Origin of the sequence: Pedobacter segetis (assembly GCF_016623585.1) — a bacterium.
GTDB classification, from domain to species: domain Bacteria; phylum Bacteroidota; class Bacteroidia; order Sphingobacteriales; family Sphingobacteriaceae; genus Pseudopedobacter; species Pseudopedobacter segetis.
This window is the reverse complement of the sequence record NZ_JAEHFY010000003.1, coordinates 1-115,343: the sequence shown is the minus strand read 5'-3', so window position 1 is coordinate 115,343 and position 115,343 is coordinate 1. Positions and strand designations below refer to the sequence as shown.

General features: G+C 35.4%; 97 protein-coding genes, 2 tRNA genes and 1 CRISPR repeat array. Of the genes, 55 read left to right on the top strand and 44 right to left on the bottom strand.

Annotated features, from left to right (window positions below):
- The first annotated feature begins 61 nt into the window (after nt 1-61).
- From I5M32_RS02815 to I5M32_RS02795, 5 genes are all read left to right on the top strand, one after another.
- Nucleotides 62-907: a transketolase gene (locus I5M32_RS02815; RefSeq protein ID WP_200584662.1), complete on the top strand. Its 846-nt coding sequence runs from the start codon at nt 62-64 to the stop codon at nt 905-907.
- 100 nt (nt 908-1,007) lie between these two features.
- Complete coding sequence (locus I5M32_RS02810) at nt 1,008-1,961, top strand: transketolase family protein (RefSeq protein WP_200584661.1); 954 nt, start codon at nt 1,008-1,010, stop codon at nt 1,959-1,961.
- A 66-nt stretch (nt 1,962-2,027) separates the two neighbouring features.
- Entirely contained in the window at nt 2,028-2,570 is a 543-nt protein-coding gene (locus tag I5M32_RS02805) for an RNA polymerase sigma factor (RefSeq protein ID WP_449580850.1), read from the top strand.
- A 33-nt stretch (nt 2,571-2,603) separates the two neighbouring features.
- Nucleotides 2,604-3,215, top strand: coding sequence for a hypothetical protein (locus I5M32_RS02800; protein ID WP_200584659.1), 612 nt, complete (start codon nt 2,604-2,606; stop codon nt 3,213-3,215).
- Between the two features lies 1 nt (nt 3,216).
- Nucleotides 3,217-3,648, top strand: coding sequence for a hypothetical protein (locus I5M32_RS02795; RefSeq protein ID WP_200584658.1), 432 nt, complete (start codon nt 3,217-3,219; stop codon nt 3,646-3,648).
- A 17-nt stretch (nt 3,649-3,665) separates the two neighbouring features.
- On the opposite strand, the gene I5M32_RS02790 is transcribed toward I5M32_RS02795, so the two are convergent.
- Nucleotides 3,666-4,439 (bottom strand): queuosine precursor transporter, encoded by a 774-nt coding sequence (locus tag I5M32_RS02790; RefSeq protein WP_200584657.1) that lies wholly within the window; start codon nt 4,437-4,439, stop codon nt 3,666-3,668.
- Between the two features lie 120 nt (nt 4,440-4,559).
- Between I5M32_RS02790 and I5M32_RS02785 the strand changes: the two genes are divergently transcribed.
- From I5M32_RS02785 to msrB, 6 genes are all read left to right on the top strand, one after another.
- Entirely contained in the window at nt 4,560-5,705 is a 1,146-nt protein-coding gene (locus tag I5M32_RS02785; protein ID WP_200584656.1) for a methionine aminotransferase, read from the top strand.
- 18 nt (nt 5,706-5,723) lie between these two features.
- Nucleotides 5,724-6,503 (top strand): amidohydrolase, encoded by a 780-nt coding sequence (locus I5M32_RS02780; protein ID WP_200584655.1) that lies wholly within the window; start codon nt 5,724-5,726, stop codon nt 6,501-6,503.
- 278 nt (nt 6,504-6,781) lie between these two features.
- Nucleotides 6,782-9,253, top strand: a complete 2,472-nt coding sequence (locus tag I5M32_RS02775; RefSeq protein WP_200584654.1) for a penicillin-binding protein 1A — start codon at nt 6,782-6,784, stop codon at nt 9,251-9,253.
- A gap of 94 nt (nt 9,254-9,347) precedes the next feature.
- Nucleotides 9,348-9,716 (top strand): hypothetical protein, encoded by a 369-nt coding sequence (locus I5M32_RS16900; protein WP_317193090.1) that lies wholly within the window; start codon nt 9,348-9,350, stop codon nt 9,714-9,716.
- A gap of 14 nt (nt 9,717-9,730) precedes the next feature.
- Entirely contained in the window at nt 9,731-12,523 is a 2,793-nt protein-coding gene (locus tag I5M32_RS02770) for a DPP IV N-terminal domain-containing protein (RefSeq protein WP_317193089.1), read from the top strand.
- 95 nt (nt 12,524-12,618) lie between these two features.
- The gene (gene msrB, locus I5M32_RS02765; protein ID WP_200584653.1) at nt 12,619-13,128 is read left to right on the top strand and encodes a peptide-methionine (R)-S-oxide reductase MsrB; all 510 of its coding nucleotides are present in this window, start codon (nt 12,619-12,621) and stop codon (nt 13,126-13,128) included.
- Between the two features lie 121 nt (nt 13,129-13,249).
- Here the strand turns inward: msrB and efp are convergent, their stop codons facing one another.
- Nucleotides 13,250-13,810, bottom strand: a complete 561-nt coding sequence (gene efp / locus I5M32_RS02760) for an elongation factor P (RefSeq protein WP_200584652.1) — start codon at nt 13,808-13,810, stop codon at nt 13,250-13,252.
- Between the two features lie 147 nt (nt 13,811-13,957).
- On the opposite strand from efp, the gene I5M32_RS02755 reads away from it, so the two are divergent.
- The 3 genes from I5M32_RS02755 (at nt 13,958) to I5M32_RS02745 (ending at nt 18,321) form a co-directional block, all read left to right on the top strand.
- A complete protein-coding gene (locus I5M32_RS02755; protein WP_200584651.1) occupies nt 13,958-15,799 on the top strand; it encodes a transketolase in 1,842 nt (613 codons plus the stop codon).
- A 271-nt stretch (nt 15,800-16,070) separates the two neighbouring features.
- Nucleotides 16,071-17,399, top strand: coding sequence for an MBOAT family O-acyltransferase (locus I5M32_RS02750; RefSeq protein WP_234461840.1), 1,329 nt, complete (start codon nt 16,071-16,073; stop codon nt 17,397-17,399).
- Between the two features lie 4 nt (nt 17,400-17,403).
- A complete protein-coding gene (locus I5M32_RS02745) occupies nt 17,404-18,321 on the top strand; it encodes a hypothetical protein (protein ID WP_200584649.1) in 918 nt (305 codons plus the stop codon).
- A 50-nt stretch (nt 18,322-18,371) separates the two neighbouring features.
- Here I5M32_RS02745 and I5M32_RS02740 read toward each other — a convergent pair whose 3' ends face one another.
- Both I5M32_RS02740 and I5M32_RS02735 read right to left on the bottom strand, forming a co-directional pair.
- Nucleotides 18,372-19,742, bottom strand: a complete 1,371-nt coding sequence (locus I5M32_RS02740; RefSeq protein WP_200584648.1) for a dipeptidase — start codon at nt 19,740-19,742, stop codon at nt 18,372-18,374.
- A gap of 67 nt (nt 19,743-19,809) precedes the next feature.
- Nucleotides 19,810-19,959 (bottom strand): hypothetical protein, encoded by a 150-nt coding sequence (locus tag I5M32_RS02735; RefSeq protein WP_200584647.1) that lies wholly within the window; start codon nt 19,957-19,959, stop codon nt 19,810-19,812.
- 213 nt (nt 19,960-20,172) lie between these two features.
- On the opposite strand from I5M32_RS02735, the gene I5M32_RS02730 reads away from it, so the two are divergent.
- The 8 genes from I5M32_RS02730 (at nt 20,173) to I5M32_RS02695 (ending at nt 32,005) form a co-directional block, all read left to right on the top strand.
- Nucleotides 20,173-21,618: a tetratricopeptide repeat protein gene (locus I5M32_RS02730; RefSeq protein ID WP_200584646.1), complete on the top strand. Its 1,446-nt coding sequence runs from the start codon at nt 20,173-20,175 to the stop codon at nt 21,616-21,618.
- Nucleotides 21,619-21,702: 84 nt separating this feature from the next.
- Nucleotides 21,703-24,000 (top strand): ATP-dependent helicase, encoded by a 2,298-nt coding sequence (locus I5M32_RS02725; protein ID WP_200584645.1) that lies wholly within the window; start codon nt 21,703-21,705, stop codon nt 23,998-24,000.
- A gap of 314 nt (nt 24,001-24,314) precedes the next feature.
- Nucleotides 24,315-26,099: a translation elongation factor 4 gene (gene lepA / locus I5M32_RS02720; RefSeq protein WP_200584644.1), complete on the top strand. Its 1,785-nt coding sequence runs from the start codon at nt 24,315-24,317 to the stop codon at nt 26,097-26,099.
- A 66-nt stretch (nt 26,100-26,165) separates the two neighbouring features.
- Nucleotides 26,166-27,047, top strand: a complete 882-nt coding sequence (locus I5M32_RS02715; RefSeq protein WP_200584643.1) for a bifunctional 5,10-methylenetetrahydrofolate dehydrogenase/5,10-methenyltetrahydrofolate cyclohydrolase — start codon at nt 26,166-26,168, stop codon at nt 27,045-27,047.
- Between the two features lie 65 nt (nt 27,048-27,112).
- Nucleotides 27,113-27,367, top strand: a complete 255-nt coding sequence (locus tag I5M32_RS02710) for a DUF6364 family protein (RefSeq protein ID WP_200584642.1) — start codon at nt 27,113-27,115, stop codon at nt 27,365-27,367.
- Nucleotides 27,364-27,786, top strand: coding sequence for a type II toxin-antitoxin system VapC family toxin (locus I5M32_RS02705; RefSeq protein WP_200584641.1), 423 nt, complete (start codon nt 27,364-27,366; stop codon nt 27,784-27,786). Before I5M32_RS02710 ends, I5M32_RS02705 begins: the two co-directional genes overlap by 4 nt.
- A 191-nt stretch (nt 27,787-27,977) precedes the next feature.
- Nucleotides 27,978-31,094, top strand: a complete 3,117-nt coding sequence (locus I5M32_RS02700) for a glycoside hydrolase family 2 TIM barrel-domain containing protein (RefSeq protein ID WP_200584640.1) — start codon at nt 27,978-27,980, stop codon at nt 31,092-31,094.
- 20 nt (nt 31,095-31,114) lie between these two features.
- Entirely contained in the window at nt 31,115-32,005 is an 891-nt protein-coding gene (locus tag I5M32_RS02695) for a DUF72 domain-containing protein (protein WP_200584639.1), read from the top strand.
- Nucleotides 32,006-32,061: 56 nt separating this feature from the next.
- Here I5M32_RS02695 and I5M32_RS02690 read toward each other — a convergent pair whose 3' ends face one another.
- Nucleotides 32,062-32,817 carry a lytic transglycosylase domain-containing protein gene (locus I5M32_RS02690; RefSeq protein ID WP_200584638.1) on the bottom strand — a complete coding sequence of 252 codons (756 nt, stop codon included), beginning with the start codon at nt 32,815-32,817 and terminating at the stop codon, nt 32,062-32,064.
- Between the two features lie 219 nt (nt 32,818-33,036).
- On the opposite strand from I5M32_RS02690, the gene I5M32_RS02685 reads away from it, so the two are divergent.
- Nucleotides 33,037-34,509, top strand: coding sequence for a pseudouridine synthase (locus tag I5M32_RS02685; RefSeq protein WP_200584637.1), 1,473 nt, complete (start codon nt 33,037-33,039; stop codon nt 34,507-34,509).
- 223 nt (nt 34,510-34,732) lie between these two features.
- On the opposite strand, the gene I5M32_RS02680 is transcribed toward I5M32_RS02685, so the two are convergent.
- Nucleotides 34,733-35,719: a D-alanine--D-alanine ligase gene (locus I5M32_RS02680; RefSeq protein WP_200584636.1), complete on the bottom strand. Its 987-nt coding sequence runs from the start codon at nt 35,717-35,719 to the stop codon at nt 34,733-34,735.
- A 153-nt stretch (nt 35,720-35,872) separates the two neighbouring features.
- Here I5M32_RS02680 and I5M32_RS02675 point away from each other — a divergent pair, with 153 nt between their 5' ends.
- The 5 genes from I5M32_RS02675 to I5M32_RS02655 are packed head-to-tail and all read left to right on the top strand — an operon-like array spanning nt 35,873 to nt 39,446.
- Nucleotides 35,873-36,640, top strand: a complete 768-nt coding sequence (locus tag I5M32_RS02675) for a PASTA domain-containing protein (RefSeq protein WP_200584635.1) — start codon at nt 35,873-35,875, stop codon at nt 36,638-36,640.
- A 2-nt stretch (nt 36,641-36,642) separates the two neighbouring features.
- Nucleotides 36,643-36,948, top strand: a complete 306-nt coding sequence (locus I5M32_RS02670) for a rhodanese-like domain-containing protein (RefSeq protein ID WP_200584634.1) — start codon at nt 36,643-36,645, stop codon at nt 36,946-36,948.
- Between the two features lie 51 nt (nt 36,949-36,999).
- Nucleotides 37,000-38,046, top strand: coding sequence for an endolytic transglycosylase MltG (gene mltG, locus I5M32_RS02665; protein WP_200584633.1), 1,047 nt, complete (start codon nt 37,000-37,002; stop codon nt 38,044-38,046).
- Complete coding sequence (locus I5M32_RS02660) at nt 38,046-38,453, top strand: acyl-CoA thioesterase (protein ID WP_200584632.1); 408 nt, start codon at nt 38,046-38,048, stop codon at nt 38,451-38,453. The genes mltG and I5M32_RS02660 overlap by 1 nt, the downstream gene beginning before the upstream one ends.
- 9 nt (nt 38,454-38,462) lie before the next feature.
- Complete coding sequence (locus tag I5M32_RS02655; RefSeq protein WP_200584631.1) at nt 38,463-39,446, top strand: YihY/virulence factor BrkB family protein; 984 nt, start codon at nt 38,463-38,465, stop codon at nt 39,444-39,446.
- A gap of 53 nt (nt 39,447-39,499) precedes the next feature.
- On the opposite strand, the gene I5M32_RS02650 is transcribed toward I5M32_RS02655, so the two are convergent.
- The 4 genes from I5M32_RS02650 to accC all read right to left on the bottom strand — a co-directional run bounded on the left by I5M32_RS02650 (nt 39,500) and on the right by accC (nt 45,610).
- On the bottom strand, nt 39,500-40,678 hold the full coding sequence (locus tag I5M32_RS02650; protein ID WP_200584630.1) for a tetratricopeptide repeat protein: 1,179 nt from the start codon (nt 40,676-40,678) through the stop codon (nt 39,500-39,502).
- Between the two features lie 27 nt (nt 40,679-40,705).
- Nucleotides 40,706-43,312, bottom strand: coding sequence for a DNA gyrase subunit A (gyrA, locus tag I5M32_RS02645; RefSeq protein WP_200584629.1), 2,607 nt, complete (start codon nt 43,310-43,312; stop codon nt 40,706-40,708).
- 213 nt (nt 43,313-43,525) lie between these two features.
- Entirely contained in the window at nt 43,526-44,110 is a 585-nt protein-coding gene (locus I5M32_RS02640; protein WP_200584628.1) for a riboflavin synthase, read from the bottom strand.
- Between the two features lie 12 nt (nt 44,111-44,122).
- Nucleotides 44,123-45,610 (bottom strand): acetyl-CoA carboxylase biotin carboxylase subunit, encoded by a 1,488-nt coding sequence (gene accC, locus I5M32_RS02635; RefSeq protein WP_200584627.1) that lies wholly within the window; start codon nt 45,608-45,610, stop codon nt 44,123-44,125.
- A gap of 162 nt (nt 45,611-45,772) precedes the next feature.
- Between accC and I5M32_RS02630 the strand changes: the two genes are divergently transcribed.
- Nucleotides 45,773-47,044, top strand: a complete 1,272-nt coding sequence (locus tag I5M32_RS02630; protein ID WP_200584626.1) for a GAF domain-containing sensor histidine kinase — start codon at nt 45,773-45,775, stop codon at nt 47,042-47,044.
- On the opposite strand, the gene I5M32_RS02625 is transcribed toward I5M32_RS02630, so the two are convergent.
- A complete protein-coding gene (locus I5M32_RS02625; RefSeq protein WP_200584625.1) occupies nt 47,041-48,057 on the bottom strand; it encodes a threonine aldolase family protein in 1,017 nt (338 codons plus the stop codon). The two genes, I5M32_RS02630 and I5M32_RS02625, sit on opposite strands and share 4 nt — an antisense overlap.
- A gap of 176 nt (nt 48,058-48,233) precedes the next feature.
- Here I5M32_RS02625 and I5M32_RS02620 point away from each other — a divergent pair, with 176 nt between their 5' ends.
- The 7 genes from I5M32_RS02620 to cas2 all read left to right on the top strand — a co-directional run bounded on the left by I5M32_RS02620 (nt 48,234) and on the right by cas2 (nt 56,843).
- Entirely contained in the window at nt 48,234-49,076 is an 843-nt protein-coding gene (locus I5M32_RS02620; RefSeq protein WP_200584624.1) for a transglutaminase-like domain-containing protein, read from the top strand.
- Between the two features lie 165 nt (nt 49,077-49,241).
- A tRNA-Lys gene (locus I5M32_RS02615) sits at nt 49,242-49,317 on the top strand.
- A 52-nt stretch (nt 49,318-49,369) separates the two neighbouring features.
- A tRNA-Lys gene (locus I5M32_RS02610) sits at nt 49,370-49,445 on the top strand.
- A 717-nt stretch (nt 49,446-50,162) separates the two neighbouring features.
- Nucleotides 50,163-54,383: a type II CRISPR RNA-guided endonuclease Cas9 gene (gene cas9, locus I5M32_RS02605; RefSeq protein ID WP_200584623.1), complete on the top strand. Its 4,221-nt coding sequence runs from the start codon at nt 50,163-50,165 to the stop codon at nt 54,381-54,383.
- 186 nt (nt 54,384-54,569) lie between these two features.
- Nucleotides 54,570-55,427 (top strand): HIRAN domain-containing protein, encoded by an 858-nt coding sequence (locus I5M32_RS02600; RefSeq protein WP_200584622.1) that lies wholly within the window; start codon nt 54,570-54,572, stop codon nt 55,425-55,427.
- Nucleotides 55,428-55,481: 54 nt separating this feature from the next.
- Complete coding sequence (gene cas1 / locus I5M32_RS02595) at nt 55,482-56,510, top strand: type II CRISPR-associated endonuclease Cas1 (RefSeq protein ID WP_200584621.1); 1,029 nt, start codon at nt 55,482-55,484, stop codon at nt 56,508-56,510.
- Between the two features lie 3 nt (nt 56,511-56,513).
- On the top strand, nt 56,514-56,843 hold the full coding sequence (gene cas2 / locus I5M32_RS02590) for a CRISPR-associated endonuclease Cas2 (protein ID WP_200584620.1): 330 nt from the start codon (nt 56,514-56,516) through the stop codon (nt 56,841-56,843).
- A gap of 112 nt (nt 56,844-56,955) precedes the next feature.
- Nucleotides 56,956-62,231: direct repeats of the CRISPR family, unit length 46 nt; unit sequence GTTGTTGTAAATATCAGTAGTTCAAAGAATGAAAGCAAATCACAAC.
- Nucleotides 62,232-62,403: 172 nt separating this feature from the next.
- On the opposite strand, the gene I5M32_RS02585 is transcribed toward cas2, so the two are convergent.
- The 8 genes from I5M32_RS02585 to I5M32_RS02550 all read right to left on the bottom strand — a co-directional run bounded on the left by I5M32_RS02585 (nt 62,404) and on the right by I5M32_RS02550 (nt 66,999).
- Nucleotides 62,404-62,604, bottom strand: a complete 201-nt coding sequence (locus I5M32_RS02585; RefSeq protein WP_200584619.1) for a hypothetical protein — start codon at nt 62,602-62,604, stop codon at nt 62,404-62,406.
- 187 nt (nt 62,605-62,791) lie between these two features.
- Entirely contained in the window at nt 62,792-63,049 is a 258-nt protein-coding gene (locus I5M32_RS02580; RefSeq protein WP_200584618.1) for a Txe/YoeB family addiction module toxin, read from the bottom strand.
- Nucleotides 63,040-63,237 carry a DUF2683 family protein gene (locus tag I5M32_RS02575; protein WP_200584617.1) on the bottom strand — a complete coding sequence of 66 codons (198 nt, stop codon included), beginning with the start codon at nt 63,235-63,237 and terminating at the stop codon, nt 63,040-63,042. Before I5M32_RS02575 ends, I5M32_RS02580 begins: the two co-directional genes overlap by 10 nt.
- 49 nt (nt 63,238-63,286) lie before the next feature.
- A complete protein-coding gene (locus I5M32_RS02570; protein ID WP_200584616.1) occupies nt 63,287-63,709 on the bottom strand; it encodes a hypothetical protein in 423 nt (140 codons plus the stop codon).
- Between the two features lie 119 nt (nt 63,710-63,828).
- A complete protein-coding gene (locus I5M32_RS02565) occupies nt 63,829-65,775 on the bottom strand; it encodes a heavy metal translocating P-type ATPase (protein WP_200584615.1) in 1,947 nt (648 codons plus the stop codon).
- Nucleotides 65,776-65,777: 2 nt separating this feature from the next.
- The gene (locus I5M32_RS02560; protein ID WP_200584614.1) at nt 65,778-65,954 is read right to left on the bottom strand and encodes a hypothetical protein; all 177 of its coding nucleotides are present in this window, start codon (nt 65,952-65,954) and stop codon (nt 65,778-65,780) included.
- Between the two features lie 6 nt (nt 65,955-65,960).
- Nucleotides 65,961-66,419 (bottom strand): DsrE family protein, encoded by a 459-nt coding sequence (locus I5M32_RS02555; protein ID WP_200584613.1) that lies wholly within the window; start codon nt 66,417-66,419, stop codon nt 65,961-65,963.
- Between the two features lie 40 nt (nt 66,420-66,459).
- Complete coding sequence (locus I5M32_RS02550; protein WP_200584612.1) at nt 66,460-66,999, bottom strand: TlpA family protein disulfide reductase; 540 nt, start codon at nt 66,997-66,999, stop codon at nt 66,460-66,462.
- Between the two features lie 243 nt (nt 67,000-67,242).
- Here I5M32_RS02550 and I5M32_RS02545 point away from each other — a divergent pair, with 243 nt between their 5' ends.
- Both I5M32_RS02545 and I5M32_RS02540 read left to right on the top strand, forming a co-directional pair.
- Nucleotides 67,243-67,503 (top strand): hypothetical protein, encoded by a 261-nt coding sequence (locus I5M32_RS02545; protein ID WP_200584611.1) that lies wholly within the window; start codon nt 67,243-67,245, stop codon nt 67,501-67,503.
- Nucleotides 67,504-67,593: 90 nt separating this feature from the next.
- A complete protein-coding gene (locus I5M32_RS02540) occupies nt 67,594-67,902 on the top strand; it encodes an FtsB family cell division protein (RefSeq protein ID WP_200584610.1) in 309 nt (102 codons plus the stop codon).
- Between the two features lie 5 nt (nt 67,903-67,907).
- On the opposite strand, the gene I5M32_RS02535 is transcribed toward I5M32_RS02540, so the two are convergent.
- Nucleotides 67,908-68,564 carry a protein-L-isoaspartate(D-aspartate) O-methyltransferase gene (locus tag I5M32_RS02535; RefSeq protein WP_200584609.1) on the bottom strand — a complete coding sequence of 219 codons (657 nt, stop codon included), beginning with the start codon at nt 68,562-68,564 and terminating at the stop codon, nt 67,908-67,910.
- A 96-nt stretch (nt 68,565-68,660) separates the two neighbouring features.
- On the opposite strand from I5M32_RS02535, the gene I5M32_RS02530 reads away from it, so the two are divergent.
- Together I5M32_RS02530 and I5M32_RS02525 are read left to right on the top strand one after the other, a co-directional pair.
- The gene (locus tag I5M32_RS02530; RefSeq protein ID WP_200584608.1) at nt 68,661-70,028 is read left to right on the top strand and encodes a sugar transferase; all 1,368 of its coding nucleotides are present in this window, start codon (nt 68,661-68,663) and stop codon (nt 70,026-70,028) included.
- Between the two features lie 24 nt (nt 70,029-70,052).
- On the top strand, nt 70,053-70,730 hold the full coding sequence (locus I5M32_RS02525) for a hypothetical protein (RefSeq protein WP_200584607.1): 678 nt from the start codon (nt 70,053-70,055) through the stop codon (nt 70,728-70,730).
- On the opposite strand, the gene priA is transcribed toward I5M32_RS02525, so the two are convergent.
- Both priA and I5M32_RS02515 read right to left on the bottom strand, forming a co-directional pair.
- On the bottom strand, nt 70,727-73,204 hold the full coding sequence (priA, locus tag I5M32_RS02520; RefSeq protein WP_200584606.1) for a replication restart helicase PriA: 2,478 nt from the start codon (nt 73,202-73,204) through the stop codon (nt 70,727-70,729). The two genes, I5M32_RS02525 and priA, sit on opposite strands and share 4 nt — an antisense overlap.
- The gene (locus tag I5M32_RS02515) at nt 73,205-73,588 is read right to left on the bottom strand and encodes a DUF423 domain-containing protein (RefSeq protein ID WP_200584605.1); all 384 of its coding nucleotides are present in this window, start codon (nt 73,586-73,588) and stop codon (nt 73,205-73,207) included.
- Nucleotides 73,589-73,684: 96 nt separating this feature from the next.
- Between I5M32_RS02515 and I5M32_RS02510 the strand changes: the two genes are divergently transcribed.
- A complete protein-coding gene (locus I5M32_RS02510) occupies nt 73,685-75,295 on the top strand; it encodes a hypothetical protein (RefSeq protein WP_200584604.1) in 1,611 nt (536 codons plus the stop codon).
- A 57-nt stretch (nt 75,296-75,352) separates the two neighbouring features.
- Entirely contained in the window at nt 75,353-76,816 is a 1,464-nt protein-coding gene (locus tag I5M32_RS02505) for a DUF5723 family protein (RefSeq protein ID WP_200584603.1), read from the top strand.
- Here I5M32_RS02505 and tsaB read toward each other — a convergent pair.
- From tsaB to mscL, 5 genes are all read right to left on the bottom strand, one after another.
- Nucleotides 76,813-77,502 carry a tRNA (adenosine(37)-N6)-threonylcarbamoyltransferase complex dimerization subunit type 1 TsaB gene (tsaB, locus tag I5M32_RS02500; RefSeq protein ID WP_200584602.1) on the bottom strand — a complete coding sequence of 230 codons (690 nt, stop codon included), beginning with the start codon at nt 77,500-77,502 and terminating at the stop codon, nt 76,813-76,815. The genes I5M32_RS02505 and tsaB overlap by 4 nt on opposite strands.
- A gap of 103 nt (nt 77,503-77,605) precedes the next feature.
- On the bottom strand, nt 77,606-77,836 hold the full coding sequence (gene yidD / locus I5M32_RS02495; RefSeq protein ID WP_200584601.1) for a membrane protein insertion efficiency factor YidD: 231 nt from the start codon (nt 77,834-77,836) through the stop codon (nt 77,606-77,608).
- Nucleotides 77,820-78,233: a ribonuclease P protein component gene (locus I5M32_RS02490; protein WP_200584600.1), complete on the bottom strand. Its 414-nt coding sequence runs from the start codon at nt 78,231-78,233 to the stop codon at nt 77,820-77,822. Before I5M32_RS02490 ends, yidD begins: the two co-directional genes overlap by 17 nt.
- A 67-nt stretch (nt 78,234-78,300) precedes the next feature.
- Entirely contained in the window at nt 78,301-78,459 is a 159-nt protein-coding gene (gene rpmH, locus I5M32_RS02485; protein ID WP_017258626.1) for a 50S ribosomal protein L34, read from the bottom strand.
- 116 nt (nt 78,460-78,575) lie between these two features.
- Nucleotides 78,576-78,956 carry a large conductance mechanosensitive channel protein MscL gene (gene mscL / locus I5M32_RS02480; protein ID WP_200584599.1) on the bottom strand — a complete coding sequence of 127 codons (381 nt, stop codon included), beginning with the start codon at nt 78,954-78,956 and terminating at the stop codon, nt 78,576-78,578.
- Between the two features lie 146 nt (nt 78,957-79,102).
- Here mscL and rpoN point away from each other — a divergent pair, with 146 nt between their 5' ends.
- The gene (gene rpoN, locus I5M32_RS02475) at nt 79,103-80,572 is read left to right on the top strand and encodes an RNA polymerase factor sigma-54 (RefSeq protein ID WP_200584598.1); all 1,470 of its coding nucleotides are present in this window, start codon (nt 79,103-79,105) and stop codon (nt 80,570-80,572) included.
- Nucleotides 80,573-80,635: 63 nt separating this feature from the next.
- On the opposite strand, the gene I5M32_RS02470 is transcribed toward rpoN, so the two are convergent.
- Nucleotides 80,636-81,103, bottom strand: coding sequence for a hypothetical protein (locus tag I5M32_RS02470; protein ID WP_200584597.1), 468 nt, complete (start codon nt 81,101-81,103; stop codon nt 80,636-80,638).
- 197 nt (nt 81,104-81,300) lie between these two features.
- Here I5M32_RS02470 and I5M32_RS02465 point away from each other — a divergent pair, with 197 nt between their 5' ends.
- Nucleotides 81,301-81,783 (top strand): ABC transporter ATPase, encoded by a 483-nt coding sequence (locus I5M32_RS02465; protein WP_200584596.1) that lies wholly within the window; start codon nt 81,301-81,303, stop codon nt 81,781-81,783.
- Here I5M32_RS02465 and mtgA read toward each other — a convergent pair.
- The 4 genes from mtgA to rpsF form a co-directional block, all read right to left on the bottom strand.
- A complete protein-coding gene (mtgA, locus tag I5M32_RS02460) occupies nt 81,766-82,500 on the bottom strand; it encodes a monofunctional biosynthetic peptidoglycan transglycosylase (protein ID WP_200584595.1) in 735 nt (244 codons plus the stop codon). The two genes, I5M32_RS02465 and mtgA, sit on opposite strands and share 18 nt — an antisense overlap.
- A gap of 66 nt (nt 82,501-82,566) precedes the next feature.
- Complete coding sequence (rplI, locus tag I5M32_RS02455; protein WP_200584594.1) at nt 82,567-83,010, bottom strand: 50S ribosomal protein L9; 444 nt, start codon at nt 83,008-83,010, stop codon at nt 82,567-82,569.
- Nucleotides 83,011-83,023: 13 nt separating this feature from the next.
- Nucleotides 83,024-83,287, bottom strand: a complete 264-nt coding sequence (rpsR, locus tag I5M32_RS02450; protein ID WP_200584593.1) for a 30S ribosomal protein S18 — start codon at nt 83,285-83,287, stop codon at nt 83,024-83,026.
- A complete protein-coding gene (gene rpsF, locus I5M32_RS02445; RefSeq protein ID WP_200584592.1) occupies nt 83,287-83,649 on the bottom strand; it encodes a 30S ribosomal protein S6 in 363 nt (120 codons plus the stop codon). The genes rpsR and rpsF overlap by 1 nt, the downstream gene beginning before the upstream one ends.
- A 212-nt stretch (nt 83,650-83,861) precedes the next feature.
- On the opposite strand from rpsF, the gene I5M32_RS02440 reads away from it, so the two are divergent.
- Nucleotides 83,862-84,209, top strand: coding sequence for a nuclear transport factor 2 family protein (locus I5M32_RS02440; RefSeq protein ID WP_200584591.1), 348 nt, complete (start codon nt 83,862-83,864; stop codon nt 84,207-84,209).
- A 449-nt stretch (nt 84,210-84,658) separates the two neighbouring features.
- Nucleotides 84,659-86,113, top strand: a complete 1,455-nt coding sequence (gnd, locus tag I5M32_RS02435) for a decarboxylating NADP(+)-dependent phosphogluconate dehydrogenase (protein WP_200584590.1) — start codon at nt 84,659-84,661, stop codon at nt 86,111-86,113.
- Between the two features lie 72 nt (nt 86,114-86,185).
- Here the strand turns inward: gnd and I5M32_RS02430 are convergent, their stop codons facing one another.
- The 3 genes from I5M32_RS02430 to I5M32_RS02420 all read right to left on the bottom strand — a co-directional run bounded on the left by I5M32_RS02430 (nt 86,186) and on the right by I5M32_RS02420 (nt 91,492).
- Complete coding sequence (locus tag I5M32_RS02430; RefSeq protein WP_200584589.1) at nt 86,186-87,169, bottom strand: SdiA-regulated/phytase-like domain-containing protein; 984 nt, start codon at nt 87,167-87,169, stop codon at nt 86,186-86,188.
- Nucleotides 87,170-87,292: 123 nt separating this feature from the next.
- Nucleotides 87,293-88,663 (bottom strand): hypothetical protein, encoded by a 1,371-nt coding sequence (locus I5M32_RS02425; RefSeq protein ID WP_200584588.1) that lies wholly within the window; start codon nt 88,661-88,663, stop codon nt 87,293-87,295.
- Between the two features lie 27 nt (nt 88,664-88,690).
- Complete coding sequence (locus tag I5M32_RS02420) at nt 88,691-91,492, bottom strand: TonB-dependent receptor domain-containing protein (RefSeq protein WP_200584587.1); 2,802 nt, start codon at nt 91,490-91,492, stop codon at nt 88,691-88,693.
- A 651-nt stretch (nt 91,493-92,143) separates the two neighbouring features.
- On the opposite strand from I5M32_RS02420, the gene I5M32_RS02415 reads away from it, so the two are divergent.
- Genes I5M32_RS02415 through I5M32_RS02400 form a run of 4 tightly spaced genes read left to right on the top strand, consistent with a single transcriptional unit; the run spans nt 92,144 to nt 95,671 of the window.
- Nucleotides 92,144-93,094 (top strand): glycosyltransferase family 2 protein, encoded by a 951-nt coding sequence (locus I5M32_RS02415; protein ID WP_200584586.1) that lies wholly within the window; start codon nt 92,144-92,146, stop codon nt 93,092-93,094.
- Nucleotides 93,095-93,096: 2 nt separating this feature from the next.
- Nucleotides 93,097-94,011 carry a glycosyltransferase family 2 protein gene (locus I5M32_RS02410; RefSeq protein WP_200584585.1) on the top strand — a complete coding sequence of 305 codons (915 nt, stop codon included), beginning with the start codon at nt 93,097-93,099 and terminating at the stop codon, nt 94,009-94,011.
- Nucleotides 94,008-94,694, top strand: a complete 687-nt coding sequence (locus I5M32_RS02405) for a transmembrane-type terpene cyclase (RefSeq protein ID WP_200584584.1) — start codon at nt 94,008-94,010, stop codon at nt 94,692-94,694. The genes I5M32_RS02410 and I5M32_RS02405 overlap by 4 nt, the downstream gene beginning before the upstream one ends.
- A 2-nt stretch (nt 94,695-94,696) precedes the next feature.
- On the top strand, nt 94,697-95,671 hold the full coding sequence (locus I5M32_RS02400; protein WP_200584583.1) for a UbiA family prenyltransferase: 975 nt from the start codon (nt 94,697-94,699) through the stop codon (nt 95,669-95,671).
- Nucleotides 95,672-95,686: 15 nt separating this feature from the next.
- Here the strand turns inward: I5M32_RS02400 and I5M32_RS02395 are convergent, their stop codons facing one another.
- Together I5M32_RS02395 and I5M32_RS02390 are read right to left on the bottom strand one after the other, a co-directional pair.
- Nucleotides 95,687-96,589: a hypothetical protein gene (locus I5M32_RS02395; RefSeq protein ID WP_200584582.1), complete on the bottom strand. Its 903-nt coding sequence runs from the start codon at nt 96,587-96,589 to the stop codon at nt 95,687-95,689.
- A gap of 740 nt (nt 96,590-97,329) precedes the next feature.
- Entirely contained in the window at nt 97,330-98,358 is a 1,029-nt protein-coding gene (locus tag I5M32_RS02390; RefSeq protein ID WP_200584581.1) for a YncE family protein, read from the bottom strand.
- A 142-nt stretch (nt 98,359-98,500) separates the two neighbouring features.
- Here I5M32_RS02390 and I5M32_RS02385 point away from each other — a divergent pair, with 142 nt between their 5' ends.
- From I5M32_RS02385 to I5M32_RS02370, 4 genes are all read left to right on the top strand, one after another.
- Entirely contained in the window at nt 98,501-99,163 is a 663-nt protein-coding gene (locus tag I5M32_RS02385; RefSeq protein WP_200584580.1) for a phosphatase PAP2 family protein, read from the top strand.
- Between the two features lie 71 nt (nt 99,164-99,234).
- Nucleotides 99,235-101,682 (top strand): outer membrane beta-barrel family protein, encoded by a 2,448-nt coding sequence (locus I5M32_RS02380; RefSeq protein WP_200584579.1) that lies wholly within the window; start codon nt 99,235-99,237, stop codon nt 101,680-101,682.
- Between the two features lie 85 nt (nt 101,683-101,767).
- Nucleotides 101,768-102,103 (top strand): PadR family transcriptional regulator, encoded by a 336-nt coding sequence (locus I5M32_RS02375; RefSeq protein WP_200584578.1) that lies wholly within the window; start codon nt 101,768-101,770, stop codon nt 102,101-102,103.
- The gene (locus I5M32_RS02370; protein ID WP_200584577.1) at nt 102,103-102,780 is read left to right on the top strand and encodes a hypothetical protein; all 678 of its coding nucleotides are present in this window, start codon (nt 102,103-102,105) and stop codon (nt 102,778-102,780) included. Before I5M32_RS02375 ends, I5M32_RS02370 begins: the two co-directional genes overlap by 1 nt.
- A gap of 69 nt (nt 102,781-102,849) precedes the next feature.
- On the opposite strand, the gene I5M32_RS02365 is transcribed toward I5M32_RS02370, so the two are convergent.
- The 5 genes from I5M32_RS02365 to I5M32_RS02345 all read right to left on the bottom strand — a co-directional run bounded on the left by I5M32_RS02365 (nt 102,850) and on the right by I5M32_RS02345 (nt 106,324).
- The gene (locus I5M32_RS02365) at nt 102,850-103,149 is read right to left on the bottom strand and encodes a type II toxin-antitoxin system RelE/ParE family toxin (protein WP_200584576.1); all 300 of its coding nucleotides are present in this window, start codon (nt 103,147-103,149) and stop codon (nt 102,850-102,852) included.
- On the bottom strand, nt 103,133-103,366 hold the full coding sequence (locus I5M32_RS02360) for a hypothetical protein (RefSeq protein ID WP_200584575.1): 234 nt from the start codon (nt 103,364-103,366) through the stop codon (nt 103,133-103,135). Before I5M32_RS02360 ends, I5M32_RS02365 begins: the two co-directional genes overlap by 17 nt.
- Before the next feature lie 116 nt (nt 103,367-103,482).
- Nucleotides 103,483-104,313 carry a 5-dehydro-4-deoxy-D-glucuronate isomerase gene (gene kduI / locus I5M32_RS02355; protein ID WP_200584574.1) on the bottom strand — a complete coding sequence of 277 codons (831 nt, stop codon included), beginning with the start codon at nt 104,311-104,313 and terminating at the stop codon, nt 103,483-103,485.
- 60 nt (nt 104,314-104,373) lie between these two features.
- Nucleotides 104,374-105,135: an SDR family oxidoreductase gene (locus I5M32_RS02350; RefSeq protein ID WP_234461837.1), complete on the bottom strand. Its 762-nt coding sequence runs from the start codon at nt 105,133-105,135 to the stop codon at nt 104,374-104,376.
- 34 nt (nt 105,136-105,169) lie between these two features.
- Nucleotides 105,170-106,324, bottom strand: a complete 1,155-nt coding sequence (locus I5M32_RS02345) for a DUF4861 family protein (RefSeq protein ID WP_200584573.1) — start codon at nt 106,322-106,324, stop codon at nt 105,170-105,172.
- A gap of 758 nt (nt 106,325-107,082) precedes the next feature.
- On the opposite strand from I5M32_RS02345, the gene dnaE reads away from it, so the two are divergent.
- Nucleotides 107,083-111,450: a DNA polymerase III subunit alpha gene (dnaE, locus tag I5M32_RS02340; RefSeq protein ID WP_200584572.1), complete on the top strand. Its 4,368-nt coding sequence runs from the start codon at nt 107,083-107,085 to the stop codon at nt 111,448-111,450.
- Between the two features lie 858 nt (nt 111,451-112,308).
- Here dnaE and I5M32_RS02335 read toward each other — a convergent pair.
- Nucleotides 112,309-112,848, bottom strand: coding sequence for a T9SS type A sorting domain-containing protein (locus I5M32_RS02335; protein ID WP_200584571.1), 540 nt, complete (start codon nt 112,846-112,848; stop codon nt 112,309-112,311).
- Between the two features lie 487 nt (nt 112,849-113,335).
- Nucleotides 113,336-115,343, bottom strand: a 2,008-nt coding sequence (locus I5M32_RS02330) for a beta strand repeat-containing protein (RefSeq protein WP_200584570.1), incomplete at its 5' end; no start/stop codon positions are given.

The following is a 115,343-nucleotide window of genomic DNA, read 5'->3' as shown; positions in this document are numbered from 1 at the left end:
CGAGCGATTAGGGTTTTCCACATAATTAATTACTTTAGTGTCCGATTAACAATTATCAATTATGACACTTAATAACAATGATTTAAAACGCATGGCCTCACAAGTAAGGAGAGACATTTTGCGCATGGTTTACGAATGCCAATCGGGCCACCCTGGAGGTTCTTTAGGCTGTACAGATTACTTTGTAGCCTTATATTTTAAAATAATGAAACATGATCCATCATTTAATATGGATGGTAAGGGCGAAGATATTTTCTTTTTATCAAACGGGCATATCTCGCCGGTTTTTTATAGCGTTTTGGCTAGATCTGGTTATTTCGATGTTGAAGAATTAAAAACATTTAGAAAAATAAATTCTAGGGTACAAGGCCACCCAACCACTCATGAAGGTTTACCGGGCATAAGGATTGCATCCGGGTCTTTAGGCCAGGGAATGTCTGTTGCAATTGGAGCTGCCCTAGCAAAAAAAATGAACAAAGATCATTCTCTGGTTTTCTCTTTGCATGGCGATGGCGAATTACAAGAAGGCCAAAATTGGGAAGCTGCCATGTTTGCCCCGTTTAACAAAGTGGATAATTTAATTTCTGCGGTAGATGTTAATGGCCAACAGATTGATGGCCCAACAGATAAGGTTTTAGGCTTGGCAGATCTACATCAAAAATTCTCTGCTTTTGGCTGGGACGTAATGCATGCTGATGGTAACGACATGGATGGTATAGTAACCGCTTTAGAAGAAGCCAAAACAAGAACTGGTAAAGGAAAACCCGTGATGATATTGATGAAAACAGTAATGGGCAAGGGTGTGGATTTTATGGAAGGCTCACATAAATGGCATGGCGTTGCCCCTAATGAAAAACAATTGGGAGAGGCTTTAAGCCAATTAGAAGAAACCTACGGTGATTTTTAATTTTACAAACCGCAAAACATTCTCTAACAAAAAAATTAAAAAAAAAGAGATACAAAAAACTGTAAAGCATTCTTTAATGTCTTAACATAAAATATAGATAATGAAAAAATACACATATACAGAAAAAAAAGATACCCGTTCTGGTTTTGGTGCCGGTTTATTGGCAGCGGGCAAAAAAAATAAAGAAGTGGTTGCCCTTTGTGCAGATTTAGTGGGATCATTAAAGATGCAAGATTTTATTAATGAATTTCCCGATCGTTTTATCCAAGTGGGTATTGCAGAAGCGAATATGATCGGTATGGCGGCCGGATTAACCATTGGCGGGAAAATCCCTTTCACTGGTACCTTCGCTAACTTCTCTACAGGTAGGGTTTACGATCAAATACGCCAGTCTGTTGCTTATTCTGATAAGAACGTTAAAATTTGTGCGTCGCATGCCGGTTTAACGCTAGGCGAGGATGGTGCCACCCACCAAATTTTAGAAGATATAGGTTTAATGAAAATGCTTCCCGGCATGACAGTGATCAATCCTTGTGATTACAACCAAACCAAGGCAGCAACTGAAGCAATTGCCGAATTTCACGGCCCTGTTTACTTGCGTTTCGGTCGCCCTGTTGTGCCAGTTTTTACTCCTGCCGATCAAAAATTTGAGATAGGTAAAGCGTGGATGGTTAATGAAGGTACCGATGTAAGTATTTTTGCTACAGGCCATTTAGTTTGGGAAGCGATATTAGCTGGCGAAAAACTAGCAGAAGAGGGGATTAACGTAGAAATCATCAATATACATACCATAAAACCTTTGGATGAAGAGGCTGTTTTAAAATCAGCCAAGAAAACAGGATGTGTGGTAACCTGCGAAGAGCACAACAGATATGGTGGCTTAGGCGAAAGCATTGCTCAGTTATTATCAACCCATACACCCACCCCAATGGAATTTGTTGCCGTAAACGATAGTTTTGGCGAAAGCGGGAAACCAGAAGAGTTGATGAAAAAATATGGTTTGGATAGCAGCAATATTGTTGATGCTGTTAAAAAAGTAATGAAAAGAAAATAATTTGCTCAGCATAGCGTAATTTAAGCCGAAGTATTTAAAACTTCGGCTTATCTGTTTAAAATGATCGTGGAAGACTCGCTTATACTTCAAAAATTTGAAAACGAGAAGACCAGAAATGAGTCTTTCTCATTATTATTGGAAAAATATCAACAGAAAGTTTATTGGCATATTAGAAGGATGGTTTTAAACCATGATGATGCCGATGACCTGGTTCAAGATGTTTTTATAAAAGTTTGGAAAAACTTGATCAATTTTAGGCAAGATTCCCAACTATATACCTGGATATACCGCATCGCAACTAACGAATGTATTACTTTTTTAAAGAAAAAAAGAGCTAAGAACAACATCTCGATTGATGATTTGGGAGAACAATTAAGCGAGAACCTAAACGAAGAGAACTATTTTAGCGGAGATGCCATCCAAAAGAAACTACAGGAAGCATTACTTACCTTACCAGAAAAACAAAAGTTGGTTTTTAACATGAAGTATTACGACGATTTAAAATTCCAAGAGATTTCTGATATCTTAGGAACAAGTGTGGGGGCTTTAAAGGCTTCGTACCATTTAGCTGTTAAAAAAATAGAGCATCATTTACTTTCTAATGATTAAACCTTTTATCAAATAATCTATCAATAAAAGCAAATGAACACAGAGGATAAAAATATGGAACGGGAAAATGGCGCACCTCTCTTAGCTGCAATTGATCAAACAAACCCTTTTAAAGTACCTGAAAATTATTTTGATGATTTATCCAACAAAATTATTGGCGAAATAAAAATTAGCGCCTTAAGTAAAATCAATACCTTTATAACCCCTCACAATTATTTTGACGATTTGAGCAATCAGATCATCAATCAAATAAATCTAGAAAAAATCAAAAATAACAGTACCGATTTTGCGGTTCCTGATGGCTATTTTGAAGATGCTAAATTAAAAATCCTAAATGCTGTAAAACCTCAAAAGAAAAGTTTTTCTAAAGTAATTAGGTTTAGTTTTATTAGATATGCCGCAGCTGCCTGTATTTTATTGATGACTTCTGCCGGGATATATTTGAACATCCACCAAACAAAAAATTTAAGCTACCAATTATCGCAGGTGCCAGATGAAGAGATTGAATCTTACTTAAAACAACATACAGATAATGCAGATGTTCCTTTAATCATAGAAAACTTACCAGAAAAACCATCTTTTTCTTCAGATAAATCAAACTTAACAGACGAGGAAATATTGGAACTAATAAATAACACCCCATAAAATGAAATATTACTTTTGGATCATTCTTTTGAGTTTTGGACTGCTTTCTAGCTCTTTAACTTTTGCCCAAAATGGGAACCAAAAAAAAGCTAGGCATATAGAGAGCATTAAAATAGGATATTTAACACGTAGGCTAGATTTATCACCAGAAGAGTCCCAAAAATTTTGGCCCGTTTATAATCAATATCAAGATGATCTTTCGGCCATTAATCGCCAAAAGAAAGAAGCTAGATCACAAAATATTGATGATGCTAGCAAAACCGTGGATGATGATTTTAAATTTGATGGCAAAATATTAGACCTCAAAAAAAAATACCGCTACAAGTTTAATGAAATCCTATCACCAGAAAAGGTAAAGGAGCTTTATGCCGCAGAAAGAGATTTTAGGGAAGAGTTGATCAAACAATTAAAAAACAGAAGATCAGAAAACTAGTAAAAAACAAAGGCTCCTTATTTTTCAGTTGCTGCACTTTCCATTAATCGGTGGGCAAGTTCTTTACCCAAATACTTATCAATAATGCCATGTACCAAGTAAAGGATCGGGGTCATTAATAACGCTACGATAAATTTATAGGTATAGTTTACCAAACCAATTGCAGCAACCATCTGCCAGCTCCAATGGTATTGCGGGTTTAAATAAAAAGCGATAAAAATTACCACAAAACTATCTATTAACTGAGATACCAAGGTGGATCCTGTTGCCCTCAGCCACAATTTATCGTCTCCGGTTACATTTTTGATATTATGAAAAATCTTTACGTCTGCAATTTGGCCGATTAGGAAAGCGGTAATGGAACCGGCTATGATCCACATGCCTTGCCCAAAAATACCGCTAAAAGCATTATTCATGTTCAAATTTGCACCATTAATGGTTTGGTTAACCCAAAAATCTGCCCCTACCAACCTCATGGCGGCAAAAACCACAAAAAATGCGAACGCTATTAAAATAGCCGCTAAATAAGATAGAAATTTCACTCCCTTTGTTCCATAATATTCATTGATGATATCTGTCATGATGAAAACGATAGGCCAAGTAACAACCCCTGCAGACATATTGAAAGAAAGCCCGTTAACGCCAAACAAATTGAGGTTAAATTTTGCGAAACCTAAAGATTCTTCTACAGAGAATATTTTTACTCCAATAAATTCGGCTAAAATGGCATTGGCAATTAAAAAACTTCCCAATATTACAAAGAGCTTACTTTCTTTTGATTGATGGTTCATGAAAAAAAACGAGATAAATTTCTAATACTTTTGAAATAAATTTACAAATGTTTTGGCAAATAGTTTCACTTTGCTAAAAATTACGTTTATTTTGAAAAACAAATCAACCAAAATCTTTACGTGATCCAAATATCTTCTAAACTCCCTCAAACTTCTAACTCCATTTTTTCTAAAATGACCGCTCTTGCGGTTAAAAACAACGCCATTAACCTATCGCAAGGCTTCCCAGATTTTGATATAGACCCAGAATTGATCAAGATGGTAACCAAAGAAATGAAAAACGGGAATAACCAGTATGCCCCAATGCCTGGCATATTATGCCTCAGGGAAACCATATCTAAACTCATAGAAAACCAGTTTGATTCTTATTACTCGCCACAAGAAGAAATTACCGTTACTGCAGGCGGTACGCAGGCCATTTACACCGCAATTGCCACTATCATTAAACCCAATGATGAAGCTATAATTTTTGAACCTGCTTATGATTGTTATGCGCCAACAGTTAAAGTATTTGGTGGCTTGGTAAAATATTTTGAGATGCAACCTCCCTTTTTTGATATTGATTGGGACATGGTAAAAAAATTGGTAACGGCAAATACAAAATTGATCATCATCAATTCGCCCCAGAACCCAACGGGTAGGCTATTAAAAAAAGAAGATATTGAGCAACTGAAAATAATTACTCATAATACCGATATATTTATTATCAGCGATGAGGTTTACGGGCAAATAACCTTTGATCAAAAAGAACATTTAAGCTTAGCTAAATATCCAGAACTAAAAGAGAGAACTTTTATTACCGCCAGTTTCGGGAAAGTTTTGCATTGTACCGGTTGGAAAATTGGTTATTGCCTGGCCCCAGAAAACCTGATGAAGGAGTTTAGAAAAATTCATCAATTTTTGGTTTTTAGCGTTAATACCCCCATGCAATATGCCATTGATAGCTACCTCAATAAACATGATCTACGGTTAAACCTATCAGAATTTTATCAAAATAAAAGAGACCTGTTTAGAACTTTATTAAAACAAACCAATTTTAGCCTTTTACCTTGTGAGGGTTCTTACTTTCAGAATGTAAGCTATCAAAATATAAGTGATGAAAAAGACGTTGAGTTAGCTATGAGAATGGTAAAAGATTTTAAAGTTGCAAGCATCCCAAACTCTAGCTTTTACAGCAGAAACACAGATTTTAAAACCTTAAGGTTTTGTTTCGCTAAAAAAGACGAAACTTTAGAACAAGCAGCCAATCTTTTGAAAAAAATATGAAACAGCAAAACCAAAACCATGAATCCACTAAAAATCACGCTTTTGCAAACCTATCTGTTTTGGGAAAACATAGATAAAAATTTACAAAACTTAGGATTAAAATTAGATACGATAAGAGAAAAAACAGATCTGATCATTCTGCCAGAAATGTTTAATACTGGCTTTACCATGAGCGCCAAAGAGCTGGCCCAAGAAATGGACGGCAAAACCATGAAATGGATGCATGAAAAAGCACAACGTTTTGATGCGGTGCTCACAGGTTCTTTAATTATCAAAGAAAATGAGAAATATTACAACAGGCTAATTTGGATGAGACCAGACGGTACCTATGAAAAATACGACAAGAAACATCTTTTTGCGATGGCAAAAGAAGACGAGGTTTTCACAGCGGGCAGCAAAAGATTAATTGTTGATTTGAACGGCTGGAAAATTATGCCAGTTATTTGTTATGATCTGCGTTTCCCTGTTTGGCTTAGAAACCACCACGAGCTATATGATCTGCTTTTAGTAGTTGCAAACTGGCCAGAAAAACGCAGCCATCATTGGCAAAAATTAATACCTGCTAGGGCAATAGAAAACCAATCTTATATTATTGCATTAAACAGGGTTGGGCATGATGGAAACGAAATCTATTACAGCGGAGACACAACATGCCTTGATCCGCAAGGAAAGGTTATCTATTATAAAAAAGACGAAGAAGACCTTTACACTTTTACCATCCAGCATGATGAGGTAGAGAAAACCAGAAATGAAATGCCCTTTTTAAAAGATGCCGATAGGTTTAAGATCATAGACTAATTTTAAGTTAAAAGTTGAGGATCGGGAGTAGAAAATATTAAATATTGACTAAAATAATCCCTAGGCCCACAATAATTAAATCGGCATTATAATAATTGTTAAATACTGTTAAAATTTAAACCTTTATATAAAAAAAATTGACCAACAATAGCTTTAAACCCCCTATTAAGTGCTTTTTTACAATATCATTTAAAAACTAAATTTACCTTTGCCCTTGCTTTAAAAATTATTGATAATAATCTATTAATTAATACGTAACATACTCTATCATTATTTATATGTTTAAGGAAATACCCAATAAACCAATCAGATACTTAACCATTGTCATTTATTTCATCATAATTTTTGTATGTGCCGTAGAACTTAACTTTTTAGGTTTATTTGGATATTCGCCCACAAAAAAAGACATAAAATTACCCACGTTAAATGTATCATCAGAAGTTTATACCGCTGATAGCGTACTAATAGGCAAATACTACACAGAAAACCGTACCCCTGTTGACTTTAACGAGATAGACAGTAATGTGATCAATGCCCTTATCGCAACCGAAGATGTAAGATTTTATAAGCATAGCGGAGTAGATTTTTACTCCTTGGCATCGGGCATTGTATCAACTGCTGGTGGAGATACAAGAGGTGGAAGCACCATTACGCAGCAATTGGCAAAAAACCTCTATCGTACGCGTTTAAATAAATCACAAGGCTTATTAAGAAAAATACCGGTAATAAGAACACTGGTCTCTAAATTCAAAGAATGGTTAACCGCCTTTAAATTAGAAGCAAATTACAAAAAGAACGATATTATTACCATGTACCTAAATACAGTACCGTTTGGTAACAATTCTTATGGGATAAACACCGCCGCAAAGCATTATTTTAATAAACCGGTTTCTAACCTTGATGTTGATGAGGCAGCAATGTTAGTTGGGATGTTGAAAGCAACATCTACCTATAACCCGATAAAAAACCCCGAGAACGCAATTAAAAGAAGAAACGTGGTGCTTGCGCAGATGAACAAGTACAAATTTCTATCTAACAGCCAGTATCAATTGGCAATTAAAAAACCAATAAAATTAGATTTAGGAAAAGATACCGGCAAAAACGATGGTGATTCTTACCTGCGTTCTGAAGTTGCAAAATGGTTAGAAAAATGGTGTAAAGATAATGATTATAACCTCTATGAAGATGGTTTAAAGATTTATACCACAATTGATTCTAAATTGCAAAAATATGCCGAGGAAGCCGTTCATGAGCAAATGAATATCTTACAAAAAAGATTTGATAACACTTGGGGCAACCAAGACGCTTGGCAAAACTCAGAAGGCGTAACCATACCAGATTTTATTGAAAACAGCATAGAGCGTTTGCCGTGGTACAATAACTTTAAAAGAAAATATGTTAACGATCCTGATTCTATAGACGTAATATTAAACAAGAAAAAAACAATGACCGTGTTTTCTTGGGACGGAGATAAGCAAGTACAATTTTCTACCATAGATTCTATAAAGTACTACGCCAAGATACTGAATACCGGAATGATGACTTTAGACCCATTCTCTGGAAAAATTAAAGTTTGGGTAGGTGGCGATGACCATACTTATTTTAAATACGACCATGTAATACAATCTAAAAGACAAGCTGGCTCTACATTTAAACCATTTGCTTATTTGGCCGCATTAGAAAGCGGGATGAGCCCATGCGATAAAATGACAGATAAACCTGTGAGCATCAGTTACAAAGACGGAGACCAAACCAAAGTATGGGAGCCTAAAAATGCAGATTATAATTTTACGTATCGCGAGATGTCTTTAAGATGGGCAATGGCAAAATCTGTAAATTCTATAACGGCACAGGTTACAGAAAAAGTTGGCTGGGATAAAGTGGTAGAATATGCGCACAAGTGCGGTATCGAAAGTCCACTTAAATCCGTACCGTCTGTTAGTTTAGGGCCTAATGATGTTTCTGTATATGAAATGGTAAAAGCTTATGGTACGTTTTTAAACAAAGGGAACAAAGTGGACCCTATTTTGGTAGAAAAGATAACCGATCAAGATGGTAATCTGATCGAAGATTTTAAAGCGAAACAAACTCCAGTATTAAGCAAAGAAATTGCTTGGTTAATGCTTTATATGTTCAGGGGCGGGATGGAAGAACCCGGTGGTACTTCACAAGCTTTATGGGAATGGGATTTGTGGAAAAAAAACAATCAAATCGGAGGGAAAACCGGTACTTCATCGGATTATGTGGATGGATGGTATATGGGGATCACAAAAGATTTGGTAACCGGAGTTTGGGTTGGTGCAGATGATCGTAGCGTTCATTTTAAAACCATGCAAACCGGCGAGGGATCAAGAACCGCCTTGCCCATCTTCGCAAAATTTATGGAGAAAGTTTATAAAGACCCCTCTACCGGTATAACAGAAGGGCCATTCCCAAAACCAGAAGTGCCAATCACTCGTTCTTATTATTGTGTTTCGCCACGCATTGTAGCAGATACGTTTTCTGTGGATAGCATTTTTACCGACTCCCTTAAAACAGATGATCCGTTGCCACAACCAGAAGAAAACCAATTACCAGATAACAATGTTACCAAAGAAAATACAACGCAAAAGAAAGAACAGGTAAAGCCCTTAAATCCAACTCAAAATAAAGAAGAGAACAAGCAAAGCCAACCAATAAAACAAGAAATTACCAAAAAAGAAGAAAGAAAATTAAAACGTGAAGAAAGAAAAAACGAACAAAATAATTAATGGTTAGTTTATCTTTTTAATGTAAACGTTTTCAAATATTAAAGTTTAAACTATATTTTTTCCGTTAATGAAATTGCAATCTAAAATGTACGATATGAAAAAAATTGTAACTGCCTTTAATCCTAAAAAATCTTTGGGTTTTTTAGTGATACTGATTTTGTTTTGCTCCCTTGGCGCACAAGCGCAATATTTTGGGCAAAATAAAGTAAGGTATAAAAACTTAAAATTTAAAGTTTACGAAACCCCACACTTTGATCTTTATTATTACACTAAAAACGATAGCTTAATTAAAGAATTTGCAAAAGAAAGTGAAGCTTGGTATGCCCTGCATCAACAAATTTTTAGAGATACCTTTAAAAAACCAAACCCTATCATTTTGTACGGTAACTCCCCAGAGTTTCAGCAAACAACAGCCATAGGCGGAGAAATTGGTGTTGGAACAGGGGCGTTACAGAAGGCTTAAAAAATAGAGTTGTAATGCCTTTACAAGAGATCAATGCCCAAACACGCCATGTCTTGGGTCATGAATTGGTACATGCTTTTCAATATCATTCATTAATAGAAGGAGATTCTACCCAATTAGAAAACTTAGGAAATTTGCCCCTTTGGATGGTAGAAGGTATGGCAGAATATTTATCTTTGGGTAAAATAGATGCAAACACAGCAATGTGGATGAGGGATGCAGTTTTGAATAACGATGTCCCAACTTTAGAAGATTTAACCACCAATAGCAAGTATTTCCCCTATCGTTACGGGCAGGCATTTTGGGCCTTTATAGGCTCTACCTATGGTGATACCACAATTTTTCCCTTCTTTAAATCAACAGCCAAGTACGGCTATCAAATTGCCATAAGAAGAACTTTTGGCTATGATGATAAAACCTTGTCTGGTTTATGGAAAAGTTCTTTAGAAAATGCTTACAAGCCTTATCTAAAAGACACCACCCAAACACCGATAGGTACAAAAATTGTTGATGAGACAAATGGTGGGGAAATGAATGTGGCACCGGCAATTAGCCCCGATGGCAATTATTTGGCCTATCTTTCTGAAAGGGATTTGTTTTCTATCGATTTATACTTGGCAGATGCCCATACAGGGACTACGATTAGGAAGTTAACTTCAAAAATAAGCGATTCCCACATAGATGAATTTAATTTTATAGAGTCCGCAGGTGCTTGGTCTCCTGATAGTAAAAAGTTTGCCTTTAGTGTTTTTGCCGAAGGAAGAAATAAATTGGTTGTTGTTGATGTTTCTAACGGGAAAACTTTGCTAGAAAAAGGCATGGGAGACGTAGAACAATTTGGAAATCTAACCTGGTCCCCGGATGGGGATAATGTTGCCTTTACAGGTTTAAAGAATGGCCAAAGCGATATGTTCTCTTATAATTTTACTTCGCAAGAAGTTACGCAGCTAACTAATGATAAATACACAGAATACCAACCATCTTACTCTGCAGACGGAACTAAAATAGTTTTCTCTACTGATAAATATAGCGAACAAAGCGATAATGTTGCTGCCGCAATCCCCATGGGAATGGCCATTATGGATTTAAAAGATAAATCTACCAAAAGGATTGATCTGTTTGAGGCAGCAAATAACTATAATCCGCTTTTCGCAGAAAACGACTCTAAGATATATTTCCTTTCTAACAGAGATGGGTTTAGAAATCTTTACAGATATACAATTGCAACTGGTAAAGTGGAACAATTAACAGATTATTTTACAGGGATAAGTGGCATCACAGAAAACTCGCCGGCATTAAGTATTTCTAACGATAATGATGTCGTATATTCTTATTATAGACATCAAAAATATATACTTTATAATGCAAAAGATACAGCTTTTAAAGGTAAAGTTGTTGATCCAGAGTATGTAAACTTAGCTGCAGCTACACTTCCACCTCCAAATTCTGTTGGGGTTAACATCATTAACAAAAATTTAGAAAACTTCCAGGTTTATAATGATCTCCCAACAGATTCCGTAAAATCAATTCCGTTTAGGCCAAAATTCAAATTAGATTATATAGCAAACACCGGTGCCGGAGTTTCTACAAGTAGGTTTGGCACAGGTTTATCTGGTGGTGTGCAAGCAATTTTTAGCGATATTTTAAGTAGGGACCAAATTTTTGCAGCAGCCAATGTTAATGGAGAAATTTATGATTTTGGCGCTCAGATAGCTTATGTAAACCAACAAAGCAGATGGAATTGGGGCGGTGCTATTTCACACATACCTTATCAATTTGGCACTTATGGTATAGAGCAAACCAGTTTGCCCGCCCAAGGAGGCGGCACAATACCGGCCTATAATCAATATTATGATATCATTAGGGTTTTTGAAGAATCGGCACAAGGATTTACCTCTTACCCTTTCTCTAAAATTATAAGGGCAGAATTTGGTGCCGGAGTCTCACACTACTCTTACCGTGTTGATAGGTATAGCACTTACTATCAAGATTTGGGGGGCGGTTTTGTAGGAAGCCCTTTTTATCAGGATAGAAAAAAAATCAGCCTAGCAGAATATAATCAAAATAACGGTTTTGGTTATCAACTTACTCCTTACAGTATTTTGCAATTAAATACAGCTTTAGTGGGCGATAATTCTTTCCAAGGTGTTGCCTCCCCTTTAAATGGATATAGATATAGAATTGGTATAGAGCAAAATTTTGGTACGTTTCAATACACTGCACCAACCATAGATTTAAGAAAATACGTTAGGGCAAAACCAGTAACATTTGCAGGTAGGTTATATGGCTATGGCCGATTAGGAAACACTAATAACCAACAACTTTATCCTTTATTTATAGGTTACCCATATTTGATCAGAGGTTATGAGGCAAACAGTTTTTATAAAAACAACGGCGGTTCTGGTACTTCATCAAACGGCTTTGATATTAACCAACTAATTGGCAACAGAATTGCCGTTGCTAATTTTGAAGTGCGTTTACCATTTACCGGGCCAAAAAAACTTTCTGTAATTCCGTCTAAGTTTTTATTTTCTGAGCTAAACTTGTTTTTTGATGCCGGCTTGGCTTGGGATAAAGGCGATGTGATTAAACTTAACCAAAAAGGCCCTGATCAAATTGGAACAGCTGGGCCAACAAATACACCGGTTTATGCAACCAATGTTAAGGTACCCGCCCTAAGTGCCGGTATTTCTACTAGGGTAAATGTGTTTGGTTATTTTGTGTTAGAACCTTATTTGGCTTTTCCATTTAATAGAAAAGATGTTACAAAGCCAGTTTTTGGCCTAGCATTCTCACCAGGCTGGTAGTATAGTAGAGTTAGTTTAACAGAATTTAACAAATTCAAAACATCTTGTTGCTGCAAAATGCCGTAAATAAATTAAAAACTATAAAATATTTAATCATGAAAAAGAATATATTATTTGCCATAATCATTGCGGCTTCAACTTTAACCGCTTGTGGACAAAACAAAACAAAAGATAAAACTTCTACTGAAAACGTTGAAACCAAAAAGGGAAAATTCCCTATGGCTAAAACAGATGCAGAATGGAGGGCAATCTTAAGCCCAGCTACTTATGAGATTATGGTAAAAGAAGGCACAGAGACACCTTTCAAAAACGAATATTATAACAACCATAAAAAAGGAATTTATGTAAGCGCTGCCACCGGAGAACCATTGTTTAGCTCTGACGATAAATTTGATTCTGGTACAGGATGGCCAAGTTTCACAAAACCAATTAACGATAAAGCTGTTATTTGGGCAAAAGATACTTCTTTCGGGATGACAAGGGATGAAGTTGTAGAGGCTAAAACAGGTTTACATTTAGGCCATGTTTTTAATGATGGGCCTGCTCCTACTGGTTTAAGATATTGCATCAATTCTGCTGCTCTAAAATTTATTCCTTCAAAGTAAATCCTAAAATTTTATCCAAATAAAATTGGCTTCCGAGAATTTTTCGGAAGCCAATTTTTTTACACTGTAATTGGTACTGGATATTTGCTTTGGGCATTTTACTTCAAGCTTTAAGCATCTATTATTTCACTCTCTCAATATAAGCACCTGTTGCGGTATCAACCCTTACTTTATCGCCTTGGTTTACAAACAATGGTACTTTTATTTCAATTCCTGTTTCAACAGTAGCATTTTTTAAAGCATTTGTAGAGGTATCGCCTTTAACAGCTGGCTCTGTATAAACAATCTCTAACTCAACATTATTGGGTGCTTTTGCAATAATCGGCTCTTCACTCTCCATAGAAATCAAAACATTCATCCCCTCTTTTAAAAACCTTGCAGAACTACCAAATAATTCTTTGGGTACGTTAAATTGTTCAAACGTAATATTGTCCATCACCACAAAATAATCCCCATCATCATATAAATATTGATAATCTTTGGTCTCAACCCTTGCAATATCCACCTCCTCATCTGTACGCATACGTAGTTCTATTATTTTGCCGGTTTTAATACTCCGCATTTTACCTGTATAAAATGCACCTCCCTTTCCTGGCGTACGATGTATCAATTCATCGATAGTTACCAAATCTCCGTTAAAACGGATAATATTGCCTGTTTTTAAGTCTCCTGCCTTAGCCATAATTATTTTATCTTGGATTGCAAAAATAGGGATTAAACTCTATCCTACAAATTGCTTTTGAAAAGCGACCTTATCAAAAAAAACACTCGATAATTGCAAAATTTATCATAGAACACCAAGTGGCATCTTTCTTGAGCATTTTTGAATATGAAAAACATAGAATCCATAAAAGAAAAAGCAAAGTTAGTGCGTAAATGGTGCATGGTCTCTACTACCGAGGCCGGCTCTGGCCACCCTACATCTTGCCTATCAATTGCCGATGTAACCACCGTTTTATTTGATAAATATCTAAAATACGATTTATCAGCACCATTAAATAAGTACAACGATCGTTTTGTGCTTTCCAAGGGCCACGCGGCCCCATTGCTTTATACATTGTTTGGCATTGCAGGAGCTTATCCCTTAGAGAGCTTAAGAACACTCAGAAAATTTGGGAGCCAATTTGAAGGTCATCCCGTACCAAAATTTAAGTTTACAGAAGCAGCAACCGGCTCTTTGGGCCAGGGTTTATCCGTTGGGGCTGGTTTGGCCTTAATAGGGAAAAGGGAAAAACTTCCTTATAAAACTTACGTTGTTTTGGGTGATGGCGAGCTTGCAGAAGGCCAGGTTTGGGAGGCGGCAAACTTTGCTTCCTATCATCATTTAGATAATTTGATCGCAATTTTAGACATCAATCGTTTGGCGCAGAGTGGCGAAACCATGTTTGGGCATCATTTAAAAGAATATGCTGACCGCTTTAAAGCTTTTGGTTTTGAGGTGATTGAAATTGATGGCCATGATTTAGAAGAAATAGATAAAGCACTACAAAAAGCACATAGCAATACCAATGGAAAACCTGTTGCCATTGTTGCAGAGACCATTAAAGGAAAAGGAGTTTCATTTTTAGAAGATAAAGAAGGCTGGCATGGCAAACCGTTAAATACCGATCAATTAAAAACCGCTTTAAAAGAGTTGGGAGAGGTTGACGATAGTTTACGTTTCGAGCTAAAAATGACAGAAAAGACCGAGGTTACAAAAAACCCTTTAGAACAAACATTTTCTAAGCTAAAATTCGATAAAAATAAAGAATATGCTACCAGAGAGGTTTTTGGGGAGGTTTTTACGGAATTAGGAAAATCAAACCTAAATCTGTACGGCCTAGATGGCGATGTTAAAAATTCTACTTACACCTTAGATTTTTATAAAGCCTATCCAGAAAGGTTTGTAGAATGTTTTATTGCCGAACAAAATATGGTTTCTGTAGCCGCAGGATTATCAAGAATTGGTAAAATACCCTTTGTAGCCACTTTTGCGGCTTTTTTTACCAGGGCAGCAGATCAAATAAGAATGGCTAGGGTATCAGAATCTAACATCAAATTTATTGGTTCCCATGTTGGTGTTTCTATTGGCGAAGATGGCCCTTCACAAATGGGTTTAGAGGATATTGCCTTTTTTGGTGCCGAACCAGACATCATTATACTACAACCTTCTGATGCTGTATCAACAAGTAAATTGGTTCCATTGATGATAAATCATCAAGGGATCAGCTATATGAGAACGCTACGCCCAAAAACCCCAATTTTTTATGATGAAAGCGAGGTTTTCAAAATCGGTGGATCTAAAACATTACGAAAATCCAAGAAAGATGGTTTAACTGTGGCGGCAACCGGTATTACTGTGATAGAAGCCATTACAGCTGCCGAAGAATTGAAAAAAGAAAATATAAATATTAGAGTTGTAGATTGTTACTCCATAAATCCGGTTGATGCAGCTACATTAAAAGAATGTGTTTCAGAAACCGAAAAACCGATCATCATTACCGTAGAAGATCATTATGAACATGGTGGTTTTGGCGATTTCGTTTCATCAGCTTTAGCTAAAGAGAACTTAGAAGTTGTAAAATTAGCAGTTTCAAAAATATCCTCATCTGGCGAGAAATCGCAATTGTTGAGTGCAGCCCAAATAGATGCGGCGCATATTATAAAAACAGTAAAAAAGCTTTTGAAATAAGGAGAACAATTGAGGTATCAAGTCTCGCTATTTGGCGAGACTTTTTTTGTTTGTCTTAATTTATGTAATAAATAATTAAAATTTAGTTTAACTGTTTATTTAATATATTTGAATCAAATCTTATAAAACCTGGCCTTTACAAGTAAAAAAGAATATGCTTTTTAATTCTTTTCATTTCTTATTCTTTTTCATAATTGTTACTTCTCTTTATTTTGCGCTCCCCTATGGTAAAAGATGGGTTTTATTGTTGTTAAGTAGCTGCTATTTTTACATGGCTTTTGTGCCCATATACATTCTGATACTGGGTTTTACTATCATTATAGATTATTTTGCAGGTATTTATATAGAAAATTCTGAAGGTAAAAGAAGAAAAAAATTCTTGATCATGAGTTTGGTTGCCAATATTGGTGTTTTGGCCATTTTTAAATACTTCAATTTTTTAAACCAAAACTTTTCATTTCTATTGTCCGGTTTCGGACTTAAAGACCCACTTCCCTATTTATCTATCCTGCTGCCCATAGGCTTGTCATTTCATACTTTCCAAGCCATGAGTTACACCATAGAGGTTTACCGCGGGCATCAAAAAGCAGAAAGGCACTTTGGCATTTATTCGCTTTATGTAATGTTTTACCCTCAGTTGGTTGCCGGGCCAATTGAAAGACCGCAAAACCTATTACATCAATTTAGGCAAAAATTTGATTTTGATTATGCCCGTGTAACAAGCGGTTTAAGGCTGATGATCTGGGGCTTGTTCCAAAAAGTAGTAATCGCAGATAGGCTCGCTATTTTAGTAGATACCGTTTATAACAACCCTCAAAAACACCAAGACTCTAGCCTGATCATCGCAACGGTCTTTTTCTCTTTTCAAATTTTTTGCGATTTTTCTGGTTATTCTGATATGGCAATAGGCGCAGCAAGGGTTATGGGATTTAACTTAATGACCAACTTTAGAAGTCCGTACCAAGCTAAAAGTGTGCAAGAATTCTGGACAAGGTGGCATATCTCTCTTTCAACCTGGTTTAAAGATTATCTATATATTCCTTTGGGAGGAAATCGAGTAGCCATCCCAAGGTGGTATTTTAATATTTTTATCGTTTTTTTAGTAAGCGGTTTATGGCATGGCGCAAGTTGGACTTTTGTTATCTGGGGAGCTTTACATGGTTTCTACATCATATTTGGAACCCTTACTTCTAAGTTTCGCAAAAATTATAGTAAAGTATTCTTATTAGATAAGATTACGTTTTTGCCAACAATCATCACTTTTATTTTAGTTGCATTTGCATGGATATTTTTTAGATCAGATAATTTTACTGTTGCATATTATATCATCAGTCATTTGTGGGGCGGCTTAAAAGAGATTTTTTATAATATCTACCACAATTTGCCTGTATTTGAATATTTAGGGATTTCTAAATTCTTTGCGCTTGGTTTAATCATATTTTTAGAAACCATTAATTATTTCAAGAACAAACACAACATTGCTTTATGGTTTACATCCAAACCTTTTGCATTTAGATGGGCTACTTATTTTGCAGTAGTGTTGATCATTATGGTATGCGGCGTTTTTGACAACAGGCAATTTATATATTTTCAATTTTAAAGGTTTGAAGAAATTCATCATAAAATCAACGGTTTTTTTAGCCATTTTAAGTGTGGTGTTCTTTAGCTTGTCTTTAACTTTTAAAAGAAAATACAATCCTAAAACAGACTATTTAGGCGCAATTATAGATAAACACCAACGCTTAGAACAAATAGACAGTAATAGGCTCATTTTAATTGGTGGATCAAACCTCGCCTTTGGCATCAATAGCCCATTAATAGAAGATAATTTAAAAGTTAATGTAATAAATATGGGTTTACATGCCGGTTTGGGCTTAGCGTTTATGCTTAATGAGGTAAAACCATCTGTAAAAAAAGGAGACTTAATTGTACTTTGCCTAGAATATCCTCTTTATTTGGATGATTTTGAGCCAGATATTGACCTGATCAGCTTTACGCAGCATTTATACCCGCCTTCCAGAAATTATTACCATTTTAATTTAGAAGAAATGTTTTTGGCAAACTTTGCCAAATTTAAAAAGCGTTTTGAAGCCCAAACCATTAAAATCGACCCTGTTTTTAACCGTCAGAAATTTGATAAATATGGTGATGATATAGGGCATTTAGGTTTGCCCGGTTTAATAGAATTGAGGGATAAAGAACATATTGGGAAATTAGAGGTAGATAAAAGTGCCAGATTGATCAATCAGTTTAATAGCGTATGTAAACAGAAAGGAGCCAAGTTATTGATTTCTTATGTATCCTATCCAAAATCAGAATACAAAAAAAACAAAAAAGCAATAGATGATCTAAATCAACTACTGCATCAGAAAATTGAGAACGTACCTTTTATAAATAAACCAGAAAATTACATATTTGATGATAGCCTATTTTATGATACCGTTTATCATCTAAACAGAGAAGGGAGAGAAAGAAGAACAACTATTTTTATAAAAGACATTAAACCTTTTATTCAAAAATAAACAAGTTTGGCTGATTTTTGAAAAATCAGAAATCTGCCAAACCTTTAAACTTATTTACTCATTTCGGCAAAATATTTGTGAAATAGGGGGATGGTTTCTATGCCTTTGTAATAATTGAAAACATCATATTTTTCGTTTGGTGAGTGTAGGCTATCGCTGTCTAAACCAAAGCCCATTAGTACGGTTTTAATACCTAACTCTTCTTCAAACAAAGCCACAATTGGGATACTTCCACCGCCCCTAGTTGGTACGGGTTCTTTACCAAAAGAATCTTTTATGGCTTTATAGGCCGCTTTAAAAGCAATTGAATTTGTAGGGGTTACATAAGGGGTGCCACCGTGATGGGCAATAACTTTTACCTTTACTGATTTGGGGGCGATACTCTCGAAATGATTTTTAAATAATTCTGAAATTTTACGCCAATCTTGTCCAGGAACAAGTCTCATAGATATTTTGGCATTTGCCTTTGCCGGGAGAACGGTTTTTGCCCCAGGGCCGGTATAACCGCCCCAAATTCCGTTTACCTCTAATGTTGGCCTAATCCCCGTTCTTTCAATTGTAGAGTATCCCGCCTCTCCCCAAACATCATCAATAGAAAGTTCTTTTTTATACTCCTCTAAATCAAAAGGAGCATCATTTAATGACTTTCTTTCCTCTTCAGAAAGGTTGATTACTCCATCATAAAACCCGGGAATAGTAATGTGGTTATGCTCGTCATGCAAGGATGCGATCATTTGGCAAAGAATGGTTGCTGGGTTGGCAACCGCACCACCGTAAACCCCAGAATGAAGGTCTTTTATTGGCCCCTGAACTTCTACTTCCATGTAAGCCAAACCGCGTAACCCAGTTTCTATACTTGGGTTTTCCATGCTAATCATAGAAGTATCGGATATCAAAACCACATCGGCTTTTAATCGCTCCTTATTTTGGGCAACAAATTTACCCAAGTTATCAGAACCCACCTCCTCTTCACCCTCGATCATAAATTTGATGTTACAAGGCAAAGTATTGGTATGCACCATCAGCTCGAAAGCTTTCACATGCATATAAAACTGACCTTTATCATCGCAAGCACCTCTGGCGTAAATCTTTCCATCACGCAAGGTAGGCTCAAAAGGCGGAGTTTCCCAAAGCTCTATCGGGTCTGGCGGCTGTACATCATAATGGCCATACACCAATACCGTTGGCAAAGAGCTATCAATGATTTTCTCTCCGTAAACTATAGGGTAACCCTCCGTAGGGCAAACTTCAACATGGTTTGCCCCCGAATTCTTCAATTTATCTGCAACAAAATCTGCCGTTTTTAGTACTTCATCCTTATATTTAGGATCGGCACTAACAGACTGAAATCTTAACAGTTCAAATAATTCGTGAAGAAAACGCTGGCGGTTTTCTTCTACGTACTCCTTAATAATTTGCATAAAATATAGATTTACGCAAATATACCAATTTATACTTTAGCCTTTAGCTAAAGAATTTAGTGATGGGTTAATCCCAAGTGCCTAGATCTTTTTTAGGCAATGAACCATCCATGGTTTGAACTTTATTTGCTTTTGCTGGAGTTAATTCATTATCTTTTTTACAAGAAGTTGCTGCCATTGCAGATACCAATACCAATGCTATTAATATTTTTTTCATAATTTTAAATTTTATGTAACCTTTAAATGTTAATTACAGTACAAATATGTTGGGACTATAATTTTAAATGAAAAATTTATTTCTTAAAAGAATAAATTTTATTACAATTATTTTTATTTTTATTTTTATTTTATAAAGATTTTTTTTTTCATACAGGATTAAAACTTTACATGAAAAAATATTTCGGCTTTTTAACTTAACGCTTCGATTTTAATGAAAAGGTTTTTATTTTTCTTATTAATCATAAATAATTTGAATACCTACGCATTTCAAATAAATGGTATAAAAGAAAATGAAGATTCGTCTGCGGTTAATAAAATAAACAAAGCTAGCTATCAAAACAGATTAACCGATCCAGATCAAACTATTTTGATGGCAAAAAGGGCTAATAAAATGGCCTTAGCCATAAAATTCAAAGAAGGCGAAGCAGAATCTAATAGGATTATTGGTATTGGATACTATTATCTTAACCAAAGAGATTCTGCATTAAATTATTATCTATTAGCTTTAAATCAGTTTAAATTCCTCAAGGATGATCTTGGAGAAGCAAAAGTAGCTAACAATATAGGCAACCTTTGGATAGATATTGATTACGATAAAAGCTTAGAATATTTTAAAAAAACATTACAAATAGCTCAAAAACACAATAAAAAAGATTTGATAGCAGGTTCTTATTTAAATATAGGAAATACTTTTCTTCGTAAAAAAAATTACTCAGTTGCCCTTAAAAATTATGAAAAAAGCAGCGAATTATTCAATGAAATTAATAATCCAATTGGTATCACTCAAAGTTTACAAAATAGGGGAGTAATTTATTTTAAAACGAATCAATTTGATAAAGCAGAAAAATTACTTCTAGAAGCAAATAGAAAATCTAAAGAACATGAACTAAATAGTGCAGTTTCTTCAATCAATTTAAGCTTGTCTGCTATTTATATTGCTGAAAATAAATTTGAAGATGCTTCTAAATTCTTAAATGAAGGAATGGCTTTTGCAAAATTAGTTAATGACAGTAAGATTATTTATGACTACATATACACCAATTATCAGTTAGAATATAAAAGAAAAAATTATGAGAAAGCTTTAGGTTATTTAAAAGAGATAAATGTACTGGATAGCGTTAATTATAATAAAAACATAACCTCTAACATTAATTTAATACAGCAAACCCTAAAACAACAACAACAGCAAAAAGAGAATGAATTAACTATCCAACAACAAAAAAACGCTAAAAAACTTTCAATTGCCACAGGTATTGTTACCATACTTTCTTTCTTCGTTATTTTTCTATTGATAAAAACCAACAAAAAATCAAAGAAATCTAATTTAGAGCTAAAAACCTTAAACGATGAGGTGATAAGGCAAAAAAACAATGTAGATAGGATCAACCATCGTTTAGAAGAACTAATTGCAGAACGCACCAAAGACCTGATCATTAAAAATCAAAAACTTTCAGAATACTCTAGCCATTTATCACACCAGATACGTGGGCCTGTTGCTACGCTTAAAGGTTTAATGCTTTTGGTGGAGGACGATATGGTAGATAGCAATGAAATATCGCCCCAAATAATAAAATGCGTTAATAAAATTGATGAGCAGATCATGGATATCAATGAGGCTTTAAACGATCCAACAAGGTATCATTTAAACAGAAAATAAACATGGTGGAAATCTTTAAATGGGGCAAGGCTAAAATCTCTGCCCCATTTTTTTTATTTTCGCATTTCTCATAAACTTTAGGATTTGGATTTTTTAGCAGGATTAAATACATCACAAAAACAAGCGGTACAACAAATAGTGGGCCCTGTAATGATCATTGCGGGTGCGGGATCGGGAAAAACCAGGGTAATCACATACCGGGTTGCCCACCTTATCCAAAAAGGCATTGATCCGTTTAATATTTTGGTGCTAACTTTTACCAATAAGGCAGCAAAAGAAATGCGTAACCGTATTACCACCGTTGTTGGAGGGGAGGCTAAAAACATTTGGATGGGTACTTTTCACTCTGTATTTGCAAAAATATTAAGGGTTGAGGCCAATAAAATAGGCTATCCAAATAATTTTACCATTTATGATACAGATGATAGCAAAAGCTTGATCAAAACCATATTAAAAGAAATGAGCCTCGATGATAAACTCTATCATCACAATTTCGTTTACGGGCGTATATCAAATGCCAAAAACAACCTGATTTCTGCCCAAGAATATCAACAGAATGAGGCCATACAAGCCGAGGATTTTAGTAATGGGCGTGGTTTTTTAGGCAAAATTTATGAAACCTACGTAAACCGTTGCTTTAAGGCCGGGGCCATGGATTTTGACGACCTCCTTTTTAAAACAAACGTTTTGTTAAAAGAGCATCCAGATGTGCTTTATAAGTACCAGAACAAGTTTAAATATTTAATGGTTGATGAGTACCAGGATACCAACTTTTCGCAATATTTGATCGTGAAAAAACTAGCCGCCATTAATGAAAACCTATGTGTGGTGGGTGATGATGCACAGAGCATCTACGCTTTTAGGGGTGCCAGCATCCAAAACATACTCAACTTTCAAAAAGATTACCCCGATGTTAAGGTTTTTAAACTAGAGCAGAATTACAGATCTACGCAAAATATCGTAAATGTTGCCAACAGCATCATTTCTAACAATAAAAACCAGTTAGAGAAAAATGTTTTTTCTGCAAACGAAACCGGCGAGAAAATAAAAATCACACGTTCTTTTTCTGACAATGAAGAAGGGAAATCTGTGGCAGAATCTATCATCCAAGAGCGAGGGAACAACAATTTAGAATGGAAGAGTTTTGCCATCTTGTACCGTACAAACGCACAATCAAGATCAATGGAAGAAGGCTTGCGCAAACTAAACGTTCCCTATAAAATTTATGGTGGGCTTTCTTTTTACCAAAGAAAAGAAATAAAAGATTTGATCGCTTACTTCCGCCTAACTTTTAACCCAAGCGATGAGGAAGCCTTTAAAAGGGTAATCAATTATCCCGCAAGAGGGATCGGTAAAACCACGTTAGATAGGGTTATTTTGGCCGCAGACCAAAACGAAAAAACCTTGTTCGAGATCATCTGCGATGCCCCAAAGTATCTGGAAAACAGGGCTGCTTTAGCTGTTGCAGATTTTGCCGCTTCTATCCAAAGCTTTATGGTGGTGGCAAAAAACAGCACTGCTTACGATGCAGCTTTACATATTGCCCAACAATCTGGCTTATTAAAAGATCTATATGCCGATAAATCTGTAGAAGGTTTAAATCGTTATGAAAACATCCAAGAACTTTTGAACGGGATCAAAGAGTTTTCTGAAAGGGAAGATCTAGAAGAACGCGGCTTAGATATATTTATGCAAGATATTGCCCTGTTAACCAATGATGATAATGATAAAGACCCCAATAAAGACACCGTTTCATTGATGACCATCCATTCTTCTAAAGGTTTAGAATTTCCACAGGTTTACATTGTGGGTTTAGAAGAGAACCTGTTTCCGTCTCAAATGGCATTAAATTCTAGGGCAGATCTAGAAGAAGAGCGCCGTTTGTTTTATGTTGCCGTTACAAGGGCAGAAAAAAAACTCCATTTAAGTTATGCTACATCACGTTTCAGGTTTGGCACATTGATCAATTGTGAGCCTTCCCGTTTTTTGGATGAGATCGAGCCGAAATATTTAGAACTAGAATTTACGCAAAAAGCACCAAGGGAAAGTACGGGCTTTGGCGATGAGCGCAATAAATGGCAAAGCAAAACTGCAGAAAAACCTATTCAAGGCGATTTTTTCTCTAAACCAAAACCCGCCACCAAAGCAGTTTTAACAACTTCATTATTGGCGAAAGCCCACGTACCAACTGCGGGTTTTGCACCAAGCGATACCTCAAAGCTACAAACCGGGCAAGAAGTAGAGCATGAACGCTTTGGGTTTGGCAAAGTGATCAATTTAGAAGGCAGCAAAGGTGATCTTAAAGCAACCGTTTTTTTTAAGGAGATCGGGCAAAAGCAGCTATTGTTAAAATATGCGAAGTTGAGGATAGTGGAAAATTAAATATAACCACAGAGGACACAAAGATTTTCACAAAGAAACAAAGGTTTTTTGCGTTAAGGATTGAAGTGGCATCCCCGCCTGTAATTCGGGAAGGCTTTTTTTGTCATCCTGAGCATTGTCACTCTGAGCGGAGTCGAAAAGGGAGTCGAAGGATAAGAAAAAAGATATATCCGCCAGTTGGCGGAGTTTTAAAACGCCCAAATTATTTTATTTCAATTATTCTAATCAAAAAGAATTTTAATTAAAAAAATCAATATTATCTACATCAAAAACATCCCAATTATTCTCCTTAAAAATCTATCTTTGCGTTTCAGATGAAGCATATACGTAATTTTTGCATTATTGCACATATAGATCACGGTAAGAGTACCCTTGCCGATAGATTGTTGGAGTTTACTTCTACGGTTACCCAACGCGAATCGCAAGCACAGTTGTTGGATAATATGGATCTGGAGCGTGAACGCGGCATTACCATAAAAAGCCATGCCATCCAGATGAACTATATCCATGAGGGGCAAGAATATATTCTGAACCTGATCGATACACCGGGACACGTAGATTTTTCTTACGAGGTTTCTAGGTCTATTGCCGCTTGTGAGGGTGCTTTATTGATCGTAGATGCTTCTCAAGGTATTCAGGCGCAAACAATTTCTAACCTTTATTTGGCCTTAGAACAAGACCTGCACATTATCCCCATTTTAAATAAAATGGATCTGCCGGGGGCAATGCCCGAAGAAGTGAAAGACCAGATCATTGATTTGATCGGTGGCGAGCGCTCTGATATTATCCCCGCATCTGGCAAAACCGGCCTAGGCATCCAAGATATTTTAACTGCCGTAATAGAAAGAGTGCCGGCTCCGGTTGGCGATCCCGATGCGCCTTTACAAGCTTTGATCTTTGATTCTGTTTTTAATTCTTTCCGTGGGATCATTGCTTATTTTAAAGTGGTAAACGGACAGATTAAAAAGAACGACAAAGTTAAGTTTGTTGCTACCGGTAAAGAATACATTGCAGACGAAGTTGGGATTTTAAAATTGAACCCCACACCCAAAGATGCTGTGAAAACTGGTGATGTTGGATACATTATTTCTGGGATCAAAGAAGCAAGGGAGGTTAAAGTTGGCGATACCATTGTATTAAAAGACCGTCAGGTTGTTGGCATACAAGGCTTTGAAGAGGTTAAACCGATGGTTTTTGCGGGTATTTACCCTGTTGATACCGATGAGTTTGAAGAGTTGCGAGAGGCGATGCACAAACTGCAATTGAACGATGCTTCTTTGGTTTTTGAGCCAGAATCTTCTGCGGCATTGGGTTTCGGTTTTCGTTGTGGCTTTTTGGGGATGCTGCACATGGAAATTATCCAAGAGCGTTTAGAGCGTGAATTCGACATGACGGTAATTACAACCGTACCCAACGTTTCTTATATCGCACATACTACAAAAGGAGATCCTTTTACGGTAAATAACCCTTCAGAACTACCAGACCCCTCTAAGTTGGAATTTGTTGAAGAACCTTACATCAAAGCCAACATCATTACCAAAGCAGAATTTGTTGGGCCGGTAATGTCGCTTTGCATCCAAAAAAGGGGAACCATAGTTAACCAACATTATTTAACTGCCGATAGGGTAGAATTGATATTTGAGATGCCGATGGGTGAAATCGTTTTTGATTTTTACGATAAATTGAAAACAATTTCAAAAGGTTATGCCTCTTTTGATTATCACCAAACAGGTTTCAAACAATCTGATCTGGTAAAATTAGATATTATGCTGAACGGAGAACACGTAGATGCGCTTTCATCGTTGATCCACCGGAGCAATTCTTACGATTTTGGTAAACGCATTTGCGAAAAGCTGAGGGAATTAATTCCGAGACAACAGTTTGAGATCGCTATCCAGGCATCTATAGGCGCAAAAATCATAGCCCGTGAAAACGTGAGGGCTTTACGTAAAGATGTAACAGCCAAATGTTATGGTGGAGATATTTCACGTAAGCGCAAATTGTTAGAAAAGCAGAAAAAAGGTAAAAAGCGTATGCGCCAAGTGGGTAATGTAGAAATCCCACAATCGGCGTTTATGGCAGTTTTGAAATTAGATTAGTACAAAGTATTGAGTATAGCATATTGAGTTTCGCTATACTCAATACTCATTATGCAATACAATAACATGAAATTACTAGACGGAAAACACGTATCGGAAGAATTAAAAAAGCAGATTGCGGTTGAAGCAGCAGAAATGTTGGAGAAAACAGGCAGAAAGCCACATTTGGTTGCTGTTTTGGTTGGTAACGATGGCGGTAGCGAAACCTATGTGGCAAGCAAAATGCGCAACTGTGAAAAAGTTGGTTTTAAATCTTCATTGATCAGGTACGATGAAACCGTTACCGAAGCAGAATTGTTAAACAAAATTGAAGAATTGAATAGGGATAAATCTATAGATGGGTTTATTGTTCAACTCCCTCTTCCAAAGCATATCGATCCAGAAAAAGTTACCGAAACCATTGACCATAAAAAGGATGTGGATGGTTTCCACCCTATCAATTTAGGCAGAATGCAAAGAAATTTGCCTTGTTTTTTACCGGCAACACCTTTTGGTATTATGCTGATGCTTGAGTTTTATGGAATTGAAACCGCTGGTAAAAATTGTGTGGTTATTGGCAGAAGCAACATTGTTGGCAGCCCTATGAGCATTTTAATGGCCCGCAACGCAAACCCCGGAAATTGTACCGTAACCTTAACGCACAGCAAGACCCAAAATTTAAAAGAAATTACGCTTAAAGCGGATATTATCATTGCGGCAATTGGTAAAAAGAATTTCGTTACCGCCGATATGGTTAAAAATGGTGCCATTGTTATTGATGTAGGCATGAACAGAGAACTTTCTGATAAAACCAAATCTGGTTATAAACTTTTTGGAGATGTTGATTTTGATAATGTGGCCCCAAAATGCTCTTACATTACCCCTGTACCAGGTGGGGTTGGCTTAATGACTATTGTAAGTTTGTTAAGAAACACGCTTTCTGCCGCTAAAAAAGAATTCTACAATTAATACGTAAAGATTATTTTTTGTTCACGTAAAAATAATTATCTTTGAGAAATTTAAAGAGTAAGGTTATGGATGCTAAATTAACATTAAGCTTTGATGAGCAGATTATCTTAAAGGCTAAAAGATATGCAGAACGCAATAATATTAGCCTTTCTAGGATGATCGAGCATTTGTTAACACAAGTTATAGAAAAGCCTTATCAATCTTTAGAAGATTTCCCCGTTTCTGATTGGGTGGGTATGGTTGCCGAGGGGCCTGCAGAGTATAAAACAAAAAAATCAAAAAAAATAGATAAAGAGGATTTTTTCGCATCAAAAAAATGAGGATTTTTTTAGATGCCAATGTTCTAGTTGCTGTTTTAAATAAAGAATACCCTGTTTTTACCTACGCTTCTCGTATCTTAAGCTTGGCCGATAAACCAAATTTTACCTTATACACCTCTCCTGTTTGTTTGGCAATAGCTTTTTATTTTGCCGAAAAGAAAACTTCTTCTAAAGTTGCCAAAGAAAAAATCAGAATTTTGCTAGAGCACATACAAATAGCAGAAAACTTAAGAAGTGCAATTTTAAAAACTATCGACAATAAAAAAGCAGAAGATTTTGAAGACGGGATCGAGTATTATGCTGCCTTAGAAAACGATTGTGATTGTATAGTAACTGAGAATATCAAAGATTTTTATTTTTCTGAGATTGAGGTATTGGACTGTAAAGGATATGCAGATAAATATTTTATAAATAGGTAATTTAAGATTCTTTTTAAGAAATATTTTTTTTCAAACTTTACAGAGAAAATGCTAAAGACCAAAATTCTGTTCAAAATAAATTACTAGAAAGTTGGGAAATGTTAAGGATCCTGAAAAAAAATGATTTTTCGTTCGGGTGGAAATACTAAAATGAAAACCTAAAAATTATTATACCTCTTAAAAAAAATGAAATGAAAGTTATAAGATTATTTATCATCATCTTATTATTTGGTAATGATGCCTTATTTGCCCAAAATCAAAACGCAGATTGGGAAAACACAAAAGTTATCCAGATCAATACCGTAAAACCACATGCTACATTTGTACCGTTTGAGTCATCGGCCTTAGCCAAAAAAAACGAACTTGTAAAATCAGAGTATTTTAAATCCCTTAACGGAAACTGGAAATTTAATTGGTCTAAAAACCCGGCAGAACGTCCTTTAGATTTTTACAAAACAGACTATGATATTAGTGAATGGAAAACAATACCGGTACCTAGCGATTGGCAAATGTATGGTTACGATTTTCCAATTTACACTAACCAGGTATATCCATTTCCTAAAAACCAACCTTTTGTTTCTCATACCTATAACCCCGTTGGATCATACCGTAAACATTTCGATATTCCAACAAATTGGGACAAAAAACAAATCTTACTACACTTTGGTGGCGTAAATTCTGCGTTTTATGTTTGGGTAAATGGAATAAAAGTGGGTTATAGCGAAGGCAGTAAAACTCCAGCAGAATTTAATATCACTAAATACATCAAAAAAGGCAAAAATGATTTGGCGGTTGAAGTGTATCGGTGGTGCGATGGAAGTTATTTAGAAGATCAAGATTTTTGGCGTTTAAGCGGCATAGAACGAGATGTTTACTTATTGGCCGTACCCGAAGTTAGTATAAGGGATTTTGAGGTTGGGGCAAGTTTAGATAATAATTATCAAGATGGATTGCTAAACCTATCCATAGATTTAGAAAATCATCTTAAAAAAGCAAAAAACTATTCGGTTAGTGCTATATTAACAGATGCTGATGGTAAAACCATCTATAGTTCATCAAAAAAAGTATCATTTTCTGATAGTTCTTATGTAGTCAAATTTAACAATACCATCCCTAACGTTAAAAAATGGAGCGCAGAGCAACCTAATCTTTATGATTTAATGCTCATTTTATCGCAAAAGGGAAAAGAAAGCCAATTTATCGATAAAAAAATAGGCTTTAGAACAAGTGAAATAAAAGATGGACAACTTTTGGTAAACGGAAAACTCATCCTGCTAAAAGGTGTAAACAAGCATGAGCATAACCCGATTACCGGTCATGTTATTTCTCGTGAGCAAATGATAGCCGATATTAAATTGATGAAAGCTTTCAATATTAATGCTGTAAGAACTTGCCATTACCCTAACGACCCATTGTGGTACCAACTATGCGATCAATATGGGATTTATTTGTGGGATGAAGCAAATATAGAGTCGCATGGTTACGGATATGATACCAATAAAACTTTAGGAAACAATCCAGATTTTAAGGAAATGCACTTAAATCGTATGGAAAGGATGGTAGAAAGAGATAAAAACCATCCCTCTGTTATTGTTTGGAGCATGGGAAATGAAGCTGGTGATGGTGTAAATTTTTTAGCTGGTTACCATTATCTTAAACAAAGAGACCCTTCTCGTCCTGTACACTATGAAAGAGCAGAAAGACAGGGAAAAGATTTTCAGCAACGCCATACCGATATTATTCCTTGGATGTATGCAAATATAGCGAGTATTAAGAATAGGTATTTAGGCAAATACCCCGATAGGCCTTTTATTTGGTGCGAATACTCTCATGCAATGGGTAATAGTAATGGTAATATTATAGAAGATTGGGACCTTGTGAGGGATAATAAACAAATGCAGGGCGGTTTTATTTGGGACTGGATGGATCAAGGCATTAAAATCACTGCGCAAAACGGTAGTGTTTATTATGGCTATGGCGGCGATTTTGAACCCAAAGAATTTAATAACGATAATAACTTTTGTGCGAACGGTTTAATAAGCTCTGATAGAACCCCGCACCCGGCAATTTATGAGGTAAAAAAAGCCTACCAAAATATTCATATTAAACCTATTGATATAAATTCTCTCAAATTTGAATTATATAACGAGTTCTTTTTTAATGATTTAAGCAATTACGAGATTGATTTTGAGATTTTAAACAATGGAAATGTTGTTAAAGCTGGCAAGCAAAGCTTTTTACCCACTCAACCACATCAAAAAACCGAATTTACGATTGCCCCCTTTGCAATGAATAAAAATTTTGGCGGCGAGTTTTTTATCAACTTTAAAGTAAAACAGATTAAGGATAGTTTGTTGATCGATGCAGATCATGTAGTTGCCACAGAACAATTTTTTTGGAAAAAGGAGACCATTGATCATTTAGAGACCAAAGAAAAAAGGAATTTAATTACCAATGTTAAAGGAAACCTTTTAACCATCACCGGAAAAGATGTGGTTTTTAAATTCGATTTGAGCAAAGCCTCCTTAATCTCTTACCAAACAAACAACAAAGAAAACCTTTTAAAACCAATAATAGTGAACTTTTGGCGGGCACCAACTGATAACGACTTTGGTAATAAGATGCAAAAAAAATCATATCCGTGGAAAATTGCAGTAGATAGTATGGTGGTTAAAAATTATAATTTGATCAATAAAAACGGAGTAACTACCTTAACTTTCGATTGTAGTTTACCTACCGTTAACTCTACAATCATAACTACTTATACTTTACATAATAGTGGCAAAATAGATATAGAAAACAATTTAGATATTCTTGATGAAAAAACACCAGATTTACCGCGGTTAGGGATGAATTTTCAGATCGCAAAAGAATTTAATCAGGTTAAATGGTATGGAAGAGGCCCTTTTGAAAATTATCAAGATCGTAAGCAAGCAGCAGACATTGGCTTATATAACTTAAATGTTGCCGATTTCTATTTTCCATACATTCGCCCTCAAGAAAACGGGGAAAGAACAGATACCCGTTGGTTTACCTTAAGCAATGGCGATTTTAATGGCTTTAAAATAACTGCCGATAGCACCATAGATTTTAATGTACAACATAACACCATTGCAGATTTTGACGATGGCAGCCAAAAACACCAACGCCATACCATTGATGTTGTACCGCAAAATTTTGTGGAAGTTAATGTTGATTTTAAGCAACGTGGGGTTGCAGGAGATAATAGTTGGGGCGCATTACCAATGGATCAATATCGGTTGCTAAAAGGTAATTATAACTATAAGTTTAGCATAGAAAAACTTTAAATATCCTTTAAAATAAAAAAATGCAGTTTGGTAAAGTAAACAATCCTTCAGAAATAGATTTTAGCCTTCCGGCAGATGATAAAAAAACAGTAGAGGTTTTAAAAGGAAATAAACGGAAAAAAAACTTTGAGGTTTATGTAGGTTGCGCCAAATGGAATAAAACCGATTTAAAAGGTTTTTACCCAAAGAAAACCAGAGATGAGTTAGCGTATTATTCTACACAGTTTAATTCCATAGAATTAAACGCCACTTTTTACAAAATCCCCGATAGGGAACAAGTGATAACTTGGAAAGAAAAAACACCTAAAGACTTTAAGTTTTTCCCTAAAATATCAAACACCATTAGTCATTTTAAAAGGTTAAGTAACATAAGCGAACCATTGACGGCATATTGCGATGCCATTAGCAACTTTGAGGAAAAACTAGGGATGGTGTTTTTGCAATTGCATGATAATTTTAAACCAAAAGATTTTGATCGTTTACAAACCTTTGTAACAGAATTTCCTAAGGCACTACCATTGGCAATTGAATTAAGAAACGAAGAATGGTTTACAGATGAGAAAATAGCTGAGGAAATATTCCACCTGTTTCATAAAAATCATGTTTCAAATATCATTGTTGATACTGCTGGCAGAAGAGATATGTTGCACATGAAACTAACTACCCCTCGGGCATTTGTTCGCTATGTTGGTGCAAATCACGATAGTGATTATAAAAGGCTAGACGATTGGATAGAAAGGGTCGTAAAATGGAAAAGTGAAGGATTACAAGAACTTAACTTTTTTGTCCACCAGAATATAGAAAAAGCATCTCCCTTATTATCCGCTTATTTTATCGAGAAATTGAATAAAGCTTTGGGTATCAATTTGCATGTACCCGTTATGGCAATAGACCAGCCTACCTTATTTTAACAAAAAAGCCCCTTATGTTTCCATAAAGAGCTTTTTATCGCTTTTTGAAGTATTTTTTAATTTTGTAAGGCCAACAATTTTCTGGCATTTCTTATTTTATAACCATAATCTTGTGGATGCTCAATCACTTCTTTCATAGAGATTAAACTGTAAACATATTTCCCTGTTTCATGGTTTAACTTCATTTTAAAGTAATCATCTTGCTTTTGGGATTTAATCTGCCGCCACATTCTACCTTCGCCGCCATTGTATGCTGCCGCTGCCAATGTCCAGCTATCAAACTGTTTGTATAAATCCTTAATGTATTTGGCGGCAGCAACGGTTGCTAAACGTACATTCATACGCTCATCGATCTTATCGTTTACCGTTAAACCATAATCTCTACCTGTTTGGGGCATAAATTGCCATAAACCTGCAGCGCCTTTTGGCGAGTACTGTCCACGTTTCATTCCACTTTCTATCAATGGGATGTACTTGAAATCTTCTGGGATACCATATTTCTTTAAAATAGGCTCGATAATGGGAAACCAAACTTCTGCGTTTTGGTGAAGCTGGTAGGTTTGCATATTTTTATAAGAATTTGCTTTTAGGGCTTGTTCCATTTTATGATCTATATGCTTATTTCCGGTAGGTACCAATTCATTGGCAAAGCTCAAAGTATTCTCATCATTGCTTTCTAAATTGCTTTTGATAGAGTCTAAATCTGCTTTTACAACAGGTTGATGTATGGCTGGGTAACTGTAACCAAATATTTTTGTTAGTGTAAAAAACACCAACACTAGGCCACAAGTTATCATGATTTTCTTTTTCATAATTTCTTGTTTAATTATTCATTTTAACAAAAAGCTGCGCAAAGGTAGCTTTTATATACCACATTTTCAAATAGTTATAAAATTTACTGTTTTTGGGGTGTCAAAAAACAGCCTAGAGCCGCTTTAAAACCACCTTTATCAACCCAATCATAAACTTCTGATTTATAAAGATTTTTGTATCTTTGCACCCCTTAAAAGAGGTATATTAAAAAACAGACCATGCCATTTAATAAAGACAGGAACAGTCGGGATGACAAATCCAAAAAAAACTATAAATCTGATAGACCTGAATCTACCGACAGGTTTAAAACTGATAGAAATTCTTCAACCTCCTCAACCTCCTCGTCGGGCTATAAAAAGAAAGACGATTCTAGCTTCAATAGAGAAAGAAAGCCATATGGCGACAGAAACTCTACAGGGGAAAGAAAAACACCCTATGGCTCTAGGGAAGGGAGCAGTAGTTCTTATGGCAATAAAAAACCTTATGGCTCTCGCAGCGAAGGAGCTTATGGCGATAAAAGGCCTTACGGAACACGAAGCGAGGGTGATGGGAAACCTTACGGGGATAGAAGAGAAAATTATGGGGATAGAAAACCTTTTGGCAAAAAAGAAGGCACCTCTTATGGAGATAGAAAACCTTGGGATGATAAAAGAGAAGTAAACGACCGTAAAAAAAGCTTCCAAAAAAAAGACCATTCTTTTGAGGGCAGGAAAGCATACGGAGAAAAGAGACCTTTTGGCGGTGCTACCGATAATGATGATAGAAAACCTTCTATAGACAGGAAAAAGAGTTTTGATGGAGAAAGAAAACATTTTGGCAATAGAGATACTTATGCCAAAAAGGATGGTTCTTCTTTAAGAAAAAGAAATGATAAACCAGAAGAGAACAGAAATTACGGGCATGAGTTTATTAATGATGATCAAATAAAATTAAAGAGCAGAAGTAGCAACAAAAGCTTTAAAAAAGAGGATGACCTTATTAGATTGAACAGGTTTATCTCTAATGCAGGCATTTGCAGTAGAAGAAAAGCAGATGAATTAATTGCCGCTGGCGTTGTTTCTGTTAACGGCGAACCTATAACAGAATTGGGGACTAAGATAAACCCAGCAACAGATCAAGTGAGATATAATGGCGAACTCTTAAAAAGAGGAAAAATGGTTTATGTTTTACTAAACAAACCGAAAGATTATATCACCACAACCGATGATCCACAAGAACGAAAAACGGTAATGGATTTGGTGGATAAAGCCACTAATGACCGTATTTATCCTGTTGGGCGGTTAGATAGAAACACAACCGGATTATTATTGTTAACCAACGACGGTGATTTGGCGGATAAACTTTCGCATCCAAAAAACAGTATCTCTAAAATATATAACGTAGAGCTAGATAAAAATCTTTCTCAAGGAGATTTCAATAAGATAGCCTTTGGTATTGAGCTGGAAGATGGCTTTATAAAACCCGACGATATAAGATATGTAAGCGGTGGCAGCAAAAATGAAATCGGGATACAAATACATAGCGGCAAAAACCGGATCGTAAGAAGAATTTTTGAAAGTTTAGGCTATGAGGTTGTAAAACTTGATCGTGTTATTTATGCCAATCTTACCAAAAAAGACCTTACCCGTGGGCGTTGGAGGTATTTAACAGAACAAGAGATCATCCAATTAAAGCATTTTACAAAAGGATAATCTTATGGCCAATGGTATAGATCATGGCTATAATTATTTTAAAAGCCCCACGGCTGAAACCGTGGGCAAAAATTTAAAAGCCTACGGTTGAAACCGTGGGCTATAATTATTTCAAAAACCACATGGTTGAAACCATGGGCAAAAATCATTTTAAAAACCCCACGGTTGAAACCGTGGGCAAAAATCATTTTAAAAACCCCACGGTTGAAACCGTGGGCTATAATTATTTGAAGGCTTCTTCTATCAATAATGAATAAAAATCTTTCATTTTCATCCCTGTGGCTTTAACTTGTTGGGGGATAATACTGTTTTCAGACTGCCCAGGAACGGTATTGATTTCGATGAAAAAGAACTCTTCTGTGTAATCTTGCAGAATAAAATCTATCCTAACCATGCCCCTGCAATTTAATTTGGCATAAATAGCAATTACAATTTCATTTATTTTTAATGTTTGTTCTGCCAAAATTTTAGCCGGCGTAATTTCTTCAGTAACGCCGCTTGTATATTTGGCCTCATAATCAAAAAATTCTTTTGATGATCTTATCTCTGTGATGGGTAGCACCAAAATATCACCGTTTCTTTTGTATGCCCCAACGGTAAATTCCCTTCCTTTTATAAATTCTTCTATTAGAATCTGATCATCCTCGGCGAAAGCCTTATTTAATGCTAATTGTAATTGATCCCAATGGTTTACTTTAGACATCCCGATGCTACTGCCACCATTGTTTGGTTTAATAAACAACGGGAGTTTTAATTGGCTCTCGATTTCCTTAACGTTAGAGCTCTCTTGTTTAAACAGTTGGATAGAATTAGCGGTATTTAGGGCATTTATATCTTTAACAACTGCTTTTGTATAACCTTTATTCATGGTTAAGGCAGATGTAGTGGCATCGCAAGTGGTGTAAGGTATTTTCAACAGATCAAAATAACTTTGCATTTTGCCGTCTTCGCCGGGAGTGCCATGTACCACTATAAAAACAACATCAAACTTTATTTTTTCCCCATCAATTTGTATGCTGAAATCATTTTTATCGATCAATACCTTTTCATTGTTTTTTGTTTGATGATACCATTCTTCTCTATTGATTATTATCCTATAAACTTGATAAATATTTATACCTAACTGGCTTTCAATTTGTTCTGCTCCTTTTATTGAAACCTCGTATTCGCCTGTAAAACCTCCTGCAAGCAAGGCTACTTTTTTTTTCATCTCATTTTAGTTTAAACCCGGCAAAAGAATCGGATAATTAATGTTTGTCAAATATAAATTTTATCTTTTATGCGCCCATTTTTGTAGATAATTAAATTCAATCAATTTCTTTAAATTGGTTAAGTTTGCACAAATGATTATACCTAATTGTAAATGAGTAAATTCTTTAAATATTTAGCAACACCAACCTTCCGCAAAAACCTGATCATTGCTTTTGCTGTATTCAGTATTTTAATATTTTCATTATTTATAAGTTTACGCTTTTACACACGCCATGGCCAAGGCAAGCCTGTGCCTAATTTAAAAGGTTTATCTGTTGAGAAAGCTGTTGAGACCCTAGAGAACGAAGGCTTTAGGTACCAGATAGATTCTGTTTTTGTTTTGGATAAAGCCCCCGGGCTTGTAACAGAGCAAGATCCAGATGCAAATACCAACGTAAAGGATAACCGGATGATTTACCTAACCATTGTGAGTTCACAAACCCCTGATGTAAATTTCCCCGATATAGAAAATAAAACTTTTATTGAAGCACAGGCCATGCTAAGTAATTATGGGCTTAAGGTTGGTGATACCACCTATCATTCTGATATAGCAAGGGATGCCGTTTTGGGGTTCACATTTGCAGGGCAACCCATAAAAATTGGACAAAAGGTGCCAAAAGGCTCTAAGATCAACTTGATATTAGGAGATGGGTACGGGGCAAGCGAAGTAGAATTACCAAACCTTGTGGGCTTAACTTTAAGCGAGGCAATGTTTTCTATAAAGGGCGCTTCTTTAAGATTGGGCACCATCAGTTACCAAGGGGCCATTACCGATAGTTTAAGCGCAGTTATTAAATTTCAAACCCCTGCTTACAGCCCAGACTCTTTAATAAAAGTTAATATTGGCACCAACATAAATGTTGTTTTATCTAACCCGTAATTATGGAAGATATTTTTGCAGAGGATTTTATAAGGTTGAGGCAAGAAAACCCGAACATCCAAATTATTGATGTGAGGGAAAAATTAGAATTTCATACATTCAACATCGGCGGTACCAATATCCCGTTAGGAGATTTACCAAATGCCATAAAAGAGGATGATTTAGATATAGACCCCAACAAAACTATCATCGTAATTTGCCAAAAAGGCTTACGTAGCAAAACAGCAAAAGTAATTTTACAAAATGCTGGTTTTAGAAAAGCTAAAAACTTAATAGGGGGCCTAATAAAGCTACAAAGTGTCTCTTAATTTTATATCGTTTACCAAAGAAAGATCGTTTTAAAATTTATTAATTATTTAATGGATAATCAAAAGAAAAAAGGTGGCGTAGTTGCTTTAATTTTAGTAGTGTTGGTGGTGTTGGCCGCTGTTTTGATACTGCCTAAGATCTATAAAAAATACTTAAAGGCCAATAGTAAAGTAAGCGGTAAAGCCTATTTATATATCCCCACAAACGCAACCTATCAACAAGTTCTAGATTCTCTAGATAAAAACGAGTTACTGATCGATCAAAGTTCTTTTTTAAGTCTTGCCAAAGATCGCCAACTAAGTACAAAGTTTAAACCTGGTAAATATCCGTTTGTAAAAGGGATGAACAACAGGCAGATTGTAAATATGCTGATAGCTGGAAACCAAGAACCCGTTGATGTGAGCTTTAGAAATATTAGACTAAAAGAGAACTTTGCCGCTCTAGCCTCTAAAAAGCTAGAGTTCGATTCTTCATCTTTCATTCATCTTTTGGATTCTGCTGATTTTGTAGCAAAATATGGTTTTACGAAAGACAACGTTTATACCATGTTTATTCCTAATTCTTACCAAATGTATTGGAATATTTCTGCAAAGGATTTCTTTGAAAGGATGAATAAAGAATATAGAACTTTTTGGACGGATGAAAGAAAAAATAAGGCAAAGGAAATAGGGCTATCTCCACAAGAAGTTACCATTTTAGCATCTATTGTAGATGCAGAGGCTTTAATGGATAAAGAAATGCCAACAATTGCAGGCTTATACCTAAACCGTTTAAACAAAGGCATCAAACTAGAGGCAGATCCAACGGTAATATTTGCCAATAATGATTTCAGTATTAGGAGAGTTCTAAATCGCCATTTAAGAAAAGATTCTCCTTACAATACTTATATGTACAAAGGCCTACCGCCCGGGCCGATCATGATGCCTTCAATAGCTGCAATTGATGCGGTATTAAATCATGAAAACCATAACTATATCTATATGTGCGCCAAGGAAGATTTTTCTGGGTACCATAATTTTTCTGATAATATCAAAGATCACCAAGCAAATGCAAAAAGATTTCAAAAAGCTTTAAATGAAAGGAATATCAAGAAATAATGTTTGCTTTTGAAACTAGTTTAAGGGTAAGATATGCCGATACAGATCAAATGGGCTATATGTATTACGGCAATTACGCCGCTTTTTTTGAAGTAGCCCGTACAGAAATGCTAAGGAGCTTAGGTTTATCTTACAAAGCTATGGAAGAGACAGGGATAATGATGCCTGTTTTAGAGCTAAAATGCAAATACATTAAGCCCGCCTTGTATGATGAGCTGATCAAGATCAAGGTTATCATCAACCAGAAACCTAGCGTAAGAATAATTTTTAATTATGAGCTTTATAATGGTTTAAATGATTTGATTCACCTGGGCGAAACAACCTTGGTATTTGTAAATATAGAAAAAAACAAACCTTGTTTACCCCCCAAAAACTTTATGGAAAAGATTGAAACTTATTTTCCTTAACTTAGATCAATGTTGTGGTTAAATAAGTTTCTGTTAAGATTTAAGTTTTACCAAACTTTTATAGCATGGACAAAGATAATTGTTTTGCCAGGCTTTAGCCCCCTACCGCTTTATACGGTTGCTTCATTTTTCTTTCAAGAGATCCAGAAAGATTCTTTGGTAAATAAGGCATCTTCCTTGGCCTATAATTTTATGATGGCCTTGTTCCCTTCTATCATATTTTTGTTTACGCTTATCCCTTACATCCCAATTGATAATTTCCAAAACCAATTGATGGCACTTATTTCGCTTTTATTGCCAGAAAACGCTTATTTGGCCTTTGAATCTACTTTAGAGGATATCGTAAAGAACCAAAACTCTAAATTGCTTTCTTTGGGCTTTATATTGGCTCTATTTTTTGCCACTAATGGTATAAACACTTTAATGCGGGCTTTTAACAAGTCATCTTTAATTGTTGAAACCCGTAGCTGGTTTAAACAGCGTTTTGTTGCCCTTAACCTTACTTTGCTTACTGCTTTTTCTTTAATTATCGGGGTTGCCGTAATGGTTATCGGTGAGTTTGTGATCACTTTTATCAGAAACGAATTACACCTGAAAGATGGTGCCTTTTGGATTTACCTAATTATGATAAGCCGTTGGTTAATCATTATCATAGTTTACTTTGTTACCACCTCAATGTTATACAGATATGGGCCGGCAAACTCTAAGAAATGGAGGTTCTTTAGTGCCGGATCATGGTTTGCAACTATCTTGGCGGTTTTAACATCATTAGGGTTTTCTTTTTACATCAACAATTTTGGCACTTACAACAAGCTTTATGGCTCTATTGGTACTTTATTGGTGGTTATGCTGTGGTTGTACTTAAATTCTTTGATACTATTGATCGGTTTTGAGTTAAATGCAAGTTTAGATCTTTCTAAAAGGACCGTAAAAATACATAAGCCAAGGTTCAATTCTTTTAAAAATGCACCTACAGAAAAACTAGGGCAATAAAAAAGTCCCGAGATAGATCCGGGACTTATTTTAAATACGATTATCTTAAAAATCTACATCTGATCCAAAGCTTTCTTAACTTCTGCCGCTTTATCTAATTTATTAAGCTTAATGTAAACCTCTCTTAGTGTGGTTAAAACATTAACATCTTTAGGGTTAAGTTCCCTAGCTTTTTCTAGTAATGGCAATGCGTTGGCAAGTTCTGTTTCAAAGCTCTTTTTTAGGCTATTATACTTTGCTTCAGAGGCTTTATTATTGGGTAACTTGTTAGCTTGGTTAATAAAATCGTTGCCTTTATTGATATAGATTACCGCCAAATTATAAATGGCATCGGTATAACTTGGATCAATTTCTAATGCTTTTTTATAAGATTCTTCTGCTTTGGCTAAATCTTTATTGGCAGAATAAGCAATACCCGCCACAAAATATAAGGTTTTGTTTTTGGGGTCTTTGCTAATGGCGTTCTCTATTTTGGATATTTGCTGTGCCGCTTGCCCCCTGTTTATGTATATATTTAACTCATCATAGATCAAGGTCATAAATTCTGGGTGTTTTGCCCTACCTTCTTCTATTACTTTTAAAGCGTTAGCGGTATCTGTTTTGGTTAAATAAATTGTAGCAAGTTCATGGTACAAAGCTGGGTTTTTTGGGTTTACCTCTATTGTTTTTTGGTAATATTTTGCAGCCTCATCATACATTTGTGCGCTGTTAGCGGCAATTGCAGTGTACATATTAAATAAAGAATCTTGCGGCTTTACATCTGCAATAAACTTAAAAGATTTGTAGGCTTCTTTATAATCCTTCTTGTTAAATGCTGCAACCCCTTTGTTTTGCATCATTATGGCTAAATTCTGTTCAGAGCTTTCAATGTATTTGGTATTTTCTTTTTTCGTATCCAACTCTTTGGCTTTGGCGATCGCTTCTTGTGCTGTTTTAAAAGCGGCTTCGGCGTTTTCTTTATTCACGGTATCTGTTACCGCAATTGAAGAATAAATAATTGATCGATAGGCCCATAATTCTGGGTTATCTTTTGTTTTATCATTTGTTATGGCCTTATCGGTTGATTCTTTTGCTAAATTTAAAAGCTCCAATTGTTTTTTCATCGGAGATTTTGTTTGTAAACCTACTTCATATAATGCGTAGTTCTGCTTCGCCGCGTTTATCTCGCTTTTTTGCGCAAAGGCAACAAAAAAGCAAGAAAGCATCATTAAACTTAAAATCGTCTTTTTCATTCTTTAAAATTTTTGTTCTTAATTTATTTATTCCTCATTGTTATCTTCTTCGTTTTCAGAATCCTCTTCATCCGGTTCTGTTTCATCGCTCATGTCTTCTAAAGATTCTTCTACAATATCCAAAATCTCGCCATCGGTAACGATAACGCTTTCATCAATCGCTTCTTCATCGTCATGCTCTACCTTGGCAACAGAAGCAATGGCATCATTTCCCTTAAGTGTGATCAATCTTACACCTTGTGTTGCCCTTCCCATTACCCTTAGGCTGCTCATCGCAATCCTGATCACAATACCAGAACGGTTGATGATCATTAAATCGTCTTTATCGGTTACATCTTTTATAGAAACCAGTTTACCTGTTTTTTCTGTTACGTTAATGGTTTTTACACCTTTCCCGCCCCTATTGGTAACACGGTAGTCGTCAACATCGGTTCTTTTTCCGTAACCGTTTTCAGAAACCACCAAAATAGTGCTTTCGTTTGACTCAACACTTATCATACCAACTACCTCGTCATCTGCGCCAGATAAGGTTATTCCTCTTACGCCAGTTGCCGTTCTGCCCATTGGGCGCACTTTAGATTCATTAAACCTAATGGCCCTTCCACTACGTAAAGCCATTACAATTTCTGAAGTACCAGAAGTTAAGTTTGCTTCTAATAATTCATCACCATCATTAATGTTAATGGCGTTTATACCATTGCTACGTGGGCGGCTGTAAGCTTGTAGAGTTGTTTTTTTGATGGTACCTTTCTTGGTACACATGATAATACAGTTGTTCTCTAAGTATTCTTGGTCTTTAAGGTTTACAACTTTGATGTATGCCCTTATTTTCTCTTCCTTTTCTATGTTGATGATATTCTGGAGCGCCCGTCCTTTGCTAGTCCGTGTTCCTTCCGGAATTTCAAAAACCCTTAACCAGTAACATTTTCCCCTATCGGTAAAAAACAACAAGTAATTGTGGTTAGAAGCGATAAAGATATGTTCTATAAAATCCTCGTCCCTAGAGTTTGACCCTAAGCTCCCTTTGCCTCCCCTACCTTGTGTGCGGTATTCTGTTAAGGCAGTTCTTTTGATATAGCCTTCCCTAGAAATGGTAATTACAACGTCTTCATCCTCGATAAAGTCTTCGGTCATCATCTCTGCTGCCGAGTGGACTATTTGGGTCCTACGCTCATCACCATATTTATCTTTCATCTCTTGCAACTCATCTTTAATGATCTGCATCCTTAAACCTTCGTCATTTAAGATAGAATTCAAATACTCGATGGTTTTCATCAATTCGGCATACTCGTCTTTGATCTTGTCTCTTTCCAAACCTGTTAAACGACGAAGCGTCATATCCAAGATTGCCCTTGCCTGGATGTCTGATAAGCCAAACTGAGTGATCAACCCTTCCCTAGCTTCATCTGGCGTTTGAGATGCCCTTATCAGTTTAATAACTTCTTCAATATGGTCTAAAGCAATTAATAATCCTTCTAAAATATGGGCCCTCTTTTCTGCTTCTGCAAGTTCAAATTTTGTTCTCCTTACCACCACCTCATGTCGGTGTTCCACAAAATGACGGATCAAATCTTTAAGGTTCAACATCATAGGGCGGCCATGCACCAAGGCGATGTTGTTTACGCTGAAAGAAGTTTGTAAGGCAGTATATTTATAAAGGTTGTTTAAAACGATGGCTGCATTGGCATCACGTTTGATCTCATAAACAACCCGCATCCCATCCCTGTCGCTCTCGTCCCTAATTTCAGAAATACCTTCAATTTTTTTATCGTTAACCAACTCCGCGGTACGCTCGATCATCATGGCTTTATTTACCTGATAAGGTATTTCACTCACAATAATCCTTTCCCTATCGTTTGCTAAAGTTTCAATCTCTGCAACGCCACGCATCATAATACGCCCACGGCCGGTTTCAAAAGCATCTTTTACCCCTTCATAACCATAGATGATACCACCTGTTGGGAAATCTGGTGCCTTGATGTATTGCATCAATTCTGGAACCTCTATCTCTTTATTATCGATGTAGGCCATTATGCCATCAATGCACTCCGTTAAATTATGCGGTGCCATGTTGGTGGCCATACCTACCGCAATACCAGAACCTCCGTTAACCAAAAGATTTGGAAATTTAGAAGGCAGAACCGTTGGTTCTTGTAAAGAATCATCAAAGTTTAAACGATAATCGATAGTATCTTTGTTGATGTCTGCCAACATCTCTTCGGCCATTTTTTTGAAACGAGCCTCTGTGTAACGCATCGCCGCTGGCGAATCGCCATCGATAGACCCAAAGTTACCCTGCCCATCAACCAATGGGTAGCGCAAGCTCCAAGGTTGTGCCATACGTACCATGGTATCATAAACAGAGCTATCGCCATGTGGGTGATACTTACCCAAAACCTCCCCAACAATACGGGCAGATTTTTTATAGGGCTTGTTGCTTGCCAAACCTAGATCCAACATGCCATACAAAACCCTACGGTGTACTGGTTTTAAACCGTCCCTTACATCGGGCAAAGCCCTAGAAACAATAACCGACATCGAATAATCGATGTATGCCGATTTCATTTCTTCCTCAATATTTATTTTAATTATTTTATCGAACTGTTCTTCGTTTTGATCGGTTTCTTCTGCCATAATTTAGTTTATTCGAAATATAGGGATTGCCCTTAAAAAATTGTATGCGAAGTTAATAAATTAAGGTTAATTGGTAGCTTGTTTTGGTAATATTTTTAAGCTTTCTACAGCTCTTTTTATAAGAGATTTTAGTTAGAAACTAAGACAAAGAAAAAAAATCGTTTACACAATAATTTAGTTTGAAAAATCTGAGATTACTAGATATCATCAATTTTATTTCCCCATCATCTTGGCTACATACTTCCCGATAATATCGAACTCCAGGTTTATGGTATCGCCAACTTTAATATTTTGGAGGTTGGTATGCTCATAAGTATAGGGGATGATGGCAACGGAAAAAAAGTTCTTACCAGAATTAACCACCGTTAAACTAATCCCGTTTACACAAACAGAACCTTTTTCTACGGTTAGGTTCCCTTTAGAAGCATCATATTCAAAAGTAAAAACCCAGCTTCCATTAACTTCTTCCAACTTTTTACAAATTGCAGTTTGATCTACATGCCCCTGCACAATATGGCCGTCTAACCTGCCATTCATTTGCATGCAACGTTCTAAGTTTACCAAATCGCCAATGGCAAGATCGCCAATGTTAGATTTTTGTAGGGTCTCTTCAATTGCTGTAACCGTATGCTCATCATCGGCGGTAGCCACAACAGTTAAACAAACACCATTATGGGCAACAGATTGATCTATCTTTAATTCTTTGGAGATAGAAGATTTTATGCTGATGTGCAAATTGCTTTGGTCTTTCTTTAAATGGGAAACCGTACCCAAGGTTTCTATAATTCCTGTAAACAAAATATGGTGATTTTATGAATAAGTTTTTCTGTTTTGTTGCCAAGCAGAATTTGTTGGTTCAACTTTATTTTTAAGCGTTTTGTTTTCTTTTTTGGATAATAATTGAGTGGCCAAAATTGCCGCTATTTCGGCTTCTTCTTTATCTTGGGCGTTCAAAAGCTCGGGTTTAAAGTATTTGCCCACAAAATGGGTGTCAAAATTACCAGAGGTAAAAGCTGGATGCTGCATCACAAATTTCCCAAAGCCCAATGTGGTCTCTATCCCGGTAATCTCGTACTCGTCGATTGCCCTTATCATCCTTTCTATGGCTTCTTCCCTATCTTTGCCGTAAGTGATCAACTTTGCGATCATGGGGTCGTAATAGATCGGGATTTCCATACCTTGTTCAAAACCATCATCAACCCGCACCCCGTTTCCTTTTGGGGTAATGTAGGTTTGCAGTGTACCAATATCTGGTAAAAAATTATTCTTTGGGTCTTCTGCATAAACCCTTAGCTCAATGGCATGGCCGTTTATTTTCAAGTCTTCTTGTTTAAAGCCAATGGCCTCTCCCCTAGCAATTTTAATTTGTTCTTTTACCAAATCTATACCCGTAATCAATTCGCTAACGGGATGCTCTACCTGTAGCCTGGTATTCATCTCCAAGAAGAAAAAATCAAGGTTTTCATCTAAAATAAACTCTACCGTACCCGCACCGGTATAATTTACAGAACGGGCAACATCAACGGCGCATTTACCCATTTTTTCTCTAATTTCTTGGGTTAAAACAGATGATGGGGCTTCTTCGATTACTTTTTGATGACGACGTTGCACAGAACATTCCCGCTCGAAAAGGTGGACGATATTACCATGGTTATCGCCCAAAACCTGAATTTCTATATGCCTTGGCGAGGTAACGTATCTTTCTATAAAAACTGCTCCATCGCCAAAGGCAGAAACAGCCTCTGAAACGGCCATATCCATTTGTTCTTCAAAATCGGCTGCTTTTTCTACAATACGCATTCCTTTGCCCCCACCACCGGCCGCAGCTTTTATCAATATGGGGAAACCTACTTCAACGGCTCTTTTTTTTGCATCGGCAATATCAGATATGGCTTCTTCTGTACCGGGGACCATGGGGATATTATATTTTAATGCCGCCGCTTTCGCCGATAATTTATTGCCCATGACCTCCATTGCTTCTGGTGATGGGCCAATCAAGATTAATCCGGCTTTTTTAACCTGTTTGGCAAACTCGGCGTTCTCTGATAAAAAACCGTAGCCGGGATGAATGCCCTTTGCGCCCGTTTGCTTACAAGCGGCAACAATTTTATCGATAACCAAATAAGACTGATTGGAAGCTGCAGCACCAATAAAAACAGCTTCATCCGCATAACGGACATGTAAGGCATTCCTATCGGCCTCAGAAAACACGGCAACGGTTTTAATGCCCATTTCTTTGGCACTACGCATGATCCTTAAAGCTATTTCCCCACGGTTGGCAATTAAAATCTTATCCATCAGTACAAAAGTAAAAGAATAATTGAGAGGTAATTTTAAAACTGTTGCTAATTTGTTCTTTTATGCCACAATGTTTACGGTTATTAAAAGATTCCATCAAAATATTTGATATATTGCATCTTAATTAACAATAAGAGCCGCAAACAAATTGTTAAATTTTTTATGACCTTATCAACACAAGAATACAGATTACGTTTAAAAGAAATTTACAAGCTTAGCTCTATTCTAATCAATAATGTAGAGCAAGAAAACTCTTTAAAAGATATCTTAGAATCAACCTGTTCTCTTTTGAACTTAGAAACCGGGAATATCTGTATCATTGATGGTGAAAAAATAACCTATTATGAACATTTTTGCCAAATTGATGATGGTATAGTTAAAAATACCACGGTAAATTTAAAAGACACATTTTGCGATATAGCCATAAAAGCAAACAAGCTAATTGCGATCAATGATCTTTCTGACTCGGCATATAAAAACCATAAAGGCAGATTAAAAAACAATATTAACTGCTATATAGGTTTACCCATCCATTTTAACGAAGGTGGTAAAGGAGCCATTAATTTTTCATCATCAGTAGCCAAAAAAACAGAATTTTCTGCCGCAGATATAGATTTGGTAAACTATTTGGGGCAATGGGTTAGTCAGTATTTAGATAGAAAATCATTTAAAAAAAGCTTAAAGAATAAAAACCTTCAATTAGAACAATTAAACCAAGAATTAGAAAAGAAAAACGAGGATCTAGAACAAATCATGAAAGAAAAGAACCAATTATTACAAATATTGGTACATGATCTTAAATCGCCGTTGAGCAATATCAAAATGCTTTCTTATCTTTTCCAGGAGTTTGTAACCAATGATGAAAGTGAAGAACTGATTGGCATCTTTAACAAAAGCCTAGATTATGTTTTCCATTTGATAGAGCAAATGGAAACTTTGAACAGTGTAGAGAATTTCCCGCTTAATGCTTACGCAGAGCAATTTAACCTCAATAGTTTTTTAACGGAAACAGTAAAATCTTTCAACTCTGTTGCAGAAGCCAAAGGCATTAAACTGATTTACAATTCTAAGGTTAAAGAAAACACCATTAGTACCGATATGAATTTTCTGAAAAGGATTTCACATAACGTAATATCTAATGCCATCAAATTTAGCCCTTTTAACAAAAAGGTAACCGTTGATCTAGAATTGGTTAAAAACAATTTTGTGATAAAAGTGATCGATGAAGGCCCTGGGATTACGGCAGCAGACCAAGAAAAACTTTTTGATAAGTTTAACAAGCTTAAAAACAAACCAACCAATAGCGAAAGCTCTTCTGGCCTAGGTTTATTTATCGTTAAAGAATTGCTTAAGAATTTAAAAGGCGATATTAAGGTAAAGAGCAAGGTTGATGTTGGCAGTACGTTTACGATAACGCTCCCAAAAAGTATTTAAAGGCTTTTTAAAACAGCAATAGTTTGCATAATCTGTTCTTGATCAACATCTAAATGGGTTACAAACCTAATGGTTTGCACACCAAATGTGCCACACAAGATCCCATTTCCTTTTAATTCGATAAGCAAATGTTCCGCATCTTTTAGCTCGTTCAATTCAAAGATAACGATGTTGGTTTGTACCGGTAAAACCTGTTTCACAAAAGGTAAGCTTAACAAGCACTCTTCTAGCAGTTTTGCATGGCGATGGTCTATTGCCAACCTTTCTACATGATGATCTAATGCGAAGATCCCTGCTGCAGCCAAAAAACCTGCTTGTCGCATCCCTCCGCCCAAAACTTTTCTTATCCGCCTGGCATATTTGATGGTTTCATTGCTCCCCAATAAAACGGAACCTACCGGTGCGCCTAAACCTTTGGATAAGCAAACGGAAATCCCATCAAAATATTTACCATAGTCTTTTGCAGCATCTTTGGTGTATGCTAAGGCATTAAATATCCTAGCACCATCCAAATGCAACTTCAGGTTTTTAAGCTTGCATAAGTTATAGATTGGCGCAATATCTCTTAAAAAATAACAACTCCCGCCACCACGGTTAACCGTATTCTCTAAAACCACCAAACTGGTATGCGGATGATGTACGTTCCCAACCGGGTTGATTTCCTTTTCAATCATTTCTGCGGTGATTATCCCCCTATCGCCATTTAATAACCTAACAGAGGCCGCAGAATTAAACATGATCCCTCCGCCTTCATACCTATAAACATGTGCGGTTTGATCGGCTATAACCTCATCTAAAGGCTGGGTAAAACATTTTATGGCAATTTGGTTACTCATGGTGCCAGAGGGGCAAAACAAACCAGCTTCCATACCAAACAGAGCTGCCGTTTTTTCTTCCAAGGTCTTTACCGTTCCGTCTTCGCCAAAAACATCATCACCAACTTTTGCGCTCATCATGGCAGTTAGCATGGGTTTGGTGGGCTTGGTTACGGTATCACTTCTAAAATCTATCATATTCTTATTAAAAAACCAAAATCTAAAACAATGTTCTAAATCCCGACCCGCAAATTAATCGATTTAAAACAGCAAAAGAAATTTTTATATCCCATTAAACCATACTGATCTAATGATACATTTGCAGGTTGGGTGGGGAACGATGTTTGTAGATAACAATCTGATTAATGAATCTTATGGAATTTGAAGTAAAAGCAAAATTAAAATATAAAGTAAAGTCTGATAGCAGCATTATTTTGAGCATCCATGCCTCGGATAAATATCAAAAGATCGTAGATGAAACATTGATCATCTCCCCAAAAATAGTTGCCACTGAAATGGAATCGGCCTGGGAAGGTAACCGATTGATCAGTTTAGCGGTAAAGCCTGCAGAAAATTTATCCATCACCTACAAAGCTATAGTGAACAATAGTTTTAAGATCAAAGAGATTAGAAATGTTAGAGAGGCTGATATCGCCAAATTACCCAGTGATGTTTTGCCATATTTATATCCCAGCAGGTATTGCCAATCTGATAAATTGTACCGTTTGGCCAACAATATGTTTGGCTACAAAAAGAACGATTTTGAAAAAGTACAAGCCCTTACGTATTGGATTTATCTAAACGTAGAATACCTTAGCGGCTCCACAGATTCAGAGACATCTGCTTATGATACCGTTACAGAGCAGGCGGGGGTTTGCAGGGATTTTGCCCACCTGGGGATTGCATTGTGCAGGGCCTTAACCATCCCGGCAAGGTATTTCACGGGCTATGCTTATTTATTACAACCCCAAGATTTTCACGCTTGCTTTGAGGCTTACATCAATGGCCAATGGCTTTTATTTGATGCTACTAAATTAGTTCCGTTAAACGGGATGATAAAGATAGCTACAGGTAGGGATGCGGCAGACGCGGCGGTAGCAAATATTTTTGGCGATGTAGATTTTGTATCTAGTGCAGTTTCATGCGATTTGGTAGATCAAAGTTTAGAGCCATTTTACGCCGACCATGAACAGAATTTTGCCATTAGTTATACATAAAACCATGGTGTTTTACCTAAGTTAATGGGATATAAAATTTATTTAGGTTGAGTTTAAGACGCTTAACCTATTAGAAGTTAAAAAAACGGAAAAACTATTTGCAGGGTTAAACAGAAACTCTATCTTTGCACAACTTTACAAAAACAACCGTTTTGTTAAGGTAATGATTCCGTAGCTCAGCTGGTAGAGCATTACACTTTTAATGTAGTGGTCCTGGGTTCGAATCCCAGCGGGATCACCAGTATTTTTAGAAGCCTCAGCAATTGAGGCTTTTTTTATCTTTTCAAATTACCGATTCCGTAGCTCAGCTGGTAGAGCATTACACTTTTAATGTAGTGGTCCTGGGTTCGAATCCCAGCGGGATCACCAATGAAACTAAAATGAGGCTGTCTCAAAAAGACAGTCTTTTTTTTGGAATATTTTTAGCCTGTAAATTTTTTAGGTTTTTGTATGTAATTATTCTTAAAACTTCAAATGAGGGATTGACGCTTCCAAGTCCTGTAACATGCCTAGCAACTGGTTAGGCAATCAAATAGGCCAGTTTTAAACCATTTATATTCTCTTTTTTTCTTTGTAAAAAATCTCTGAACCATATTTATTAGTACTCTTCTTTTTTAAGGAGTTTATTCTGACTGATAGAACCACCTTAAGATGTGCCCTTAACTTAACATTCTCTTTTTAGTGATAATAACTAAAAAAATATACTTCTTTTTTAAATTATCAAGATAATAAATAGCTCTTAAAGTTATGGAAGTCAAACTTCTTTCACAAACATCATCAAATAAATTTACTATATCCTTTAAGGTATTTTTTATGAGCCACAACAGCTAAAATATTGAAATTATAGTCTTTTAAAAAGCTGATGATAAAAAGCAGACTCCCCATGGAAAACAGCCCTTATCAAAATTTTTAAAACGAAAAAAGGCGAGTTGCCCCGCCTTAAATGTTTTCACAACGGAATAATCCTTATTGTGATTTGCTTTCGAAAATAAAGATAGAAAATAAATTTAAAAACCAAATATGGGAAACCGTAAAATTAATTACATTTTTATTTTTAGTTTTAAAGAAATGTAATTGCATACAAATATGAAAAAAATCCTAGGACTTGATTTGGGTACTACTTCCATTGGTTGGGCATTTGTAAATGAAGCTGAAACAGAATTTGAAGTTTCTTCTATTGAGAAAATAGGTGCCAGGATAATACAATATGAAAACTTTTCAAAAGTTGACAAAAACGGAAAAGTTACTGAATCTAAAAATCCTGAATCTGACTTTTCTTCTGGGAAAGGGCTGTCACCAAATGCAGACAGAACTTTAAAAAGAAGTGCCAGACGAAATTTACAACGCTATAAACTAAGAAGAGAGAATCTTATTCAAATCTTAAAAGAGCATCATCTATTGAATTCTGATTCCATTTTAGCCGAAGACGGTAAAAACACTACCCACGAAACATATGCTCTAAGAGCAAAAGCTGCCACTGAGGAAATTTCAAAAGAAGAGTTCTGTCGTGTTTTATTGATGATAAATAAAAAAAGAGGTTATAAAAGCAGTAGAAAAATCAATAATAAAGATGAGAATGACGGACAAGCAATTGATGGAATGACCGTGGCTAAACAATTATATGAAGAAAACATTACCCCGGGTGAGTATGCTTTTAAGCTTTTAAAAAATGGGAAGAAAGATATACCAGATTTCTATCGTTCAGATTTGCAAAGTGAGCTGGATAAAATTTGGGAGTTTCAAAAGCAGTTTTATCCTGAAATATTAACTGAAGACCTAAAAAAAGCGATAACTGGACAAGGTAAAGAGGGTACACGGAAGCGTTTTTTAGCAATTGCAAAAACTTATACCGCAGAGGCCAAAGGAACAAGAGAAGACAAAAAATCACAAGCTTATCAATGGAGATGTGAGGGATTAACCAAACAACTTTCAATAGAAGAAGTGGCTTTTGTGATTACAGAAATCAATAGTAACATCAATAGTTCTAGTGGGTATTTGGGGGCAATTAGCGACAGAAGCAAGGAACTTTATTTCAACAAGCAAACTGTTGGCGAATATCTTTATCAACAACTTCAAAAAAGCCAGCACAATAAGCTCAAAAATCAGGTTTTTTACCGTCAGGATTATTTAGATGAATTTGAAACCATTTGGGAAAAGCAAGCTCAATTTCATCAAGAATTAACACCTGAATTAAAAGTCGAAATCAGAGATGTAGTAATCTTTTATCAGCGTAAGCTAAAATCACAAAAAGGTTTAGTGAGTTTATGCGAATTTGAAAACAAAATTATTGAAGTAGAATCAGAAGGACTAAGAAAACAAAAAAAGATAGGGTTAAAAGTTGCACCTAAATCCTCTCCCCTTTTTCAGGAGTTTAAAATTTGGCAAAACCTTAACAACTTAAAAATAAAAAATAAATTATCTGGAGAAATTCGACTTTTTGATAGCGATTCTAAGCAATTGCTATTTAATGAACTAAACATTAAAGGCAATCTGTCTAAGGATAGCTGTCTTGAGATTTTAGGATACAAACCAAGGGATTATGAACTTAACTTTAGTACACTAGAAGGTAACAGAACAAATCAAGCTCTTTATAAAGCTTATTTTAAAATGATGGAGTTAGAAGGGCATGATGAAATAGAATGGTTAAATATGTCTTCTAAAGAAATAAAAGACACCATTTCATCTTTTTTTCAATCTCAAAATATCAGCACTAAAATTTTGTACTTCAATGCTGAATTAGATGGAAAGGGCTTTGAAAAACAAGAATCTTATCAACTGTGGCACCTCTTGTATTCTTATGTTGAAGACGATTCTTTTTCGGGCAATGAACTACTCTATAAATTACTAGAATATAAATTTGGCTTCAAAAATGAGTTTGCCAAAGTATTGGCTAATGTTACTTTTCAGGCAGATTACGGCAATTTAAGTGCTAAGGCAATCAGAAATATATATCCGTTTATTAAAGAACTCCACTACGATAAAGCCTGTTTAGCCGCAAAATATAGACATTCGGCATCATCTTTAACAAAAGAGGAAATTGAAAATAAAATTCTTAAAGACAAACTAGAACTGTTACCAAAAAACAGTTTAAGAAATCCGGTTGTGGAAAAAATCCTTAATCAGATGGTAAATGTGGTAAATGCAATTATTGCGGAACCATCATTAGGGAAACCCGATGAAATTAGGATAGAATTAGCGAGAGAGTTAAAGAAAAATGCAAAGGAGCGTGAGGAAATGACCTCAAATATCAATAGTGCAAAATTAAAACACGATAAAATAAGAGAAATTTTAGTTACTGAATTCAACGTTCCAAACCCTACTCGTAATGATATTATCCGATACAAACTTTACGAAGAGTTGAAATTTAACGGCTACAAGGATTTATATACTAACGAGTACGTTCAGAAAAATCAGATTTTCTCGAAATTGTATGATGTTGACCATATTATACCCCAGTCAAGATTATTTGATGATAGTTTTTCAAATAAAGTTTTAGTCCCACGTTTAGTGAATTTAGATAAAGGAAATAAAACTGCCGCTGATTATATCCTTGATAAATATGGCGAAGAAAAATTACTGGAATTTACTGCAAGAATAGAAATGCTTCATCAAGAAAATTATAAAAATAATGAAGAAGGAATAAGTAAGGCCAAGCTTAAAAAGCTAAAACTTAAAGGCTCAGAAATAGGAGAAGGTTTTATTGATAGAGATTTAAGGGATAGCCAATATATCGCAAAGAAAGCGAGATATATGCTTCAAGAAATTTGTAAAACCGTAACGCCTACAACTGGCAGTATTACCGACAGATTGCGTGAAGATTGGGACTTGATAAATGTGATGCAGGAATTAAATTTCAGTAAATACAAATCTTTAGGTCTTACGGAAATGGTTGAAAAGAAAGATGGCAGTTTTAAAGAAAGAATAATCGACTGGACCAAAAGAAATGACCACAGGCATCATGCCATGGATGCTTTAACCATTGCCTTTACCAAGCATAGCCACATTCAATTTTTGAATAATTTGAATGCAAGGTATCAGGAAAATAAAATCTCAAATGATATTAAAGGAATAGAAGAAAAAGAAACCGTTATTATTAAAGATGATGAAGGTAATAAACAAAGAAAATTCAAATGCCCTTTAAATAATTTTAGAGAAGAAGCTAAAAAACATTTGGAAAATGTTCTGATTTCTCAAAAGGCTAAAAACAAAGTCGTTACTAAAAATAAGAACAAAACAAAATCGGCAAAAGGCGAACAGAGTAAAACTGAATTGACACCAAGGGGGCAGCTCCATAAAGAAACAGTTTATTCAAAATACAAAATTTACAAAAGCAAAGAAGAAAAAATATCAGCCAAATTTGACGAACAGACCATAAATATGGTTGGTAATCCTAAAGAAAAGGAAGCTCTATTAAAAAGATTAAGAGAGTATGATGGTGACCCCAAAAAGGCCTTTACCGGAAAAAATAGTCCTACCAAAAACCCAATATACCTTGATGCTGAAAAGACTGTTGAATTACCAGAAAAAGTTAAATTAACTTGGCTTGAAGATGATTTTAGTATCAGGAAAGATATTACGCCAGAGAATTTTAAAGATTTAAAGAGTATAGAAAAAGTTGTTGATGAAGGAATAAAAAGAATTTTGATCCATCGGTTAGAAGCTTTTAACAGTAATCCTAAAGAAGCTTTTTCTAATCTGGATAAAAATCCAATTTGGTTAAATGAAGCAAAAGGAATCAGCATTAAAAAAACTAAAATTAGTGGTGTAAAAAATGCAGAAGCTCTACACCACAAAATTGACCATTTAGGAAACCTGGTTTTAGACGATGATGGTAAAACAGTACCCTCAGACTATGTGAGTACGGGCAACAATCATCATGTGGCAATTTATAAAGATAAAAATGGAGATTTACAGGAAAAAGTAGTTTCTTTTTATGAGGCGGTGGAAAGGGTAAATCAGAAATTGCCGATTATTGACAAAAGCTTTAATCAAGATTTAGGATGGCAATTTTTATTTAGCATGAAACAGAATGAATATTTTGTCTTTACATCAGAAAATTTCGATCCTAATGAATATGATTTATTGAACCCAGATAATAATAATCGAATTAGTCCAAATTTATTTAGGGTTCAAAAAATCGCCACCAAAAACTATATGTTTAGGCATCACTTGGAAACTAATGTGGATACCAATAAAATACTGTCAGGACATTCTTACTTTCACTATCAAAGTACAAATTTGCTTAAAAACATAATAAAAGTAAGAATTAACCATATTGGTCAAATAGTAAAAATTGGAGAATATTAAAAGTACTTATGAAAGTAAAAATTCAATCTTTCATAAAATGGAGAACCAAGAAATCGAACATTTTTAGTTTGGCTATCTCCAACAGAGTCATCAGAAGCTTAAAATATTGATGGTGGCTTTTTATGTTAAAGAAGACAAAGTAGATGTGGAATATCTTGAAAATACAAATCCAAAAAAAAACATAACATGAACCGTTCCCTCTTCATCAAAAACATCATCGGGGCATTTGGGGTCTCTGTTTTGCCTTTGCATCTGGTAAAAAATTATCAGAAGATTTATATTTTGCAATGCTTTGTGAGGGGTTTTAGATTTTATAAAGGAGAAAAGCTATTGAAGGCGATGAAGGTTGGCGATATGTTAGAATTGGTAAGAGAGCCAGAAAACCAATATGATGAGTTTGCCATAGCACTGCATTTTAACGAAGAAAAAATCGGTTTTGTACCGATGGAATCTAACGAAATATTGAGTAGGTTATTAGATTCTGGTGCAGTAGAACTACAAGCAGAGATCACACATATCGAGAAAAAAGCCGAAACTTGGGAAAATGTGCACATTGCCATATCTTTATTGAAAGAGAGCAAAACGCCGATCAAAACCAATGCCGCATACCTTACCCAATTGGTAACTCCAGAATACTTTTCGATAAAATACAGTGATGATAACCACATCAGCCGTGTTTATTATGAAGATGACAGTGATTTTTTTACTGCGGATGATTTTTACCGAGACATGGTTGAAAACAGCAGCAATAACGGCGTTTATGATTTGCTGCACCATCATCTTACACCCGAAATATTGGATAACGCAATAGAGAACGGCGCATTTATCACCAAAAAACAAAACCTGCCCGCTAAATGGATCGATGATAAATTGATAAAACCCATTGAAAACAGCATCCTAGAATTAGAAGAGTATTTTAATGAAGATGGGGTAATTGCCTTGGATGTAGAACGTTTAGCAAAAATACCTGATCATATTTCTGATTTTGTGAGCATTATAGATAAAAAAGGTAATAGATTTATAGAGGTTATCTTTAAAAACTGATGAAAAAAATGTGTAAATCTTAGAACTTGTTTAATCCCCATAAAAAAACCATCTATGATCAAGCGTACGTTATACATCAGCAATCCGGCCTACCTCAACTTAAAAAACCAACAATTACAGATAGACCTTCCCCATCTGAAATCTTTAGGCGAAGATGGTTTGAAAAAGATAGCCATTGAGGATATTGGAGTAATTGTGTTAGACCATCAGCAAATTACCATTACCCACGGTTGTATGGCGGCTCTGCTAAGCAATAACGTTGCACTGATCACTTGCGATAAAAGCCATCTGCCAGTTGGTTTATTGTTGCCAATGGATGGCCATCATACACAAAGTGAAAGGTTTCGGCATCAAATCGATGCTTCCCAGCCTTTAAAGAAACAATTATGGCAACAGACGGTACAATATAAAATCCTAAATCAGGCAGCGGTTTTGTTTGAGCGGGGTATAGCTTGCGATAATATGCTGCATTGGGCAAGATCCGTGAAAAGTGGGGATCCAGACAATTATGAAGGTAGGGCGGCGGCTTATTATTGGAAAAATGTTTTTCCGAAGAAAATAGATTTTTTTAGGGGCAGAGAAGGCGACCCACCTAATAATCTATTAAACTATGGTTATGCAATTTTAAGGGCAATTGTGGCAAGGGCTTTAGTCTCATCTGGCTTGCTGCCAACCTTGGGCATCCACCATCGCAATAAATATAATGCCTACTGTTTGGCAGATGATATAATGGAGCCTTACCGACCTTTTGTAGATCAAATTGTTTTGAGAATTATTGATAATGGAGAAAATTTCTTAGAGTTGGGCCAAAACATTAAAGCACAATTATTAGGAATTGCCAGTATTGATGTTTGTTTTGAAAAAGGAACGAGTCCTTTGATGGTTGGTTTACAGTACACCACCGCATCGTTAGCGAAGTGTTACCAAGGCACCATCCGGAAAATCAATTATCCACTTATAAAAGACTTTGACGCTAAGAAAATAAAGAATTACAATGAACAGCAGAATAAATTAAGCATAGCCGCCGAAGAACAGGGAATTTACAAAACAGATGATGCGGATGAAGAAAATCTGCCATTTTAAATTATGCGTTTAAACCAATACCGTATTTTGTGGATACTAGTATTTTTCGACCTCCCAACAGAAACTAAAAAAGAAAGGCAAATTGCCTCTAAATTTAGGAAGAGCATATTGCAGGATGGCTTCTCCATGTTTCAATTTTCTATCTATTTAAGGCATTGTAGTAGCCGGGAAAATGCAGATGTTCATATTAAAAGGGTAAAAAACATTTTACCGGCAAAAGGGCACATTGGCATCATGACCATTACTGACAAACAATTTGGAATGATGGAGCTTTTCCACGGGAAAACAGAAAAGACATTGCCAAGCACCCCCCAACAGCTAGAACTTTTTTGATAGGATTAGAAAATTGATTAGAATTTTAATCGAAGAGCAATAAACCCTTCGATTTTTTTAATTCTAATTTTCAATTTAAACTACTGATATTCAAAATTTTGAACCGAGGTATGTTGTTGTAAATATCAGTAGTTCAAAGAATGAAAGCAAATCACAACCCATAATTGCGGTGCGTGGCTTTGCCTCATGTTGTTGTAAATATCAGTAGTTCAAAGAATGAAAGCAAATCACAACAGCCGAAACAAAAAGCCGATAGCTATTCACGTTGTTGTAAATATCAGTAGTTCAAAGAATGAAAGCAAATCACAACATCATCATCGTATTTATAGAACATTTAATCGTTGTTGTAAATATCAGTAGTTCAAAGAATGAAAGCAAATCACAACTATTACACAGAACACCTATATAAAGAAATGGTTGTTGTAAATATCAGTAGTTCAAAGAATGAAAGCAAATCACAACGCTCCGCTATCTTGGGCTTTCAAACCTATTGTTGTTGTAAATATCAGTAGTTCAAAGAATGAAAGCAAATCACAACTTATTTAATTAAGTTTTTTATAAATTCTCTGTTGTTGTAAATATCAGTAGTTCAAAGAATGAAAGCAAATCACAACATTAATGCGCTAGGGTCATCGTCATATTGCGTTGTTGTAAATATCAGTAGTTCAAAGAATGAAAGCAAATCACAACAGCGCTAGCTCTCTCTTTTTATCATTGCTTGTTGTTGTAAATATCAGTAGTTCAAAGAATGAAAGCAAATCACAACATTTGTAAAGTATGCTCTAAACCATCAATTGTTGTTGTAAATATCAGTAGTTCAAAGAATGAAAGCAAATCACAACAATCAGTAAGTTATGCAAGAGCAAGACATAGTTGTTGTAAATATCAGTAGTTCAAAGAATGAAAGCAAATCACAACTTAAGCAAGGTGGAATCTTACAAAAAATATGTTGTTGTAAATATCAGTAGTTCAAAGAATGAAAGCAAATCACAACTAACTCATTACATTTGTTGGGGTGTTCTTGGTTGTTGTAAATATCAGTAGTTCAAAGAATGAAAGCAAATCACAACATTACCCTGTAAAATTGCAACGTGGGATTGTTGTTGTAAATATCAGTAGTTCAAAGAATGAAAGCAAATCACAACTAAATATATAAATCAATGGCAACAACAAAAGTTGTTGTAAATATCAGTAGTTCAAAGAATGAAAGCAAATCACAACATTAGTTAAAAAAGCAGTTTAACATGAAAAGTTGTTGTAAATATCAGTAGTTCAAAGAATGAAAGCAAATCACAACCAAGAATTTAATATCCGCCAAAGCTTCTTGTTGTTGTAAATATCAGTAGTTCAAAGAATGAAAGCAAATCACAACCGCAGGTATTACAGGGGAAGTATTTATATCAGTTGTTGTAAATATCAGTAGTTCAAAGAATGAAAGCAAATCACAACAATCAGAAAACCCATTTAAAATTGGTTCTAGTTGTTGTAAATATCAGTAGTTCAAAGAATGAAAGCAAATCACAACATCTGGAACTAAGGAATACAAACCATTTGAGTTGTTGTAAATATCAGTAGTTCAAAGAATGAAAGCAAATCACAACTGCTCAAAGGGGATTGGAGCAAATTATATAGTTGTTGTAAATATCAGTAGTTCAAAGAATGAAAGCAAATCACAACTGTGCATGATGGCGGCGAAACTTCAAAATGGTTGTTGTAAATATCAGTAGTTCAAAGAATGAAAGCAAATCACAACTATGCCAAGTTAATTCATTTTTCAAAAAGGTTGTTGTAAATATCAGTAGTTCAAAGAATGAAAGCAAATCACAACTTTTAGTTTGTTTTATAGTTTAACTGCTATGTTGTTGTAAATATCAGTAGTTCAAAGAATGAAAGCAAATCACAACTGAGCGCATTAGCATTATTAGGCAAAGATTGTTGTTGTAAATATCAGTAGTTCAAAGAATGAAAGCAAATCACAACACTCAAAGCTTTGGATAAGAACATGGAATTGTTGTTGTAAATATCAGTAGTTCAAAGAATGAAAGCAAATCACAACCGGTGATTCTGGATCCTAAAGCTTTTATTGGTTGTTGTAAATATCAGTAGTTCAAAGAATGAAAGCAAATCACAACTAGGCGAAGCAATGGCGGAGAATGGTTTGTGTTGTTGTAAATATCAGTAGTTCAAAGAATGAAAGCAAATCACAACACCTAATAGTTCTTCTTTACTTCTATTATGTTGTTGTAAATATCAGTAGTTCAAAGAATGAAAGCAAATCACAACCCTATGATTTAACAGGTGGTGGGAAAGCGTGTTGTTGTAAATATCAGTAGTTCAAAGAATGAAAGCAAATCACAACACAGGGCAATAAATTTAACAAGAAATAATGTTGTTGTAAATATCAGTAGTTCAAAGAATGAAAGCAAATCACAACCCAAACCCTGTTAAGACTTGCTAGCGGAACGTTGTTGTAAATATCAGTAGTTCAAAGAATGAAAGCAAATCACAACTTGAAAAGTAAAAGTATATGATAAACGCAAGTTGTTGTAAATATCAGTAGTTCAAAGAATGAAAGCAAATCACAACTTCCTGTACCTACTGATGAAACCAATAAATGTTGTTGTAAATATCAGTAGTTCAAAGAATGAAAGCAAATCACAACATCACACCGGCTTTAGGTTCACTCAACCAAGTTGTTGTAAATATCAGTAGTTCAAAGAATGAAAGCAAATCACAACTTGATCAAGCAATAAAGCAGGTTAAGAGTTGTTGTTGTAAATATCAGTAGTTCAAAGAATGAAAGCAAATCACAACTTATCATCGGTATTTTTTTGGTTAACTATTGTTGTTGTAAATATCAGTAGTTCAAAGAATGAAAGCAAATCACAACAAATTGCTGCCGCTGCCGCAAAAGGGGATAGTTGTTGTAAATATCAGTAGTTCAAAGAATGAAAGCAAATCACAACCCCTATTCTTGCGGTAAATTGCCTAGCTATGTTGTTGTAAATATCAGTAGTTCAAAGAATGAAAGCAAATCACAACTATCATTAACGGATGGCGGTACGCACATTGTTGTTGTAAATATCAGTAGTTCAAAGAATGAAAGCAAATCACAACTAGAATTTAACCTTTTGATCTCGGTATTTGTTGTTGTAAATATCAGTAGTTCAAAGAATGAAAGCAAATCACAACTCCTCAAAACACATCTGCTCTAAACATGATGTTGTTGTAAATATCAGTAGTTCAAAGAATGAAAGCAAATCACAACCTTACTTCTTTTTGATTAAAGAAGCTAAAGTTGTTGTAAATATCAGTAGTTCAAAGAATGAAAGCAAATCACAACTTCTAAAATCATTCTATGCACCGAAGATTTGTTGTTGTAAATATCAGTAGTTCAAAGAATGAAAGCAAATCACAACTAAAAAATATTAAGACTGAAGCAATACAGCGTTGTTGTAAATATCAGTAGTTCAAAGAATGAAAGCAAATCACAACCTTTGTTTAAAAAGCTTGCAAACTTTTCTGTTGTTGTAAATATCAGTAGTTCAAAGAATGAAAGCAAATCACAACTTCTGTTTATGTTCAGATTAACCGTCATTTGTTGTTGTAAATATCAGTAGTTCAAAGAATGAAAGCAAATCACAACTCATTACGATAATATATTAGTGAGCACACGGTTGTTGTAAATATCAGTAGTTCAAAGAATGAAAGCAAATCACAACTACCTGTAGCATCGGGATTACCTAAACTATGTTGTTGTAAATATCAGTAGTTCAAAGAATGAAAGCAAATCACAACTAATCATCAAAATGGTGTGGTTCTATACGGTTGTTGTAAATATCAGTAGTTCAAAGAATGAAAGCAAATCACAACCGAATGATGGTTATTTTATTGAATTACAAAGTTGTTGTAAATATCAGTAGTTCAAAGAATGAAAGCAAATCACAACTATGAGTAAGTGGAAAAACTTTAAATCTGGTTGTTGTAAATATCAGTAGTTCAAAGAATGAAAGCAAATCACAACCTTGTTACCGGAGATAAACGCTCAATTGTTGTTGTTGTAAATATCAGTAGTTCAAAGAATGAAAGCAAATCACAACAAGCGGAGCGGTGATAACAAAATTAACAGCGTTGTTGTAAATATCAGTAGTTCAAAGAATGAAAGCAAATCACAACATTCATATAACATTTATTTACCCAACAAGGTTGTTGTAAATATCAGTAGTTCAAAGAATGAAAGCAAATCACAACTTTATTTCGTCAATACTCATTAATGCGCTAGTTGTTGTAAATATCAGTAGTTCAAAGAATGAAAGCAAATCACAACAAGCGACCTATTCAACAATTGGATGAAGACGTTGTTGTAAATATCAGTAGTTCAAAGAATGAAAGCAAATCACAACTATTAATAGTTTGTAGTTTGCTAATTACTTGTTGTTGTAAATATCAGTAGTTCAAAGAATGAAAGCAAATCACAACGATCGATAAGTTCTACCATTGGTTACGTTAGTTGTTGTAAATATCAGTAGTTCAAAGAATGAAAGCAAATCACAACGTTAACATTATTAAACAGCAACGTAGCTTAGTTGTTGTAAATATCAGTAGTTCAAAGAATGAAAGCAAATCACAACAAGGGAGTGAAATAACTCTTTATAGGTTTTGTTGTTGTAAATATCAGTAGTTCAAAGAATGAAAGCAAATCACAACTATTAGACGAGATGCAAAAGCAACATGATGTTTGTTGTAAATATCAGTAGTTCAAAGAATGAAAGCAAATCACAACTATTAAAAACACATTGAGCGATGAATATGGTTGTTGTAAATATCAGTAGTTCAAAGAATGAAAGCAAATCACAACTAGGTGGTGTTTTTGGTAGATGCTTCAAAAGTTGTTGTAAATATCAGTAGTTCAAAGAATGAAAGCAAATCACAACAACTAAAGCAGGGGCTGTCAATAGATATTCGTTGTTGTAAATATCAGTAGTTCAAAGAATGAAAGCAAATCACAACTGAGTATCTGACATACAATAAGATAGCATCGTTGTTGTAAATATCAGTAGTTCAAAGAATGAAAGCAAATCACAACCCGTTAAGCAAAATACCCAGCTGTTCCGCGTTGTTGTAAATATCAGTAGTTCAAAGAATGAAAGCAAATCACAACTTGTTTGGGCAACATTGACTTCATGTACTCGTTGTTGTAAATATCAGTAGTTCAAAGAATGAAAGCAAATCACAACTCGTTTGGGTTTAAGCCGTCAACCAGCTTTGTTGTTGTAAATATCAGTAGTTCAAAGAATGAAAGCAAATCACAACAAGTAGTGAGCAAGATTTATGCTTAATCAGTTGTTGTAAATATCAGTAGTTCAAAGAATGAAAGCAAATCACAACGGTAGCTAACCATCTAAACTCTAAGGGAAATAAAACGTTTATTCGCCTCATAATTTTATCAGAACTATCTTCCATGCCTGTTATTTAAAGATGAGTTCTTTTTTACGGCCTGTTTTCCGTTATCGTATTTTGTGGCCAGCTCGCTGTAATACGCAAATATGGTTTCCATCATTTACAATGCGTTTACAACTTGTACGTCCATCCCTTTAAGGTTGGCAACCAAATGAAAATAAGATTGTGCGGCGGTAATCATTTTTTCTACGGGCGTGTCATCCATCATTTGGCTATCCATTAAAGCTAAAATAATGTGATCGGTAGTTTTACCTGCTGATAGGTTAAGTAACTCTGTTACTGTTTTTTTCTGTGTTTGCATAACTTTGAGAATTTATAAAATACCTAGGTCACTTCAAACACAGCCGGATTACGGAAGTTATACGGTACTTACAACCGCCTGCCTAGGATATTATGAATGTTTTTGTTAATTGGAATCGCTCCAACTGTGTTTGCGCTCTAAACGCGAGAATAAAAAATGAGAAATGAAAATAATTAATTGAAAACAGTTAATAATGCCCTTTTAAAGAGTTGATGTAGATTGTTTTTTCTGTAACGGTATAAACTATGCGGTGTTCGGCATTTATACGACGGCTCCATTTACCAGATAGGTTATGTTTTAAGGCTTCGGGTTTGCCTAACCCTGTAAAAGGGGTTTGCTCAATATCTTGGAGTAGCTTGGTTATTTTATTTTGTACGGTTTTATTACCAGATTTTTTCCAAAACTTTAAATCGTTTTGCGCTTGGGCGGTATATTCTATTTCCATAAATCATTTATAGGAATTTTTTTAGTGCGGCCCTGTTTAATATCTTCATCACTTTTTTTGATTTTAGCAACAAACTTTGCATTATAAGGACTTTCTTTTCCGCTAATTACAACCGCTCCCAGTTCTTTTAAAATCTGTTTAGCTAAACCTGCTTTTTTATCTGGTATCTGTATAGTTAAAGTAGTCATGCTTTTAATGTTTACACAAATATAAACAATAATTGGGTATTAAAAACGGTTAAGCTGGCAGTTCTAATTTTTCAAAAATCTCACGCACCTTAATAGGGGTAAGCGTACGGCAATAGCTCGGAATATCAATATTAGCTGTTTTCAGCCATTTTTTGAAAGTTTTAGCGGTTACACCGTACATTATGTATAGTTCTTTGTAGATGTACGCTTTAATTACCGTTTTTTCCGTTGTTTTAACGTATGTTCCTACGGTTTCGCTATAATACTCTGATTTATTGGCGCAAACCCGTTTCCATGCTTTTAGGATGTTTTCGTAGTTTGGGATGCGGTTACGGTTACTTCCCTGCTCAAACTGCTCTACGGTTTTACCAATGTTTACATAGCTAGCCATTTCCCACATTTGCGGAGGTACACGTTTTAAGCTATGGAATTTTGTTGTTGTAAATATCAGTAGTTCAAAGAATGAAAGCAAATCACAACTAGAATGCAGCGAATGGTGTAATTTATATGTTGTTGTAAATATCAGTAGTTCAAAGGATGAAAGCAAATGTAAGATTGCTTACAACACCCTTTTCTAATAAATTCAAGCTCCTAAACTTTCATCCTTTGTATCCTTACCGCATTTAAAATCGCTAGTAAGGCAACGCCAACATCTGCAATAACGGCTTCCCATAAAGTAGCAATGCCGCCGGCCCCCAATGCCAATACCAAAACTTTTACGCCCATGGCCAGCGCAATATTTTGCCAAACGATATTTTTGGTAAGCTTGCCAATTTTTATGGCCGAGATGATCTTTGAAGGCTGGTCGTTTTGGATAACCACATCTGCGGTTTCTATGGTGGCATCGCTACCCAAACCGCCCATGGCAATCCCGGCATCTGCCAAGGCAATAACAGGGGCATCATTTACGCCATCGCCTGTAAAGGCAATTCTCTTGCCTGCATCTTTTAATTCTTGTACTCTTGCCACTTTATCTTCTGGCAATAAATCGCCGTAGGCATGATCTATATTTAATAACTGGGCGACTTTTTTTACCACCCCAGCTTTATCGCCGCTTAGCATTACTGTTTTGATGCCCATTTTATGCAAATCTGCAATGGCTTGCTTTGCATCTTCTTTTATTTCATCTGCAATGATAATATAACCCGCATAAATACCATCAATGGCAATGGTAACTATACTTTCGTCGATATTCTTAATTTGTTTATCAAACGGGATACTGAATTTTTCTAGCAATTTCACGTTCCCTGCCAACACATTTTTTGAATTGATGGTGCCTTTTAAACCATATCCCGCTATTTCTTCTACAGAACTTATTTCAATTCCGCTTAAAACATCACCTGCGTATTTTGCTATGGCCAAAGCAATGGGATGCGTAGATTTACTTTCTATGGCTGAGGTAATCTTAACTAATTCTTGCTCTTCGATATTTACGGCGACCACCTTTTGAACCTCAAAAACCCCTTTTGTTAGCGTACCCGTTTTATCCATTACAATGGTATCAACTTGGGTCATCACATCTAAAAAATTGCCTCCTTTAAATAAGATCCCATGTTTAGAAGCTAAACCGATGCCGCCAAAATAACCTAGCGGGATAGATACTACCAAGGCACATGGGCAACTGATAACCAAAAAAACCAATCCACGGTAAAGCCAATCGCTAAAGATATAATGGCTCACAAAAAAGAACGGCAAAGCAACCAACAGCACCGCCAAAGCAAAAACTATGGGTGTATAAACTTTCGCAAAGCGAGATATAAACAGTTGGGTTTGAGATTTACGGGCGGTAGCGTCTTGCACCATTTCCAAGATCTTGCTCAACTTGCTATCCTTAAATTCGGCATTAACTTTAACTTCTGCTAAAGTGTTCAAGTTGATCATTCCCGCATAAACCGCAGCTCCTTTTTCTTTGCTATCTGGTTTGCTTTCGCCGGTTAATGCAGCCGTATTAAAAGTTGCTTTGTCCGAAATCAATTCACCATCTAAGGCAACTTTTTCTCCGGGTTTTATTTGGATGGTATCGCCAATTTGTACTTCAGACGGTTTAACGGTTTCTATTTTTCCGTTGCGCAAAACAGAAACCGTATCTGGCCTAATATCCAATAATGCTTTGATGCTTCTTTTGGCGTTGCTCACCGCAACATCCTGAAACCACTCTCCTATAGCGTAGAACACCATTACCGCCACACCTTCGCTATAAGAACCAATGGCAAAAGCCCCAATTGTGGCAACGCTCATCAAAAAGAACTCATTAAAAAGATCTAATCTTTTCAGTTTTCGCCATGCCAAAGCAAACACATCATAACCTGCCAACAGCAAAGCTATCCCGTAAATTATTGGATCAATGTAAGGCGTAAAACTAATGTTGAAACCAAAATACAAGACTTGCATTACCAATAAAATGGCAAACGCGGTTAATAGCGGCCAATGGCTTACCCAACTTTGGGATTCGCTGCCATGGTTATGCCCGTCATTATGGCTGTGTTTTGGCTGCTCTTGGTTTTCTGTATCACAACAATGCTGGTGGGTTTCTGACATTTTTATCCTTCTGAGTTTAAGAACCAAAGTTCTGCTTGCTTAATACCCTCTTTAATGGCTTCTGGTTTAGATAAACCTTTTTCTAACACCAGTTGATGCGCAATCTCGGTAGCCTTTTCTTGCACTTCGGGCCTTAGATCCGACAGATTTGGAGCAAACTTTTTAAATGTATTTTCCATGCTTTATTAAGGCTTAATTATTACCCAACCTTGAGAACCTCTAATAATAAGCTCTCCATTGCCACTTGGCACTATCGAAACAAAATCGAAAATGCTGTTTTCTTTTAAACCTTTTTCTATCAAAGAATTGCGGCATTGCGCCAATATAACACCTTTATCCAATAAATCTTTAAGCTGGCTTTGATAGGTGCTACCTTTTACCATCACATCTGTACCGGCAGAAAACGCAACCAATTCTATATGCAACTTTCCGTTTAAACGTGGGTCTGCCAAGGCATTTTTGATGTTTCTAAACGCTTTATCGATGATTTTAGGATCGTTGGTATCTAATTGATAAATGGCATTATAACCTGCCAGATCTGCCTTTGCGCCAGTAAAATCAGTTCTGCTTTGGGGCAATTTACTTTTTACTTTACAAGAGGTAACGGTAATTGCTATCAATAAGATGATGAGTAAATTCTTCATTTGTTAATTTTTCGCTAAACCATCAAATACGATGCCCTGCTTATTCTTTGAGCTGTTTTTCAACAAATTCCAAAAACTTTCTATTGTTAAAAGCCGCCGCACCTTCATGCTTAAAAACAATTTGTCCTTTTTTGTTGATGAGCAAAGTTGTGGGTAAAGAATGTTGGAACATTACCCCCGGGATTTCGGTTGCAGGTATAAATACCTTTAAATCATACTTCTTTCTGCTCATAAACTTTATAGATTTCTTAAAATCCGAGTCGGCATCAACCATTAAAACCACAAAATTTACATCGTTTTTAAAATGCTGGTTCATTTTATTTATAGCTGCCATTTCTGCAATACAAGGCATACACCAAGTAGCCCAAAAATTGATGAATATTACTTTTCCTTTTAGATCTTCTAAAGAAATGGTTTCTCCATCCTCACTTTTAAAAGCTACGCTGTTGTTATTGATTACCGGGTATGTTTTAGCCCCTTCAGATACAGAAGGTTGGAATAGACCTACTTCCATTAAACCCTTGATTAATATTGCCTTAGCCCCTGGTTTTATTAGTATGGGCATAATGAGTACAAACATTATGATGGTTATTCCGTTTGACCACAGAAGCCTCTTTGTTTTATCCCCTATCATGTTTAAAATGATTTTACCCAAACTTATCAATAAACAAGCAAAAAATCACAAACTAAAAAAATTTGGGTTTTAAATCCATAAAAACGCAATTTTCAAATTTATTTCACTAAAAATATTAGATTACGGCTTTGTCTTATTATTTTTGGGAAAGTTTTTGAAACATCAAAAGATTTCTAATATTAAGAATAAATGAAAAAGTCTGTAAAACCAATGATCTTTAAATTTAGTTTAACTGCGTTTGCCTTAATTTTAATGCAATCCTTAAGCTTTGCTTCAGAAAAACAACCAGATGTTTATATCAGTAGATCGCCAGTTAGTGATTTATCTGGGCCAGAATTATTGCACACCGTTTGGTTTTGGGTGTTGATCATTGTGGTTATCGCAGTTTTCGCCATCTCTTTGTTTGCAGCAGAACTATACAAAAAAAATGGGGAGCCGCATATCCTATAATCATCTTTGTGTTCTTTACAATTTCTAAATGTTTAGAAGTGAACAAAAATATGGTCGATGATTTTTTTTTATCCCTATTTTTAATACGAAATGAAAAGACTCTTTAACCTTATAAAAAACAAGTATTTCTTAGCAGGGATGGCTTTTTTGGTTTGGATGTTTTTTTTTGATAGAAACGATGTAGCTTCACAATATGATTACCGCACTAAAGTTGAGAAACTAGAAGAAGAAAAGGATTTTTATACCGCAGAAATTGCCAAGGCAGATAAAGAGCTGAAAGAATTAACCACAAACGTTAATAGCCTAGAAAAATTTGCCAGAGAAAAATATCTGATGAAAAGGGATAATGAAGATGTTTTTGTTGTGGTAGATAGCACCGAAAATATAAACAAAAACTAAATCGCTTACCAAGCCTGATCGCCCAATAATGGCACAAACCTAAAAGTGTCTAATACAATTTTATCAAAATCATTTTCGCTCACTCTTATAACGGTTACCATTTTTTGTTCTTTTTCATCTCCTACGGGAATCACTAAAACGCCCCCTATTTTTAATTGCCTCAATAATATTTGCGGAACCAAAGGCGCACCCGCCGTAACGATGATCTTATCGAAAGGGGCATGTTCTTTTATGCCTTTAGACCCATCGCCCAAAAAGAAATTGGCCTTATAGCCAATGTGGGGCAAAACCTTACTGGTTCTTTCATATAGTTTTTGCTGTCTTTCTATTGTGAAAACTTTAGCGCCAAGCTCTAGCAAAATACAAGTTTGGTAACCGCAGCCTGTACCGATCTCTAAAACTTTATCGCCTTTTTTGATATGCAACAGTTCGCTTTGGTAAGCAACGGTATAAGGGTTTGATATGGTTTGGCCTTCTCCGATCGGGAAAGCCTTATCCAAATAAGCTTGTGCCCAAAAGGTTTCATCAAAAAAATAATGCCTTTTAACACGCCCAATTGCTGCCAAAACCTCTTTACTTTCAATTCCCTTTTTTCGCAGTTCTTCCACAAGTTTTTTTCTTGCTCCCTGCTCCCTGTAATTATCAACAAACTTAAATGCCATTGCCCAAAAATATAATCTAAGATCTAATTATTAGCTTATTTCTTAGCTTTACAAAAATTAAATAAGCTAAGCCCTGATAAACAGTACCTTTTATTTATGTCAAAAAAAATTACTCTTTTATTTATTTCCTGTAACTTGCTTGGGGTAATATTTTTTTGTTATTCGCTTACATCTGCACAGATATTATTTGATCTTTCTTTCTCTACGTTGATCTTATTCTGTATCTGTTTTCTGCTTTTCTATGGTTTTTTGGGCGTTTACCATAAACCTTTAAGAAAATCGAGGTTTAAAGAGTTTAAAACTGTTTTAAACCAATCTGTTTTTATAGCCGTCATCTACCTAATATTTGTGAACATTTATTTTGGTAAAGAAATAAATAACAATTTGATAATAAACGCTCTAAAAATAGCCTTTTATCATTTTGTGATTATCTACGCTATAAGATTGATTACATTAACTATACTAAAAAGGTTACTGCAAAATAAGGTTTTAGGTTTTAAAACCATCATTATTGGTAACCATACAAAAGCGTTGCAACTCTATCAAGAAATAAATGAACAAAGAAAATCCTTGGGTTTTCAAATTTTGGGCTTTGTTTGTTTAGAGAACAAAAAAGAATTGGGCAAGATAAAAGATGGGCTAAATTTAGGTGGCCTAGCTCAAATCCAAAAAATAATTGAGACCTACCAAGTAGAAGAGGTTATTATCGCCATAGAAACCTCCCAACACCACCAGTTGAAATCTATTTTGGATGATTTAGAGCATACAGATGTTTACATCAATATCATTCCCGATATGTACGATGTGGTTTCTGGATTTGTAAAGGTAGATTATCTATTTGCCATACCTTTGATAAGCTTAAACCACGATTACATGCCCTTTTGGCAAAGAACCATCAAAAAGATCTTTGATTACGCTTTTAGCCTCTTAACCTTAATAATCTTAAGCCCTATATTTGCTATCATAGCCGTATTGATAAAATTAACCTCAGAAGGAGACATCTTGTACTCACAAGAAAGAATCGGCAAAAAAGGCATTCCTTTTAGTATCTATAAGTTCAGGACAATGTTTATAGATGCGGAAAAAAATGGTCCACAGTTATCTAATAGCAATGATGATAGGGTCACTAAACTTGGCCGGTTTTTAAGAAAGTTGAGATTAGACGAATTGCCTCAGTTTTTTAATGTTTTAAAAGGAGATATGTCTATTGTTGGCCCAAGGCCAGAAAGGGCCTTTTACATAGAAAAAATAAAGAAAATAGCACCACATTATACTTATCTACAAAAAGTATTGCCCGGGATAACCTCTTGGGGGCAGGTAAAATATGGTTATGCAGAAAACATTGATCAAATGATCAAACGCCTCACTTTTGATATTATCTATATCGAAAACAGGTCTTTGGCCTTAGATTTTAAAATCATGTTTTATACATTTATAATTATTTTTGAGGGAAGAGGAAAATAAAGTTTATTTTAGGCAAACTTTAAAATGAAAAAATATTTTACGTTTATTATCCTTTTAACATCCTCGATGGCTGTCTTTTCGCAGTCTCAGAGCGACTTTAACTATTCGATAGGCATTAAGCTTTTAACGGTAGAAGAGTATCCAAAACTATTGAATGAGGTTAGAAATGGCAGTACATTATATAATTCTGGCTTTAATGGGATTATTGCCAAGGTAAATGATAACCAAATCAGCTATCGTTTCCAGATTTCTAATTTAAAAAAAGACGGTTACTCTTTTAAGAACGAATGTGAAAACTGCGAGGTAATTACCGGAAACTATAAATCTTTTGATCTAAAAATCGGCTTTGAGAGAAGTTTGATATACAGTAAATTACAGCCGTTTTATGGTATCGACCTTGGGTTTAAAAGGGTAAATTTTGAAGGGGAATCTCACGATGCAAATAACGATTCTTTTCTATACAAAGCCAATATAGATAAGAACGGTGGCTTGGTTTATCCTTTTTTAGGGCTAAAATATAACGTGATTTCTGCTGTTACCATCAGTGCGGAAGCGGGGATAGATTTTCTTTACACACATGATAAGGAAGTGAAATCTAGCAAGACTAATGCGCCAACCTCTGTAAACAATTTTAACCGTTGGCAATTCAACAACAAGCCTTTGGGCTTATTGAGTTTGCAATTCAACTTCGGGAAATTTTAATAAGGATCAACATCCATGATCACATAAGCTGCTTTATTGTTTTTATGGGCTAAAAAATCTCTGACCTGCTGTTTAAGCAGGTTTTTTATTTTTGTAATGGATTGATGTTTATGGTCTATTTTAACCGTTATGGTTTGAATATAATAATTCCTTACCCTTCCTACCAAAGGCGAGTGAGGCCCCAAAACCATCTCTCCCAGATGAGATTTAAGATTTTTGGCAAAATCATCAGAAATAGTTAAAAGCCTCCCTAGATCTTTGTGCTTGATATTAATTTGGATCATTTTATAAAAAGGTGGATATTTAAACTGCCGCCTTTCTATCAATTCTTCGCGGTACATCCCTTCATAATCATTATTAACCACCTGTTGTATAACACGGTGTTTAATATCATAAGTTTGGATAATTACCTTTCCCTGTTTTGTTCTTCTACCTGCCCGCCCTGCAACTTGCGAAAGCAGTTGAAAGCTTCGCTCATAAGCCCTAAAATCTGGAAACTGGATAATGCTATCGGCATTGATGATCCCGATTAAGGTAATATTATCAAAATCTAAGCCCTTGGCCACCATTTGTGTGCCCACCAAAACATCTATTTTTTTTTCCTCAAAATCATTCAGGATAATTTGGTGCGCATTTTTATTACGGGTGGTGTCATAATCCATCCTAGCAACCTTTACATCCGGAAGAATTACCCTTAAATCGTCTTCTATTTTCTCTGTACCCAAACCTTTGTAAGAAATATGCCTCGAGGCGCAAGCAGGGCATTCTGTTATGTTATCTTCTTTATAACCACAATAATGGCAATGTAATTTATTAGAGGCTTTATGATAAGTTAAACTAACATCGCAATTGATACATTTTGGGGTATTGCCACAGGTTTGGCAGATCAAAACAGGTACGTAACCCCTCCTATTCTGAAAAAGAATGGCCTGTTCTTTATTTTCTAAAGTTTGTTTCAATCTTTCTAGTAAAACACTGGTAAAATTTTCTTTGATCAATTTTCTACTGCGCTCTTCCGTTATATTTACCACTTCAATTTCTGGCAGTTTTACCCCCCCAAACCTGCCTGATAGTTTTACCAGGCCGTATTTACCCGCAAGTGCATTAAAATAGGTTTCTAATGATGGCGTTGCAGATCCCAAAAGAACCTTAGACTGCATCAGATTGCCTAAAACTATGGCAAGGTCCCTTGCATTATAGCGGGGCGAAGGCTCAAATTGTTTAAAGCTGGCCTCATGTTCTTCATCAACTATGATAAAGCCTAGATCCACAAAAGGTAAAAACACGGCAGATCTAGCTCCCAATACAATATTAACTTCCTTTTTTAAAACTTTTTGCCAAACCTCTGCCCTTTCGTTATCATTAAATTTACTGTGGTAAACTATGATCTTATCTCCAAAATAAACCTTTAAACGATCTATCATTTGGCCCGTTAACGCAATTTCTGGCAGTAGGTATAAAACCTGTTTATCTAAAGCTAAATATTCTTCTATTAAACGTATGTATATTTGCGTTTTACCAGATGAGGTAACACCGTGTAGCAGCATCACAGGTTTATCTACAAAACCTGCCCTAATTTCTGATAGTGCAATTTCTTGAGGTTGGTCTAAAATAAAATCAGAGGCAATAATACCCTCATTAGAAGAAAACCTACTGATCACTTTATTGGCCTGCATAAAGATCTCTTTATCAACCAATGTTTTGATTACAGCGGCACTAACGCCAGAATCTTCTATCAAGGCATTCTTTTTAACCTCGCCTTTCTCCTTTTTTAATTTTAAAAAGCTAAGTAAGGCATCAACTTGTTTAGGTGCTTTTTCTAAAACTTCAAATAATTGTTTTAGGTTTTCTTTATCATCATAAAAAGGGTTTAACCGAATAGTGGCAACCTTTTTTGGGACAAACTTTTCTGCAATATCTTCTAAGATATAGATTATCTTTTTTTCGAGTAAACCTTTTAATATCGGAAAAACAGCTTTTTGATTTAAGATCTTGGTTATTTCTGTGATGGATAGCTCGTTTCTAATCTCTAAAGCATCTAAAATCAAAAACTCTTTATCTGTAAGCTGGCCTTTATCAAACTCATACGCGATATTTAAAACTATCCTTGTTTCACTAGCCAATTTTAAGGCAGTTGGCAAGGCGGCGGCCATTACCTCGCCAATAGTGCACAAATAATAATCGGCGATCCATTGCCAAAATTTTAATTGTGTTTCAGTTACAATGGGTTCATCGTCTAAAATATCCAACAGATATTTGGCCTCGTACTTTAAGGGAGCCTGTTTAGAAATAGCGTATATAATAGCCGTGTAAAGTTTACTTTTACCAAATTGTACCACTGCCCGCTTACCGATTTTTAGGCCGTCGTTTAGATCCGCCGGTACTCTGTAAGTATAAGTTTGCGGGATTGCCAATGGCAAAATAACTTCCACAAAAAATGTTTGTCTTTTATCATCGCCATCAAAATCTATCATTTATTTATCTTTAATAGCAGCTAAAAGTAAACTTAGCCATCCTAAAATGAAAAACAAACCGCCAATTGGAGTAATTGGCCCCAAGAAATTTACGTTTAGGTTTAATGCCGCGTTTAATGAAAGAAGGTATAAAGATCCACAAAAAAAGATAATTCCAGCTACAAAACACCAGGCAGAAAAATTGATGATATTGTTTTTAAACCTACCAAAAGTTGATAAAAATAGCAGGGCAAACGTATGGTAAAACTGATATTGTACGGCTGTATGCCAAATTTCTAATTGGCTTTCGCTGATTATTTTTTTTAAACTATGTGCGCCAAATGCACCTAAAATAACTGCCAATGCACCAAATAAAGCTGCCGTAATAATAATCCTTTTGTTCATTTTTTTTAATTGATGGTTGCGCTAATTTAAGAAAGATGAATCCAATTTCGAGCCTTCAATGCAAAAATCTATTTTTGTACATCAGGATTTTGTGAAATGAAGAAAATTATAATCATTATCAGCGTACTTTTTTTAGCAATTATAGCCGTTACTTGGCTTTATTTTAAGAACCTATCCTCATCAGAATATTCTAAAGAAAAGATATTTACCCTTGTACCTAATGACGCATCGATAGTTTTTGAATATAAAAACGAAACAACGTTTTATGACATATTTAAAGATTTTAATCTTTTACATGATATTTTAGGGGATGATATGCTAAGCCATATAAACGCCATCAAAAAAATTTTTGTTGATGATAAAAAAATTACGCCAGCTTTTGATGGGAGCAATCTTTATTTTGCATTAGACCAAACAGAAAATAATGCCGCCCACATTTTGATCTTGGCAAATTTGGCAAAAGATATGGATGCTGATGCCGATGTTTTAAATCATTTAAGATCAAAGTATAAATTAAGTAGCAGCGTACAACAAGAAGAAAAAGTTTATAAAATTGCTTTCAATAATAAATCAGACTTTAGGTTTTTTGTTCATAAATCTATTTTTGTAGGCAGTTTCGATTCTTTGTTGTTAAACAAGAGCATCAGCTTAATAGCTAATAAACAACAAGCAAATCAGTTTAAAATAGATAAAAGCAGCGTTAGAAACAAAAACTCTATTGCAAATTTGTACCTAAATTTTGATAAACTGCCGGGGTTTTTCAATAATTTCTCTAACAGAAAAAACCCAGAAGAAACCTATAATCTAAAAAACATAAAAGCAACCGCTTCTTTAAATATCAATTACCAAAGTAATGCGCTAATGTTCAGCGGTATCACAAATCCGCAAACCAACAGTAAAAACTATTTCAACCTTTTTCTTGATCAACAACCGGGCGTAAACACTTTAATTAACATTATCCCTTATGATGTCTCTAATTATGTGTTTTACTATACCTCAAATTATAAAGGATTTAATAACGATCTAAAGCAACTTTTAATAAGTGCGGATAAATGGGGCAAGCTTAAAAATCAGTTAGATAACGTCTCAAAAAAACACGCCATTAACCTCGATAAAGAATTGATACCGGTAATTGGGAAAGAGTTTGGCGTTTTTCAGTTGGCCTCAGGCGATAAAATTGGCATCGTAAAATCTGGCAACACCAACAGGTTGTATTTTTTGTTGTCAACCATCAGTTCAGAAACCACAGAAAACATACGCCGGTTTGATGACTCTAATATTTTAGAAGCTTATTTTGGGCAACCATTTGAGAGTTTTAGAAGGCCTTATTTTGCAGTGATAGAAAATCACCTGGTTTTTGCAAATAACACCACCGCTTTAAAAAGGTACCTGGATAACTACAAAAAGCAAAACTTTTTAAGCAGAACCGATAAGCATTTAGACTTTCAGCAATATTTATCTAACCAAGGTAACATCTTTTTCTTTGTGCACAACAGCAACTCCAAAGCAATGATAAAATCTTTTCTAAGCGGTACCGCTTATAAAGATTTCAAAAGCGATAATTTCAATTGGAAAGATATTTACGGTTTTGCCATTCAGTTTAGTGCCGATAGAGATAAATACTTTACCACTATGTACATGAACAAAATGCCCGAGGCAAAGAAGCTTTTGCCAAGCATAGATAGCTTGTTAAACTCTAAACCCTAAGGTTAAGAATTTATCATGAAATTTAACGTTTTACATTAATCCCATTAATTTTAAAGAATGAAAAAAAGCTCCTGTTTAATTTTCATCATGCTCTTTACCTTTAAAACGTTTGCACAAAGTTTCTCATTAAGCCATAGCGGCACACAGTATGATTCTTTCGAAAACCCCGTTGAACAAAGTTTTGACAAGGATCTTAGCAGAAAATATGCGTTAAATCTTTTACCATCATTTTCTGTTTTTGGCAATTTTAATGGCGAGGCACAAACCGCTTTTAAGAAATATCTTTTTACCCAAAGACTTGGCGCATCTAATTTTGGCAATTACACCAACACTAATAATTTAGTTTACGGTACAGATTTGTACCTTTTTATGTTCAAAATATTTAAAACCACAAATTATAATAGAGAACTAGGTTTTTCATTAAAATTTAAGGATGAAGGTAACGTACGCATAAGTAACGGAACATTTGTTTTGCTAGATGATTTCAGGAATTTCAATGAAAATTCTTATACAAACATCTTAAACAACAAAGGCACAAATCAGTCTTATTACCAATTAGCTATCAATTATAGGGAAAACTATGATGAACGTTGGGGTTTTGGGGCTAAGTTTTCTATACTAAACGGTGCTACCTATTCTAAAATAAGCATCAACTCTTCTAAGCTAAGCATAGATAGCGATACCAGTTATACGGCTAATTTACAAGGGCAGTATAGATCCAGTTTTGGGAACGATAAATTCACTTACTCTAAACTTTTCCCAAATTTTAAAAACTTGGGTGCAGCAATTAGCGCCGGAGCGTCTTATACTTCAAAAAAAGGGCTTTACTTAAGTTTAAACATTAAGGATCTAGGTTTTATACATTGGAGTAAAAAAAGCTCTATTTATGATTTTGCCGATGATATTACCGTAAACGATGCGGATAAACCCGGCACCAATAGTACATTTTTCTCTAATTTTGGAAAGATCATAAACGCAACCGAACGTAAGAAAGGTTTTAACAGCGTTATCGATAGCAGAACAACCTTTACCGTTTCTAAAGATTTTGACTTTTATAGAGCAACTTTTGTACTAAATAAGAGTTTTTTCAATAATGAGGGCCAAATTGCCATCATCAACAATTTAAGGAAAAACGCCTTTAATATCAGTATCAACCCGGTTTACGATTTTATCTCTAAATGGAATTTAGGTTCGCAGCTGATGATCAAATCCCCAAATGCAGAATTCTATGTGGGATCGGAGCAGGTTTTCCCAACCTATTATTTTACCAAAGGTTTTATTACACAAAATGAAAATATCGGAAACGGTAGCCCTAGAGCGGCATTTTATATTGGTTTAAACGTGAAATTCGGGAAAAAAATGCAAGATATGGGCAATGCAGATTACATTCCCGGTTTAAACGATAAAGAAACTGGCTTTGTTTATAAAATGGGGAAAAAGGAATTAAGAAAGGCGCAAAAAGAAAATAAAGCCATTGAAAAACGGGCAAGAAAAAATGATAAGAGAAACAGAAGGCGTTAAACTTTCTTTTTTCCTGCTACAAAATCTTTTAGGTAAAAAGGTTCAAAATATGCAACATCTTCAAAATCATGATCGTTAAACTTTTTTAGAGCTAAAAAGGTCAAATCATCGGCATTGCATAAATAATCGTCCATTACCCTAGCATTAGGGTTTTTACCCAACAACTCCTCGCATTTAGCTGCGCCATCGCCAAAAAAATAAACTTTATGGTCTCTTAAAAGATCATTAAAACTTTCTTCATCAATTATCTTGGCAGCAGTTTCTGCTATCGGTTTTAAGCGATCATCAAAAACGGCATGGTAAACCTCCATTCTTCTGGCATCTATCATGGGGCAAAATAAACTGTTGCCATTTACAGAAAAACATTTCTGTTTAAAGCCTGCTGCCATTGCCTCTAAAGTATTTACTGCAATTAACGGAATATCCAAGGCATAGCACAAGCCTTTTGCCGTAGAAACACCAATGCGCAAGCCTGTATAAGATCCAGGGCCCATGCTTACCGCCACAGCGCTCAAATCTTGATAATTCCTCTCGCTTTTCTTCAAAAGCTCTTCAATAAATAAAGTGAGATAACTGGCGTGTATATTCTTTTCGGTTTTTTGAATAGATTGTAAAACCTTGCCATCTTGCGCAAGTGCAACCGAGCAAGTTTGCGTAGCAGTTTCTATTTGAAGTATTAAAGGCATATATTATAAAAACTCTAAAAAGTTGATTACAATTTTATTGCTGTTTGCTCTGATGTTTGCGCCGCTTTCTGCATTATAGGTTAAGCTTTTAGCATACATCCAATTACGGAACAGGATCACTACCATGTTTACCCCATGGATGACATCGTCCTATTCGTTTTAAAGTTAACCACCCTCCTTTAAATGCGCCGTGTTTTTTAATGGCTTCTACCCCGTATTGAGAGCAAGTTGGCGTAAATCTGCAAGAAGAACCTAATAATGGAGAAATAAAATATTGATAGGTTTTTATGATCACCAAAAATATAAACCCAACTATTTTATTGATGATTTTCATGGGTATTTATATTTTCTATTAAAATTTCAATCATGGCCGCCATTTTTTTAAAGATAAAGGCATAATCTGATGTTTCTTTGCCAACATAAGTCAAGCTCAAGATAATAGACCTGTTAGCATCCATCAAAAAAGGGTAAAGTTTTATGCTTTTGTTTAACCGATACGCTTCTTTCATTCTCCTTTTCAAGAGATTTCTATCAACGCTATGCTTAAATCTTTTTTTTGGTACGCCAATAACTATTTGGGCAGCTTGCTGGCTTAAAGCCGATGGGGAATACAGCCAAGTTACACGGAAAGGATAAAATAAAAAAGAAGAACCATTAGCAAAAAGCGCACTTAGCAACTTTTTATTACATAATCGTTCTTCTTTTTTAAAACTGTTTATTTTAGATGCCATTAACCGAGGTTTTAATTTAAACGCCGGAAATTACTTACCAAAAGATGGTAATTAACAGCATATAAAACTATGCTTTATGACGGCGTTCGTCAGAAACTGTTAATCTTTTTCTGCCCTTTGCTCTTCTAGAAGCTAAAACCCTTCTGCCGTTTGCAGTAGACATTCTTTCTCTAAACCCGTGTTTATTTCTTCTTTTTCTTTGAGAAGGCTGGAATGTTCTTTTCATGATGTTATATTGTAAATCTCTCTTTTAAAACAAGAGTGCAAATATAGGCTTGTTTTTTTAAAATCACAACGTTATTTCAAAAAAATAATAACGCTTGCAATCAACAATTTTAGAGCCTATCTTTTTAAAAGATCCCTTATTTCTGTTAGCAATACCTCTTGTTTAGAAATTGCCTCTGGTGCCGCAGGGGTAGCAACCTCTTTCTTTTTCATGGCGGTTATACCCTTAATGATCAAAAACAACACAAAAGCTATTATTATGAAGCTGATCACGGCAGATAAAAAACTGCCGTATTTTACCGTACCAAAGGCGGTTAAATCTTCAATGTTTTTTAAGTTTGCCGCATCTAATGCCGGCTGCAATAACAAAGGCGTTATGATATCTGCCACAAGCGAGGTTATAATTTTACCAAATGCGGCTCCAATAACAACGGCAACGGCCAAATCAACCACATTGCCTTTTACTGCAAAATCTTTAAAATCTTTAACAAATCCCATAGAGTTTCTATTTTTAGTTAATAATTAAAGATAAAATTATAAATTATTTTACACTCACAGCCTTAATTTTTTCAATAAATTTTGGTTTGATAATTGTTGAGCAGGAATCACAAGATTTTTTTAACTTTGGTACACATTCAAAAATCATGCTGAGACAAAACCTTCAACAAAAACTTCTACAAAAGCTTTCTCCTCAACAAATACAATTCATAAAATTACTGCAAGTGCCTACGGTGTCTCTAGATACCCGTATAAAAGAAGAGCTAGAAGAAAACCCAGCTTTAGAAGACATCAGTTTAGCAGATATGAACGATCCGGTTGAAGATTATCCGGATAAGGACCCAGATGATTATTCTGAAAAAGAAAAAGAAGAGAACTATGACGAGTTTAACGTTGATGATTATTTGCAGGATGATAACATAAACGATTACGGTAGCAAATATGATAGCAATGAAGATGACGAGGAAAAAAAAGAGTTGCCAATTGCGGTAAGCAACACATTTTTTGAAAATCTGCAAGCTCAATTAGATCTGGTGCATTTAGATGATAACGATTATCTAATTGCCCAACAAATTATTGGCAGTTTAGATGATGATGGTTATTTGCGCCGCCCCATACCTTCTTTGATTGATGACTTGGCTTTCTCACAAAATGTGATGGCAGAAGAACAAGAGGTAGAAGACCTGTTAAAAGTTATCCAAACTTTTGATCCCGCCGGCATCGGGGCCAGAGACCTGCAAGAATGTTTGCTAATCCAACTGAGAAAAAGAGACCAAGCAAACCCGATCGTCATCAAGGCGATAGAAGTTGTAGAAGATTATTTGGATGAGTTTACAAAAAAACACTACGATAAGCTAGAAAAATCTTTAAACGTAAGTTCAGAAGAGTTAAAAGAAATAGTTGCAGAAATTTTAAAATTAAACCCAAAACCTGGCGATTCTGGCGCTTCTAACGTGAAGCAGATGCAGGTAATCCCCGATTTCCATATCGCTAAAAACGAAAATGTTTTAACGCTAACCTTAAATTCTAAAAATGCCCCAGAATTAAGGGTAAGCAAATCTTACCAAGAGATGTTTCAGCATTATGAGAAAACCTCTGAGAAAGACAAGAAACTAAAAGAAGCGGTACATTTTGTAAAACAAAAACTAGATTCTGCTAAATGGTTTATTGATGCGATTAAACAAAGGCAACAAACTTTGTTAAAAACAATGAACGCCATTATGAATTACCAATATGAGTTCTTCTTATCAGATGGCGATGAGAGGCAATTAAAACCAATGATCCTGAAAGATATTGCAGACCGTATAGGAATGGATATTTCAACGGTTTCTAGGGTGGCCAACTCTAAGTATGTACAAACCGAATTTGGCACTTTTTTGTTAAAATCTTTTTTTTCTGAGGCTATACAAACAGAAAACGGCGAAGAGGTTTCTAACAAAGAGGTAAAAAAGATCTTGGAAGAATGTATTGGCAAAGAAGATAAATTAAAACCCTTGGCAGATGAGAAACTGACCGAAATATTAAAAGATAAAGGTTACAATATTGCCAGGAGAACAGTAGCCAAATATAGGGAGCAACTGGGGATCCCGGTTGCAAGGCTGCGGAAAGAGCTATAAGGTTTTTTTTGATGAAATTATAAAAAGCGATGCTTGAATTATATCAGCATCGTTTTTTTTATGTTAATTTTTAGAGGAAAATATATCCTTTATCTGCTGAAGGTTTAAATCGATAACATTTAAACTTTTTACATCGGTACGCTTTAACGGGATTTTTATTTGATCAACCATTTCATCTTCGTTACCGTTTTTATCATTATATGTTTGAAAGATGATGGTTTCTGCCTTACACTTTAGAACCATCCAGCCAGCATCCTCAGTTCCTAAATAGTCAACTCTTTCCAAGTTTTCGGCCTTGAAGCTATAGTAATCAATTTTACCGTCAAAACCTGTTCTTTTATATCTGATAAAACCTTTATCGGTTATTTCCAAATCGGTTTTCTTAGCCCCTAAAACCGTTTCGGCTTGGTGCAATTGGAATTCTTGGATCAAACTTTTTTTACAGCTATCGAGCTTTTCCTTATCAATATCATGATACAAAAAAGAAACTAGCAACCTCGCTATCAGCAAAAAGCAACAAATCAAATTCATTATTTAAAATTATTTGGTTAAAACTTGTTTTAGAGAAATAGTTATCAACTTATTCACTTTGTTGATTTTATAAATCACGATAGAGAATGTTAAATTTAGAATTTGATGCCTGTTTGCAATCCGGTTAGGTCTAGTACCTTGATGTAATGTTTACAAAAACCCATCAAAAAGCTGATCTTATTTATATAAATTTGTATATGATCAATGATACAGCAAGAGTTTGGGTTTACCAATCTAACAGGGTTTTTAACGATGGTGAGATGGTCGTTCTGGCCGGTTTTTTAAAAAATTTTACACAAAATTGGGTTGCCCATAACCAAGCTCTAAAAGCAGGTTTCGAGATAAAATATAATCGTTTCATTATTTTGATCGTAGATGAGGAGCAAGCTTTGGCAAGCGGTTGTTCTATCGATAAATCTGTACATTTGATGCAAGAAATAGAACGCAAATTCGGTATTGATTTATTTGATAGGTTTAACATTGCCTGGAAGGTAAAGGACGAAATTAAATCTGCACCGAGGGAAGAATTTGAACAGCAGATAAAATTGGGGAATATAAATAGGGAGACTTTGGTTTTCAACAACTTAGTTTCTAACTATCATCAATTAAAAACAAATTGGGAAATACCTTTTAAAGATAGCTGGCATTCAAAGATTTTTAGATTAGAATCCGTCTTTTAAAACCCCCAACCTTTCTAAATTTTGTATATTCTTTAAAATCAGGTATTGCTTGTGGGCAACATAATCAGTTGGTTTTACAGGCGACCACTTTATGGGGTTTGGTAAAACAGCGATCAATAGTGCAGCCTCGGCCTTACTTAAACTTTCAGCCGATTTATGATAGTAATTGTTGCAGGCGGCCTCGGCCCCGTAAATGCCATCGCCCATTTCAATAACATTGAGGTAAACCTCTAAAATCCGTTTTTTACTCCAAAAAGTCTCTATCAGAAAAGTAAAATAGGCTTCAAAGCCTTTGCGTATATAAGATCTGCCAGGCCAAAGAAAAACGTTTTTTGCGGTTTGCTGGCTTATGGTGCTTCCGCCCCGCAGTTTTTTACCGTTTTTGTTTTTGGTATATGCTTTTTCAATGGCAGCAAAATCAAAACCATGATGAGACATAAAACTGGCATCCTCGCCGGCAATAGCCGCTTTTTTTAAATTGAGCGATAGTTTATCAAAATCACGCCATTTTTTATCGATTTTCCAAGCTTTGCCATCTGCTTTTCTCTCAAAGCCCCGCTCTACCATTAAATAGGTAATAGGTGGGTTAATAAACCTATAGATCAATACCCAGGCAACGCTAATAACTATAAACCAAAGCAGCAACCTGGCCATCCATCGGCTTATTCTCTTTAGCGTAAATGATGAGGATGCTTTTCTTTTGGATCTTGATGCCATGGTGCTAAAATAAAAAATGCTCCTTGAAAAAAATTCAAGAAGCATTTGTTTTTTGTAAAAAGAAACTTATTCTGCTACAACAGTAAAAGGAACTTGTACTTTAACTTCTTTATGTAAGTTTAGGTTAGCGATATAATCTCCAACAAATTTTACGTCGGTTTCAAAAGTAATTCTTCTTCTATCAACCTCAAAACCTTCTTTCTTTAAAGCATCAGCAATTTGGATGGTATTAACGGCACCAAATATCTTTCCGCTTTCGCCAGCTTTTGCACCAATAGAAAGCTTAACACCTTCTAATTTAGCCGCCATGGCATCTGCATCTTTTTTGATTTTATCTTGCTTAAACTGAGCTTGTTTAATGTTCTCGGCCAAAACTTTCTTTGCCGAATCTGTAGCCAGAATAGCATAGCCTTGAGGGATCAAATAATTACGGCCAAAACCAGGCTTAACGTTAACGATATCGTCCTTTTCGCCTACTTTTTTAACATCTTGTTTTAATATTACTTCCATTGTGCTTGCCTCCTTATTTTAAACCATCAGTTACAAACGGCAATACGCCAATATGACGAGCTCTTTTTACTGCTTGAGCTACTTTACGTTGGTATTTTAAAGAAGTACCCGTTAACCTTCTTGGTAAAATTTTACCCTGATCGTTAATAAACTTCAATAAAAAGTTGCCGTCTTTGTAATCAATATACTTGATCCCGTTCTTTTTAAAACGGCAGTATTTTTTTCTGTTATCCTCCACCTTGGGAGCGGTAACATATTGGATTTTGTCTTGTGCCATTAGTTTGCTGCCTCCGCTGTGTCTTTTTTCTTGTTAAAAGCTCCGCCACGTTTTTTCTCGTTGTACGCAACAGCATGCTTGTTTAAACTAATTGTCAAAAATCTCATTACACGTTCGTCTCGTTTTAATGCGATCTCTAATTTGCCGATAACCTCTCCTGAGCATTTATATTCAGTTAAGTGATAGTATCCCGTAGATTTCTTTTGGATAGGATACGCCAGTTTTTTCAAACCCCAATTGTCTTCCATAACAATTTCGGCTCCGTTATCAGTTAGCAACTGAGAGAATTTTGCAATTACCTCTTTAGCAACTTCTTCTGATAACAACGGGGTAAGAATGATAGTGGTTTCGTATTGATTCATTTCTTACAATATTGTTTTTTAAATCCCCGCTTTTTTGCGGGACTGCAAAAGTATAGATTATTAAATTGAAATGCAAGGGCTTGAAGATGTTTTTAGGATGGTTCTTGGTTAATTGTCTCGGGATAAATTTTCGATATCAAATAACTTATCAATAATTTTATGGCTCAGAGAAGTTTAAATTAATAGGATATTATCAGCATAAATAACAAACTATGAATGCACAAAAATTTGCAGAAGAATGGATCGCCTCATGGAATTCGCACAACCTTTCAGAAATCTTAAACCATTATACCGATGATGTTGAGATCACAACCCCTATGATAAAATTGGCTGGCGGTATTGAGGGCGGCTCTTTGAAAGGAAAAGAAAACGTTAAACTCTATTGGCAGAAGGCTCTAGAAAAAATACCCGATCTACATTTCGAACTTTACGAGATAACCACAGGTATCAACTCGGTTGCATTGTATTATAAATCAGTAATGAATAAAAAAGCAATTGAAGTAATGTTCTTTAACGAACAAGAAAAGGTTAATAAAATGTTTGCGTTCTATACCGAATAAAACCGCAATACACTATACTAAATATAGTTGGGCATACAAAAAATTATTTGATCAGCCATTTGTATATCTTAAGTCGGAAAATATTTTGGTCTTAAAAACAATGGGCAAGAACGCTAGCTTTTTAGTCTTTACATAAAAATTGATTTTCTTTGGCCATTTTAACACAACAGGAGCCGGTGGTCTTAGCTTTGGGTTTACTCTTCGGCAAGGGCCAGAAATTACCTAAATAGCAAAGAAACCCTTTTGTTTGAAGGCTCTTTAAAAAAGAATGTTGATTTTATAATGGGTTAAATATTTCTTTAAAAAGCCAAGGTATCATCAATAAAAACATGGAGACTTTGATTATTTGGCTTTGATCCCTCAAAAAACAAAGCTTAAAATTGCTATCTATCAATAAAAAACTAAATTTGGCTATCAAAAAAACCACTCTTATAAAAATAAACAACAAAATGAAGCAAGTATCTGATATTGGCGTGATAGGGATTGCCGTTATGGGCGAAAACCTGATTTTAAATATGGAAAGCAAGGGCTTTCACGTAAGTGCCTTTAACCGCACTGTTGATAAGGTTGAAAAATTTGTAGAAGGCAGGGCAAAAGGGTTAAATATTTATGGAGCCGATACAATCGAAAATTTCATCGCCTCGTTAAAAGCACCACGTAAAGTGATGTTGATGGTAAAGGCGGGTAAACCTGTTGATGATTTTATAGATGTTTTAATCCCATTATTGGATAAAGGCGACATTATTATCGATGGTGGGAATTCCCATTTCCCCGATACGGAAAGAAAAGTAAAATATGTAGAAAGCAAAGGCCTATTATATATCGGTACCGGCGTTTCTGGGGGTGAAGAAGGTGCCTTAAAAGGCCCATCTATTATGCCAGGTGGTTCGCCAAAGGCTTGGGATGCCGTTAAACCAATTTTCCAAGGAATTGCAGCCAAAGTTGATGGCGGCACACCTTGTTGCGATTGGGTAGGCGATGGTGGTGCCGGACATTTTGTGAAGATGGTACATAATGGCATTGAGTATGGCGATATGCAGCTGATCAATGAGGTTTACCAAATTATGAAAGACGTTTTAGGCATGAGTACAAGCGAAATGTATGATGTTTTTGCCGAATGGAACGAAGGGGAACTAGACAGTTATTTAATTGAAATCACCAGAGATATTTTAGCTTATAAAGAGGAAGATGGAACGCATTTGGTAGATAAGATCTTAGATACGGCCATGCAAAAGGGCACCGGGAAATGGACAGGTACCGTGGCTTTAGAATTGGGGATCCCTTTAACATTGATCACAGAATCTGTTTTTTCTAGATGTTTATCTGCCTTAAAAGATGAGCGTGTAGCTGCTTCTAAAGTTTTAACTGGGCCAACACCTAATTTTTCTGGAGATAAAAAGGCTTTTCTTAAAGATTTAGGAGCTGCTTTGTATGCTGCAAAAGTAATTTCTTATGCCCAAGGTTATCAAATGATGAGGGCTGCCGCCGATGAATACAAATGGACTTTAAATTATGGCAGCATTGCTTTGATGTGGAGAGGTGGCTGCATTATCCGCTCTCGTTTCTTAGGAAACATTAAGGATGCTTTTGATAAAAACGCTGAATTGGCAAATCTTTTATTAGACCCTTTCTTTGCGGATAAAATGAAGGCCCATCAATCTGGCTGGAGAAAAGTAATTTCTACTGCTGTAATGAACGGAATTCCGGTTCCGTGTTTAAGTGCCGGTTTAAATTATTATGACGGTTACCGTTGTGAGCGTTTGCCAGCAAATTTACTACAAGCCCAACGCGATTATTTTGGCGCACATACTTATGAAAGGGTAGATAAACCAAGGGGCGAGTTTTTCCATACCAATTGGACAGGTAGAGGCGGTGATACTTCTTCTACAACCTATGAAGTTTAATATGATAAATCAATCTTAAAAAAAGGGGTGGTTAAAGTCGCCCCTTTTTTTCAAACTGAGCAAAAATCGCATCTATTTTTTTCTGCTGTAAAAATTGAAATAAGGCGAGGCAGAATTGCTCTTATTTACCTCTGTATTGGTATAAATCCCTTCTAATTTGGGTGCAAAGCAAATACCTTCTCCCTGATATTCCATTTGAATGGGGATTGAGATGGGGGCAGTTAGTAAAGTAGTAATTATATCTTGTTTAGATGTTCTGCGCCAATACCAAACGGTAGATTTGTTCCTCAGTAATATCCCGCTCCCATCTGATGAGATATCGCCAGCGGTAAGTTTATCAAAAGGAAGTTGTACCGAAGATCTTATAGTAGTGGTTTCTTGTATATTTTGTGGATAGCCAACCCTATATATTTTTGCGTTGTTGCTTTCTTTTGTTGCTATGTAAATATCTTTTGTAACTGGATCTACCATTAATGACTCTGCATTTTTTGGCCCATCGTTGTACTTTAACCTAATTTGATCAAATTCGCTAATAAGATATTCTTGATCTGTTTTTTGCGACAATAAATCAGGTTCTTGGAACCTATAAACCACAATTGCTGGATATTTGGCATCGTTATCGCCAATATCTGCCAAATAAATATAGCTTTTGCCCGTAATGGGCCCTGGCCCAACGGCTATATCTTCCCAATCTCTGTTGTGTATGCCATTGAGCATTATTTTTCCAATAGATTTCCCGTTAGTGTTGATAATGTAAATTATTGCCGCGTTTCCACTATCTTGATGAATGTAGAATATGCTGTCTTGTGCGGCACTAGCTGCAATGCCGCTTTGCTCAACTAAACTGGTATTTTCTAAATAATGGGTAATTGGCTGTTTGGTATAGATGGTGGTATCAACTTTAATATCAGTACCATTATAGGTCGCCTTTTTTATGGGAATAATGCTATCAGTATTTCCAATAGGTGGGTTATCTTTGATGGGCAATGCCGTATTTTTCTTGCAATAGCTTAAAAAAGGAATTGCCAAAACCAATAGATAGAGCAACTTTTTCATCAATTTTTAATTTAAAAAGCGTATTAAATTTAGAATAACAGCTTGATATTAAGTTTTTTCCCTTTTAAAAAAAGTATGATGAACAGAATTGCCCATCATACTCACATTAAAAAAAACAAACTATTAATGTTGGTTTCCGGTACCGTCTGTTTGGAAAGCACCTATATCTTTACCCGGAGGGGTAATTTCTGAAGAACCATAATTAGGATCAACAGGGACTACATTTAAAGGGGAAAAAGCGGTAGTAGTGCCTTTTCCTACACATGGCGAACTAGCTGACAAATGAAAATCATAAGTGCCCACAGTACTTATCTTTTTAAAATTAGACTGTGGCAATGGATAATTCATAAATTTAGGGTCGTTTTTGGCCACCACGCTGCTGCCATCATAAATATCGCCTAAAGCATAACTTGCTGGCAAGAAAGAACTTGGTATAGGAATATCCGAAGGCTTTGGTTTGGTAATATATCCAGTAGGATAAATCTCATTTGCTGTCTCTAAAGTACTGTTGTAATTATAGGTATTGCCATATTTTAGGTTCAAAGTGTCGGCTAATGGGTCATTAACCACTCTAAAACCAAATCTACAATCTACGATCAAATTATTAAAGGCATTCCCCCTAGATCCTTCTTCGTAATTCACAGATCCACCTCTGCCACTTTCTAACCTTCTATAACCGCCGTTTATATAAGTGTTGTTGTACATATTAACATTACATTGCACAGGGGCACCACCTTTATTAGAAGCTTTGGTACCCGTAGTGGCAGAACCAATAATCAGATTATAGGCCATATTTCCAACGCTACCGCTTTTTGCGTTCATCACATCGCCACCTGTTTTACCACATTTTTCAAAAGTGTTCCGCATCAAATTAAACTTGCCTCCTTTTAGCCTGATAGGATCATCAATGCCGCCATAAACCCAAGAGTCTTCCATTACAAAAACACCGTCAACGTTTTGAAAAAGTACTACAAAAGAATTATCGTTTGCCTTGGTTCCGGTAACCGGAGGTGTGGTATATACTCCTCCCCCAAATTCGATATGTGTCCACTTTAATACTAATAATTTACAGGTCACATCACAGTTTATGCCCGTCCAAAGGCCTTTATAAGCGTCATCATCATCTGGGTTTACATTTGGGTCGTTGGTTTTTACAGCATCTTTTACCGTAAAGTAATTAGGTTGTTCTTTAGTACCCAAAGAAAGTAGCGTACCTTTAACGATCACATCTGCATTATTGGTCATATAAACTTTAACACCTTTTTGTACCAAAAGGGTATCGCCTTCATTAACTGTTACATCTCCACTAATGGTGTATGTTTTGCCACTAAGCATTGTCCCTTTTATAGAACCAGTTAGTGGAGCGGTATCGCTCACGGCCTGCCCAACTTGCAACGGCGGGGTAGATATTTGGGTGTTCTCCTTTTTAGAACAGGAAGCCATAATGGCCATACTTCCCGCTAAAATGATAAATGATAATTGTTTGATTTTCATGATTTTTAATTTAATATAGTTTGAAATTTAAAGCTTATACCTCAATCCCAACAAATAAGAAGGCTGATATAAATCTCTTTGCGTGAGGATATAACTGTTGTTGTTTTGTGCAGGCAGGGCCAATTTACCGGTGGTAAAACGATTGGGCTGTTTTATGATAACCTCGTAAGGCGTATTTAATAAATTGTTGGCCTTGGCGTATATTTTTAGGTGCTTACTGATTTTCTTCTCGGCAGAAAAATCCAGTACGGTGGAAGCTTTTTGCCAGTAGTCTAAATTTCTGTAAAGAGAGAGCTGCGCAATGCGTTCGCCCGTATAAACAGCGGCCAATTGCGCATCTATCCCTTGCTTCACATTTTTATAAAGCAAAGAAAAATTACCAATATGTGCCGATTGGCCTTGTAATGGTCTGTTTTGTTCTACATAAATGGTGGTAAGGTTACCGTTTGTATCTCGATAATAAAGCCCTTTATTTGATGATATGTTTGAATGAGTGTAGGTATAATTTCCGGACACGCCCCAAGTGCCAAAATACTTTGTAAAAACTACCTCGACACCATAATTAGTAGCGTTCCCAAAATTATCTGGCCTTAATTCTTGCCCCGATGTGGTAGTTTGTTTCAGCGCATATTCTATCGGGTTTTGCAAAAACTTATAGAATGCACCCACCATAAAAGCATCTAAGCCGCCCGGGAAAACCTCGTACCTAAAATCTAAATTATCTATTTGCGTATGTTTTAAGTTGATGTTTCCGTTTAAAGTATAAAATTCACTGGTGCTGGCATCTGGGAAAGGGATAATATCTGCATAAGCAGGCCTGCTGATAGATTTATAGTAAGAAAGCCTAACCGCTTGTTTTCTGTTTAAAATATATTTGAAATGGGCGCTAGGCAATACATCTAAATAACTGATAGAGCCTGATTTTCCTACAAAAGAAATAGGTGCAGAGGTCTCATAATTTTGGGCTGTACTTTCAAATCTAACTCCGCCCAAGAACTCTAGCTTTTTTAAGATTAAAAATTTTAGCTCTCCATAGCCCGCTGCAATGATTTCGTCAAAAGTATAAACACCGGGGTTAGAAGAAGCCGATCCTAATGCCGCATTTGCGGGATTAAAAATAAATTGCGCCTGATCTATTCCATTAAATACCTGTGGGCTTCCATCTGGGTTCGATTTTGGGCTTAGTGTATATTTGTTATCGTAGTTGTCCCTATTTTTATGTCTGTAAAGCCCCCCAAAATCAAAAGCAACTTTTTGTTTAAATAAAGTAGGATAATAATGGAGGTTTAAATAACCTGCTAAATCTTTATCAGTGTTATGTTGCCAATCTCGGCCAAAGCTTAACAAAAGAAAAGGTGTTTCGTAAGTGTTCCCATTTGCATCTATACCCACTTGATGAGTGCTTTTAAGCTGACCAAAGTCTGGAAGTTTTCTTGTGGCTTTAGAATACACCGCAGACCAATCGGCAGAAAAGCGTTGGCTTACCAAATGCTTCCCTTGCAGGGTAAAGCTTGATATATTCTGCTTTTCGTAGCGGGATCTATCCGCTATCTCTACTAAACCCTGTCCAGGGCCTACTCTCTGGATAGCCAAAACAGAATCTATAGAATGGCGGTATTCTGTTTTATTGAGCTGTAAAAAGGTAGAAAAAAGGCTAAAAGTGGTTTTTGGGCTTAGGTGATAATCTAATTTTAAATGCGCACCAACTCTATTTTGTTGGCTGGTGTAAGTCCTAAAAAATCCATCGGTAAATACAGGGCTACTATCTGTATTTTTGTCTGTTGAGGGATTTGGTTGGGTGCTAGGTTCAAAAAACACAGAACTAGACCCCCTAAAGTTGTTTTGATAACTAAACGCTGCAATAGCACCTAGTTTATCATGTAAAAACCTATTACCAATTGAAAAACCTCCCACACTATTTACCGGAAAATTCTTTGCACTATACCGATAGTTTGACTTTGTGAAATCACTGATCTTTGCCAAATATTGCTCTCCATTGATTTCTGCCGGAGATTGAAGGTTGATCGCACCCTTACCGAAAAGCATGGCATCTTGGTTTAAGAAAATTTGGCTATATCCCGCTGCCGCGTTTGCATTGACAATTAAATGATCAGGTGCATCTTTCATCACAATATTCATTACCCCGCCACTGGCATCAGCCTCCATATTGGGGGTTAAAGATTTAATTACTTCTAGACGGTCTAAAAGATCGGCAGGAAATATATCTAATGGAACAAACCTATTCCTGTTATCTGGGCTCGGTATTTTTACCCCATTGATCAGCGTAACGTTATATCGTTTATCCATCCCTCTGATAATGGCATTTTCACCATCGCCAGTGTTTGAACGTTCAATAGAAACTCCAGAAACCCTTTGCAGTACGTTGGCCACGGTTAGATCTGGGGAAAGCTGAATGCTTTTTGCTGACACTATATTACTTACGTTATCAGATTTTTGCTCTGCCCGGCGGGCGTACTGCTGCGAAGAGCCATCTTTTACCCCAACTATGGTTACTTCATGTAAATTTGTTGATGATCTTTGCAAGTAAAAAACAACACTTAAAGAAGAGCCGATGTTAAGAACTGTATCTAATTTTAGGTAACCTAAATAGGCACATTGAATGTGATAATTACCAGAAGACAAATCTTTAAATTTAAAAGAACCGTCTAATTGTGTAATCGCATTTGTTACGGGGTTGTAAAGCTTAATTGTAGCACCTACTAATTGTTCGCCATTTTTTGCATCTAAAAGCTTACCAGTTAAAGTGTTTTGAGAAAATGCCGCAGAGGTAATGAACAGAAATAGAAAGGTAATTAAACGTATTTTCATTTATTATTAATTTTCTGCTAAGGTATTTTGGCATGTTTAACTTCAGATTAACTGACGATTAATAATGTGTTAATGATAGGTTGACCTTCAGAATTTATTCAGAAATAGTGAACATTCACTTAATATTAGTTTAACTTAAACCGCATCATTAATAGAATTAAAGTGGGTGTTTTGCCTAATATTTTATTCAAAAAGGATTATGAATGATGGGTACGAGGTATTATAGAAATTTCTTTCTCTTTCTACGTGAAAGCGTTGTGGAACTGAACCTCAAAATAATCAATCGCTAAGCTTAACCAGAACATCTGCAGAATTTAACGTTTATTTTATATGAATAGAAAGATGGAGGCTTGAAACATAAGAGATATTACAATTTGCGAATAAAAATGCAAGCCGAATTCTTTTGATCATCATCTCTGGATTTTTGTTCCTAATCATTTTGGTTTTGGTTTTTCCGTCATCTTGGATATACCATGAGTTTTCCGAGGAAGTACAATAACATCATAATTCTGTTTTAAACTGCATCATCAAAGCCATTAGTTGATTTATGTATTAGGCTACCAACAATCACAAACACTATTTAACCTTTAATGTTGCATTGTTGAAGTATTAAAATAACTTTGCCGCCTATGAATTTCTTAATTACACATCTTGTTAATTGATAATAAACAGCCTTTAGTTTCGGTGATTATACCAACTTTTAATCGTGGTTATGTTTTACATAAAACAATTGAGTCTGTACTAAATCAAACTTATAAAAACATTGAGATTATCGTTGTTGATGATGGTTCTACAGATAACACAAAAAAAGTTGTTTCAACTTTTGGAAACAAACTGTTTTACATACAAAAATCACATTCTGGCCAAGGAGATACAAGGAATTTGGGCCTGCAATATGCTAAAGGAGAAATTATTGCCCCGCTAGATTCGGATGATACTTTAAATGAAGATTTTTTAGAAAAAAGCGTTGATTATATGCTTGATCATAATTTAGATATGTTTTTTTCAAATTTCATCCATTGTTTTTCTAAAAAGAACCTGAAAAATGAACTTTCTTATCTTTCAAAAAATAAAAAAATATCAAATAATGAATTTTATTTATTTGATTATCAAGAATTTAGAACTGTTCTCTTTAAAGAAAGTCCGTCTCCAAGTTCAAGTTCAATCATTCAAAAAAAATGTATTCCTTTTGGATGGAATCCCAAAGTGAATATTGGGGATGATATGTTTTTGCTATTCGAAATGATGTTCAAAAATGCAGATTGCCGGGTAGGCTTTACCAATCAAGTACTTTGGAGAAAAAATGTAGATAATAGTAATATCTGTGATAACAGAAAAGGTGCAGAATTTAGGAAATTACACATTCAGGATTTGCAATTGCTTCTCCATACATTTGAATCATACATGAATGATTTTGAACGAAAAACTTTAAACCTAAAAATTCTTCAAAATAAAATGCTGGTGGCCTATTATTTATTTTTTGAAAAGAATAACAGCAAAGAATTAAAAAAATTGTGTAAAGAGATTTTTGCTAACCCTAGTTTATTATTTGTTGCTCTAAAAGAAGGGGTTACAAAAGTTATACGCAGAAGAATACTTTAACAATGTACATATCTGATATAAACAGCGTATCAAAAAAACCATTGGTCTCTGTAATTATTACAACTTTAAACAGGGCCAATGTTCTAAAAAATGCTATAGATAGCGCTCTAAATCAGACTTATCCACACAAAGAAATTATCGTTATTGATGATGGCTCTGAAGATGGTACAAAATTACTTTTAAAATCTTATTTGGATAAAATTAAACCGATTTTTAAACCAAATACTGGTAAATCTCATAGTAGAAACATAGGCCTAGGTATTGCTAAAGGGACTATTGTCGCCACCTTAGACTCGGATGATGTTTGGTATAAAGATTACTTAGAAAAAATTGTTAATTATTTATTGTTTAAGAATTTAGATATAGTTTTTGTTAGATGTGCCATTCATGGGTTCAAATTTCAGAAATATACACAAAGCAAATATCATGTTTTCGAGTATGAAAAAATTAGAAAATTAATACTATATAACTGTCCTGCGCCAACATCGGGTGTTGTTATGAAAAGAACTATTTTAGGGATCGGGTGGAACAATGAATCAATGGAATATGAAGACTGGCATTTACAAATAGCGTGTATTGTGAAAAATAAAGATTGTAGAGTAGCTTATGTAAATGAAATTTTGTGGGAAAAAAGAGAGGATGATGAGGTAAAGAACAAATTAAAAACTACCATACAAAACCAACGAAGAACGAAAGACACTGTAATTTTATTAAATCATTTGAAAGCGGTTTTAACAAAAAAAGAATACAAAGTAATTGAGCAAAATTTATTAAAAGACACGCTCAAGTTATTGTATGTTTTGATAAAAAATGGAGATGATAAAAAGCAATTTCTCCAAAATTTTAATACAATTTTAAGCAAACCAATTTTACTTATTAATATGATATTCTCGGTTTTAAAAAATAGGATCACATGAATTATTTAATTGCATTTATGGTACCAATAGGGGGATTCTTTTGGGCAACTGCTTACTTTTTAATTATTTTGAAAGGGATAAAAGACAAAGCACATGGAATGCCTCTTATTGCAATGGCCTTAAATTTTACTTGGGAGTTTATCCATGTATTTATTTATCCTTCAAATGGCATTTCTCTCTACTTAAATTTCACATGGTTTCTTTTAGATTTAGGTATTGCTTTTACTTATTTTAAGTATAGTTATAATTTCTTCCATTTGTTTTATGCTATTAGAAAACCACATTGGCTAATACTAAGCTTATCCGTATTTTTGATAGGATTTATGCTTAATTTATATGGCGAACAATTTTTTTCTCAATTGCAAAATATAATTACTAAAGATTTTATTTTCGCAGAGGTGCTAGTTGGATTTATAGTGTATCTATTTGTGCCTGCTTGTATGGTTGCCATGCTTTTTCAGAGAAAAAACTCTCGCGGGCAATCTTTTCTAATCGCATTTTCATTCACTATAAGTATAATTTGCTATGTTATAGAGATTTTATTCAATCCTTATCATCATCAGTGGGGCAATTCGTTTATGATGATGCTAATGGCAACATGTATAATTATTCAAGTATATTATGCTATATTGATATTTAACCAAATGAAAAAGGAAGGTAAAAATCCCTGGTCAGTGCTTTAATCATGGAGTTTATCCGTTTATCAACATGGCAAAATAAATTAGCTCCGTTTTTATGCTTAATTTATTCTTTTTTCTATAAAAACCCTAATATTGGTTTTCAAATAAAGGTAAAAACATTATTTATTTTACTTCTTGGAATTATAATTATAGCTATTTGGGCAAGTTTAGTTAATAATTATTATGATATAGAATTCGACATTAAAGTTGGGAAACCCAACGGAATGGCAAAATTGAGGCCAACCACCAGAAAATTGACACTAGCTTTAAGTATTGTTTTTGGCTTAATTTATTCCTATTTTTTATTAAACCATAATTTAACAATTATTTTGTATGGTTTAAGTTTCATCTGCTTTTACTTATACTCTTCTAATGCCATAAGACTAAAAGAAAAACCATTTTTAGATTTACTTGCGGATGGTTTAGACTCTCAACTTTTCCCCTCTCTCTTTATTTTTGCCTTTCTTTTTAATGCTAATTTTAGCAACAATTATATTTTTGTTTTTTCGGGTGCACTTTGGCTTTTTTTCTCTATGGGTATAAGAGCATTAATAATGCACCAATATCTTGATGAAGAGAAAGACAAGGTGGTAAGTTTAAATACTTATGTTGTAGGTAGTGATCCAGCATTAAAAAATAAGATTGAATCTTCTCTTTTAATTCTTGAAATTTTCTCTTTTATTATTTTTGCCTTTTCTATTAATTGGATTACGTTTTTTATTCCAATTTTAATTTATGGAGTATTCATATTCACAATTAAAAAGAAATTATTTAGCCTAAAATTTGTGTATTTCCGTTGTAATTCTACAAGTAATTATCGAATCTTCATGTATGATGCTTATACGCTCTTTACCTTCTGCACCTTAGCCCTACTTTGTTTGCAAAATACTATAAACTGTGTTTTTATTGTTTTTCATCTTTTAATGTTCCATACCTTATTTATAGTAAAAACCTGGAATTTTCTAGCAAAATCTAAATAGGCGTTGATGTGGCTATCACAAAAATATTTTATATGTTTTGTTTTTGAATAATGCAGCAAATATCCCAATTATTAAACCTAAAAACATAAAAGGTAAGATGATGATAATATTGGATTGATTGCTTTTGAATACTGGAATTGATGCATATTCTAATACTTGGATAACAGGGGTATCTTCTTGTATTTTAATCTTCATTTGTACCAACGATGCTAATAAATCGCTTTTCACTTCTTTTGATAAACCTTCTTTTGGAGTGTTATTAATCAAATTCTCAACAAATAAAAGTTCTTGTCGGGCTTTTTTTGTTCGATATTTAATAATGAAATCTATTAAATAATCTATCGTATAATTGGCAATTTTGGCAGCAACTATTTGATCGGGCATTTCTACAGAAACTGATACAACTTTATTTTTTGAAGTACTAATTTCAATCCTTTTTTGAATGATCTCTTGATAGCTATATGCCCCTACCTTATCAAATTCTTTTTCGTTTTGATGAAATACACTCTCTGGCATTAGCCTGGTATTGCAATAAGTTTTAAAAAGTATTTCTTTTGTATTGGCTGTTTCTACCTTCTTAGATATTAGGTAATCAAAAAAAGCTTTAGTGTTAATTATTTCTCCGTATAATTCTGGTCTGGTTATGTCTGTATTGTACACGTCAGAATTAGAATTATATTTTTTTAGTATTTCATATAACCCACCCAAACCATTTGTTGGCTTACTTGCAACTTCAGGCATAATTTTACCAACTGCCACAAACTTTGGTTCAGAATTATAATAAATAGCATAAAATGAACCAATTATCACTGAAAGAAAAATTGCTATTAATATGATTTTTTTCTCCGCTTTAATAATCTTTAAAAAAGCATGTAAATCAATCTCTATCTTACTTTCATTATTATCTATATCTTCCAAAATTACTGGTTAAATGTTCATAATAAGTTAATATATGGGGTTATTTCTACCTAAAAGTAAGTTGTACCATTAAATTATAAGACCTGCTTTTTTAGCAAAATGAAAATTTTCATAATGGACTGACGCACAAGCTATAAGCCCATTCGTCTTATCTGAAGGGTATAAAGTCAATTGTTTAAATTTGTTGATGTCCACAATTTAGTTTCTCACTTTTCGGTCTTTATGGTTTCAGGTGAGTTTGCAATGACCAAGCTTTTCAGCATAAATCTTACTTCGAAGATATAAATTTTTTGTGTTCTTCAAACTACTTAAAATATCTTGTTATCTGTAAGCCTATAAAATATCGGTTTAACAATTTTGGTAAAATTTGTTTGTAATTCGTTAAAATTAATGCTTTCAGTTAGCTAGCTTATAAACTTACAATTTTACCTGTAAAAACTATCAAAGCAGAAATGCAAAAACGCAAGGTATCCGTAAAACGGATCTATAACAAGGCCACCTTTAAATATTTTGCGCCCGATAAGCTAGGATGCCCAGTTTCCATGTTATCAGTTTATTTTGGCTATATGGGTGGTTTAACTGGTGATGAAGCAATAAATAACTGTCTCCATTACCCCTTCTATCTTGCTTCTTCCCTCCTGCATCCTGCTCCTCGTTTCTTTAATCTTGTTACTTATGTCCTGCTGGCTCTCACATATTGTGACTTGTTATTTCTGTCTTGTTTTCCAGATTCCCTTCTGCTATTCCCCAATCTCTAAAACATGGAAAGTACCGGGTAAAATTCTTGGGCGTGGCCTTGGGTTTTGGTCTGTTGGTTTTACTGCTTCGGTTTTAGCGGTAGAAACAAATAAATGATGTGTTATTGGGTTTAAAGCAATTGTTCTTGCGCCAAACTCTGTTTCTATATTTTTTACTAACTCAAACTTATTGGCATTTTCCTCTTTAACTACGGTAATAGTACCTTCTCTGTTAGAAGAATAAGCGTTTTTATACATTGGATCAAACGCTACACCATCGCAATCCCCAATCTGGAATTTCGCTAAATTTTTCCCTGTTAAGGCATCCATTACGATCATTTGTTGGTTGCCACCACAACCTACAAAAAGTCGGTTTGTGCTTAAATCTATCGCTAAACCAGATGGTTCTTCGCCACCTTCTAATTTGTACCTATGCTTTATTTGATAGGTCTTTGCATCAAAAACAACCACTTCATTAGTAGTTTCTATATTTACAAAAACCAATCCTTTATCATTAGAAACAGCTGTTTCTGGCTTTCCTCCCAGTGGGATAGTGGCTACAACCTTATCGGTAATTGGATCAATCACAGTAGCATCTTCACTTTTACCGTTACAAGTGAATATCTTTTTAGAATAATCATCATAAAAAATAGCATCTGGGTTTGCGCCAGTTTCTATCTTTTTTAAAGTCTCATTGGTTTTAATGTCAAAAACGGTGCAGCTATTATCCTTCCCATTACTTATATACCCTTTATTTAAACTTTTTACCAACACAATCCCGTGAACGCCGATGGTATTCTTTATGGTATAGATTTCTTTGCCCGTTTCTATATTGAGGATATTTACCTCATTCCCATGGGATACATAAACCGTTTTATTGGGTGCATCAACAGTTAAATAATCCCAGCCGCCATCGCCATTTATGGGGAAACTTTTTATAACATGATAGTTAGAAACATTTTGTGCGTAGCTGCTTAGGGAAGTGGCCATCAATAAGATGCTTAATGAGGCCAAGATATTTTTCTTTAACATATTTTAAGATTTTACGCTATTTAAAGTTCAATTCTGTAGAGATTCTGAAGAAACCTGATCAACTGCAAAGCTTAACCTAAATATCTTCAGAATTTAACATTTCTTTTATATTAGGCCAAAGTTTGGGCTTAAAGCAAAAAAGATGTTAAAACTTGGGAATAAAAATGCAAGGCGAATTCTTTTGATCATCATTTCTGGATTTTTGATCCTTACCATTTTGGTCTGGGTTTTTCCATCATCTTGGATAGATCATGAGTTTTCTGAGGAAGTACAAGAATATCACAACTCTGTTTTAGACTTCATCATGAAAGCTATTAGTTGGTTTGGTTTAACTTATCAGTCTGTAATATCTGTTGTTTTAAGTGCTGCCATTCTTTACATCGCAAAAAAAAGAAAAACGGCTTATTTTTGTTTAGCTACACTTTTGGTTGCTTTAATTACTTATTTGATAAAGGTTTTGGTAAACAGACCACGGCCTGGCAAAGATTTAGTTAGGGTAATTATAGAAGTTCAGCATCAAAGCTTCCCAAGCGGCCATGTATCTTTTTATATTGCATTCTTTGGGTTCATAGCCTTTATATTGTACCACCATAAATGGTTAAATCATACGCTTCGTTCAATAATCATTTGCTTTTGTATGTTTCTGATTTTAACCATCCCTATTTCTAGGATTTACTTAGGTGCACATTGGTTTAGCGATGTTTTGGGCGGGTTTTTACTGGGGACGGCTTATTTATGGATATTGATTTTAATTTATTTGAGGGTTATTAAACGCGATAGTTTAAATAAGGTTAAGCGATCGTAACAAATTTAATAACTACTAATTTACTTCAGATTTTCTTCTTAATTCTGTGAAAAATTTAGTTCCCCCTGTTTATGATGAAATATACTTTCTTAGCCTTTGCCTTATTTTTCAGTATATCTTTAAAAGCTCAAAAAATTGGTAAAATCAGTGGTGCTGTTATAGATTCTGCTTCCCATACCCCTATCGATTATGCTTCTATCGGGCTTTACAAAACGGGGAGCAACAAGCCAATTGATGGCGTGGTAACCAATGAAAAAGGAGAGTTTACCATCGGCAATATTAATTTAGGAGAGTACAAAGTTACCATAGATTTTATAGGCTATAAGCGTAAAACGATTGATAACCTTAAACTTACCGAACAAGATAACCAGGTTATCTTGGGCAAGGTTATTTTGATATCATCTAGCAAATTGTTAAAAAGCGTTACCGTAACAGCAAACGCACCGATTATACAAAATAAGATTGATAAAATTGTTTACAATGCCGAGAACGACCTTACCTCGCAGGGCGGTGTAGCTACCGATGTTTTAAAAAAAGTGCCACAAGTTTCGGTTGATATTGATGGGAATGTGCAACTTTTAGGGAGTTCTGGGGTAAAGTTTCTGATCAATGGCAAACCTTCGTCTATTTTTGGCAGTAGCGTTGCCGATGCGCTACAATCTATACCCGCAAATCAAATAAAAAGCGTGGAGGTAATTAGCAGCCCAGGAGCTAAGTACGATGCTGCCGGTACTGCGGGGATCATCAACATCATCTTAAAGAAAAACAACGCTTACGGTATTAACGGAAGTATTAATCTATCGGCGGGAACACGTAGAAACAATGGCTCGCTTAATTTAGGGGCTAAAAGGGGCAGTTTTGGTATCAACACATATTTTAACGGAAACAACCAGCCTAATACTACTAGTTTAAACGGATTAAACAGAAATTCGTTTTTTGCAGACACTACCAATAACCTAATCCAAGACGGAAACAGTAAAATCAATAGGGGTGGCATTAGAACTGGTTTGGGTTTGGATTGGGATATCAACAAAAAAAACAATATCAGTGCTTCTGCTAGTTATAATTCTTATAATTATGATAATCAAAACTTTAACAATCAAAATATAAAAACTTTTAAAGGCAATCAGCTTTTAAATAGCGAAGCATCCTTGTTAAATGCCAATAATCATTTTAATGAACGCTCTGTGGATCTTTCCCTTGCGTATAAAAAAACATTTAAAAAGGCCGATGAAGAACTTAATATAGAAACCAATGCCAGTTTGGGCAACAGCTCTTCCTCGTTTAATCAAAATCAATCGTTACTAAATTTAAACCCATTTTCTGGCTTAAAGAGCAACAACCAAGGTGCAAATAATGAAGTGGAAATTAATCTGGATTATACCTACCCTTTAAACGATAATTTTGTATTAGAAACCGGTGCAAAAACCATCATCAACCACATCAATAGCAATGCGCTTGTATATTCTTTAGATAACAACTCCCAAGAATTTGCTCCAAATTTATCACAAACCAATAGTTTAGATTATAAACGCAATATTTATGCGGCTTATGTTTCTGGTACCTATAAGCTTTTAGGTTATTTAGATGTAAAATCTGGTTTGAGGTATGAGCGCACTTTTTCTGATGCATACTATTCTCAGGTGGGCAAAATAAATATAGACCCTTACAATACTTTTGCCCCATCTATAGTGATTGCGCATAATTTTGCCAATAAGAATAGTTTAAAATTGAGTTATAGCTACAGGATAGAAAGACCAGATTATGAAGATCTAAACCCGTTCTTAGATCTATCAGACCCTAGAAATGCGAGCACCGGAAACCCTAGCCTAAAACCAGAAATTGGTAATAATTTTGAATTTGGCTTTAATAAAAACTACAAAAAAGGGGGCAACTTAAACATATCCTTATTTTTTAGACATAATGATCAGGATATAAAATCTTATTCTACATTCTATCCTTCTTATGTTGTTGGCGATTCTACCTACAAAAACCTGACATTAAGTACCCGTTTAAATATTGGGCAAGAAATAAGGGAAGGCATAAGCATATCTGGCTCTATACCGTTTGGCAGCAAACTAACCGTACGCCCAAATATGTACATAGCCAATCAAAATGTTATTGATAAATATACCGGAGGACCAAATATTAATGGTTTTAGGGCGAGGATAAATTTGAACGCCAGTTATGAGTTTAACCCTAATTTTAGCGGCGAAATGTTTGGCAGTTATAACGCTCCAGAAAACAGCATACAAGGCAAAAGACCTTCTTTTTTATTTTATAATCTGGCATTAAGAGAACAAATTCTTAAAAAGAAAGGCAGCATAGGGTTTACGGCTACCAATCCATTTAATAAGTATATCCGTCAAGAAACTACAATTAACGCAAGTAATTCTATCAAAACATCCTACCGTCAAATCCCTTTCCGTTCTTTTGGGTTAACTTTTGCTTACAGGTTTGGTAAACTAGATTTTAAAAAAGACGACCCCAACAATAGCTTACCAGCAGGTTTAAATTAACAATATCTTTAATTTTATTGGTTCGTTTTAATAAATTTATATACATAATAAAACTATGTATATAAATTTTAATTATATTTGTTTCATGAATTCAAATTCTATGTTAAAAGGCTCTATACAAACTATTATTTTAAAGTTGTTGGCACACCAAGAAAAAATGTATGGATACGAGATTTCGCAAAAAGTTAAAGAAATAACCAATGGTCAAATCATTCTTAAAGAGGGTGCTCTTTATCCGGCCTTGCATAAATTAGAAGCAGATGGTTTTTTAGAAACTTATACAGAAGTTTTTGAAAACAGGGTAAGAAAATATTATTCGTTAACAAAAGAAGGCAAAAAAGAAACTGCATTAAAACTGAGCGATGCGAAAGATTTTATTGCCAACCTACAACTATTGTTAAACCTTAAAATTGCTGATTGATGAAACTAAACCAAAATGAAAAAGCTTGGGTTAATAAATTGGTATATCAAAATGTTAAATACAATGAGACCTATTATGAGGTTATAGATCACGTAATTTCTGCTTTAGAAAACGAGCAAGATGAAAACATTACTTTTTATCAAAAGTTAAATCAAATTTGGGATGAAGATTTTGGAGGCTATGAAAACTTACCCTATTTGGAAAAGCAAAGGGAAAAAGAGGTCAGTAAACAAATTAATAGAAGATATAGGCGATTATTTCTAAATTATTTAAAGTTTCCGTTAATCTTAACCACAATTACTTTAAGTTTATTATTTGGCATTTCTGCGGTTTCTTTTCTCTCCAGAATATCTTTGTTTTTTTTGCTTCTTTTACTGATTGCTGTACCTAGTATTATAAGTTGGTTAATGTTTTGGAGATTGAAACTATATGATTTGGTTAAACCCTCTTTAAGAGATAAAAGAATTTTCCGTTACAGAGATTTTGCTTATAGATTTTTTTATATTTTAGTGGTATTACCAATTGCATTAGGGCATATTTTATTTGATTATTCTTTTGATATTGATACAATCTATACCCCATTATTTATTCTTATCGCCGTTGTTTTTATCATCCATACTCTAAGTTATTTTAAACTTTACAAAGAAACTTTTAAAATGGAATTGGCAAAAAGATAACTAATTTTAAAAACCTAATAAATCAATACTCATTAGGGTGTTTAACAAATTCTTTGAATAGCAGGTATATTAAAGTTTTGTTTTTTCTATGCTTTGCCGATTGGAAAAAAAAGATAAGATTTGGATATCGTGGTTTAATACACGAAAATACAATGTATTATATTTTAAGACAATAACTTTATAAGTATTTAAAAAGTCGGTTTTGGGAAATATGAAAGGGTTTTGCTCTATTAAATTTAAAGTTTTTTCAATCTTTAATGCTAACTTATTAATTTCTTTATCTGAAAAGTTTTCTTGCAGGTAGCTTATTGTTTGTTCAAGTTCTTTTAACGCATGGCTAGTCCACTTAATACTATAACCACTTTTCATATAGTTTTTTAGCAAGGGAACGCTCAACTAAATTTCCCTTATCGGCATCGGCAATTCCTTTATTTATAGATTCTCTTTCTTCAGAAGATAACCTAGGATACCAATCTTTAGAATTTTCTTTTTGAATTTCTAAAATTTGATCAATAACTTTCTCATCTTCAACGGAAGATAGCCACTGAATTAATTCGTTTTTAGTGTCTATTAAAGTATTATCCATAATCCCCTGCTATATCAAAAATACAAATTTTAAATGATTAAGCTAATAACTTAATTTTTAAATTGGTTTTAAAAAAATAAAAAAAACCTAAACACTCCTTTAAAATTATTAAATCCCTACTTCAAATCAATAATTTTTACAGGATCCATATCTCCGTAATCCTGGTTTTCGCCACCCATTCCCCAAATAAAAGAATAGTTGCTTGTACCGCAACCAGAATGTATAGACCAAGGTGGGCTAATTACCGCTTCATTGTTATGAATGGTGATATGACGGGTTTCTTGTGGTTCTCCCATAAAATGGAAAATAGTTTGGTCTTCGGCCAGATCAAAATAGAAATAAGCTTCCATCCTACGATCATGAACGTGGGCTGGCATGGTATTCCAAACGCTTCCCGTATTCAAAATGGTTAAACCCATTACCAGTTGGCAACTTTGGATACCATCGGCAAAAATATATTTATAAATAGTTCTATGGTTTGATGTTTCTGCTGCTCCCAATGTTACCGGAGTAGCATCAGATTCTTTCATTAAAGTGGTATCATATTCTTTATGTGCCGGAGTGGATAATATGTAGAACAATGCAGGTTTATCGGCGGAAGCAGAAGAAAAATAAATATTTTTACTCCCTCTACCAATGTAAAGACAATCTTTTTTGTTTACATCATAAGTTTTACCATCAACTTCAATTTTACCGTTACCGCCTACGTTGATAATACCCATTTCCCTTCTTTCTAAGAAATAATTGGCCCTTAACATTGGGAAGTTTTCTAAATTCAATTTTCCCGAAGTTGGAACTGCGCCACCAACAATTACACGATCGTAATGGCTATAAGTAAATTTTATTTCTCCCTTAACCATTAATTGATCTACCAAAAACTGCTCACGCAACTCTTCGGTATTCATCCCTTTTACTTCTTTCTGGCTGTTGTGATATCTCTGTTTCATGTCTTTTATTCTCTATTTTGAATTTTTAATTAGCTTTTGGCATTTAGCTTTAGGCTTTATTTATCGTCCCATCCATCCACCATCAACGGTAATGATGGTTCCGTGTACATAATCTGATGCTTTTGATGCTAAGAAAACCGTTACCCCACCAAAATCTTCGGGTTTTCCCCACCTTCCGGCCGGTATCCTTGATAAAATAGATTTGCTCCTATCCTCATCATTACGCAAAGCCTCTGTATTATCCGTAGCGATATAACCCGGCGCAACCGCGTTCACGTTTACACCTTTACTTGCCCACTCGTTCGCAAAAGCTTTTACTAAGCTACCAATTGCGCCTTTACTTGCCGCATATCCCGGTACGGTAATCCCTCCTTGGAAAGTTAATAAAGAAGCCGTGAAAATTATTTTACCAAAACCTTGTTTTACCATTCTAGCACCAATTTCCCTTGTTAAAATAAAAGGGGCATCTAAATTAATGGCCAAAACACTATCCCAATATTCGTTTGGATGTTCCGCCGCAGGTGCCCTCATGATCGTACCTGCATTATTTACCAAAATATCTATTTGAGGATTTTCATCCATTACTTTTACAATAAATGCCTCTAAAGATTCTCTATTTCCAAAATCACAACGGTAAGGCTTAAAGGTTTTGCCCAATTTTCTAATCTCTTTTTCTGTTTCGCCATCACTCATTGGCATATTTGCAGATACACCGATAATATTTGCCCCGGCGGCAGCTAAAGCTAAGGCCATCCCTTTTCCTATCCCTTTGTTACAACCTGTAACCAAGGCTATTTTACCGTTTAAATCAAATAAATTCATTATCAATTATTTATCTCTTATTTCTAATCCTCAATTAATTTACGCTTACTTTTAAAGGCTGTTTTAATCTTTGGCTAAAGTTTTTTAAATAGCTAAACCAAGCACTTTCATCCTTAAAATTACCGCTTTTGCTCCATCCGCCTCCTTGATAATATTCTAAATTATTGTTTTTATCAAGCTTGCTGATGATCAATAGATGTTGATCTGTGGTTTTTATGTTTTGGATGCTTTTGGCGGGTACAATAACCCCTACCCCAATATAACCATTAACTTTTGCATCCCCTAAATCCCAGTAAGCTACGTAATTATTATCTAAGTCTAATTTTGGTTTGCCGTCGCCGCTATGTGTTGTTACCCCTGCTGCAATGGTTAAATCATGCTTATCGTAATGATTGGTCACTTTATTTAATTGCGATCCTGCATCTAAAGAAATGGTTTTTGTTTCTTTAACCATTTTACCATCAACCAAAAATGGCTTATAGGTTAGTTCAAAACTGATCCTTATGGGCCCTTGATCTAAAATTTTATAGCTAGTATAATTGATGGGGTAAATAATTTCGTTGTCAACTATTGGCTCGGCATCACCGGCACCTAAAGTCATCCCAACGTGATATGCGTCAACCCCATCTCCATTATCATGGTGATAGTTATCCAATTTATACCATTCGTTAATGATCAGTTTATTAGTCCTTTTTGCCCAAAAATCTATCCCTTTTGCCATCCCCGAATTCCCTTCCAAAGCTTCGCCATACATCCTAAACGCCACCAGGTTGTTTTCCCAAGCAAAATCATCAAAACGCTCTGTTGCCTGCCTGCCAAATGCTTGTTTTGGGTAATCGGTTGGCTTACCTTTTTTTATAGAGAATTTTCGACTAGAATTTGCAGCCGCATCGGTTTGGAAAATAATAGATCGTGGATCTGTTTGCCCGTTGTAAATCACTTGCGAAGGGATTTCTTTATTGGCAGCCAAATCTGTTACCACTAACTCGCTAGGGTTAATGGTTCCCAATCTTTTTAGAGATGCCCAAGCAATCTCAATAGTTTGTGCCTTTTTATCGATGTTGGTATTGTTGGCTACGCTAACCGTAACGGTCCCAACATTCGTTTTTTGTGAGCCGCATGACGAAAATACGAAGGTTGCACAAAGCAAACAAAGCGTTAAAAGTTTTAAAAAGTTTTTCAGTTTCATAAAAGGTTAATTAAACTTTATGGATGTTTAATGATTATCAAGCTAATATAAATCGTTTTAAATAAAATTGAAAAAAGGAAAGTCTAAACAAAGCATTGTTTGATTTAGATTATGGCTTTTAAGCTTGTTTAAAGACAGCTTTTAAGCATCGCAAAGGATTGCATAGAATTATTTTATTTAGTGTTTAATAAAAGCACATCCCGGGAAATTTAGATGTCAGGTTAGCTGCAAAAAATAAAAAACCACCTATTGATTTAAACAAGTATTTCGGAAAGGTAGATTTTAAAGTTGATGGACTAAAAACATCAACTAGAGATTAGGAATGAATAGAAACAATTTAAGATTGAATAATTGACAGAATTTGTTTAAATTCTTTCTCAAAACTTGCCAACGAGATAATTTTATAATTCATTTAAAAGGTCTTCAGCATTTCTACCCTCGGCTTTACCTATTTTAATTAAATTAAGTTCTTCAACAGCTTCTTTCAAATTTTCTAAAACTTCAGCTTTATAAACAGAAATTTGTTTGGCTTTAACAAAAGAAAAACTTTCTAATAATTACATAACAAATTGTGCCTTAATGTCTTTAATGTCTAGAATAACTTTCATTTTATAAGTGTTATAAACCTTATTTTCCTTTCATCCCAATACTTTTCAACACCATAAAATCACACTGATTTTTTGCTAAATTTGAAGATAGCGTTCAAAATTCTAGAACACTTTCTAATATTCTCATTCATAAAAAGATAAGCTTTTGCTATGTACTTAATTTTTGATACCGAAACCACCGGATTGCCGAAACGTTGGGATGCGCCCTTTACCGATACCGATAATTGGCCGAGGTGTATCCAAATTGCGTGGCAATTGCATGATGAGATGGGAAGGCTAATTTCGCATGAAGATTATTTAGTTAAACCCGATGGTTTCAATATACCTTATGATGCAGAAAAAATCCATGGGATTTCTACCGAATTAGCACAAGCACAAGGGATTTTATTATCAGAAGTTTTAGAGAAATTCAACTTGGCTTTAAGCCAAACAAAATTTATTGTTGGCCAAAATTTAGGTTTTGATATCAACATTATGGGCGCAGAATTTCATCGCTTAGGCTTTGATAATTTACTTACCAAGCTCCCAGTTTTAGATACCTGTACAGAAGTTACCGCAAGTTTATTACAATTACCAGGCGGGCGTGGAGGAAAATTTAAGCTCCCAAACCTTACAGAATTACACCAATATCTTTTTAATAAACCATTTGCAGAAGCCCATAATGCCACTGCCGATGTAGAAGCCACAGCCCGTTGCTTTTTTGCCTTGATAAAAAGAGAGGTTTTTACCATTGAACAATTACAGGTTGATACTGATTACTTCCACGCTTTTAGAACTTTAAATCCTGAAGAAATTCAGCCCGTTGGTATCAAGCACATCAATTTAAAAGAAGAATCTCTAAGGCTAAAGGCAGAAAGCAAAAAGCTTAAAGCCGATTTTAACACCGCAGATAAGGATGCCAATTTAGCCGATTTGGTTGATATAGATTTTGTACATCTGCATAACCACACCCAATTTTCGGTTTTACAATCTACCATTTCTGTAGCTAGTTTGGTAAAGGCTGCGGCAAAAAATAAGATGCCAGCTGTTGCCATTACCGATCATGCCAACATGATGGGCGCTTTCCATTTTATGGGTGCGGTTGCTAACCACAACAAATCGGCGAAAGCCAAAAATGAAGAACTTTTAGCAAAAGGAGAACAAACCACAGAAACCATCATAAAACCTATTGTAGGCTGTGAGTTTTTTGTGTGCGATGACCATACGGATAAAAAAAGGAAAGATAACGGTTACCAAATTGTGTTTTTGGCGAAAAATAAAAATGGTTATCACAATTTGGCAAAAATGTCATCCATTGCCTATACCGAAGGCTTTTATTATGTCCCCCGTATAGATAGGAACATCATTGAGCAATACAAAGAAGATTTAATTGTGCTTTCTGGCAACCTGTATGGCGAAATACCAAGCAAGGTTTTAAACCTTGGCGAGAACCAAGCAGAAGAAGCCCTATTATGGTGGAAAGAAACCTTTGGCGATGATTTTTATATAGAGCTGATGCGCCATGATCAAGAAGATGAAAACCGCGTAAACCAAACCTTGGTTGATCTTGCCAAGAAAAATGCCGTTAAGATCTTGGCCACAAACAATACTTACTATATCGATAAGGCAGATGCACACGCCCATGATATTTTGCTTTGTGTTAAAGAAGGGGAAAAATTAGCCACTCCTATTGGCAGAGGAAGGGGTTTCCGCTACGGGATGCCAAACCAAGAATATTATTTTAAATCTGGTGAAGACATGAAAAAGCTTTTCGCCGATTTGCCAGAAGCCATCGTAAACATACAAGAAGTTGTAGATAAAGTAGAAAGCTATACGCTTTACAGAGATGTTCTATTACCAAAATTTGATATACCTGAAGAGTTTTTGGTTGCCGAAGATGAAGCCGATGGTGGTAAACGTGGCGAAAATAAATACCTAGCACATTTAACTTATGTTGGTGCAGAAAAACGCTACGGAGAACTTACGCCAGAAATTAAGGAGCGTTTAGATTTTGAGCTGGCAACCATAGAAAAAACCGGTTACCCGGGATATTTTTTGATCGTACAAGATTTTATTGCCGAAGCAAGGCGATTAGATGTTTCCGTAGGCCCAGGGCGTGGTTCTGCGGCGGGTTCTGCGGTTGCCTATTGTTTAGGGATTACCAATATAGACCCCATTGCTTATGATCTGCTTTTTGAGCGTTTCTTAAACCCCGATCGGGTATCAATGCCAGATATAGACATCGATTTTGACGATGAAGGCCGTGGAAGGGTAATGGATTATGTAATCAAAAAATATGGTTCTAGCCAAGTTGCCCAAATTATAACCTACGGTACCATGGCGGCAAAATCTTCCGTTCGTGATACGGCAAGGGTTTTAGATCTACCGCTTTTTGAAGCCGATAAACTGGCCAAGTTGATCCCAAATATGAAATTGGCTAAAATCTTCAACTTAGACGATGCCGCTCTTAAAATTGCGCTCCGTTCTGAAGATATGGAGATGGTAAACCAACTTAAAAATATTGCAGGCGGAGACGATCTGAGTGCAGAAACTTTGCGACAGGCACAAGTTTTAGAAGGTTCTGTGCGCAATACGGGCATCCATGCTTGCGGTGTGATCATCACACCATGTGATATAACCAATTTTGTCCCGGTTGCCACAGCAAAAGATTCTGACCTTTACGTTACCCAATTCGATAACTCGGTGGTAGAAAGCGCCGGGCTTTTAAAAATGGATTTTTTGGGCCTTAAAACGCTTACGCTGATAAAAGATACCGTTAAGCTGGTCAAAAAAAGATTAGATATAGATCTAGATCCCGATCATTTCCCGATAGATGATGAAAAAACGTATGAGCTTTTCCAAAGGGGAGAAACCGTAGGTATTTTCCAGTATGAATCGCCAGGGATGCAAAAGCACATGAAAGATTTAAAGCCTACCGTTTTTGGCGATTTGATTGCCATGAATGCGCTTTATCGCCCTGGGCCGATGGAATATATACCAAGTTTTATCCGTAGAAAAAATGGCGAAGAGGTAATAACCTATGATATTGCCGATAGTGAAGAATATCTGAAAGAAACCTACGGCATTACGGTTTACCAAGAGCAGGTGATGCTTTTATCCCAAAAATTGGCAGATTTTACCAAAGGCGAGGCAGATGTTTTGCGTAAAGCGATGGGTAAAAAGCAAAAAGATGTTTTGGATAAGATGAAACCAAAATTCATCTCACAAGCTGCTGCCAAAGGCCATGATGCTAAAGTTTTAGAAAAGGTTTGGAAAGATTGGGAAGCCTTTGCAAGTTATGCCTTTAACAAATCCCATTCTACTTGTTACGCTTGGATCGCCTATCAAACCGCGTATTTAAAAGCGCATTACCCGGCAGAATACATGGCTGCTGTGCTTTCTAACAACATGAGCGATATTAAGCAGGTTACTTTTTTTATGGAAGAATGCAAAAGAATGGGCCTGCAGGTGTTGGGCCCTGATGTAAACGAATCTTATCATAAATTTACCGTTAACGATGAATACGCCATCCGCTTTGGGATGGGGGCAATAAAAGGCGTTGGGGCAGGTGCGGTAGAAACCATCATCATCAATAGGGAAAAAGAAAAATACAAGAATATTTTTGATTTTACCAAGAAAATAGATCTAAGGGCCGCCAATAAAAAAGCCTTAGAAAATTTAGTATTGGCAGGTGGGTTTGATTGTTTCAAGAATACCCACAGGGCGCAATATTTTTATGAAGAAAACAATACCACAGTTTTAGAACAAGCGATAAAATATGGCGCAAAACATAAAGAAAACGAAAATTCATCTCAAGGGAGTTTATTTGGCGGTAGTGCTGCCGTAGAAATGCCAGAACCAACCTTAACAGATTGTGAAGAATGGGGAAATATGCTCAAATTGGCCAAAGAAAAAGAAGTAGTGGGCATTTATATCTCTGGCCATCCGCTTGATGAGTATAGATTGGTACTGGATAAATATTGCAGCAAAGGCAACCTCACTATTTTTAACGAAATAGATAAAGGTGCCGACTTTTCTTTTAAAGTAGGCGGCATTATTTCTTACGTAAACCACAGACTTAACAAAGAAGGTAGAGGTTGGGCACAGTTTAAATTAGAAGGTTATGATGATATGTATGATTTTCAAATCTATAAAGATGATTATATGAAGTTTAAGCATCACTTAGTATTAAACAACTATATCTACCTAAAAGGAAATGTAAGCTATTACAATTTGCCAGACGGGGCGAGAAGAACTCGCCTAACCTATACCGATTTTTCAGATTTACGCGATGTCTTAGAAAAGCAAGCCAATAAAATCGATATTTGCCTAGAAATTGATCATATTAATGATGTTTTGATCCACGATTTGGATATGATGTTTGCTAATTATAGCGGATCCAAAAAACTCAACTTCATCGTATTGGATAAAAAAGAGAAAATCCGTATTGATCTACCTAGTAAAAGCCGACAGATTAACATTTCTAAAGAGCTTTTAAATAACTTGGACGAGCTAGAGCTGGATTATGTGTTGAATTGAGTTTTTTGCAACTCTTCTTAATCTGTAATTCTGAGGGTTAATATATTTTATACAAACCACCATGAAACGAGGTTAAAACCCATGATTTATCAACAATACAAGAGGCTTTATCCCAGAGCGAAGTCGATTGTGAGGCTGAGCGGAATCCATTGTCATACTGAGCGGAGTCCATTATCATGCTGAGCGGAGTCGATTGTCATGTTGAGCGGAGACGATTGTCATGCTGAGCGGAGTCGATTGTCATGCTGAGCGGAGTCGATTGTCATGCTGAGCGGAGTCGAATATCATGTTGAGCGGAGACGATTGTCATGCTGAGCGGAGTCGAATGTCATGCTGAGCGGAGACGATTGTCATGCTGAGCGGAGTCGAATGTCATGCTGAGCGGAGTCGATTGTCATGCTGAGCGGAGTCGAAGCATAAAGCCCAACGCACCCCCCTTCGACTTCGTTCCTTTAGACTTGTAAAAGTAAATAAGCAATAAATTTATGATCAATAAAGAAAAGGAGAAGTGCACTATAACATATACTCTGGGTGATGCCCAATTGTTGGGGGATAGATTTAAGTTTTAAGCCATTTATATTGATCGATATGAAATAAATATATACCCCTCCTGAAATGACAAAAAAGCCTGCCCGAATTGCAGGCGGGGATGCCTCTTCAATCTTTAACCGCTCTATTATAGTAAAAGAAAACAGTAATTGAGTACCATAAAAATAATTAATAATCGAGCCCAAGTTCCTAGATTATTGCCTAATAGGTAAACTTTAAAAACTAATTATCAAAATCAAAAAAAAACCGCTCCTAATGCTAGAAACGGTTATTGAGAATGTTAATTGATGAAGAGCGTTATTATATATTTTAGAACGATACTTTTGAAGATAAACCCGCAACCAATATTTTTTTAGAGTACACCTTTTTATTTGCTTCTACCCTTAGGGTATAAAGTGCAGCTGGTACATTCCCGAAAACAAAGTGCAATTGTTGCTTGCCTTTGGTTACGGCATAATCTTGTTTCTTTATGGGCTGCCCCCAAATATCCATTAAGGATACCTTTGCTCCATCATCATCTATTAAACCCAAAAGTATATCTACATAATTAATGGCGGGATTAGGGAAAGCTTCAATTTTGTTAGAATAAATATCCCTAAATGAGGGTGCATCCAAAGAAGCATAGTTGAAATTAGTTGGTTGTTGAAACCCTTGCGTTAAATATGTTGAGTTCCCGTCTGTTAATGTTTGCGTAAAATAAGATTGTCCTATCGTATATTGTAATGTTTCTCCAGTTGTAGATGTTGCAAAACCAGCTCCAGATGTTATCGCCAATCTTTCTACGCTTTGGCCGTAAGAGCTGTACCCTAAACCTGCCAGTAAAAATGAAAGTAAAATTATTGTCTTCATGCTAACCTTAAGACAAGTTTTACGCCGCTAAAAAAATTGGGTTACAAATTCCCCATAATATCTTATTTATTGATTATCATGAAAATACTGTAAGGTATAAAATCAAGCTTAAATGATACTCAGACATCGATTTTTATAATCTCATAAAAATTGGATAAAAATTAATTGAGTTTTAAAAACCACCTACAAAAAATTCAACTATGAGGAATACGCTCTTTAATTGAGTAATATTTTACCCTATTTGGGTAAATAAATAGCATTATATCCTATAAAATTTAGATAATGAAAAAATTTGAGGACTATCTTGATTTAAAAAACGCCTTATACGGGTATAATCTTAATTGGTTACGATAATTTTAAAATTAATCAAAAATATAAGGTTTGTTTTTCCCCATATTGTAGAAAATAATCAAAAAATCGATTCTTTGATTAAAAAAAATCCCCAACCTTAAAAGGAAGGGGATTATAAGGTTATCGTTTAAATAGCCTAGTTAATCTGTTGCCAATCTGTTCCATCTGATTGAATCATGATAACGGCCTTTGTATTTACTACGGTAGCACTATTTGAATTTGATCTTATATAAGTACTAATACCACAAGTATTTGTATTGTCTAAGTTTTTGATAACATAGGTCCTACCCACACAACTATTTGCAGCGGGTAAGGTAATATTGATTGCACTTACCGCAATTACGGTATAATTACTCTCGTTTAATGTAATATCAGTAGAGGTTCTTACTATTGAATTAGCCACCGATCCTTGTACCTGAAAGGTTGAATTAGCTGATGCGCCGTTGGTATTAACACCAATCCTCACGTTGTTGTTTAAACCGGTTCCTTGCATCCTTAGCATTTCCACGTTACCTGAAGTATAATTGTTTTTATAAAAAACAATGGGTTCATCACCATCATCTCCTACAATAAATTCCAATCTTCCGTTGTTACCTGTACCGCCACTCCCGATCTCAAAATAATCAGTACCTGCAGAGCTACCTTTTAATCTAAAGTTTCCGTCTGTGGTTGTAAAGAACATAGGTTTATAAAAATTAGCGGCACTTGCAGCAAATTGTATCGCAGAGGTTGTGCCATCGCCATTGATATACACCAATGGTTGATTGTTATTTGTATAATCGGTATAAGTTTGGGTAAGTCCCAATGTTTGCCTTCTACCAAACTGCAACATCTGGGTATTATTAGAGCCTATTTTAAAAGCAACATCATTGGTAGTACCTAAGAAACTAGCCGCTGTGGCATTTGTATTTCCTGTTAGTAACCAATTACTGGCTGCCGCTTCTGTTGCCGGTGCCCAAGCACTACCATTGTATTTCAACACCTGTCCGTTAGTTGCCGACATAGCGTTTATTTTGGCAGCAGTAATACTTCCATCTGCTATATCTGCGGTCGTTACCGCATTAGCGGCTATTTTAGCCGTAGTAATAGAATTATCTGCTAAGTCTGCCGTAGCTATCGTTCCATCTAAGATTTTTGCAGATGTTATCGCATTATTAGCGATTGTTGGTGCAGCTGCCGTACCAGATAAATCGCCCGCAAGCTGAACAACCCCTTTTGCAGAAGTAGTGGCATCAGATGCCCCACCAGCATTTGCTGGTACCCAACCCCCACCGTTCCAAGTTAATACTTGATTAGTGGTAGCACCTGCTTGTGCTAATTTATTTGGATTGATGGTTGCATAACCGATAGCATTATCGGTAACAGATGCTGACGCTAATTTGGTTGCATCAATAATTCCGCCCTGAAGTTTAGCACCAGAGATTGTACCATCAGCTATCTTTGCGTTTTGGATTGCCCCATCTTGGACCTGATAGCCTTGAACAGCACCTGATTTTATCTGCAACTGATTAAGCGAACCTTGAATGTCTCCGCCTCCGCCGCCAATACTTCCATAAATATCAACCCCAATAGTAGATCCACTTATTGATATTAGGCTACCCGCAGTGAGGCCAGCTGTAGTTCCATTTTCTCCCGCAATTCCAAAACTCCAAGAAGTGTAAGTCCCAGAACCAATAGTCTCATCTACATTAATCACTAAAGAAGTTCCTGAATATGAAGAAATAATCCCACCCATATATTTAGAAGTAGTATTGATAGCCCTAACCCTTTGCCCAGCAACATAAGCCAAACCAGCCTGAGTAGTAAAGGTTTTATTACCCGTACCAATGGCGTTAGATGAAGTTGAAGTACCACCATATCCTAAACCATTGGTTCCTGTTGAACCTGTTGAACCTGTATCGCCTTTTGCACCAGTTGCTCCAACAGCACCGTTTGCCCCCGTGTTTCCCGTTGCGCCTTGTAAACCTGTTGCTCCAGTTGCTCCTGCTGAACCTGTCGCTCCCGTGTTTCCTGTTGCACCTTGTAAACCTGTATCGCCTTTTGCTCCTGTTGCTCCAACAGCACCGGTTGCCCCCGTGTTTCCCGTTGCGCCTTGTAAACCTGTTGCTCCAGTTGCTCCTGCTGAACCTGTCGCTCCCGTGTTT

Coding starts and splice junctions, on each gene's coding strand:
- I5M32_RS02815 (WP_200584662.1), top strand. CDS start 62: ATGACACTTAATAACAATGATTTAAAACGCATGGCCTCACAAGTAAGG.
- I5M32_RS02810 (WP_200584661.1), top strand. CDS start 1,008: ATGAAAAAATACACATATACAGAAAAAAAAGATACCCGTTCTGGTTTT.
- I5M32_RS02800 (WP_200584659.1), top strand. CDS start 2,604: ATGAACACAGAGGATAAAAATATGGAACGGGAAAATGGCGCACCTCTC.
- I5M32_RS02795 (WP_200584658.1), top strand. CDS start 3,217: ATGAAATATTACTTTTGGATCATTCTTTTGAGTTTTGGACTGCTTTCT.
- I5M32_RS02790 (WP_200584657.1), bottom strand. CDS start 4,439: ATGAACCATCAATCAAAAGAAAGTAAGCTCTTTGTAATATTGGGAAGT.
- I5M32_RS02780 (WP_200584655.1), top strand. CDS start 5,724: ATGAATCCACTAAAAATCACGCTTTTGCAAACCTATCTGTTTTGGGAA.
- I5M32_RS02775 (WP_200584654.1), top strand. CDS start 6,782: ATGTTTAAGGAAATACCCAATAAACCAATCAGATACTTAACCATTGTC.
- I5M32_RS16900 (WP_317193090.1), top strand. CDS start 9,348: ATGAAAAAAATTGTAACTGCCTTTAATCCTAAAAAATCTTTGGGTTTT.
- I5M32_RS02770 (WP_317193089.1), top strand. CDS start 9,731: ATGCCTTTACAAGAGATCAATGCCCAAACACGCCATGTCTTGGGTCAT.
- msrB (WP_200584653.1), top strand. CDS start 12,619: ATGAAAAAGAATATATTATTTGCCATAATCATTGCGGCTTCAACTTTA.
- efp (WP_200584652.1), bottom strand. CDS start 13,810: ATGGCTAAGGCAGGAGACTTAAAAACAGGCAATATTATCCGTTTTAAC.
- I5M32_RS02755 (WP_200584651.1), top strand. CDS start 13,958: ATGAAAAACATAGAATCCATAAAAGAAAAAGCAAAGTTAGTGCGTAAA.
- I5M32_RS02750 (WP_234461840.1), top strand. CDS start 16,071: ATGGCTTTTGTGCCCATATACATTCTGATACTGGGTTTTACTATCATT.
- I5M32_RS02740 (WP_200584648.1), bottom strand. CDS start 19,742: ATGCAAATTATTAAGGAGTACGTAGAAGAAAACCGCCAGCGTTTTCTT.
- I5M32_RS02735 (WP_200584647.1), bottom strand. CDS start 19,959: ATGAAAAAAATATTAATAGCATTGGTATTGGTATCTGCAATGGCAGCA.
- I5M32_RS02730 (WP_200584646.1), top strand. CDS start 20,173: ATGAAAAGGTTTTTATTTTTCTTATTAATCATAAATAATTTGAATACC.
- lepA (WP_200584644.1), top strand. CDS start 24,315: ATGAAGCATATACGTAATTTTTGCATTATTGCACATATAGATCACGGT.
- I5M32_RS02715 (WP_200584643.1), top strand. CDS start 26,166: ATGAAATTACTAGACGGAAAACACGTATCGGAAGAATTAAAAAAGCAG.
- I5M32_RS02710 (WP_200584642.1), top strand. CDS start 27,113: ATGGATGCTAAATTAACATTAAGCTTTGATGAGCAGATTATCTTAAAG.
- I5M32_RS02705 (WP_200584641.1), top strand. CDS start 27,364: ATGAGGATTTTTTTAGATGCCAATGTTCTAGTTGCTGTTTTAAATAAA.
- I5M32_RS02700 (WP_200584640.1), top strand. CDS start 27,978: ATGAAAGTTATAAGATTATTTATCATCATCTTATTATTTGGTAATGAT.
- I5M32_RS02695 (WP_200584639.1), top strand. CDS start 31,115: ATGCAGTTTGGTAAAGTAAACAATCCTTCAGAAATAGATTTTAGCCTT.
- I5M32_RS02690 (WP_200584638.1), bottom strand. CDS start 32,817: ATGAAAAAGAAAATCATGATAACTTGTGGCCTAGTGTTGGTGTTTTTT.
- I5M32_RS02685 (WP_200584637.1), top strand. CDS start 33,037: ATGCCATTTAATAAAGACAGGAACAGTCGGGATGACAAATCCAAAAAA.
- I5M32_RS02680 (WP_200584636.1), bottom strand. CDS start 35,719: ATGAAAAAAAAAGTAGCCTTGCTTGCAGGAGGTTTTACAGGCGAATAC.
- I5M32_RS02675 (WP_200584635.1), top strand. CDS start 35,873: ATGAGTAAATTCTTTAAATATTTAGCAACACCAACCTTCCGCAAAAAC.
- I5M32_RS02670 (WP_200584634.1), top strand. CDS start 36,643: ATGGAAGATATTTTTGCAGAGGATTTTATAAGGTTGAGGCAAGAAAAC.
- mltG (WP_200584633.1), top strand. CDS start 37,000: ATGGATAATCAAAAGAAAAAAGGTGGCGTAGTTGCTTTAATTTTAGTA.
- I5M32_RS02660 (WP_200584632.1), top strand. CDS start 38,046: ATGTTTGCTTTTGAAACTAGTTTAAGGGTAAGATATGCCGATACAGAT.
- I5M32_RS02655 (WP_200584631.1), top strand. CDS start 38,463: ATGTTGTGGTTAAATAAGTTTCTGTTAAGATTTAAGTTTTACCAAACT.
- I5M32_RS02650 (WP_200584630.1), bottom strand. CDS start 40,678: ATGAAAAAGACGATTTTAAGTTTAATGATGCTTTCTTGCTTTTTTGTT.
- gyrA (WP_200584629.1), bottom strand. CDS start 43,312: ATGGCAGAAGAAACCGATCAAAACGAAGAACAGTTCGATAAAATAATT.
- accC (WP_200584627.1), bottom strand. CDS start 45,610: ATGGATAAGATTTTAATTGCCAACCGTGGGGAAATAGCTTTAAGGATC.
- I5M32_RS02630 (WP_200584626.1), top strand. CDS start 45,773: ATGACCTTATCAACACAAGAATACAGATTACGTTTAAAAGAAATTTAC.
- I5M32_RS02625 (WP_200584625.1), bottom strand. CDS start 48,057: ATGATAGATTTTAGAAGTGATACCGTAACCAAGCCCACCAAACCCATG.
- I5M32_RS02620 (WP_200584624.1), top strand. CDS start 48,234: ATGGAATTTGAAGTAAAAGCAAAATTAAAATATAAAGTAAAGTCTGAT.
- cas9 (WP_200584623.1), top strand. CDS start 50,163: ATGAAAAAAATCCTAGGACTTGATTTGGGTACTACTTCCATTGGTTGG.
- I5M32_RS02600 (WP_200584622.1), top strand. CDS start 54,570: ATGAACCGTTCCCTCTTCATCAAAAACATCATCGGGGCATTTGGGGTC.
- cas1 (WP_200584621.1), top strand. CDS start 55,482: ATGATCAAGCGTACGTTATACATCAGCAATCCGGCCTACCTCAACTTA.
- cas2 (WP_200584620.1), top strand. CDS start 56,514: ATGCGTTTAAACCAATACCGTATTTTGTGGATACTAGTATTTTTCGAC.
- I5M32_RS02585 (WP_200584619.1), bottom strand. CDS start 62,604: ATGCAAACACAGAAAAAAACAGTAACAGAGTTACTTAACCTATCAGCA.
- I5M32_RS02580 (WP_200584618.1), bottom strand. CDS start 63,049: ATGGAAATAGAATATACCGCCCAAGCGCAAAACGATTTAAAGTTTTGG.
- I5M32_RS02575 (WP_200584617.1), bottom strand. CDS start 63,237: ATGACTACTTTAACTATACAGATACCAGATAAAAAAGCAGGTTTAGCT.
- I5M32_RS02565 (WP_200584615.1), bottom strand. CDS start 65,775: ATGTCAGAAACCCACCAGCATTGTTGTGATACAGAAAACCAAGAGCAG.
- I5M32_RS02560 (WP_200584614.1), bottom strand. CDS start 65,954: ATGGAAAATACATTTAAAAAGTTTGCTCCAAATCTGTCGGATCTAAGG.
- I5M32_RS02555 (WP_200584613.1), bottom strand. CDS start 66,419: ATGAAGAATTTACTCATCATCTTATTGATAGCAATTACCGTTACCTCT.
- I5M32_RS02550 (WP_200584612.1), bottom strand. CDS start 66,999: ATGTTTGTACTCATTATGCCCATACTAATAAAACCAGGGGCTAAGGCA.
- I5M32_RS02545 (WP_200584611.1), top strand. CDS start 67,243: ATGAAAAAGTCTGTAAAACCAATGATCTTTAAATTTAGTTTAACTGCG.
- I5M32_RS02540 (WP_200584610.1), top strand. CDS start 67,594: ATGAAAAGACTCTTTAACCTTATAAAAAACAAGTATTTCTTAGCAGGG.
- I5M32_RS02535 (WP_200584609.1), bottom strand. CDS start 68,564: ATGGCATTTAAGTTTGTTGATAATTACAGGGAGCAGGGAGCAAGAAAA.
- I5M32_RS02530 (WP_200584608.1), top strand. CDS start 68,661: ATGTCAAAAAAAATTACTCTTTTATTTATTTCCTGTAACTTGCTTGGG.
- I5M32_RS02525 (WP_200584607.1), top strand. CDS start 70,053: ATGAAAAAATATTTTACGTTTATTATCCTTTTAACATCCTCGATGGCT.
- priA (WP_200584606.1), bottom strand. CDS start 73,204: ATGATAGATTTTGATGGCGATGATAAAAGACAAACATTTTTTGTGGAA.
- I5M32_RS02515 (WP_200584605.1), bottom strand. CDS start 73,588: ATGAACAAAAGGATTATTATTACGGCAGCTTTATTTGGTGCATTGGCA.
- I5M32_RS02510 (WP_200584604.1), top strand. CDS start 73,685: ATGAAGAAAATTATAATCATTATCAGCGTACTTTTTTTAGCAATTATA.
- I5M32_RS02505 (WP_200584603.1), top strand. CDS start 75,353: ATGAAAAAAAGCTCCTGTTTAATTTTCATCATGCTCTTTACCTTTAAA.
- tsaB (WP_200584602.1), bottom strand. CDS start 77,502: ATGCCTTTAATACTTCAAATAGAAACTGCTACGCAAACTTGCTCGGTT.
- yidD (WP_200584601.1), bottom strand. CDS start 77,836: ATGAAAATCATCAATAAAATAGTTGGGTTTATATTTTTGGTGATCATA.
- I5M32_RS02490 (WP_200584600.1), bottom strand. CDS start 78,233: ATGGCATCTAAAATAAACAGTTTTAAAAAAGAAGAACGATTATGTAAT.
- rpmH (WP_017258626.1), bottom strand. CDS start 78,459: ATGAAAAGAACATTCCAGCCTTCTCAAAGAAAAAGAAGAAATAAACAC.
- mscL (WP_200584599.1), bottom strand. CDS start 78,956: ATGGGATTTGTTAAAGATTTTAAAGATTTTGCAGTAAAAGGCAATGTG.
- rpoN (WP_200584598.1), top strand. CDS start 79,103: ATGCTGAGACAAAACCTTCAACAAAAACTTCTACAAAAGCTTTCTCCT.
- I5M32_RS02470 (WP_200584597.1), bottom strand. CDS start 81,103: ATGAATTTGATTTGTTGCTTTTTGCTGATAGCGAGGTTGCTAGTTTCT.
- I5M32_RS02465 (WP_200584596.1), top strand. CDS start 81,301: ATGATCAATGATACAGCAAGAGTTTGGGTTTACCAATCTAACAGGGTT.
- mtgA (WP_200584595.1), bottom strand. CDS start 82,500: ATGGCATCAAGATCCAAAAGAAAAGCATCCTCATCATTTACGCTAAAG.
- rplI (WP_200584594.1), bottom strand. CDS start 83,010: ATGGAAGTAATATTAAAACAAGATGTTAAAAAAGTAGGCGAAAAGGAC.
- rpsR (WP_200584593.1), bottom strand. CDS start 83,287: ATGGCACAAGACAAAATCCAATATGTTACCGCTCCCAAGGTGGAGGAT.
- rpsF (WP_200584592.1), bottom strand. CDS start 83,649: ATGAATCAATACGAAACCACTATCATTCTTACCCCGTTGTTATCAGAA.
- I5M32_RS02440 (WP_200584591.1), top strand. CDS start 83,862: ATGAATGCACAAAAATTTGCAGAAGAATGGATCGCCTCATGGAATTCG.
- gnd (WP_200584590.1), top strand. CDS start 84,659: ATGAAGCAAGTATCTGATATTGGCGTGATAGGGATTGCCGTTATGGGC.
- I5M32_RS02430 (WP_200584589.1), bottom strand. CDS start 87,169: ATGAAAAAGTTGCTCTATCTATTGGTTTTGGCAATTCCTTTTTTAAGC.
- I5M32_RS02425 (WP_200584588.1), bottom strand. CDS start 88,663: ATGAAAATCAAACAATTATCATTTATCATTTTAGCGGGAAGTATGGCC.
- I5M32_RS02420 (WP_200584587.1), bottom strand. CDS start 91,492: ATGAAAATACGTTTAATTACCTTTCTATTTCTGTTCATTACCTCTGCG.
- I5M32_RS02410 (WP_200584585.1), top strand. CDS start 93,097: ATGTACATATCTGATATAAACAGCGTATCAAAAAAACCATTGGTCTCT.
- I5M32_RS02405 (WP_200584584.1), top strand. CDS start 94,008: ATGAATTATTTAATTGCATTTATGGTACCAATAGGGGGATTCTTTTGG.
- I5M32_RS02400 (WP_200584583.1), top strand. CDS start 94,697: ATGGAGTTTATCCGTTTATCAACATGGCAAAATAAATTAGCTCCGTTT.
- I5M32_RS02390 (WP_200584581.1), bottom strand. CDS start 98,358: ATGTTAAAGAAAAATATCTTGGCCTCATTAAGCATCTTATTGATGGCC.
- I5M32_RS02385 (WP_200584580.1), top strand. CDS start 98,501: ATGTTAAAACTTGGGAATAAAAATGCAAGGCGAATTCTTTTGATCATC.
- I5M32_RS02380 (WP_200584579.1), top strand. CDS start 99,235: ATGATGAAATATACTTTCTTAGCCTTTGCCTTATTTTTCAGTATATCT.
- I5M32_RS02375 (WP_200584578.1), top strand. CDS start 101,768: ATGAATTCAAATTCTATGTTAAAAGGCTCTATACAAACTATTATTTTA.
- I5M32_RS02370 (WP_200584577.1), top strand. CDS start 102,103: ATGAAACTAAACCAAAATGAAAAAGCTTGGGTTAATAAATTGGTATAT.
- I5M32_RS02365 (WP_200584576.1), bottom strand. CDS start 103,149: ATGAAAAGTGGTTATAGTATTAAGTGGACTAGCCATGCGTTAAAAGAA.
- I5M32_RS02360 (WP_200584575.1), bottom strand. CDS start 103,366: ATGGATAATACTTTAATAGACACTAAAAACGAATTAATTCAGTGGCTA.
- kduI (WP_200584574.1), bottom strand. CDS start 104,313: ATGAAACAGAGATATCACAACAGCCAGAAAGAAGTAAAAGGGATGAAT.
- I5M32_RS02350 (WP_234461837.1), bottom strand. CDS start 105,135: ATGAATTTATTTGATTTAAACGGTAAAATAGCCTTGGTTACAGGTTGT.
- I5M32_RS02345 (WP_200584573.1), bottom strand. CDS start 106,324: ATGAAACTGAAAAACTTTTTAAAACTTTTAACGCTTTGTTTGCTTTGT.
- dnaE (WP_200584572.1), top strand. CDS start 107,083: ATGTACTTAATTTTTGATACCGAAACCACCGGATTGCCGAAACGTTGG.
- I5M32_RS02335 (WP_200584571.1), bottom strand. CDS start 112,848: ATGAAGACAATAATTTTACTTTCATTTTTACTGGCAGGTTTAGGGTAC.